This window comes from Paenibacillus sp. LS1, from assembly GCF_026013365.1.
Classification (GTDB): domain Bacteria; phylum Bacillota; class Bacilli; order Paenibacillales; family Paenibacillaceae; genus Paenibacillus.
Window position 1 is genome coordinate 1,384,116 of sequence record NZ_JAPDOE010000001.1, and the last position, 115,343, is coordinate 1,499,458.

A 115,343-nucleotide genomic window follows, 5' to 3' on the forward strand; every position below is an offset into this window, starting at 1 on the left:
AACGGCAAACTGCACGTAATGAACATGAAAATAGGCGTATATTGATTCGTTGGAATATGCAGCGCATTAATCATTTGCACGATCGGTATCAATACCATTTGCGCAGGTACCACGAGTCCGGACAAAAAAAACAAATACATGAACTTACTTAGCTTTGTTTTCAAACGGGCCATCGGGTAGGACGCCATCGCCGCAAACAGGACAACGAAAACGACCGATACCCCGGTTAACACCACGCTGTTCCATAGCGCTTCCGGAAAGTGCATGCGGTCGAAGGCAGCCTTGTAACTTCCAAAGGACATCTCCCGGAACAGGACCAGCGGATTCGTGTTGTTGCTTGGATCTCGAAGTGATGTCGAAAAGGCAATAATCAAAGGAATCAGGTTCAATGCCATCACTAACAACACGACGACCTGAACGGATCCTTTCCCCAATACTTTACGAAGCGTCATGCCGACACCTCCCGTTTGTTCATTTTCAGGACAAAGACAGCGGTAATGACGATAATCACGGCAAAGGAAATGACGCCAAGAGCCGAAGCTTTACCAAAGAGCTGTTCGGTAAAGGCCATCTTGTAGATGGTATAAATCAGCGTGTTGGTAGCCGTGCCGGGACCGCCATTCGTCATGATAAACGGGAAGTCGAACGCTTTGAGTCCATTGATCAAACTTAACGTCACGTTGATTGTAATTGCTGTTGCCAGCAATGGAATCTTCACATGTCGTAGCAATCTCCATGAGCCGCAGCCATCAATCCGTCCGGCTTCCAACAAGTCGCTCGGAACAGTCTGTAGTCCTGCGAGGAAGATAATCATTGTCGTTCCGATCGTCTTCCAGATTTCCACGAAGATAATAGAATACAGCGCGGTCGAGTAATCACCCAGGAAATTCAGTTCATTTGCGATACCCAGTTTATCGAGAAAGGAAGAAATCAGCCCGTAATCCGGCATATAGACGTAACTCCACAAAAATCCGACGACGATGGCACTGAACAATGTGGGAATATACGCCAGGGAACGGTAAATCCCGGTTCCTCTTATTTTCATGTTTAACAGCAATGCCATTGCTAAACCGATGATATTGCCAGCTATAACGGTGACGAACGTATAGATCAGTGTATTTTTCAAAGAAATGCCTAGGATGTCGCTGCGGAACAATTCCTTATAGTTGTCGAAACCGATATAGTTATAGGCTTGGGCGTACCCGTTATAGTCCGTTATACTGTACTGGAACAACCGCAGGATCGGGAAGATCCAGAAGGTCAGGTAGAAGATCAATGCCGGCAAAGCAAACCAGTACATGGACTTTTTCATTACAGTAGAGCTCATCCTGCTCCATCCTTTCCAAGAGGGCCTGCGGCAAGGGAAGAAGGACAATCATTCTCCCCTTTACAGCAGACAGCATCGTTTTGTTCTAGTTTTTCCACAGCTCTCTAAACTTGGTTTCCATGGCGTTTGCCACATCTTCTGGTGTTGTTTTCTGTCCAGCAATAATTTCGGCAAACTTTGCCTGCATGACGTCCGATACTCCGGCTGGCCACATCTGGTTGCTGAAGTAGACGGAATTTCCAGTTTGTTGATAGTTGTCATTCACTTCCTTAAACAATTCATTTTCAAGTTCTACATCCTTATACACGCTGATGGAACTGTTGGCTTCCACAAATGCTTTGAACAGATCGGATTCACCATCGAACAGGTAGTTCAGTACTTCTTTGGCTGCATCCAGGTTTGCCGATTTGGCGTTCAAAGCGTATCCGGCAGATGTTGCAGCAGATACAAACACCGGCTGTTCCGGCTCGTTACCTGGCAATGAAGCGAATCCGCGGGTAAACTCGGCAGCGCCTTTGGACGTCATGGAGGCATAATCCCATGTTCCCGTAAAGGTCATTGCTGCTTTCCCGTCGATAAACAACTGCGCAGATTGGGCACTGCCAATGCCAAGCGAGTTTTTGACGACGTAGTTGTTATCATAGAGCTCTTTGTATTTAGAAATGGTTTGAATCCACTTTGGATCGGTCAGTGATTTTTCACCGTTCTGCAGTTTTACATCAAAATCCAGTTCATTTGGATACACGACATTGGCTGCGATCGGATACATACCGAATTGGATCATCCAAGGATCCTTGTCACCCATCGCAATTGGCGTTACGCCCGCTGCCTGCAACTTTTGGCATAAGTCCAGAAACGAAGGCCAATCCTTCGGAAACTCGGAATATCCAGCCTGTTGTAACAACTCCTTATTGTAGTACACGCCTAGGAAGTCCAGTCCTTCGGCCACACCGTAAGGTTTACCCTCATAGGACATATCTTCTTTCGCTCCTTGGCTGATGTTGTCCCAGAACTTCAAATCTGACAGATCTGCTGCAAAGCCAGCCTTTGCAAAATCAATGACACCGCCAGCCGCATTCTTCGGAAAAATCCAGAAAATGTCTGGTCCCTGTCCAGCCGCAAGCTTGGTTCGAACAGATGTATTGTATTGGTCATCAGGCAACTTTTGTACTTCCAAGTTAATGTTCGGGAACTTCTCTTTGACTAAGCGCGGCAAGGTCTCCAGCTCGAAATCCTCTCCCTCGGATGCCTTGTTTCCCGAAAGCATCATCGTCAACGTAATTGGCTTTTCTGACTCATCTGTACTCCCGTTATTGGTATCCGTACTGCTCCCCTCCTGGCTACTGGAGTTACATGCGCTCAGAAACATCATGAGGAGTACCAAAGTTAGGGACCACAGCCGTTTTCTTTTTTTCATCTTGTCATTCCCCCAATTCATGTTTATTCTTGCTTTGTGCACATTCTCATCATACGGTGGGCAAAAGTGCATTTGCTTTGGCTCGTATGGTGCACTATTTTTAGAATTGACAAATGGCGGGAGGAGCACGTATGATTCTGTTCAACATCAAAACTAAACTTTTTCTGGTCCTCGTCCTCGTATCGATCGTGCCAATTATCGTCGTTTCTGTCAGTTCCTATCGCAGTTACACGAAGCTGGTGAATGAGCAGACCTCTCTCGTGACGTCGACAACTATAGGCAATTCGGTCAAGAGCATGGAGGAAATTTTACAGAACATCGACCGGATCTCCGTCACACTCCTTCAGCAGTCTTCCAATGCAACCGCTTACAGTACTGTGAGTGACGAACTAATCAAGTTGAACGGTACTAACGACCAATATGAAATCTTCATGATTCGCAGCAAATTGAAATTGATCTTTGAAAATATTCTGCTTGGCTACAATTACATCAATGGTTTATACCTTTTCACACCAGATGGCAAATGGATAAGCTACGGCAGTAGCGGGACAGACCTACGTCTCGATTATGTCGCACTTCACGATGAGTGGTATCTGGATACGATCCAGCGTAAAGGCGATTTGTACATTGGTGAGGTTGGCGTCAAACCTTACATCATTAACGCCAAGGAGTCCATTGGCTTCTCCAGAGCCCTCTACGATCCCAACAACAACGAGTTCCTTGGCGTGTTTATGCTGGATTGCAGCATGAACATTTTTGACGGTCTGAAACGTAATCCTGCCCCAAGCTTATCCAATCTATATCTAGCGAACGACGCTGGCGAGATCCTGTACTCCACCGACGGAAGCAGAATTGGCACTCCTCTCTCCGATTCTCTGGCTGCGGCAACGCATCAAGTCGGCAACAGTTCACAGTACAAATCAATCCAAGATAACATGATGACGGTAATCCAAAAGGTTCCTGGCCGCAATTGGAACGTGATTGCCAACATCTCTATGGATCGGCTGTATGAGGAGTACAACATCTCGCAGAAGTTGCTGTTATACGTGGCCGTAAGCTGTGCCGTCATTTTCCTGCTACTTTCCTTTTTCTTGTCCAACCTGATTACCAAACCCATCATCGAATTGACCAAACTGATGCGCAAAACCAAATCTCATCGTTTTGTGACCATCAAGCCTCAAGTAACGAGGCAAGTCGACGAAATCGGAATCCTTTACCATGAGTTCAACAAAATGATGAAAGACATCGATACGCATATCCGAGAAAGTTACCAGAATAAAATCCTCATGCTGGACTCCCAGATGAAGGCATTGGAAGCACAGATCAACTCCCATTTCCTCTACAATACGCTGGAGTCGATTAATAGCATTGCTGAGATCGAAGAAGTCGAGAGTATTGTGGTGATGACCAAGTCACTTGGGGACATGTTCCGCTACAGCATCAAAACGGACAGCGAACTGGTCGCGGTCAGCGAAGAACTCCAGCATGTAGAAAACTACATGGCCATCCAGCAGATTCGGTACGGTGACAAGTTCGCGTTCAACCTGAATGTGGACCCGGAAATTCGGAGTCGTCGCATGCTGAAGCTTCTGTTGCAACCACTCGTGGAAAATGCCATCTATCACGGGTTGGAGAACAAACGTGGGAAGGGTTCAGTCACCATTACCGGTTTGTTTCAAGGGGACAGCATCGTGTTCGAGATCTGGGACGATGGCGTGGGCATGTCCTCAACACAAGCGGAAGAACTTCGACAATTGCTCCAGCAGCCACCTGAATTCGTCGCCGTTGGTCAAAGGCATAAACAAAGCATCGGCATCAAAAACGTGCATTCACGAATTGCTTTGTATTACGGAGAGGGTTACGGCCTTTCGTTTCATACCGATTTGAATACAGGAACTCGAATTACAATCGAAATTCCGGCCAATTGGGAAAAGAGGTGACCAAAGAGATGTATACGTATATCGTTGTGGACGATGAACCCTTGATCCGCAAAGGTTTGTTGAAAAAAATCGAAACTTTTGAACACTCGCTTGAACTTTTAGGCGAAGCAGATAACGGCGCAGACGCCTTGACTTTGATTGAATCGTTCAAGCCGGACATTATCTTTACAGACATGCGCATGCCTGAGGTCGACGGCAAGCTGTTGATCAGGACAGTATGCCAGCAATATCCGCGCATCAAGTTAATTGTCATTAGCGGACATACCGATTTTGATTATATGCAGGAGGCAATCTCTGCGAAAGTTGTAAATTACCTGCTGAAGCCTTTTAGCCGGGACGAGATCCACGGTACGCTTCACCAAGCCATCACTGCCATCGAAGAGGAGCGCTCTCTTCAGCGGGAAGTCGTTCTAAGAGCAGTAGAAACGGAGCAGATGAAAAGGGATGCAGACATGCAAGCCTTCCTGAATTGTGTGCTGGCTCCCCATTCATCCATTAAAACACCTGTGTTCCGCTCTGCGGAATTTTCCGCCATCATGGCATCTGACCAGTTCATTTTATTGACGATTTATGGTCCTCAACCGCTTACAGCACAGCTACTACCTACCTTTTCGAATGGCCTGTACATTCCTCATCCACAAACAGATCAGCTAATGTTTTTCTTGATGCATGATTGGGGTTGCTCAGGCCATCTGGATTTGCAGAAAATGGCGGTACAAACAGCGAGTATGATTTTGTCCAAATCCGAAACTACGGATTGTTGTGTGGGGATCAGTTTGCCGCATTCAGGCATTGGTGGGGTCCGAGAAGCTCACCATCAAACGATCCTTGCGTTGGACGAACGAGCCATTACCGATTTCGGCAAATGTTACGTATTTTCACGGGAGCAAATTCCTTTACATCAACTGAAGTGGGCTCGAACGTATGAACTGTTATTTTTTATAGAGAGCGGCAATGTGCCGAAGGTGGAGGAGCTCATCACCGATTTCTTTGCCTTCTACATACGACAGCCTGATGCCTTACTTGCCCACCTGAAAGAGCAGTGCAGAGATATTATTACGGAAACCAAACGGCTGCTGAATAACTATATCCAGAACGGAGGTAACAGTAGCGCCTCTTCCAGCTTGGAGGCTGTCCTGAACGTCTCATTCGATATGGAGTGCATTAGGCATTATATGGTAAAGGTGCTGACGGGAACAGCTCTTTTGCTTAAGGAAGAAAACCCCTACGCATCAGATCAAGTGATCGACAACGTCAGGACATATATCGATAATCACTATACCAAGGATTTAACGCTGGAATGGGTATCGTCCCTGTTCTACCTGAACCCGAGTTACCTCAGTCATTTATTTAAAGAAAAGACATCCGAAAACTTCACCGATTACGTAAACCGACTACGGATCAGGCAAGCCAAGCAGCTCTTAACGAGCACAGACGATAAAATCTACCGGGTTGCCAAACAGCTGGGTTACGACAATCCAAAATATTTTTTTCGGGTGTTTAAAAAATTGACCGGTTGGACCCCAGAGGAGTACCGAAAGCAACACAAATCCTTCACCGCAAACAACAAGGAACCAGGCCATGCATGATGGCCCAGTTCCTTGTTTTCGTTGTTGTGGTTCTTAGCGATCCAGCCGTTCTATTATCCGGTCATGCACACGGACAATGACAGTTGCAAGTTGTGCCCGTGTCAGGGTGCTCTGTGGTTGTAGCAGTTTATCCGGCGTACCTTGGAATATACCAAGCTGAATGGCTGTTGCCATGACTGCCCGGTTATTTGGTGTCAGCTGGGCCTGATCCTTAAAATCTTCCAGCCATGATTCAACCTCTGCTTCCGGCAATTTCGTATCCACTCCAGACAAGTTCAGCGCACGAACGAGCACCATTGCCATGTCCTCACGTGACATTGGGGCATTCGGCAGGTACTGCCCTTCTTCCATCAGGCCATAATCCTTAGCGGCTCGCAAAATCGGATCAAACCATTTCTCGTTTGCTGCCGCTCCCATCGGTTCAATTCCTAACGCATTCAAGGCAGCCATCAGCGTTTGGGCTGATGTTGTCGTTCCCTGGGGTTGCATGCGGCGTTCCGATACGCCATTGATCAACAGCAAGCTGTTTGCTTTGGCTATATCTTTGGCATACCAGGCCGAAGGCTTAACATCAACAAATTCGCGGAGCGAGTGAATCGCAATGTACGTTCCTCCTTGGTTTAGCAGTACTTTCCATACCTTGTTTCCGTTAGTGTCTTTGGTCAACACGCCAGGCACCGGCGTAAGTTGTCCTCCTTCCCCAACGTATGCGATTGTTGTGGAGTTTGCAGCTACGACATCGCTAACAGGCAGCGCTGAAATGACATACGTGTTCTGCTTATCTTTGATGGATACATTCCATGGATCGCCGATAACCCGGATGCCAGATGAACGGATACTTGCTGCCTTAGCTTGATCATCAACATCCCCCACTTGCACGGTCACGACTACAGAAACATTGCCCTCCGAATAAGTTTCGCCTTCAGTCTCGGACCCGGATGCTGGTGGCTTAACAGGAGTTCCAACACTACCCGATCCAGGCGTGCTTGGCGAATCAGGATTCGTTCCTGGATTTGTGCCTGGACTTTCTGGATTTGTTCCCGGCTCTTTCAACGTAAATGACAAACTGTCAATCCGAAGATCCGGTTCATGAAACACCAGATACAGATCATGTACACCGCTCACGGCAGCAGAAATATCCGCCTCTACGTCAACGTACCCTAATTCCTTGACCGTTACGTTAGCATTACTAATCTTGTAGGAGACAGGTTCTGTCATCGGTACGTTCCATACAGCAATCGGTGCGGTATCGAGCGCATCCGCATGCAACGAGATCGTGCCACCCTGCACATTAGATGCGACAGTTGCCTTAACCTTCTGCGCACCTGTCAGGTCAGCCTTAGGCAACGCGATCCACGATCCATTTTGTTTGGAACGAACTGCATAATAACCTCCAACAATCGCTTTGGCTTTTAATTGGGCTGCCGTGCGTTCCTTGGACACTTCGTGGTAAACGACTTCGTTCGAAGCAAACGCATGATCAAATACATTTATCGGCTGGGTAAGGGATAAGGTCGAGACCGCCTTCCCACCAATGCTTAATGCCTTTGATACTTGCACGTCTGCATCACCAGCTGAGGTTCCGATCATGAATTCATAACTGCCCTGTTCAACGATCCATTCGCTCTGATTCACATCCCATAATGCCAACGTTTGTGGATCGACCTGCAACAGGATTTCTTTTGTTTCACCAGGAGTGAGATGGATCTTCTCAAATGAAACCAGCTTCTTTTTAGGTGCATGTGCGCCGTATGCAGAGTTTCTGTTACGGGTGTACAGCTGCACAACCTCGGAAGTGGCTACGTCTCCGGTATTCGTTACGTGGACTGACACCGTGAATGGTTCATCTCCCGTTACAGAAGACGGTACGGTCAGGGAATCGTACGTAAAATCAGCATATGATAACCCGTAACCAAACGGATAGGTCACCGTGGCATCTGTATACATATAAGTCAACTCAGATTCAATGGGATCTGCATTCGTCATATCAACCGTAAATCGTGGGTCGATGTCTTCAAGGCCAGTAATGTTACCTTCTGGTATAACATATGAACTAATGGAAGGGAATGCATCCATCCCCGTATACCATGTGGACGTCAGGCGACCTGTCGGCGCGTAATCTCCATACAACACCTGGGCCAGAGCATACGAATCGTATTGACCGCCATATGGCTGGTAAACGATCGCCGAGACGTTAGGGTTGTTCTGAATTCGCTCCATGTTTACAGGGAAGCTCGATTTAACCACGACAACGGTTTTCTTACCCTGGGCTGCAAAGGCAGCAGATACTTTGTCGACCAGTTCATAATCAGCCTCGCCCATATCGAGGGTAGACCGGTCGTTACCTTCTCCTGCGCTATGACGTGGAATCGCTCCAACAAAGACGATAGCGTAATCGTCTTCTGTGGCTCTTGCTGCTGCCTCTTCGCCCACGCTCTTCACAACAGTCTTCTCAAACTTCGCCTCGTCCTGGCGATTGGCAGCATTATCCTTGCTTCCGAGTGGAGATGATGCTGTTACGAGCTTGCCAGCGTTATCTACCTTGATGAAGCGCCCGTTGGCGTAGTACCAGTTTGTAAAGTCACCAGAGAATCCTGTACGGTACCCGTTGGTAACAATAGACATTGAGCCATCCTCGTTCGTTTCCATTCGCAGCGTTGGCGGTATGGCACTCGTGTCACCCATCATCTCTGGAAGGCTCCAATCGTTGTTCGTCAGATTAAGACTGGTACGATCCGTATTGCCAACTGCTGCATGATTTGTAGCAGGGGAAGTCACCCAACGCTGGTTATACAGCGACAATAAACTTGAACCCGCCTGACCCCAATCGTATACTCGGAACAAGTGGGAGGATTCATTCTCATCTGGCGTATCCGCAGTTGTGATGAGCTGTGCCCCCTCCGTGCCTGCGTTTGGACTATACACGTCTGCTGTGACCGTTTGTTGATTCGCTTTAGAGGTTAGTGCAATGACTTCATTTCCTGGGGCATAGTTTACGTTACTGCTGCCATTCATTTTAATGATTGAGAGCAGTGGAGATTCACCGGAGTTTTCCAGCGCAGGTGTCGCGCCAACTGAATACGTCGTCTTGAAGCGTGCGTCGGCATACACCCCAGAAACAGCAGCGTCATTTCCTTTTTCCAGCGGAAGTGTGCCGTCATTTTTCAACAAAACAACGCTCTCCTGTGCCGCTTGAAGTGCTATTTCCTGATGGTTCACTTGGTTATAATCGGAAGGCGGAGACGTCCTGACGTCCCTTGCTTCCTGGGCAAAAGGATAGTTTTTCGGTATGCCCTGCTCATCAGTTTCATTAAAAATCCCCAAACGTACCAGCTGGTTTACATGTGGTCTGGCTGCTTCTATAAGCTCTTCCTCGGTAATTCCATATTCACCCTGCTCCACGAGCGCCACCAGATCGGTTACATCCGCAGGTGTCGTCCCTGACGGCCGACCCGCATTCGCTTGGGCGAGCGCCATGAGAACCGTTGCATGACCTCGGTCCACGGCATAGCGGTCGTCATATCCATTTCCGAGTTGGTTCGCGTTGGATACAATCGCATCTCCATTGAAATCGGGCGAGCTGTATACGCCATATTTCGCGTACAAATTGGCCAATAATTGTAGCGGGGAAAGGATGTTTGGAATCCCGTTTGTCCGCCCATAAGATGTCATTGTGCCCGCTAGCGCACCCGATTCAAATCCAGGGAGCGCCGCTCTGGTTTGGTACTCAAACAATGAACGCGCGCTTGCGCTGTTATTCGCTGTCTGCCTGAACCACTGTGCGTTATATACGGAATAATGCTTTGTACCCACCGCGGCCCTCATCCAAAATCCATCTTCGCTGGTGGGCTGACCAATTCCGCTAAGACCCGAAGCCATATTGTCGATCAAGACTCCAGCCATATTTGGATCTTCAGAGAACCCTTCATCGAAACGACCGCTAAGCGGATTGATACGCATATCACTGACAACACTGAACGCCACGCTGAGGGAAGGATCATTGCCCCCATGGATGTTGGATTCGCCCTGCTTGACCTTTAATTTGCTGATTTTCTCGTTCCCCATCACTTCACCAATATCGGATAAAAGCTCTTTGTTCCAGCTCTGTCCCATGCCGATCAGAGCAGGAAAATCGGTCGAGACACCCTGAACATTATCTGCAGCGGATAACGCGCCGGGAATGACCTTGCCCGCATGTTTCCCCTGCTTCAAGGTGTAATGGTTTCGCGAACCCGTCACATAAACGGCTGGACCTTCGAGGCCCGTGTATTCGAAATAGGTGTCTACGTATGCATCCAGATGCTCTGGCACGCCATCGAATAATGGCATCCCGTCAAAGACACCTCCCTGCTGAGTTTGGAACTTTAACGTACTTGTCGTAGATGCTGATAATGGCGTGGCTCCCCAGGACCCCCATGTCAGACTGACCACGGTGATGACGGCAATCACTTTACCGCCAATCTTCTGCTTGAAACCTCTAGTCAAAGTCAATGTTAACCCTCCTCTTTTTTGTAATCGCTTACAACATGATGCTTACTCATTATAGTTGGAGGAAGGGTACATTTTGTTTATGGGTTGAGGTACAGTATTTTTAGATATTACGATTATGTATCATTAAAGGATAAATATGGATTTACATTAAATATAAGCCTCATACTCCACCAATCACTGTACTAAGATGCTCGATTTAACCAACAAAACATACTCATTACAAACTTTTGTTTTTGCGGTAACACAAGCCAGGTCATGGGTCATTTCGATAACTACAACAAATATTCAACCGAGAAGTTGCCACAGACTTGTCCCTGGTTATAACGTCAAAAAGGGCGGTCCATGAGTCATCTTCCTGACTTATGGACCGCCCCACCCGCTAAAATTACTTCATAAACATTCGATGTAATTTGGTTTTGTAAAATATATCAATTTACACAACAACGGAGAGGACAGAAATAACCTAAAGAAGCGAAGCGTGCGCCTTTATCCCCGGATTTTACCCTTGGAAAGGGTCAATCAGAAAATCTGGGGATAACAGCGCTCGGAAGGTTATTCTGTCATCGTAGTGCCCCCGTGTAAACAACGCTCTTTACCCCACCCAACATTACATCGAATCCCTACCTAAACATCCCCCACAGCTTAATCAGATGAAACGTATTGTTTGGATCAATCTTCTGCGCGAGCACAAAAGCAACAAACTGCTCCTCCTGCGCTGTAGAGAAATTCTCATTCATAATGACTGCAGAAGACTTGACCAATCTTCTAACCTTGGCCTTATCTTGCAGATCAGACTTGGTCACGCCATCAATCAACTTTTTGATACGCTCTTTGACAGCGGGATTTTTCATCTTTAGTTTGATCCGCTCCACCAGCTGCGGACTGATTCCATATTGTTGGTAACCCAAAACGTACAGCACCTCCCAAAGAATAAACTCACTTCTTATTCATATGTCGGGAGGGCTTGTACACTTGTCTTTTTTTACAAAGGTAATACGAAAAACCAGTCGCCATAGCCAGACTTAGTCAATCAGATCACCCTTAAATACTTGCTGTTGCTGTAGGAAATCACGCAGAGGTGTATAGTCCACAGACGTCCAGAAATCCGCTTCCGCAATCAAATGGGATACGTCATCTCTGGCCTGTTCCAGCACAGCAAAATCAGCAACCATATCGGCAAGACGGAACTCGGGCAATCCGCTCTGTTTTGTACCAAAGAAATCACCCGGACCCCGGAGGTCCAGATCCCGACGCGATACCTCGAATCCATCCTCGGTTTCCGTCATGACCTTCATGCGCTCCTGTCCAACCTCCGTCTTGGGATCAGCAATGAGTACACAATAGGATGCATGGGCCCCACGACCAACTCGACCACGTAGCTGATGCAGCTGGGACAGACCGAAACGATCCGCATCCATAATGACCATTAACGTGGCATTCGGCACATCGACCCCAACCTCCACAACGGTGGTGGAGACGAGCAGCTGAATATCATTGCTATAGAAGTCACGCATCATCTCTTCTTTCTCCGCAGCCGTCATCCGTCCATGCAACAGACCTACACGATACTTCGGAAAGTTCTGCTGCATCTGCACATGCAGATCAATCGCGTTCTGCACATCCAGCTTCTCCGACTCTTCAATAAGTGGACAGATCAGATAGGCCTGACGGCCCTGATCCACTTCTCTGGAGATAAAACCGAGCACCCGTTCCATCATATCGTGCTTGACCCAATACGTGGAGATTGGAATCCGTCCTTTCGGTCGTTCTGAGATCGTGGATACCTCAATATCCCCAAAAGCCGTAATCGCAAGTGTCCGTGGAATTGGCGTAGCCGTCATCGTTAACACATCCGGATTATATCCTTTGCGTCGTAAAACGCTGCGCTGATTCACACCGAAGCGATGCTGCTCGTCCGTCACCACAAGACCCAGATCACGGAAGAAAACATCTTCCTGAATCAGGGCGTGTGTACCCACCACAATATCAATCATGCCCATTTGCAACGAGGCGATCAGATCTTTGCGTTTACGGCCATTTACACTGCCAGTTAACAGCCCTACGGTTACCCCAAACGGTTCAAACAGCTTTTGCAGTGAGCGCATATGCTGCTCCGCCAGAATCTCTGTAGGCACCATCAGAGCCCCTTGAAAACCGGAGCGAACAGTTGTATATAGCGCAATCGCCGCAATAACCGTTTTACCCGAGCCTACATCCCCCTGCAATAACCGGTTCATTGCATAGGGCGAACGCATATCGTGCAGAATTTCAAGCTCCACCTTTTTCTGAGCATCTGTCAGTTCAAAAGGTAAACTGCGTACAAACTCGCGAATCGTCGTATTATCCGTAGTATGTACCACACCATCCATGCGATTCCTGTTCAACGCACGATACGCCTGCATTTTCAACTGGAACAGAAACAGCTCTTCATACACCATCCGCTGTCTCGCCTGCTGACCTTCACGATTGTCCTGTGGACGATGAATTCCTGCAATCGCCTGTTTGCGTGGCATCAAACTGTATTTCTTCATCAACGATTGGGGCAGAATCTCGGGAATCATATCTCCGAATTGAACTAACCCCTGATTGATCGTTTTGCGCATCCATTGTTGCGTCAACTTGCCAGTTACCGAATATACAGGTTGCAGTGTGCCTGAACGCCCATCCCCTTTATCCGGGAACTCCGAGTCAGTCACCGTCATCTGCATACGCTTTTGTTCCCATTTGCCTGTAATTACAATCTCCCGATTGGGTGTAAGTTGTTCTTTGAGGAAATGGCGATTGAACCATGTTGCCGTAATCATCCACTCTTCCGTCATGATCTTACAGGTGAGGCGGGACTTTTTGCCGTATCGTTGTAATACAGGAATACCCATCACCTGTCCCTGGACCGTGATCTTGTCCCCATCCTTCACTTCACTAAGCGAACGCAGACGATAATCCTCATATCGGAACGGATAATATTCAAGCAGGTCTTTAACAGTAGAGATGCCAAAGGCGTGAAGCTCTCCCTCTTTGAGAGCACTCACGCCGTTAATTTGCTTAACTGATATTTCTTCCAATTTCATGTCTAATCCCTCATTCCGGAACAGGCCACATAAAGATCGCAATTACACCAGGTCCAACATGACTGCCTATTACGGCTCCAATATTGGTATAGATCACTTCATTCAGTGTAAAATGTCCACGCAGCTGCTCTGCACAAGCGATCGCTGATCCCGGGTCAGCGGTATGACCTACCGCCAGGTTCACCCGTTTGCCTGCGAGATCCTTCTGGAACAGCTCAATAATGCGTGCCATTGCTTTTTTATGACCTCTGACTTTCTCAACTGCGTAGATCACGCCTTCTTCATCAATAGACAGGATCGGCTTAATGTTAAGCAACGTTCCCAAGATGGCTGAAGCTTTGCCAATCCGACCGCCCTTTTGCAGATACTCAAGGGTATCCACGAGAAAGAACAATTTACGAGATTGTTGCATCCCTTCAATAGCGGCAGCGATTTCGACTGCCGACTTGCCCTGTTCGGCAAGTTCAGCAGCCTGTACTACCATCAGACCGTATCCATACGATGCTGACTTCGAATCCAACACGGTGATGTCACCCTCACGCTCCAGCAAAGACTTGCCAAGCATGGCCGATTGATAGGTACCACTCATGCCGGATGACAGGTGGATCGATACAATCGGACGTTCCGGGTTCTCATCAAGCAGTGCCTGATATACATTCATGAAATCCGTTGGAGATGGCTGTGAAGTTGTAGGCAACACAGAACCCTTCTTCAACTTTTCATAGAACTGTTCCGAAGTCAGATCAACGCCGTCTGCATACGTTTCTTCCCCGAATAGGACACGCAGCGGAACAATGTGAATCCCGTATTTGCGAATGAGTTCTTCGGGAATATCTGCCGTACTGTCCGTTACAATTGCAAGCTTGTGGCTCATGACTCTCCTCCTCTTCGCTAGAGTGCTATTAGGACTCCACGGAGAACAAGTAATAGTACACAGGCTGTCCTCCAAGATGTACCTCTACCTCAGCATCAGGATACTGTTCTTCAAGCCATGCAGCGAGGGCAGCGGTAACCTCAGGGTCAGCTTCTTCCCCTTCAAGGATCGTCACCACTTCATCTCCACTCTCCATCATCTGCTTGAGCAGACCTTGACATGCTTGAAGCATGGTTTCATCCGTCGCTACAATTTTGGAGTTATGAATACCGATATAGTGCCCCGCCTTAATATCCAGTTCATCATATTGCGTATCGCGAACCGCATGAGTCACTTGACCGGACTGCACCCGGCTGATGGCCTCCAACATCTGGTCACGGTTCGTTTCCGCAGACTCATCCTCCTGGAAAGCAAAAGCCGCAGCCATCCCCTGTGGAATGGTCTTGCTTGGAATAACCGTAATCCGGCGCTCATCTTCAAGCAATTCACGAGCCTGCTCGGCAGCCAGTACAATGTTAGAATTGTTCGGGAGTATGAATACCTGCTCCGCAGCAATGGAACGAACAGCTTTCACAAAATCCTCAGTACTTGGATTCATCGTCTGTCCACCAGACAGAACAACATCGACGCCAAGACTTTGGAAAATCTCTGCAATACCGTCACCGGAGGATACCGCAATAAAACCGTACGGTGCCATCTCATCCGCAGGGAGCACAGCCTCTTCCAGGCTGCGTGCTGCCTCAGGTGGAATCTCTGCAAACAATTCAGGTGAAGGAGCGATGTCCATGCCTGCTGTCAGCAGATCCCGGTGCTGTTCACGCATATTGAGAATATGAATCTGTGTGATTTCACCATATTGAAGTGCCAGGTTTAATACATCGCCTGGTGTCTTGGAATGGACATGAACTTTGATCACTTCATCATCGGCAATGATAATGATCGAATCCCCATTTACTGACAACGCTTTCCGGAATGCTTCGTCATCGAATGCCACTCCTGCGTTCTCTCCAAGCTCACGATTAATGAAGAATTCCATGTCATACAGGAATTCAATATCTTCCGTTTCCAATCTCGCCTGAGCGGACAACGGCATCTCCGGTGCAATCACCTGCTGCTGTGAAGGTTTCTTGACAACCACTTCTGCCGGTGCAGCCGGTTTCAAAGCAGATGCTGCCACGGATGGAGTTACTTCTTTCTTCAGAGAAGTACGATTCACTCCGTCACTTTGAAGCAATACTTCCATAAAACCCTCGTAGATATATACAAGCCCCTGACCACCTGAATCCACAACACCAACCTGTTTCAGTACAGGCAGTAATTCCGGAGTCATTGCCAGTGCTTCTTTTGCTTTTAACAAAACTTCATTCATTAATTCAGTAATATCATTCGTCCGTCTTGCGTAGTAATTGGCATGTTTAGCCGCTTCCTTGGCTACGGTAAGAATGGTCCCTTCAACGGGCTTTACGACAGCTTTGTAAGCTGCATCCACACCGTTCTGCAGGGCTGCTGCAAATTGGAGCGTATTCAGTTCCTCATAGGGAGCAGCTGAACGACTAAATCCACGGAACAATTGCGATAGAATAACTCCCGAATTTCCCCGTGCGCCCATAAGCAAGCCTTTCGATAAAATACCGGCAGCTTCGCCGATGGAGGCAGAACTTTTTCTTTTAATCTCTGCAACTCCTGCACTCATTGTCAAATTCATGTTCGTTCCCGTGTCACCATCTGGCACAGGGAAAACATTCAGGGAATTGACGTGCTCTGCATGCTGTCCAAGTTGTTCCGCTCCGGCAAGTACCATTGCGGTGAAATCTGTTCCATTTAAAGAACGTATACTCAAGTGAGAATTCCCCTTCCTAGCTTGATACACGAACACCTTGCACCAAGATGTGTCTGGTCTGTTCATGCGCTAACGCGGACTGCGTTATTCTTCGTCCATACCTTGTCCGGCACAGGCATACAATACATAATGTCAGCCGGATTAACGGTCTGGGCGGCCGGGCTACCAATATCCTGCACTCTCTGCACCCCTAACTTCGGGGCATACGGATATGCACCGGTATCAAGAGCCGGCATGAATGCCGCATGGAGACTGGTGCCAATGATGGAATGCCGCAGCTCACAGCGTTGCCAAAAAGCAGACCACCGACCTCTAAGTACGGTTTATTCTCCGACTTCCTCGCGGCAACAGCCTGTTCACCACTGTATTATGGACTATTCAACATTGTACTATATTAGACAGGAGAAATAAATAAAGTTTTTGGATCAGTTGACGAAGCTTTTTTGATTATGATATTATATTCAAGTATTGTTTTATGCAGGTTAAGTAATGGAAATGATCCGGTCATGCCGGCTTAAACAACACCATTAGCTACTGAAACCTGATCTTCTTGGTCAGGAAGAACAATTTAGTCCTTATGGAATGACTTCTCGTTTCTGAAGGCAACTGGTTATTTTAGGATAGGAGGTGTAATCTATGTCTCGCAAATGTTATGTGACAGGTAAGAAACCGGGCACCGGTAACCACGTATCCCACGCTAACAACCGTAACCGTCGTACTTGGGGCGTAAACGTTCAGAAGGTCCGCATTCTCGTTGACGGTAAACCAAAACGTGTATACGTAAGCACCCGTGCACTGAAAGCCGGTAAAGTGACTCGCGTATAATCACGCAAAGCTACTATAAATCGGGTAAGCAAAAAGCACCTTGTTCCTTGCAGGTGCTTTTTTGGTATTCAAAAAAGGGATTCTTGAATACGCTCATTAACATGTGAATGGCCGCCGCATGACGCTTCGCAGGTACGAATTCCAGATAAGCCTGAGCCAAAGCGGCGGTATTCCCTGTTACCTTATCAATCTGATCAGTTCTTTTGGAACGTATTAAGAATCGCCTTTACAAACCCTCCCAAAAACTTCGGCAGTTTGAATGTGTAAAATTTCATAATTCACCCTCCCCATCATGCTCATGCGTCCGCCGTATCCTATGCTTCAGGCCTTCTTTACCTCAAACACGACAAAAAAGGCTACATGAGAAACCTGCTCATGTAACCATATTTATGCGGAACCTTCGATCCCTATTCCACAATGACAAGCCCGAAGATCAGGTCATTTACGTTTGGGAAGGAATATATTGATAGGCAGCGATCATGAAAACACTCAGTAAATAATACAGTATGCCGAATATGACAAAAGTAACCCGATGTCCCGTACGATCAAATTTGCGGAAATACATAATAACAACGCCCACCCCGATTAATGACGTAATGGCATTATACGGGGATTGAATAACCGCAAACAAAGCAAGTACAAGTCCCGTCGCGAGACTCGCAGCCATCGTCCACAGCGTCTCCTTGAGGGTCATAGATCAGCCTCCGTAGCTACGACGGATTTCAGTAATCGCAGCAGCACGATCTTCACGGCCAAATACGGCACTTCCGGCAACAAGTACATCTGCTCCAGCTTCCACTACAAGCGGGGCTGTATCGGCAGCAATTCCGCCATCTACTTCGATATGTACATCATGGCGTCCCTTTTCGTTCAACCAGGTACGAATCTGCTTGATTTTGTTCATGGTACCCGAGATGAATGCCTGTCCGCCAAAGCCAGGATTTACAGTCATGACAAGAACCATATCCACATCATCCAGAACTTCGAGAATGGCTGACGCTGGCGTTCCCGGATTAAGGGCAACCCCTGCCTTCACTCCCTGCTCCTTGATCAGATGAATAACCCGGTGCAGATGCACACAAGCCTCAGCATGAACAGTAATTACCGCTGCTCCTGCTTTGGCAAATTCCTCAACATAACGTTCTGGATTCTCAATCATCAAGTGCACATCGAGCGGCAAACTTGTATGTGGAGCGATCGCCTTCACAATCGCAGGTCCAAGCGTAATATTAGGGACGAAATGACCGTCCATAACGTCAACATGAATCCAGTCTCCTCCTGCAGCCTGGGCTTCTGCAACTTCAGCACCAAGTCGGGCAAAATCAGCTGATAATATCGATGGGGCAATTTTAATCATGTTAATACCTCCGCTTCTTATCTTTCATTTCGGTCAGGAACAGCACATAGTGCTGATATCGGCTTTCGGAGATCAGACCTTCCTCCTTCGCCGCAAGCACACGACAGCCTGGTTCATGTGTATGGGTACAACCACGGAATTTGCACTGATCTGCAAACTGGGCAAATTCCCGGAAACAAGTGGAGAGTTCCTCCACACCGATCTCCAGAAAGTCCAGTTGGCTGAATCCTGGCGTATCCGCAACAAAACCACCATTATCCAACGGAATAAGCTCCACGTGCCTGGTGGTGTGTTTCCCTCGTCCTAGACGCATGCTGATCGCATTGGTCTCCAGCGTCAGGCCCGGCATCAATGCATTTAACATCGAAGACTTGCCTACACCGGATTGTCCGGAGAATACGCTGATCTTACCAGCCAGACGGTCTCTGAGCAATTCACTGCCTTCACCGGTACGTGAACTTGTGGAGATCACTTCATAACCAACCTGTTCATACAATGCTTTCACTTCAGCAACAGTGTCTTTGGATGGATCAGCCAAATCCAGTTTGGTCAACACAATGAGTGCATCCAGCCCCGCCTGCTCGATGTGAACAAGGAACTTGTCCAACAGGTTCAGGTTCATATCCGGTTCCTTCACAGAGAACACGAGAACAGCCAAACTTACATTGGCTACAGGAGGACGGATAAGTTCCGTCTCACGCTTCCGAATTTCATCAACCGTTCCTTCTCCGTTCTCAGTCAACATGTAGCTGACGCGATCACCTACAAGCGGTGATGTTCCCCGTTTTCTGAAAATACCTCTGGCTCGACATTGAACGGCGGAACCTTCAACCGAAGGAACCCCGTTGTTTTCCACTGGCATGACATAATAGTAACCGCTTAGCGCTTTAACGATGATACCTTCTGGCATAGCTCCGACGCCCTCCTTTAGATGATGGTACATTTAATGCAGACGCCAGCATAAGCCGCCCTTATGGACGGCTTGATGCGTTAATGACTTCCTTTTTCTTCTCTTTTTCCTTGCCGTGCCCTTTACCATTATTCATGGCTGAAGTGTCTTCATCTCCGCTGTCACCCTCACCGTCTGCCGGTGTGGACTCAGGCTCACCTTCCTGATTGGGATCAACACTGCCCTCATCTACGCTGCCTTCACCTGGATCAGGCTCATTTTCTGGCGGCGTCTGTGTGCTTTGTTCCGGGTCAATGGAAGGTACATTCACTGTTCCGTTTTTGGCTTCACTGTAGGAGACAAGATACGTATCCAGGAACTGTCCATCACGATATACGGACACAGCACCATTTTCATTTGGAGCCAGCACAAGCGGAATGGTCAAGGTCTGGGTTGAGTTCACAGTACGAGTTCCCCATTCCTGATTTTTGCCGCGGGCGTCTTCATACGTGATACGGATTTTACTGTTTTTGCCCTCTTCTTTGGGTGAAACATTGATATTAAAAGGATACTGCAGCGCTTCAGGCGGATATCCTGTACTGATAAAGATTGTAATCTTATCGCCAGGACTCACCTCTGCGCCCGCTTCCACAGGCCATTGCTGCGTCACTTTGCCCTGGTCCACCGTATAACTCGATTCTTCCTGTACCTGCGCAAGCACAAGTCCAACAGATTTCAGTTTTTCTTCGGCTTCACTGCGGGTATGGTTTTTCAGATCAGGCATTTTGACCGTTTCGGTACCTTTACTTACGGTTAACTCAATCTGAACTATCTCAGGATCGAATTCCTCATTGACGCCAGGTGTCTGGGAAATAACAGTACCTGAAGCCACATCATTGGAGAACTCATCTTTCCGCTGAATCTGATCTTCCTTAATGCCAAGCGCAGTTAGTTGTTTGACAGCCTCATCATAAGGATCTTGCTTGACATCAATCATCTTCACCAGTTCTTTTTCAGCACCAACACTGATCTGGACCTCGGAACCTTCTTTGACGACATCGCCTTCTTTTCTGCTCTGGTCAAAGACTATGCCGGGTTCGACATCTTCCTTATACAGACGGATGACCTCATCACTGACGACGAGTCCTTTCTCCTCAAGCATTTCCCGCGCCTTTTCTTCCGTCTGGGTGATCACATTAGGTACGGTAACTTCAGGCACAACCAGCATACCCTTGACATACCATACAACGCCCACCATGGCGATTAGAATAAGAACGGTTAATGAAATGAGTAATGTTGGCTTCTTCCAGCTCTTAGCTTTCGCCTTACCCTTGCCAGTTTCTTCGTCAGATTCCATCACAGGTACTGCACCCGTCGATGTAACTCCGCGCGGTTCAGGCTTGATGGCTGGCATAACGCGAGTCTGGTCTATATCATCCTCATCCGGAAAATCAATCTTCGTTTCATTGCGTCTCTCCGGCATCAGGCAAGTTTCCAGATCGGTCTGCATCTCTTTGGCCGACTGATAACGTTCCTGCGGATTTTTACGCATGGATTTTAAGATGACATTTTCCACACTTTGCGGAATCAATGGATTGAATTTGCGTGGTTCATCGAACTCTTCCTGCAAATGCTTCAATGCCACACTGATTGGACTTTCACCCAAAAACGGAAGTTGCCCAGTCAGCATTTGGTAGAGTACGATCCCAAGAGAATATAAGTCCGATTTTTCACCAGTAACGATGCCTTTGGCATGCTCCGGTGAGAAATAATGTACAGAACCGACTACCGAACCCGTCTGCGTAATCGTTGTAGATGTAACGGCACGAGCGATCCCGAAATCCGTTACCTTCACGCGGCCATTCCGGCCAATTAATATATTATGGGGTTTGATATCCCGATGAATGATTTGATTATGATGTGCATGATCAAGAGCATCTGCAATCTGAGAAGCAATTCGCACCGATTCGTCCACCTGTAGAGGCGCACGCTCTTTAATAATTTCATTCAGGTTTTTGCCTTCCACATACTCCATGACAATATAATGAACGTCATCTTCCTGCCCCACGTCGTATATACTGACTACATTCGGATGAGACAGTGATGCTGCCGATTGTGCTTCCCTGCGGAAACGGCGAATAAACTCCTCGTCATGCACAAACTGTTGTCTAAGGACTTTGATCGCTACATTCCGGTTTAGCAGAAGATCCTGGGCTTTATACACGAGAGCCATGCCGCCACCGCCGACACGCTCAATCACTTCATAGCGTCCGCCTAGCTGATGCCCAATCATGACTCACACCCCGTTTCCGTATCCAGGGAACCTTCCTTCTGCAACTCGAACAAGGCAACCGTGATGTTGTCGTCTCCCCCAGCAAGTAAAGCCAACTGAAGCAGTCGGTCTGCACGATCTTCCAATGCCAGTTCCAGATTGCCGGCAACCTGAATAATCTGCTCATTGCTGACCAGGTTACTGAGACCATCACTGCACAGGAGAAGAACTTCGCCTTCCTCCAGCTTGACGGTATCCAGATCCACCTTCACCTCGGCATCTGTTCCAAGCGCACGAGTTAACACGTTGCGACGTGGATGATGGGACACATCCTCTTTGCTGATCTGGCCATTTTTGAACAATTCATTCACCAGTGTATGGTCCTCGGTCAATTGGATCACAGCTTTGTTCGCAATTTTGTAGGCTCTGCTATCACCGATGTGTCCAATAACACCTTCCGTATCGTTCAATAAAGCCGCAACCACCGTTGTTCCCATGTTGTGATACTTGTCATCTGTGGATGCTGTGCGGAAAATAACTTCGTTGGCATGCAAAATAGCATCGCTGAGAGCTGCAGACAGAGACGCATGTGACAGACCTGGTTCCAGCGTTCCCAGATCGTGCACCAACGTCTCCACTGCCAAGCGGCTTGCCGTATCACCTGCAAGATGTCCACCCATGCCATCGGCAACAATACCCAGAATATATCCTGTATCGAGATTACGAATCCAGGCTGAATCCTCATTCACCGAACGCACTCGTCCGATATGGCTCACATGAACTGTTTTGATCAAAACGTTCTCACCTCAACTCCATATGCTTTGCACGAAGCTGACCGCAAGCGGCAGCAATATCATGTCCCTGTTCACGACGAATGGTTACATTAACACCCTGTTCCGAGAGAATCTTTTGAAAATTAAAAATGTCGCTTCTGGATGTTCTTACATATTTGCGCTCAGGAACATGGTTAACCGGAATCAGATTCACGTGGCACAACATGTTCTTAAGCACGCTTGCCAGTTCTGCTGCATGCTCTGGCTGATCGTTTACCCCACCAATGAGTGCATACTCAAACGTAATTCTCCGACCTGTTTTGGCCAGATAATAACGAAGGGACTCCATCACGTCTTCGAAAGGAAAACGACGGTTAACCGGCATCAATTTCGAACGCAGTGCATCATTTGGTGCATGGATCGAAATGGCGAGGTTAATCTGTGTATCTTCATCTGCAAACTTGTAGATATTTGGAACAATTCCGCTCGTAGATACCGTGATGTGACGCTGACCGATATTCAGTCCTTTTTCATGAATCATAATGCGCAGGAAAGTCATCGTTGCTTCATAGTTTTCGAACGGTTCACCCGAACCCATGATTACGATGCTGCTTACACGCTCGCCGCGTTCATCGAGAATTTTCTGAGCCTGCACAACCTGGGCAACAATCTCCCCTGCCGTAAGGTTACGCTTGAGTCCACCCAATGTGGATGCACAGAACGTACAACCAATGCGACATCCAACCTGTGTGGTTACACAGATGCTGTTTCCGTAGTTGTGTTTCATGATTACTGTCTCAATGGCATGATCATCATGAAGACCAAAGAGGAATTTAACCGTTCCATCCTTGGATTCAAACTTGGTAATCTCCTTCAGCGTTACAAATTCAAATTGCTCTGTCAGTTTTTCACGCAATGGCTTGGACAGATTGGTCATTTCACTGAAATCATTCACGCGTTTTACATAAATCCAGTCAAAGATTTGGCCACCGCGAAACGCCGGCTCCCCATTCTCCACAGCCCATTGCTGCAGTTGTTCCAGAGAATAATCATATATAAAAGGTTTCATTTTGTTGTCAACACCTATTCCTTCTTTTCTTTTCGTTGGCTTCCTTCTTTTCGTTCCATTCGTCCTATTCTATCACAAAGACCACGTTACATCCATGTATACCCCTGATATCTGTACTTCATGCATTATAACATCTCAATGCGACCATCGCACCCTGTCATCACATTCTCTGACAATTATAATCGAAGTCCCATCACAAAGAAATCCGCCGAAGTTCCCCTCGGCGGTCATCCTTCCGTGCTCTATTAAACTGTTATTCCGCTGTTTTTGTCAACCGTGCGATGAAAAATCCGTCGCTGTGAGCGTATTGTGGCAAAATCTGAATACCACCGTTCACAACCTTCAAGTTCGCTGTCTCCGATTCAGACCAGACGGATGCTTCTGCTGGACTATATTCCGGATGTCGATTCAAGAAGTCTGCAACCATATCCTCATTCTCAGCAGGTTCAATGGTACACGTGCTATATACCAAAATACCACCTGGTTTTAACAACGGCGCAACCTGATCAAGCAATTCACGTTGCAAGCCTGCGATATCTTCGATATCTTTTACGGTTTTGGTCCATTTCACATCAGGCTTGCGGCGAATAACACCCAGACCTGAACATGGTGCATCCAGCAAAATGCGGTCAAACGACGCTTCCGGGTACCGTTCATTCAGGTCTAGCGCATCTCCAGTTACAGCATCGATACAAGTCAGACCGAGACGCTCCGCCTGATCTAGGATCAGCTGGCGCTTGTGGGCATGTACATCATTCGCGACAATACGACCGCGATCCTGCATTTTCTCCGCCATGTGAGCTGTTTTACCACCTGGAGCTGCGCAGCAATCCAATACAAGCTGGTCTACTTCTGGCGCAACTGCTTCAGCGACGAGCATGGAACTTTCGTCCTGTACAGAGAACAAGCCATCCCGATACCAGGACGTTAGTGCCATATTCCCACCACTGCGTACAAGAATTCCATCGGAACTCAGCTGAGAAGCTTCAACGACTGCACCTGTGCTGGTCATTTCATGCATCAGTTTCTCCCGTGTGGTCATCGTTGTGTTGACCCGAACACTCACCGCTGGCGGTTCATTATTCGCACGACAGATGGCTTCTGCCGTCTCCTCACCGTACTGGGCAATCCAGCGTTCAACCATCCATAACGGGTGGGAATGCTCCAGTGAAATACGTTCGGCAACGGGCAGATGTTCTGGAATATGAAGTTCATCCCGATTGCGGATCATATTGCGCAGCACACCATTCACCATGCCCGAGATTCCCTGATGGCCCAGTTTCTTCGCCAGATTAACCGCTTCGCTAACTACGGCATGTTCCGGAATACGATCCAGGTATATCATCTGGTATACGCTGATCCGAAGCAGGCTCCGAACCCAAGGCTGTAGTTTGGATACTCCTTTGGCAACGTAACGTTCCAAGTAATAATCAAGTGTATTCAATCTAGCGATTGTTCCGTACACCAATTCGGTAGCTAGTCCGGCATCCGCGGGGCTTAAATCCGCCTCTTTCAGACGACGGTTCAACTCCAGATTACTATATGCTCCATCTTGCTCAACAGCGCTAAGAACCTTCACTGCCAAAGCACGAGCAGAAGTTTTCGGTTTCTGGGAACGAGATGCACCATTTGCGGAAGCATTCCCTGAGCCACCCGATTTCCCGGGATTTGGACGACGATTTCCTTCGCGCCCGGCTGCATTTGCGGAAGCTTTATGACCTTGGCCTGACGAACGTCCTGATGTATTACCGCTCATCGCAACACCGTTCCAGGTTTCAGTGTACCGCCACGGGCAAAGTCAGCAGCATGCATCACCTTTTTACCCGCAGGTTGTACCTCAGTCAACCAGAGAGACCCATTGCCTGTACGCACTTCAATACCTGACTTATTCAATTGCAGCACGGTTCCTGGCTCTGCTTGTCCAGCACCCGAAGAAGTTGCCAGATCCACATGATCGGGGTTAGCCGCTGCCCAGACTTTGAAGACTTGATCATCCCACATCGTAAATGCACCCGAGAACGGCACAAGACCACGGATTTGATTGAACAATTCGCGTGATGTACGACTCCAGTCCATCTTCTCGTCTTCCCGAGTCAGATTGCGCGCATAAGAAGCCTCGGCATCATCCTGAGGGACAGCCGTTGTTTCGCCTACAATCAATCGTGGCATTTCAGCCAGTAGCAATCTCGAACCAGCCTCACTTAGTTTGTCAAACATCGTTCCTGATGTATCTTCATCCGTAATCGGCAGTTGCACATACGAGATCATATCTCCCGTATCGAGGCCTTCAGCCATATACATCAATGTGACTCCTGTCACGGATTCCCCGTTAATAATGGAACGTTGGATCGGGGCTCCTCCCCGATATTTCGGCAAAAGAGAGCCATGCACGTTCACACAACCACGAACAGGCATATCCAGCACGGCTTTGGGAAGAATCTGCCCGAATGCCGCGGTAACGATCAGATCCGGCTTCCACTCAGCCAAGCGGGCTACGGCTTCCGGATCACGCAGTTTAACAGGCTGAAACACCGGCAGACCGTGGCGTTCTGCTGCGGCCTTAACCGGTGTTGGCGTAAGTACTTTTTTGCGTCCCTGTGGTTTATCAGGTTGAGTCACCACACCCACCACATTGTATCCCTCTGCAATCAGCATATCGAGAGAAGGAACTGCAAATTCAGGTGTTCCCATAAAAACAATATTCAAATCGATCACTCCTTAATTACGACGCGGTCCCGTTTGATCTGCTGCAATTTCGTACACTTTCTCGGCGATATCCGTGAAGAGTACGCCATCCAGATGATCAATTTCATGCTGGAATGCACGGGACAGCAGGCCACTACCCGTAATAATCAACTCTTTGCCTTCACGATCCAGACCTTTGACCGTAACGGTCTCAAAACGGCGAACGTCACCATTAATTCCAGGGATACTCAGACAACCTTCCGGTCCGAATTGCTCCCCCTCACTTGCGATGATCTCAGGGTTAATCATCTTGATCAGTCCTTGCTCATCACCGGCGTCAATAACGATCAGACGTTTCAAAATGCCGACCTGTGGCGCAGCAAGACCTACACCTTCCGCATCGTACATGGTATCAGCCATATCATCCAGCAATTTTTGTACATTCGGTGTAATTTTGGGTACTTCTTTGGCTCTCTTGTGGAGCACCTCATCTGGTTCTTGAACGATAATGCGAATCGACATGTTGTAAGCACCTTCCTAATCCTCATCATAATTTCAGGACGATTTCTGTATTTTTTGGGTATTCATTTTAATCTATGTTTATACCGCTTGTTTACATCCGCATTGCTGCAAAATGCTTACATTAACATTTGCGGGTCTACATCCAGACTAATGAGCAGTTTTTGCGCCTGAACATCATCGTCCATGCGCCGGGCTGTTGCCAGAGCAAGTCCGATGGCGTCTACATCCCCCCGCCATTTTATCATACATTGGAATCTGTATCTATTCTTGATCCGTGGAATCGGGGACGCTACTGGCCCAAGCACATCAAAGGCATCATTGCTGAAACGATCCAGACTGCCGAGCCATCCGGCTGCATTAGCCTTCTCCTTCAGTATTCGCGTGTAGTTCTCGGCAAGACGAATCAATACCGGAAGCTGTTCATGCGAAAAGGTTACCAGAATCAGGCGACAGTAAGGTGGATATTGCAAATTGCGACGGTGCAGCAGCTCCTCACGTACAAACGACACATAGTCATGCTGGCTCGCATGCCCAATGGAGTAATGTTCGGGAGTATAGGACTGAACGAACACCTCACCAGGCAATTGGTGCCGACCCGCTCGGCCAGCTACTTGTGTTAGCAACTGAAACGTTTTTTCGGCAGCACGAAAATCAGGTAAATTCAGTGCTGAATCCGCTGTTATCACGCCAACCAAGGTCACATCAGGGAAGTCTAGCCCCTTTGCAACCATCTGTGTGCCTAGCAACACGTCTGCCTTTTTCTCACGAAACTGTTTCAGCAGCTTCTCGTGAGCCCCTTTTTCCGTTGTTGTATCCACATCCATCCGAATGACCCGAATGCCCGGAAAGAGCTTCGCAAGCTCTTCCTCGACCCGTTGTGTACCTGTACCAAAGTATCGAATATGCTCACTTCCACAATCCGGACACACTTCAGGAGCCGCTTCTGCATATCCGCAATAATGACAACGGAGATTATTCGAGCGCTGATGATACGTCAATGAAATATCACATTCGGGACAACCTGCTACATATCCACAACTTCGGCACATGACAAAGGTCGAATATCCACGGCGATTCAGCAAAAGTACCGTCTGTTCACCACGTTCCAAGCGCTCCTCCAGCCCTTTGTGCAAAGCCCTACTGAACATGGAACGGTTGCCATCCTTCAACTCTTCGCGCATGTCAACGATTCGCACTTCCGGGAGCTTGTTACCCAGTGCCCGTGTTGGCATCTCCAGCAAGAGTGGTGCAAAATCATCGTTGCTTTGCGAGCGTGACGCATAGTAACTTTCTAGCGAAGGTGTCGCTGAACCCAGAACAACAACGGCCTGATGCTGCTGTGCTCTTTTTACCGCTACATCACGGGCATGATATTTCGGAGTTTCCTCCTGTTTGTAAGAAGTCTCGTGCTCTTCATCCATAATGATCAGCCCAAGGCGACTGAACGGAGCAAATACGGCTGACCGCGCCCCAATGGCAACCTTCACCTGACCCTCACGAATCTTACGCCATTCATCATAACGTTCACCGCCTGACAGACGACTGTGCATGACCGCAACCTGATCACCAAAGCGCCCTTTGAAGCGCTCTACCATCTGCGGGGTCAGTGCAATCTCGGGCACCAGTACAATGGCCTGCCGATCCTGCTCGATGCATTGTTGAATCGTTTGAAGATAGACTTCTGTCTTGCCGCTGCCTGTGACACCATGCAGCAAAAATACCCCATGACGCTGTTCCTGCAATCGGCCATTGATATTGTCATAGACATGTTTTTGCTCATCGGTCAGAACCAGCGGTTCCGTCGCTTTGAACGTCCTGCCCTGATAAGGGTCACGAAAGACCTCAACGTCCTCGGTTACAATCAGTCCCTTTTCCTCAAGACCCTTGATTGTTGCGGCCGATACCTGCAGTGTAGACAACACTTCTTTCATCGGCATTGGCAAAAGTTCTTTCATTTCCAGCAAAAAAGCCAGAATCTCCTTCTGCCGCTGTGCTTTTGCCGGGAACGATGCAAGTGCTTCCTGAGCAGTAGCGATATCTACAGCCAGATCAACGGACTTCATCGTTTTCTTATTCAACTTGTCCTTGATGGCCTGACTCTCCAGCAGCACACCACCAAGCAATAGTTTCTTAATTAGCGCAGCATGATTGGGATATTTCCGACTGAGCTGTTGCAGGGGTACCTGCCCCCGACTTTTGACAAAACGGATGATATCCTGCTGCACCTTCTCGGTCGTAGACTCTTCTCCCCAAACAAATAACACCTCATCATCCGGTTGTGCACCCTCGATCTGTCCGTCCAGTGCATCTCCCAGCGAGATGTAGCGTTCTGCTTTCCCCTTCAATGCCGTCGGTACCATCACCTGTAATGACAAAATTCGGTTACTGGCATAACGCCCACTCATCCATTCGGCCAACTCAACCAAATCCTTTGACAATGGGGGAACAATGTCCAGCAACTCCTGGATCTGCTTCAGCCTGAATGTTTCCTCCCCGGTACGTGGCACAAGATCAATCACGAATCCCTGCACCGTCCGATGACCAAAAGGTACACCCACCCGGCTGCCAATCTCGATCCATTCTCTCATCGATTCAGGTACCAAGTAATCAAACGGCCGGTCTGTTTCCTTCACAGGAACATCGACAATGACCTTGGCAATCTCCATATCCTAATTCCTCCCGGCAATGCGCTCCGCCGCAATCCGGAGCAAGCGATGAGCCACATCGTCCTTGGCCATCACTTGAAGCTCCTCCACCAAACCCTCCCGGTCATATATATGTACCGCGTTGGTGTCTGTTCCAAATCCTGCACCCGTGCGGGTTACGTCATTGGCTACGATCAGATCACAGTTTTTCCGTTCCAATTTCTCACGTGCATACATCTCAACCGACTGAGTCTCCGCAGCAAAACCAATCAAAAACTGATGGGTCTTCTGTTTACCCAGCGTTTCAAGAATATCTATATTTTTAACAAGTTCGAGCGACAGCGTGTCGCCTTTCTTCTTGATCTTCTCGGTATAAACTTCCTTCAGCCGATAATCGGCAACAGCCGCCGCCTTAACCACGATATCTGCATCATCCCACTCGCGTGTTACCGCTTCATACATGTCCTGTGCAGACTGTACAGGGATCAACTCAACGTTCTCCGGTGGCTTGGCTTGGGTATTGCCCATGACCAGTTTCACATCTGCCCCCAGATCACGCGCAGCTGCGGCTATCGCAAATCCCATTTTGCCAGATGAATCGTTCGTAATGTATCGTACTGGGTCAATGCGCTCAATCGTACCTCCAGCCGTAACGACAACCTTCTTGCCTTGTAACACTGAAGCTTGTCCTTGCCGGGCACGGTCTGCAGACTCGTGCTGTTCGAAGAAACGTTCCACCACATCCACAATGCTCTCCGGTTCTTCCAAACGTCCCTTGCCCACATATCCACACGCAAGCAGACCTTCACCCGGTTCAATCATCATGGCACCCCGTTCCACAAGCAGGCTCATATTATGCTTTACAGCTGGATGATCATACATATGTACATTCATAGCTGGAGCAATCATGACAGGGGCTGTCGTAGCAAGAAGAGTAGTTGAAAGCATATCATCTGCCATGCCATTCGCCATCTTGGCAATTACATTGGCTGTAGCCGGAGCAACCAGAACAAGATCAGCCAGATCGGCCAGATGAATATGAGATACGACTGCCGGTTCACGCTCATCAAATGTATCGGTATATACGGTGTTTCGGGTCAACGTTTGCAGCGTCAATTCGGTAATAAACTGTGTAGCGGAAGCTGTCATGATCACATGAACATCCGCTCCCTTTTGCACCAGTCTGCTGCATAATGTTGCCGCTTTGTAAGCGGCTATGCCGCCTGTCACACCAAGCACGATTTTTTTACCGTTCAACATGTTTATTTCCCCCGATATTTATACGACGTCTAAGTAAGATTCCGTTAAAATATGCTTATTGGAATCAATTTCATAATACCTTAAGTTGCTTCAATCAAGGCTATATATAGATCAAAACGATTCAATTTGTCTATATAGTTACAAAAACGATGATTTAATGAGTTATGAAATTGATTCAATCATAAAAAAATAACAACCTCGCGGTTGTCAATTAATCCGGCTTACGCCGTATGCAGTTGAAGAGCAGCCGCAAGCGGCTTACTCTTCTTCTTCGTCCTGTCCTTTGATGACAACGAGCAGGTCTCCATAGATTTCTTCCAGTGCAACGCCAACTTGTTTATGGGATCTCGCACCTCTTAAATCCGTTTTTTCACCTTCACGTAGCTGTCTAGCCCGGCGGGAAGCAGCAACAACAAGGGAATACTTGCTGTCGACTTTGTTCATCATTTCATCAATAGAAGGATACAGCATATTAACAAACACCTCTTCGCATTAGTATAATCACAAGTTGCCGCCTGACAGAACTGATGTGGCATGTCTTCACATTCTGCAGTCCAATAAGGACTGCTTCAATACATGATATGACAACTGCCCCACTTATATCGTATTCTGCAGCGGCAAAAGGGATTATTTATTGATCTTACAATGTTCGGCGATTATGATGCTTTCTATTCTCTTGCACGCCAAATCAATTTCATCATTAACAACAGCGTAATCATACTGCTCCAGCAGACTGATCTCATCGACCGCCACAGACATCCGGTGATCAATGGTCGCTTGACTTTCAGTACCACGACCCTGAATGCGATCTTTCAGCTCATCCAATGAAGGAGGAAGCAGGAAAACAAAGATGCCTTCCGGGAATTTCTCTTTCACTTTTAACGCGCCTTGAACCTCAATCTCCAGAATGATGTCGCGGCCTTCGTTAATCGTTTTCTCTACAAAATCACGCGGTGTTCCGTAATAATTACCAACATACTCCGCATGTTCCAACAATTGATCTTCAGCAATCATGTTCAGGAACTCTTCATGACTTCTGAAGAAATAGTTCACACCATGTTCTTCACCCAGACGAGGCTGACGGGTTGTCGCCGATACGGAATAGATCAATTCCGGCACCCGTTTGCGCAAAGCGCTGCATACAGTACCCTTCCCGACCCCAGATGGGCCGGACAACACTACCAGTAATCCCTTAGACATATTACACTCCATTTTATTCGTCGTTATCATCATCTTTCGAAGAAAGACGATGGGCGACCGTCTCCGGCTGAACGGCAGACAGAATGACATGATCGCTATCCGTAATAATTACGGCACGAGTACGTCTTCCGTACGTTGCATCAATCAGCATGTGACGATCTCTTGCCTCTTGTATAATTCTCTTGATCGGCGCCGATTCCGGACTCACGATGGATATAATCCGGTTCGCCGATACGATGTTACCGAATCCAATGTTAATGAGTTTGATTGCCATAATCAGGTTCTTCCCCCTATACATGCGACTCTTCTGCCGAAATGTGGCCGTTCATTCGATATTCGCCGCTTGCTCACGAATCTTCTCCAGCTCCGCCTTCATCTCGACAACACGGTTCACCAGAGCCAAGTGGTTGGCTTTTGATCCAATCGTATTGACTTCCCGATTCATCTCTTGAATTAGAAAGTCCAACTTACGACCTACCGGCTCATCACTCTTCAGCAGTTCCCTGCTCTGTCCAAAGTGACTGAGTAGACGCGTAAGCTCCTCTTCTATGTTAGAACGATCGGCAAACATTGCAATTTCCATACCCAATTTATGCTCATCAAAAGGGAAAGAGCCTTCTTCCTGCATTTCCGTAAGCCTCTGTCTTAACTTGTTGCGGTAATCACTTACCACAGTCGGTGCAAGAGCAAGCATCTCGGTATGCAGTGACTCCAGACGGATAATCCGCCGTTCCAGATCACTGGCCAGATGAAGACCCTCGCGTGCGCGCATCTGCTCCAGGCTGGACAGAGCCTCTCTCAATCCTTCCTGCAAAACTCGCTCCCATTCGTCCTTCTGCTCTTCGGGAATGGAACTTGTCCCATCCGAATGAACCATGACGTCCGGCAGCCCAAGCATATCCACAATACTTGGTTTGCCCTGCATTCCAAAGTGAGTCTCCAGTTGCTCTGCAGCCTGCAGATAGGCCCTGACCGTCTGTTCATTCAGAACAGCGGGAAGAGCCTGGTCTTCCTCTTTTTCTTTCATTACATAAACATCAATCCGCCCACGTTTCAAACGGCTCTGTACGATCTTCCTCAAACCGTCTTCATAATACGTCCACTCTCTTGGGAGACGCATCATCACTTCGCAATAACGATGATTAACAGATTTGATCTCTAATTGTACCTTATAGCCGCCAAAATGAAAGGCGGATTGACCGTATCCGGTCATACTGAATGACATCGGCATCACATCCGTTTTACTATTGTAATTGATTATTAGGGTTGAAACAAGTAGGACATTGATGCTCCGACTTCTCCCATACATATTGAGTCAGTTCGGCCGTCATGCCGTAGAACATAAACGGTGTCATGAGATAGATGCCTTTAAAATGTGCTGTGGCTACGTCCAGCAATTCCTTGGCAATTTTTACCCCCATCGCACGACCCTCTTCGCCCTCCAGACCTGCCATCCGGGAACGCACTTCATCCGAAAGCTGAATCCCAGGAACCTCGTTGTGTAGATACTCTGCATTCCGCCCACTTGCCAGTGGCATTACACCTACAAAAATAGGCACATCCAGGTGTTTGGTCGCTTCGTGCATTGCCACAATTAATTGAGGATCATAGACAGGCTGTGTCATGATGTAATCTGCACCAGAGGCAATTTTCTTCTCCAGACGCTGCACGGCTTTATCCAGATGTTTCACATTGGGATTGAACGCCGCTCCGATCACGAATCCAGCTTTCTGCTTCAGCGGTTTACCTGAGAAAGCCACGCCATCGTTCAATTGCTTGATCATGCGTATGATTTCAAAAGAAGTCAGATCGTATACCGAGCTCGAACCAGGCAGATCGCCAAATCTGGCAGGATCACCTGTTACTGCGAGTACATGATTAATGCCCAGAGCATCAAAACCCATCATGTGGGACTGCGTTCCAATGAGATTCCGGTCACGGCAGGCGATATGCACCAGTGGACGGAGGCCCGTGCGATCCTGAACGAGGTGACCCAGCGCCATGTTGCTCATCCGGGTAACCGCTAATGAATTGTCCGCCAGTGTCAGGGCATCCGCTCCTGCTGCTTTCAGAGTCTCGGCACCTTTCATGAACTTGGCAATGTCCAAGTCACGTGGCGGGTCAAGTTCAACAATGACTGTATGACGCTGCTTGACCAGATCAACGATCGTAGGCTGTCCGCCACGTCCGGAACGCTCATCCACATTTTCATGCAAGACAATGCGTGCTTTGATTTCTGATGGATCGGGTTCCAAAATAGGCAAAGGCACGTATTCAGCGAGTGCATCTTTCATTGCAGTTATATGATCAGGTGTCGTACCACAGCAACCGCCGATAATACGAGCGCCCAGATCAGCAAATTGCACTGCCGTCTGACCAAAGTACTCTGGAGTCGCACCATATCGGAACTGACCATCAACATAATCTGCTGCACCCGCATTCGGATAAACAGACATCGGAATACCGATACGTCCGGAGACGGTTTCCATGGCACGCATAATCCCGTTTGGACCGGAGCGACAGTTAAAACCGATCACGTCCGCACCCTGCTCCCGCATGATCCGGAATGCTTCAGGCATCGTATATCCATCCAGCGTGTGTCCTACATCCTCTACCGCAAACTGTCCAATCACAGGCAGATCGCTCAGCTTGCGCGCTTGCAAAAGGGCAATATCCATTTCCTCGATATCATAGAAGGTTTCAAGCAGAATGCCATCCACACCTTCATCAAGCAGAGCAAATATCTGTTGTTGATAGAAGCGTTTCAGTTCACTTGTAGACACGTTCGTCCGCTTGCCACCTCGAATGGAACCAACGGCACCAAGCACATAACCAGTGTCGCCAGCTATCTCTTTGGCAATGCGTACGCCGGCACGGTTCACGTCCTCCACCTTGGACTCCAAACCGAACTTGGACAACTTGTCATAATTGGCAGAGTACGTATTCGTTTCAAATATTTCTGTACCTGCGTCCCGATAACGGCGATGTACATCCGCCACCACCTCAGGTGAAATCAAGTTCAACTCTTCGTATGAAATCCCTACCGGGAAACCCATTTGGTACAGAAATGTTCCCATGGCCCCGTCTCCAACGAGAACCCGTTCCTGCATAGCTTTGCGCAAATCCGCCTTCATCCCATTTCCCCCCGCCTAGCTGTGATCGTTTTCATACTAATGTAACACAAAAAACGCTAAAAAACGAAGAAAAACACAGGTTTTTACTGAGTATCCAGCTCATATGGACTTTCTTGCCATACAGCCCCCAATATGTCTCTGTACAGGAGACACGACCTGTCCTTTTTGACAAAAAAAGAGGCCCGCAGGCCTCTTTGGTTAAATCTCCCACTTTTTATGAAGTGATTCCCTTAAAAACAACTTCAGCAGGTCCGGTCATGTACACATGATTGTCAGCTTCATTCCACTCAATGTGGAGATCACCACCCTTGAGGCTGATGATGGCTGTACGATCTGTATGTCCATTCAAGACAGAGGACACCAGTGTTGCACAAGCTCCGGTTCCACAAGCAAGTGTTGGACCAGCTCCGCGTTCCCATACACGCATGTCCACATATCCACGGTCACGAACTGTGGCGAATTCCACATTGATTTTTTTCGGGAACATCGGATGCACTTCAAGAAGCGGTCCCCAAGTCGTCAGATCAAAATTCACAGCATCATCAACGTAGATGACCGCATGCGGGTTACCCATGGATACCGCAGTGAATTTGAACGCATGTCCATTTGCTTCAATGTGGTGATCAACCACGGGATTCGCATCCACCGTTGTCGGTACTTGAAGGCCGTTCAGGATCGGCTCACCCATATCAACACGAACCGTTTCCACTTTGCCATCACGAATGTTGAGACTCACTGGTTGTACGCCTGCACCAATCGTTTCAATAGTAATTTGCTCCTGGCTGACATGACCATGATCGTATACATATTTGGATACACAGCGAATGGCATTACCACATTGCTCTGCTTCCGAACCATCTGAATTCATGATGCGCATCTGAAAGTCCGCCTTCTCCGAAGGCAGTATATAAACCAGGCCATCCGCACCGATGCCGAAGAAACGGTTGCACCATTTTACAGCCAATTCTGCTGCATCTGCCGGAAGCTCCTTTTCACCAAATACAACGATAAAGTCGTTACCAAGTCCATGCATTTTCGTAAATTCCATAATCTTGCCCACTCCTTTTGGCAGTCTGCTGCCAAAGCTATATTCCTGCTCTTCTACAGGATCACCATAGAAATTCATATTCAACATTTGCACACAAAAAAGCTATCCTGCAAAATGCCAAAGCTGCCGCTTCGAATCATTTTGAGGATAGCATACCGAAATGGATGAGGAAAAGCTATTGATTTTATGCCGAAAACTTTGTACTTTTAGGTACGAAGCGGCCAGAACCCCCCATGCGACGGCGGTTACGACGACCACCCCATACACTGCCTGCGCCCATAAGGAACGTCGGGATACCCGCAGCAACGATACAGATTGCCCATTCACGCAATCCCAGAGGTACGGTTTTGAAGATCGGTTGCAACGGTTCAACGTACATCACAACGAGCATCAGTACAACCGATGAAATCACGGCAAGAACCAGATACTTATTCTGTAGTGGGTTCCGGTGAAAGATCGACCGTGAACTACGGCAGTCAAAGACATGAATAAGCTGCGCCAAAACGAGTGTAGCAAAAGCCACCGACTGTGCCTTGATCAGTTGCCCCGGATTATCCGGTGCAGCCTGAAGGGTAAGCCAAAATGCTCCGAGTGTACATAATCCAATCAAAACACCACGACTGACGATTTTCCAGCCCAGTCTGCGGGCAAAAATATTTTCCTTGGCACCGCGGGGTTTGTGTTCCATCAGATCTTTCTCAGGCTGATCTACCCCAAGCGCCATTGCAGGCAAGCCATCCGTCACCAGGTTAACCCACAGAATCTGAATAGGTACGAGCGGGAGTGGCAAGCCCATCATCATTGCAAAGAACATTGTTAAAATCTCGCCCACATTCGATGCCAGCAAATACCGGATAAACTTACGGATGTTCTCATAAATATTACGGCCTTCTTCAATGGCAGCCACAATGGTTGAGAAGTTATCATCACTCAGAATGAGCGCCGAAGCTTCCTTCGTGACATCTGTGCCTGTAATACCCATCGCAATCCCGATGTCAGCCGCTTTAATCGCCGGAGCGTCGTTCACTCCATCCCCCGTCATTGCGACGACATGCCCCTTGCGCTGGAACGATTTCACGATGCGAAGTTTATGTTCAGGAGATACCCTTGAGAACACGTAGATGCCCTCTACCTGCTTATCCAGTTGCTCGTCTGTCATGCCTGCCAGCTGCTGACCACTTAGTGAGGTACCTCCACGTGGAAGAATCCCCAACTGATGCGCAATGGCTTCTGCCGTTGTTCCATGATCACCTGTGATCATGACGGTACGAATGCCCGCTTTGCGGCATGTGGCAATCGCATCTCTTACTTCACGACGCGGTGGATCAATCATACCTGCAAGCCCAACGAATACAAGCTGACTTTCGGCGGCGTGTTCGTCAGCCACTTTTTCTTCCGGCCGCACTTCACGATAGGCCATTCCGAGGACACGCAGTGCCGCTCCAGCCATGCTCTCATTTGCTGCCATCACTTTCTGCCGCAGTGTTCCGGTGAAAGGTACGACCTTGCCTTCCCATAAAATATAACTGCAGTGTCCGATCAACACATCCGGTGCACCTTTGGTGTAGATCATTCGCCCTCCCTGGTGATGAACCAGGACAGACATGCGTTTCCGCTCCGAATCAAACGGGAACTCCTGCTGGCGGGCATACAACTCTTTGAGGCCAGTAGGCGTAAGCCCCATTTTGGAGGCCAGTGTGACCAGTGCACCTTCCGTCGGATCACCTTTCAGCTCCCAGAATACATTCTCTCGCTGGGCCGCTTCTTCTTTGTAATCATCTTTTTTAGCGTTTTTCTTGCCATCCTTTTTGGTATCCTTGCCCTTTTTCTTGTTCCCTAATTCGTTTGCGACACTCTCAACAATACTGGCATTGTTGCAAAGCGCGCTAATCTGGAGCATTCTGCGCAGGGACTGGTCACTCTTTAATTCCACTGTTCGACCGTTCTCCAGCATCTGCCCCTCAGGTGCATAACCATCCCCAGTAACCTTGATGCTGCGTCCCTCCAGCCACACATCCGTTACCGTCATCTTGTTCTGGGTGAGCGTGCCTGTCTTATCCGAACAGATCACAGATGCACAGCCAAGGGTTTCGACAGAAGGCAGTTTGCGCACAATGGCTTTACGTTTGATCATTCGCTGCACACCAAGTGCGAGTGCAATGGTTACAATGGCCGGCAGGCCCTCTGGTATGGCTGCCACCGCGAGGCTGACCCCTGCCAGAAACATGCCAACGGCTGGTTGTCCGTGCAATATGCCTGCGACGACGACCATGACGGTTAATCCCAATGCGACAAAAATCAGAATTTTGCCCAGTTGTTCCAGTCTGTGCTGTAGCGGTGTTTCCTGCTCCTCCGTATTCTGGATCAGATCGGCAATTTTGCCCATTTCCGTCTCCATCCCTGTACGGATCACCACACCTTTAGCCGTACCACGCGTGACCATAGTACCCATGAAACCAATATTCTTCTGATCACCCAACGGAACGTCCTCGTCGGCAATCGGAAGGCAATGTTTGCTCACGGGAACCGATTCCCCGGTAAGTGCCGACTCCTCGACATCCAGACTGTTCGTTTGCAGCCAGCGCACATCAGCGGGTATGCGGTCGCCGCTCTCCACCATGACTATATCCCCGGGTACGAGTTGTTTGGCGGCAAGATGTACTTCTTGGCCCGATCGAAGCACTTTGGCGAGAGGTGCAGACAACTGTTTCAATGCACGAAGAGATCGTTCTGCCCGGAATTCCTGTACAAACCCCAGAATCGCATTCAGTACGATAATAGCCACAATCGTTACTGCATCCAGATACTCACCTAACAATCCGGATACCAACGTTGCTCCCATCAATACCAGCACCATAAAATCCTTGAACTGATTCAAGAGCAATGTAATGGGAGAAATGCGTTTCCCCTCGCTCAGCTCATTCGAACCGACCACTTTCCTCTTCTCTGCTACAGCTTCATCCGTCAATCCTTCCTGCGGGCTGACGCCAAGAGTGTTACGAAGCTCTTCATCACTAAGTTGATGCCACTTGGTATGTTCCATGCTTCAAGTTTCCCTCCCAGTCTGTATTTCATCTGCTAAATAAGCTCACATGCTTCACCGGCGCGCTGGTCGACAGGCTGTACACTATGCCGGACAAACTACCTGCTCTATATGTATTCGGACAGGTCTGTGATTAGCACCCAAGAGGTGAATCCTTTCCCTGATGAACAGAATAAGCTAAAATAAAAGTCTGCGATGTTCTGCGCAGTACCGATTCCAGCGTTCAACAGGCAAGCAACGAAGAATCTGCAGCCAGTCCTGTTTTTTTTACATAACCTGGTTGCTCATTTCAGTTATATAGATGAAGCATTTGGCATGATGATAAAATGCAGATGCTCGATAGAGAGAGGAAGTGGAAAAAATGGCATTGGACGGCATCGTAACACGAGCCATTGTTCATGAATTGCAAGGCTGCATTGGTGGACGTATCAGCAAGATCCATCAGCCGAATGGCCATGACGTAGTTCTCACACTACGTGCTCAGCGCGGAAATAGTAAATTGCTTGTTTCGGCAAGCCCGACATATCCTCGTGTGCATTATACGGAAAAGACATTTCTTAACCCTACTGAAGCACCCATGTTCTGCATGCTGCTCCGTAAGCACTGTGAAGGTGCAATCATTGAGGAGATCCGTCAGATTGGCATGGAACGTATTATCCACATCAATGTGCGCCAGCGCGACGAACTGGGGGATGTTTCGGTTAAACGGATCATCATTGAATTGATGGGGCGTCACAGTAATATTATTTTGCTTGATCCCGTCACTGGAACAATTCTGGATGGCATTCATCATGTGACTCCGTCGATCAGTAGCTACCGGGTGATCATGCCCGGATTCTCATATACCGCGCCGCCTGAACAACATAAAAGTAATCCGCTCGAAGTGAGCCATGCAGCATTCGAGGAAAGTTATCACGCCGCTGAAGAAGAGGCATCACGCTGGCTTGTGAATGCCTTTAGCGGTCTTAGCCCGTTAATTGCGGGAGAGATTGCCGCCCGTGGGATTGCTGCTGAAGGTACAGCGAGTGCTCCGACTGTGGTTGAGGGTGAGAGCCGGATCGAGGCTGGTGCCCTTTGGAACGCTTTTGAAGGCGTGATGGGACCTGTCAGAGATCATATCTACACACCTGTAACCGGAATGAACGCCAAAGGCAAAATGATTTTCTCAGCCGTTCATCTTCAGAGCATTCAGGATTTGGAGAAAACCTATGACACGATGAGCAAGTGCATGGAAGATTATTACGGAGATAAGGCTGAACGAGACACGGTTAAACAGAGAGTAAGTGATCTGCTCCGTTTTCTGCAGAATGAGCGAAGCAAAAACATCAAAAAGCTGGACAACCTGAACAAGGACTTGCTGGAAGCGGACGATGCGGACAAGTTCAGACTATGGGGTGAGTTGCTGTTTGCCTCCCTGCATCAGGTCCACAAAGGGGACAAGAGCGTCGAGCTTGTGAACTTCTACGATGAAGACCAAGCCAACATTACCATTCAGCTTGATCCACTGCTCACACCGTCTGACAACGCACAACGTTATTTCAAGCGTTATAACAAATATAAGAACAGTCTGGCTGTTATTCATGAGCAGCTTGGCAAAACCAAAGACGAGATCGACTATCTCGATAACCTGTTACAGCAGCTATCCATTGCATCGATGAACGATATTGAGGAAATACGGGACGAGCTTGTACAGCAAGGATACCTTCGTGACCGTAATAAAAAGGGTAAAAAGAAGAAGAAAAGTGACCGTCCAACCGTACACCAGTTCACCTCCTCGGAGGGAATTGATATTCTTGTGGGCAAAAACAACCTGCAGAATGAGTATGTGACCAACCGTCTTGCTTCTTCCAACGACACTTGGCTACATACCAAAGACATTCCAGGTTCACATGTCGTTATTCGCAGTACGGACTTTGGTGAAGCTACATTGGAAGAAGCAGCACAGCTTGCTGCCTATTTCAGCCAGGCCAAGGAGTCCAGCAGTGTGCCTGTGGATTACACGTTTATCCGTCATGTGCGCAAACCAAGTGGTGCGAAGCCTGGTTTTGTGATCTATGATCATCAGAAGACGTTGTTTGTCACGCCAAATGATGAATTGATCAAAAGTCTGCCATCCACCATTAAAAATGGATAGTAAGTTGAACTAAAGATTATTTACACTGACACTACGATGACAGAACAACCTTCCAATCGCTGTTATCCCCAGATTTTTCTGATCCCCTTTTTCAAGGGTAAATCCGGGGATAAAGGCGAAGCCTATGCTTTCGAAGTAGTTTTCCTACAGAAAGCTTTTAGCTCCGCTTTTTCAGGTTTTTTCTGTCCTCTCCGTTATCGTATAAATGATTAGTTCAACTTATATAGATGTGGCAGTAACAATAGAAAAATCCCCTGACCATTAACGGTTCAGGGGATTTTTGTTATTGCATTACTTGTTTGAATGATATGTGAAGCTCAACTTATTTTTCGCTTTTATTGAATATTAATTCATTTATATGTATAATAATTCAATTCTAAGAAATAAAAATTACTTTTAAGGAAGTGTACCATGACCATACATATTCGAGAAACGCAACCTGATGATCTGAAACCCCTGATGGCATTAATGCATGACTATGTGGTGGGATTCTACAACAACCCTTGGCCTGGTGATCAATCCATCCAGCTTTTAATCAACAACTTGCTTAATCAGCAGATCGGTGCTCAATTTGTGGCAGTAGAGGACGGGAAGCTTATCGGATTTTCCACCTTGTTCTTTACATACAGCACGATGAAAGCAGAACGTGTCGCCATCATGAATGACCTATTTGTTACGGAAACATTCAGAGAAGGCGAAGCAGAAGCCAAATTATTTGCACACTGTCAGCAATATACGCGTGACCATGGATGTGCATATATGTCTTGGATCACAGCAGTGACCAATGAGCGGGCACAGCAATTATTCGAACGTCTCGGGGCTACACGTGGCGCTTGGGTAAACTATTCCATTACATAGACTATTTTCAGAACAAAAAAGGGACATGCAAACATGAAGGTTCAGCCCTATCATGCTTGCATGTCTCTTACTCCTTCGACCTTAAAATGTATCCAGTAATACAGAATTTATTATAGTCAGATAGAGCGTTGTAACGTCTCGCTTACTCTCCCCTTTGCTGTGAGGCAGCTGCCTTCAGCCTTTCCAACACATCAACCGTTACGGTCTTGCTACCAAGATCTCCGTGGAAAACAACACCTTGCCGTTCACCATGATAATCCGATCCACCAGTCTCAATGAGGCCATATTCCCGGGCCATCTCAGCATACCTGCGTTCCTCTTCGGGTCCATGGTCCGAATGAAATACTTCAATGCCATCCGGACGGGAATCTTCGATGATGCGGCGTACCAGTTCATCATCGTTATAGAGACCCGGATGGGCAATCACAGCGGCTCCACCTGCGGCTCTGATCCACTCGCACGCATCCTCGGGTGCAACCCGGGGTACAGATACGAAGCCAGGCTTGCCTTCAGCAAGATATCGATCGAATGCATCCCGCATGTCGACAGCATATCCTTTCTTCACCAACACATCAGCCATATGAGGCCTGCCAATACTCTCATCCGGCTCTAAGGGCCGTCCCAGCTCATCCAGTACCTCCTGCCAGTTTATATCAAGCCCGAGTTCTTGGAGCTTGCCAATAATCAGATGATTGCGCTCATCTCGCGCTTCTCGTAATCCCCGCAACCGTTGGAGGAACTGCTCATCCTCCGTATTCACATAATATCCGAGTACATGAATATCTTTCCCGCCAGCCCGGGTACTGATCTCCACTCCGGCAACAACTTCAATATCGTGCTCTCTACCGGCTTTCTGTGCTTCCGCTACACCAGCTACTGTATCATGGTCCGTTAAGGCAACCGCAGATAGTCCTTTTTGCTTGGCAAGCTTCACATTATCAGCTGGTGGCTGCATTCCATCGGAGGCCTGACTATGGGTATGAAGATCACAGCGTCCTTGGCGTCGATCCATGAACAACAGCTCCTTTGTGTAAACTGATTTTGATTAATTTTATCTATCATTGATTTTGCCAGCTATTATGCCTTCCCCGTCTTGTGTTCAGGCTCTGGTTGCTCTTGTTGACGCAGATAGTTCAGGAAAGCGACAGCTGACAGAGGCAACAAGGACGATTTTAGATGGATGGCATAGAACTGCCGTTTGAATTCGAGTCCGCGGATATCCACAATATGAACGAGTCCAAGAGCCAGCTCATGCTGCACGGAAGAAGGAGATAACATCGTAATGCCTACCCCTGCCTCTACAGCCGATTTTACGGCTCCTGTACTTCCAAGTTCCATCACCACATTCATATCCTGCGGATCAATATTTTTCTTTTGCAGTTGGTCTTCCATCACCTGACGGGTACCCGAACCCTTCTCACGCAGCACAAAGGGATAATTCATTACATCTTCAAGATTCACTTTGCTACGCTTAGCCAGATCATGCCCGGCAGGTACAATCAGTTTCAGCTCGTCCTGCATAACAGGCTCTACAATCATATCCGGGTGGTGCACTGGAGCTTCAATCAGACCAAAATTAAGCTGGTGCTTCAATATATCATCCATAATTTGCGTTGTGTTCATCACTTTCATGACGATGGAAATATCGGGATACTGAAGCGCAAACGGTCCGAGCATGCGAGGGAGCACATATTCCCCGATCGTTAAACTGGCTCCAAGCTGGAGTCGCCCCTGTAACATCTGGGTAAACGCCGACATCGCCTCATCCGTCTGTCTGACCAGCTCCACGCTCCGTTTCGCATGAGGCAATAAAGTCCGGCCAGCCTCGGATAATTCTATTTTTTTGGTGGAACGATGCAATAACTTGGTTCCAAAATAGTCCTCCAGTGATTGAATCTGCATCGTTACTGCCGGTTGAGTCATATGTAATGCTTGTGCAGCAGCCGAGAAGCTGCCTTTCTCTGCTACCGTATAAAAAATATGCAATTGGTGAAAATTCATATCTTCGCCCCTCTTCGATTACACTCTCTACATTGTAGCCGATTTCCCGCTTGGCAACAAAAAAAGCATGCAGCTTGTCTGCATGCGATGATCCTTGAATCTATGATTTCAACGTATTGAATCTACTCAGGCTTACTTGTGCTTGCGGCTATTTTTGACCAGCGTCATTCTTCTTGAATGTCTTAACCATGAATAATATGACTTCAGGTCCCTCAACTCAATGGTCTCCGACATACGTCCCAGAAACGTAACTACAATCATTTTGTGCAGCGGGTTGCCCGCAATATCATATTCTCCTTCAAGTTCGGAAAATTCGGCGACCACAACCAGATCCTCATCAATCAGGTAGACGTCCTGTTCATTACGGTAGTATGGTGTTATACGGTCCTGCTTCAGACACTCCCATAACCACGCTGCAATATGGTCATCATCACTACGTGCAGGCTCAATACGGTCTGCATACCGCATCTTGGCATGATGGGTAATGACGATGTCGGCCACTTTTTTGTCTCCAAGAGCTACGAAAAACGGCTCGTAGGTGCTCCAACGTTGCATCACCTTATCACGCATGGGAATCACTCTCCACCAGATAGGACTTTCTATCTATTTATTACCAAATATATTACAACATAAGTCCCGCAACCTCAAGGCGTAAGTTTAACTTTTTTTCACAAAAGTCCGTTTGTGCATAATTCAAGAAAGGAGCGACCCCAAAGGGCCCCTCCAGTTTCTCGTCTATATTCCGTAAAAGCTTGTTTTGTCCATCGTTTTGCTGGCATACTCAGTTTTGATCTCATTTCGATACGAACGTTCGATCTTGCGCACATAGGAAAGTCGCTTCACGTTTTTCATCGTATCTTCTGCCCGTTCTGCATTAACATACATGACCACATAATGCATACGGCGGGAGATATAATGCACGGTGCCATATTTTTCGAGATTACGGGCAGCCTTCAAATCACTGACCCAAATAATGAATCCAGTCCTTTCCGCAAACATCATCGTTCCCCGCCCTTCTATAAAGATTACTTAACTGCAACCACACTTGCCGCCACTACCGCAGCCGCCCTTCGGATTCGGGTCATTGCTCGGCACCTTAATGGTCGTTGACACGGCGAATGCAATGGTCTCTGACATCTGGAATAACATATCATCCAGGGACTTCTCTGCCTGTTTGAAGCGGGCTACCGCCTCGAAATTTTCCAACTCCTGTTCCAGAGCCTTCACCTGATCTTTCGCTGCATGGTAATCCGGGTGAAAATGACCAAAACGCTGTGTTTCTTCAAACAATTCCTTCTTGGCATTCAGCTTCCGAATCCCCATCTGAATCTCAGGGGTAGTCTCGACTTGCTGCTTCCAATATAAATAATCCGATACTTCGGCAGATTGGTTAATCATGTCGCCCAGTTCATATGCGCCCGTTAACACTTGGGCCATATCGACCGTGTTCATTTCCGCTACGCTCATGAAATATTCATCCTATCTATATATAAAGTTCTACTTAACGTAGACTACCTCATCATAGCATATCCATGAATAGTTAAGAAGAGTTTTTCCTGCAATTAGAAATAAGGGAACCTCGAAAATTCGCCTTTCAACCTGATATTCACTTGAAATAGTCAGGTTATGACATCATCCGGCAGGATAAGACGCATTGTATCCCACTCCGACGGGGAGAATGTACGCCATTCTGTCTCTGCTGCATGCCCACTTGAATCCAACATGCACCAACCGCTTAAAGTCCATTGTTCATGACCCTCCAACTGATGTGGAATGAGGTATTGCGTACAATTTTCCTGTTGTATCCCCAGCTTGGTCTGCCACTCAATGGCTTTGGCAGCAATCTGTCGTGCTGTTGAACTGTGATATCGACGCCACTCCCTGTACCAGGTCTCGGGGATCTCCTCAACCCCCAACAGAGAGAACTTCTTCTCAATGACAGAATGATCACGCTCCAACCCATGCAGAGATGCAGGCACATTAACCAGACCTTGATTATCAGGTGTGTAAAAAGAAGAAGATACACCGCTCAAGACATCTTTTTCTAATAACTTCTGATCCTCTGCGGAGCCTGTACTCGCATCCATTACCTCCATGTTCCGATCTACAGTCAACGGTGCAACATCCGTCTCCTTTGCCCAATCTGCTAACGCAATCCGTACATTCTCCGGTATGCCTGTCAGGGCATAATGATCAATAAAATCCATCACTTCATGCAACCCATACCCTCTGGCTATGGCCGAAATAATCCGTTCTCTCGTCATCCGGTAAATGGACATCCGATCACGCGTTACCCGTTCTGCGCATTGCTCCAGCATCCAGATTACATCAGGCCCGGCTTCTGGTGGCACCAACATTTCAAAATCTGGCTGCATGTAAAATCCACACGGTTCCGCCTCTCCTACCGCCTCTTGGCGTAGATTCAACAGGCTCTGTGGTTCGATCAGCCAACGGAATGCCAATGCTCCCGACTGATCTTCTCCAACGTCGCCATAACCCCAACCAGCCAGTGCATAAAGCCATCCCCTGATCTGAGGTTCACATGTGGAATTCACTATACGACACCATACGTTCTTCCCTAGAGAAAGAACGGCCAATTGATGACGGAAATGCTGTAGAGCAGGCTCGGTATTCCCGTATCTGTCCACACAAGCTTGATATACCTCCTGATGCATCTGTCCCCATGAAAGCTTCAACCATTGCTGTAATTGATGATCTACGATCCGAATTCTCCCCTCTGCCTTCTGAACCAGATTCAGACTGAGCAGTAGATCGAGAAGGATTGCAACGTGAATCGGATACAGGTCCGAATGTTCATATCGGATGCCCAAACCATCAAAGTCTGTCGAAGATAACACGGTGATCGCACTTAATTTCTGAATCGTTTTCTTATGTATAGTTCCCTTACCTGTCAAGGGAAGTCCTTCTCTTCCGATCCAAGCGATCAGATGAAGAAGCTCTGCAGCAATATCCGGCTTTCCCTCCTGTAGTACGTCAGCATGCATTGTCATCTGTTCAACGGTTAAGCCCACTCTTTGCGCGTAAGCAATCGTCAATGTTTCCATCTGCGAAGCTGGAATATAGAATAATTGCTCTCCCCAACTCTTATGAACAGATTCAATCCATCTTTGCCGCCTAAGATTGGCGAATGAATATTTGGCTTCTGCGCCACTTAGTCCTTCGCTGGCCCACTGCTCTCGCGACAGGAGAGAGGAAAAAGGCTGTACGGCATGTTTGTGAAAAATTGCACCAAGTACTCTTTGCTCCACCAAAGTAAGCTTTGACCATGAAGCAAGGTCCATTGCCTCAGACTCATTTACTGATTCAAATGAAGACATTCCTTAATTCCTCCTCTTTTCGCGAGTATAAATGGACTATTCCTTCTCGTGCACAATGGCATATTCATATCCCTGCTCCACCAAGAACATCTGACGGTTTAATGCAAACTCCTGTTCCTTACTATCCTCTGATACCAACGCATAAAAATATGCTTTGTTTTCTCCAGCTTTTGGTCTCAGAATTCTCCCCAAACGCTGTGCCTCTTCCTGCCTGGAACCGAAACTACCGGATATCTCAAGTGCTACAGCGGCATCAGGCAGATCCACAGCAAAATTGGCAACTTTGGATACAACAATCGTTTTAATCTCCCCACGTCGAAAAGCAGCAAACCATTTGATTCGCTCTTGCTGCGACATTGTTCCTGAAATCAAAGGTGCTTCAATTTCCCGGGCAATCAACTCAAGTTGATCCAGATATTGTCCAATTACAAGTGCAGGCAGATCCCGATGACGCTCCAGCAAACGTTTGACCACATGTACCTTGGCCGGATTCTCGGCAGCCAATCGAAATTGATGTTTAACCTCGGCTTGCAGATAATTCGATCTTAATTCTGGGGAGAACGGGATACGTATCTCCTGACATTGTACATCGGCAATCCATCCTTGCTGCTCCAGCTTTTTCCATGGCATATCATAGAGCTTCGGGCCAATCAACGAGAATACATCCTGTTCACAGCCATCCTCTCGAACCAATGTAGCCGTCAATCCCAGTCTTCGAGTAGCTTGAATATCCGCAGTTGCACGAAATACTGGCGCTGGTAACAAATGGACTTCGTCATATATGATCAGACCCCATTGCCGCTCACTGAGCAGTTTGATATGGGTAAAATCAGCATCTTTAGATTTCCGGTGTGTAAGAATCTGATATGTAGCTACAGTCACAGGTTTCACCTGTTTTTTCTGACCGGAATACTCACCAATCTGTTCGCTGGTAATCGTGGTTTTGTCTTGAATTTCCTGAATCCACTGTCGCACAGACGTTGTATTGGAAGTCAAAATAAGGCATTCACATTGAAGCCGCTCCAGCACGGCTATGCCAATGACCGTTTTGCCTGCCCCGCAAGGAAGTACGAGTAAACCACTTCCTCCCATGCCCTCACTGCCTTCGAATGCATCCACAGCTTCTCTCTGGTATGAACGCAACGCAAATCGCTCTGAGTGGTCCTCTGGATCATTGGACCGCCATTCAAATGAAAGTTTGGTTCCCTCCCGATACCCCACATAATCAAGTACCGGGTAACCCAGCCGTGTTAATTCTCTTTTCAATAGACCTCGCTGTTCTCCTGAGAGCAGAAGCTCATGAGCGTCTGTTCGTTCCATACGAAAGGCAGCTATTGTTTTCAATCCGCTTAACTCATCCAGCAACCGCTCATCCTCACTGTAAAGACGCATTCTGGCATGATTTGCTTCGGAATGCAGCTTTAATTTCCCGTACTGATCCATAATCCTTTGAACATCCTGTATGAGTGCAGCAGGCACGTTCCAGCGGGACACCAATTCCAGACTTGCGATGACCTGATCTGCATTCCATCCCAGTGCAGCAGCATTCCAGAGCGACAATGGAGTAATTCGATAGGTATGAAACGCCGCCGGTGTCTTAACCAGTTCTGAATACTTCCCTAGCTGCTCTCTTGCTCTTTGGAACCCAGGGTGTCCGACTTCCAGTAAAACCGTAAAATCCCGCTGAACAATACAAGCATCCGTTCTTTCTCTATGTTCTGTTCCTTCCATTCGAAACTTCCTCCTATCAAAAAAAAGTCCAGTTCCGGCAACTTCCGAAAATGAACCTGTATAATTGCGAGTTCAAAAAGTCTAGTTTTCATATTCGATGCTGATCATGCCGCCAGGCATGATTCGTAATCAAAAGTGGACTTTTTGAACAACATCTATAAAAATCCACAAAAAAACATCCTGCCCATACCTCGGTATGAACAGGATGCCCAACTGCATCTAAAGTCATTCGGCTGTATAACCCTTAGCCATGGCAATAAATAATTTTACGGCCGTCTGCATCGCATCTTCATCAAAATCAAACATCGGATGATGATGCGGATAGATCGCATTTTTATCCGGATTACCTGCTCCAACAAACATAAAGCACCCTGGAACCTTCTGCAGATAATACGCGAAATCTTCCGCTGGCATCAGCATCGGCGACGTTTGCACTCGTTCTGCCCCAAATACTTCTGTAGCTTCCCTGAAGAAACGTGCTGTCTCCAGTTCATCATTCACCACAGGTGGATATCCCATAATATATTTCACTTGAGTCTCTGCCCCGTAAGCGGCCCCTGTCTGGGCCACCATAGTAAGCACTCGCTCTTTCATCCCGTTACGCGTCTCTTCGTCGAATGTTCTTACTGTACCGCTCATTTTGCATTGCTCTGCAATTACATTCTGAGCAGAGCCAGCCTGCATTGTACCAATGGTGAGCACTGCTGGTTGCAATGGATCAACAGAACGACTAACAACCGTCTGAAGCTGCATCACAAGCGCAGAACCCGCGATAAGACTGTCTATCGTGGATTGCGGCATGCCTCCATGTCCACCTTTACCTTTGATCTCAATGTAAAAGTCGTCCGCCGCCGCCATCATCGGTCCTGCTTTACTGGCAACAACACCTACAGGCAGCGGGGTCCACAGATGAATACCGTATATGACATCCACGCCTTCAAGCGCACCATCCGCAATAACTTGGACTGCTCCGCCCGGAAGCAGTTCTTCTGCTGGCTGGAACAAAAAGCGAATCTCGCCTCGGATCTCCTGCTTGTGACGGCTGAAATACAATGCCGTACCGAGCAAGATCGAGATATGACCATCGTGGCCGCATGCATGCATCGCTCCTGCTTGTTGTGATGCGTATTCGATATTCTTCTCATCCTGAATCGGCAATGCGTCCATATCGGCCCGAAGCATGACGACAGGCCCTGGCTTGTCCCCACGTATCGTACCGATGACCCCGTGACCGCCTACATGACGCTTCACTTCAACGCCAAAGCTCTCCAACATATCCGCTACAAAAGAGGATGTCTTCTCCTCATGAAAGGAAACCTCAGGATTGCGATGAAGGTGACGCCGCCATTCCACCATGTGGATCTGCAGATCTTCCCACCATATATTATTAGTCATGTCTCTCCACCCTTTCAATCTTGAACGGGACTTGGATCAAGCCCGAACCTTCCTCTTCAAACCTATTGCTGTATATTGTAGCAGAATTGGAAGAAAACCGATACGAAACACCCCCGGAAAGCTTGCACGGGAAGGGGAAACATACTATCATGAACTAGAGAAATGCACGAGAAATTACACTCGGAAGCTTATGAGGAGGATCAGACGCTTATGATTTTTGAGAATACAGGCTTGGATGGCTTGAAGAGCGACTTGGCATACCTGGATGAGAGCGCCGAGAAAGTCGGATTTGTCCGGTGGCAATGGGAATATTACCGTGCTACATATGACTACAAAATTGAAGATGAACAAACCAAATCAGAATACTTTGTACGCATTAATACCCGCGCAGTGGAAGGCAAATTGGAAAAACCGGATACCGTTCTTGCTGTTGAAGCCGTTTATCTTGGCAAAGCCACCTTCCCTCACGGTCTGGATTATGACTCTTCCGTTCCACAGCCAGTCGTGAAGCTGGCAGCCGAAAAATTACAGCAGCTTAAAGAACTGCTGGAAGCATAGGCTGGGCCAAACGATGAAACAACAAACGGCCCAAACGAAAACGAAGAGAGGCACGCCGGATTTTCAACTGCTAATCCTCACTTTATTGTTGGTGGGCTTCGGACTGGTGATGGTATTCAGCTCCAGTTCCAGCATTGCAATCGCAAGCGAAAGATTTAACAATGATGCCCTTTACTTCACGAAAAAACAACTTATGTGGGCGATTATCGGTCTATTTGGCATGTTCTTTGCCATGAATATCCGCTTCAACAAGTATAAAAAACTCTATGCACCCTTTTTCCTGATCACTACGGTCATGCTGGTGATTGTTTTGATCTCAGGTGCAGTATTGAACGGTGCACGAAGCTGGATTCACATTTTCGGTTTCAGTCTTCAGCCTGCAGAGTTCGCAAAAATTGCTATCATTCTATATCTCTCTGCTCTGATCACCAAAAAAGGTGAGAAATTCAGGGTTTTCAAAACAGGGTATTTTCCCGTCTTGTTCATCGTTGGATTCATTGCAGGACTGATCATGCTGCAACCAGACTTTGGTACCACCTTCATCCTGGTGTCCACCTGTGGTCTCTTGATCTATGCCGGCGGCGCCAGTATGAAACATATCATGGGTTCAATTCTCTTGGTTGTACTCGGTGGAGCACTGGCGTTCGGAGCCAATTCCCTGTTCTCTTCCATGTCTCCTTCAGACACGACGACTGCTGCAACAGCGGTCACTGCCGAACAGAACTACAAGATCGGACGTATTCAGGCATTTCTGAATCCATTATCTGATATTAATGGCGGAAGTCTTAACCTCTACCGCTCCCTTGTGGCCATTGGTGATGGCGGCATGACGGGTTCCGGGATTGGACAAGGTACGATGAAGCTGCACTATTTGCCAAATGCGTATAATGACTTTATTTTCTCCGTAATCGGGGAAGAACTTGGATTCATCGGAAGTACCTTATTCCTTCTGGTTTATCTGTACTTCATCTGGCGAGGTATTATTGTATCTCTTCGCTGTCCTGATCCATTCGGAACACTGGTCGGCATAGGCATCATGGGACTTATTGCGATACAGGCATTTATCAACATCGGCGGTGTAACTCAGACCATTCCGGTGACGGGGGTCACGCTTCCGTTTATCAGTTATGGGGGTACCTCACTCTTTGTGATGATGGTCGCCATGGGCATTTTGCTGAGTATCTCGCGTACCAACAACCTTGACGTGATCAAGGAAGAGAAAACCAAGTCCGTGACTGTACAGACACAGACTCGCACTTCTCCTGCTCTTCGTTCACGGGAGTCCATCCGTCGGATTCGGTGAACGGGATTGGTCGTAAAGGTACGGAACACGTCTCAATACAAAAAAAGCTAACACAAAAAAGGCTGTGCACCCAATTGGATGCGCAGCCTTTTTGTGTGTACCTAGTACACTCTGTCTATCAAGATGGAGACAAGTCAAGATGTCTTTGTCCTCCATCGCGGATTGCGAAATTTTACAGATCGTCGCCTTTGAAAGATACGCCTTCTACCTTTACATTGACTTCAACCACGCGTAATCCGGTCATGGTCTCTACCGCTTCTCTTACATTCTGCTGAAGCATACGGGAAACTTCATGAATCGGGGTTTCGTACAGGACGATGATGCGCAGGTCAATGGCTGCTTCTAGCTGGCCGACCTCAACGCTCACGCCTTTTTGTACGTTTTTACCGCTGAGTCGCTTCGCCCAGCCCTCTGACAATCCTCCAGACATTGCGGCAATTCCGGGCGTTTCCATTGCAGCCATTCCGGCAATTTTTGCAACCACGTCATCGGCAATCCGGATGTTTCCGCTCTCCAGTTGAAGTTGTTCTGCCATGCCACATCCTCCTTCACTTCGTTACTCGTATTTTAAATCCTTTCCACCCCAAAAAGCAAATTAAACTCAAAAAGATGCGTTTACAACCTACCACCATTTGGTTATATTGAAATATGAAAATAATCTCATAAGCGATTTACAATGCAATTCAAAACAAAATAATTTATAACCGAGGTGTTTGTTGTGAGAAACCGGATTTCATCCATTTTGCTGATTGCGTTCTTTGCACTCAGTGCCATCGCCCACCACTTGAAATGGGATTCGATTCTACAGTTCGTGATATCAGCCATTTCGGTTATTTTTGTGGCCGGTTTTTTAGGCAAAGCCACCGAAAATGTTGCCCACTACGCCGGACAGCGGCTGGGTGGATTCTTGAATGCGACCTTCGGCAATGCCGCCGAATTGATTATCGCCATTTTCCTCGTCAAAGAGGGACTGTTCGACATGGTCAAAGCAAGTCTGACAGGCTCCATCATCGGAAATCTGCTGTTAGTGCTCGGGTTAAGTATTTTTGCCGGAGGACTCAAGTTCAAAATCCAGAATTATAATGTTTCACTCGCAGGTTTGAATGGTTCCCTGATGATTGTTGCCATCATTGCCCTGTTTATCCCGGCAGTCTTTCTCAATACACATTCCATTACACAGAAAGACACGAATACACTTAGTCTCATCGTGGCCGGGCTGCTCATTCTCGCGTATATCGCCTGGTTACTATTCTCCATGGTGACGCACAAGAACTACCTTGCAGACGTCACTGAGGATCGTGATGAAGAGCTACCGCATGAACATGCTCCGGCATGGTCCAAGAAAAAATCAATTCTCTATCTGGTGCTCGCAACGGTCATGGTTGCCTTCGTCAGTGAGTGGTTGGTCGGCACGCTCGAAGTATTCACTTCGGAATTTGGACTTAGCGAACTATTTGTCGGTGCATTCCTTGTCGCCATCATCGGTAATGCAGCCGAACACAGTGCAGCCATCATGCTTGCCATGAAAAATAAAATCGGAGCAGCCGTCGAGATTGCTGTCGGCAGCAGCTTGCAGATTGCACTCTTCGTTGCTCCTGTACTGATTTTTGTCAGCTACTTCACAGGTAGAACCATGGATATCGTCTTCACAACGATAGAACTGGTCGCCATCGGCGTATCCGTATTTATTGCGAAGTCGATCACCCAAGATGGTTCTACGAACTGGTATGAGGGTCTACTTCTGCTCGTCGTATATATCATTCTGGGAGTATCTTTCTTCTTGGTATAGCCCGACCCTCACCAAGCTATATAAGTTGAACTAAAGAATATTTACACCGGACACTCCGATGACAGAACAACCTTCCGATCGCTGTTATCCCCAGATTTTTTTGATTCCTTTTATAAAGGGGTAAATCCGGGGATAAAGGCGAACGCTCCGCTTCTTCAGGTTATTTCTGTCCTCTCCGTTTTGTGTAAATGTTTAGTTTAATTTATATAACATTAAAAATAAACAAGCCACAAGAGGCAGCCCAATATACCTTTGGAGCTGTCTCTTCGCTTATACAGGTCTTCGGAGTGACTTACATCACAATCGATTCAGACGTACAAAAAAAGCATGCATAAACGCCTGCATGCCTTCTATTCTGACCCGCGCGATTGCAGGCTATTGCTCATTCTTTTTGTTCAAGGCTTCATATAAAATGGCCAAATTCCGCTCAAGCGCGCTAACCAGCTGCTTACCTGCACCTTCTGGAAGGAGCCCTGCACGAACAGCAAAGTCAACTTCCTTGGAGAACCCATACATCTGTGTATCCAATACTTCCTCATAGAGAGGGCAGTAGCGGGTAGCCAGATTCTCCATCTGTACTTCAATAAGCTTCTGTATTTTATCTGCATCTTCTTGAAGAAGACTGATCGCTTTCAAATTCAGCTGGTCCTGCAGATCAGATGAAGTCATGCATTTTTCCCCCCTATGTCCCAAAAATCGCGTAAAGACGTTCTACCTCTAATATTAGACGAAATGAAGAGCTAATACAAGAACCTGACCAAAATAAGCCCACAAAGTGAAGCCTTCTATTGCAGCTTATTCTCCCTGTTCCAAGGATGTCCAGATGAGTATTCATGTCATGCAATGCCAAAAAACACCCCTGCCAAAAAAGGCAGAGGTGCTTCTTGAGAGCTATTACTCAGATGCGATGCTTACATTCAGTCCATGCTTGGCAAATACTTCTGACATGGCTGCTTTCGCTTCAACTGCATCTGGTCCATGAACATGCAGTTCATAGCTATGCGTGCTGATCAACGTTGTAAACAACCCGAGAATGCTTTTCACATCGATATACTTGTTCTCTGAATGAAGCACGATTGAAGAAGTAAACTTGCCTGCTGTTTGAGCAATTTCCACTACAGCCGCGTTATTACTCGACATAGGAATCCCTCCGTCTTTTTACTTTGGTATCATCTATTAATTACCACTACATGATACCGTGAATCCGCTTTCCTAGCAACAGAAAAATCCTGTTCCTATTTCAAACGGTCCGGATTGAGGCATTCCAGCTCAGGAATAACAAAGATACCATCTTTACGAATCAGCACATCATCAAAATAAATCTCTCCGCCGCCATAATCCGGACGCTGGATCAATACCAGATCCCAGTGAATGGAAGAACGGTTTCCGTTATCTGTTTCTTCATACGCCTGACCTGGCGTAAAGTGCAAGCTGCCTGCGATTTTCTCATCAAACAGAATGTCCTTCATTGGGTGCAGGATATGCGGGTTAAATCCAATCGCAAATTCACCAATATGACGAGCACCCTCATCCGAATTCAGGATTTCATTCAAGCGCTCTGTATCGTTACTTGTCGCTTCGACAATTTTGCCATCCTTGAACGTGAACTTGATATTTTCAAAAGTCACTCCATTGTAAAGGGTTGGTGAGTTATAACTAATCGTTCCGTTCACGGAATCACGTACAGGGGCACTGTACACTTCACCATCCGGAATATTTTTCTGGCCAGAACATTTCTCTGCACCGATATCTTTAATGGAGAAGCTCAACTCTGTTCCAGGTCCCGTGATGCGAACTTTGTCCGTCCGTTTCATCAGGTTAGCCAGTGAGTCTTGTGCTTTGTCCATTTTGGCATAATCCAGGTTACATACGTCGAAGTAGAAATCTTCGAACGCTTCTGTACTCGTATTCGCGAGTTGCGCCATACTTGCGTTAGGGTAACGAAGTACAACCCATTTCGTATGTTTGACACGTTGTTCACTATGTACCGGGTGGGAGTACAAAGAATTATACATTTTCATTTTTTCTTCCGGCACATCGGACAGATCATTCACATTTTCTCCCGCGCGAATACCGATATAACAATCCATCTGTTTCATGCGATTCAGATCAATCTCTGCCCACGTTTTCATCATTTCTTCTGTCGCAGTTTTCAGCATAGCACGCTGTACGGTCTTATCGGTCAACTGTACAAAGACGTTACCACCTTTTTTGCCTACCTCTTCAATAATGGCGTTAATCAGATCACGTTCCGATCCAATCATCTCAACCAATACATTTTCACCAGGCTGTACATCTACAGAATAGCCCACCAGGCTTGCTGCAAGCTTTTGAATTCTTGGGTCCTTCATCTTGGTAAAATCCTCCTGTCATCTGCCTTGCTTGAATTGAACAACGGTAAATTACGATACTATTGTAGCACGCAATCAGTCATCCCGTCAGCAGGCAGTCCTACACTTCATTTATTGATATGACTTGAAGTTTACATCGGTGACAAGAGCTTCTTTGTTGCTCTTACGGTTGTTGTCCGTATAACTCACCTGACTTTCAGAGGATAAGCGAAGAGGCAAACTACTCTTCCGATCTACGGTGAGATGATATACCGTCTGCACGCTCGCTTGTTTCATCATCTGTTGCATCGTTGTTTCACCCTGTTTCCATACTTTCTCCAGATCCTGCTCAAGCTTCTCCTTAGGCGCTCCTTTCACCGCAGCTGCCTTGTGCATATATTCTGCACGAATGGCGTTCATCTCGTCGTTTAGCTGGGCTGCAGCCCATGTTTTGGCATCTTCCGGTGCAAGTTCAATCCGTAACGTTCTGGTTCGACGACCGGAACCATACTCCGATTGAATGGTTTTGTGCATCCCATCGATCTTCTCCATTTGGGCTATTGGATTAAAGCGGGAAAGAGAACCACGCAGCGGCTCATGCCGCGCTGATAATGCCATCCATTGTCCTTGTTTCCGCTCAAAAGAGGCGCTAAATCCACTGGGCTGTCCGTTATTGTTTACGGCAGTCGTATGAATCCCCGTGCCCGCAGCGGTTACCTCTCCAGGTAGTCGTGTCTGAAGGGTCAGACGATCATGATTCTCCAGCTTGCCTTCAAATTTGAACTGATTCTCGAACAGTCCGCTGTTCTCCCGTCGAAGTCCCGCTTCTCCCTCAAAACTTAAGGTTTCTTTACCCGCTATACCCGATAAAGCCAGGGAAAAAACTTCTTCAGGCGTTTGATCACGCTGGATCAATCCACAACCTGGAACACAAATAAACATAATGCTCACGAGTAACCATAATGTACATACCGATCGGCGGTTAAGCATGTCCATGTCCATCTTCACCCTTCCGTCAACTTTCTCCATAGATTGCCCTGCCTGTATTCGCTTATACTTCCATCTATAAACAACATGATCCTCATTACATAAAAAAAGAGAGAACGACTCCGCAATTGGAATGGTTCTCTCCTAACGTGTTACTTCCTGTTCTTCTACAACGATTCTGTTACGACCGCCATTCTTAGCGCTGTACAAAGCCATGTCAGCCCGATAAAACAAGGACTCCACACTAACCTTCTCATCCATACAATTCCACTCGGCGATGCCACTGGACACCGTAACAAAAGGTCTGGTCTCCTCCGCGACTCTCCTGCGGATTACTTCCGCGTATTCTAACGCCTGATGCACACTTACCTGCGGCATATAGATAGCCAGTTCTTCTCCACCCCATCTGGCGCAGATATCCTCCGGGCGAACAGATCTGGTGACAATTTCACTCACTTGCTTCAGCACTTGATCACCCGTCTGATGTCCAAAGGTATCATTCACCTGTTTGAACTGATCAATATCCACGACAATGAGAGAACCACAGAATTCATGAGCCTGACGCTCGTGAATTACGCTATCCAGATAATGCCTTACGTACAATCCTGTCAACATATCCAGATTAGCCAAACGCCGAACCTCGGCATGTAGCGTGGCATTCGACAGGGCAAGCCCGATATGAATGGACAACATCTGCAAAAGCCGATAATTATCATATGAAAAATACTGCTCTCTGCTGTGTCCCAGCAAAATGGCACCCTTCACTTCACCATTGACTCTGATCGGTGATGCAATCAATGACATGGATCCGGTATCTTCCATGAAAAAGGAGGACACTTTATCATATTGCGCATAATTGGATATAATAAGCGGTTCCTCTGTTCGATACACTAAGCCTGCGATACCATAGTCTACAGAGAATGATTGGTGAAAGACATCTTTCACGTTAGAAGACATGACTTCAAAGTCATTCGTACTGTCATTGAGTTGAAGAATGCAACACGTTTCAGCCTGAAATATTTCCTTTAACTCTTGCTCGGATAATTGATAGATCTCCGAAAGATGCAGGCTCTTGTTCAAGCGCTGTGTAAGATCATTGATTAGACGAAGTTCCTGTATCAACATATTGGATTGTTCGTGCAACTTGGCGTTCTCAAAGGCCGTGCCTGCGGTATCTACCATCATCGTAATCAATTGCAGATCCGATTCTTCCATGATCTCTTCGTTCATTTCGATATGGAACACACCGTATATGCCTTGTTTTCCTTTCAAAGGAAGACCTACCTCTACGATGCGATTCTCTCCATCATCTGAACGAGCAACGATCAGCTTGCCTTCCATAAACGAACGCACACATATATCTTCTCCTCGTTCCTGGACAAGCAATGGTTTAATCCGTGGATTAAAGTTGCTCTGATCCTGAGACATATACAGTGTGATATACGTGGCCGGGTACAAATAGTCCATACTGTCAAATACCTCATCCAATATGGCGTCGACATCCATTTTGTCATGCATTCGCTGAACAATCTGAAAGAGGATGGACCTCCGGTGTTCTTCACGCGCTGTTTGTTCATGAGCATGTAACAGGTCCGTCATAAATATGTATTCAAATCTTCGGTAAAAGCAGGTGCGGTAATGCAATGCCTCAGATCGAACAACAGCTTCAGACGTTTCATATCGATTGGATTCATAGATCACAGCAGTAAATACGGCAAACATATCCTTGTTCGTTCTGGAGAATAAGGGATGTGTTATCAGGAGATATTCTCCACGTTCGCTAGCCCCTCTGAAGGACAGAGCCTGTCTCTTATCCAAACATTCCAATACAAGCCTGCGTGCATCCAAGCCCGGATCGGCATCACGATCACGATCGTACCCTATACAATCGCCTTCCGTGTTCCATACGCTGTAAAAGGTTGATCTGCTGTCCAGGCCCGAATCTACTTTGGAGTTCCAGTCACTGTATGCCTGCTCTAGCAAGCTGCCCAAATATGAAAAATCAAAAGGTGTGATATCCATTTTTTGCATCCACAACACATGCTCTTCATGAGAATGAGGAGCGGCAAAAGATGCGGAATCGCCCGAACTTCGTGAATTCAAGCTGGCAGGTAAACTTCTTAGATGTTCTAACATGTCAGGCGCTCCTTTGCACCGTTTTTGCATCCACCAGGATGCATTAATCTGCAGACGTTATCGCAAACCTGCAAATTCGTTGCGATAACCTTGTTACATAAAGATGATTTAAAGTTAAGATACAATCTATTTTACTCTGTTTAAAGCTTTTTTGCATCCATATTTCAGAAAATTGTCCCATTATTTTAGGCCCAATGACCTATCGACAAATTTAGACGTTTTTTTGCTTTTGTTCTACGCTTGACTTTGGTTCTCTTAAACTGTAATATAAATTGTTGATGAAGACTACTAATGGGTCTTTAAATTTGGGCATTACCGGTTGTGTCACCCTCATTCTTTTTGTTGCTTTCAGGACAGCGGCTGAACTTTCCTGATCGTTCTATGCGAGGCCAAGCCCGCATCAACAAATTGGAGCGCAAACAGAGCCCTAATATGAACTTTAACTAAAAAGGAGCTACTTTAAACATGGCACGTTACACTGGTCCTAAATTTAAATTGAGCCGTCGCCTCGGCATTTCCCTTAGCGGAACAGGCAAAGAATTGAAACGCCCTTTCCCTCCAGGTCAGCACGGAGCTAACCAACGCAGAAAAATGAGCAACTACGGTATGCAATTGCAAGAAAAACAAAAATTGCGCCACATGTACGGTTTGGGCGAGAAGCAATTCCGCACACTGTTCTCTAAAGCTCAAAAAATGCAAGGTATTGCCGGCGAAAACTTCATGTTCTTGCTTGAGTGCCGCCTTGACAACCTCGTTTACCGCCTTGGGTTTGCTAACTCCCGCGCTGGAGCGCGTCAGTTGGTAGCACACGGTCACGTAACTGTAAACGGCAAAAAAGTCGATATCGCTTCTTACCAAGTAAGCACTGGCGATGTAATCGGCTTGCGTGAGAAGAGCCGCGCTCTTTCTTCCGTTAAGGAAGCTTTGGAAGGCCGTTCGCATCTTCCAGCATACGTTGAATACAACGAAGCAGCTGTAGAAGGTAAATTCATCCGCTTGCCTGAGCGTGCTGAATTGTCCCAAGACATCGATGAAAAACAAATCGTCGAGTTCTACAACCGTTAATCGTTGCAATCACATTAAAGTTTCAATCCAAACAGCTGTCGAGATTTTCTCGACAGCTGTTTTTCTATGCTTTTTTCTATTTATCTTCATTATATGACCTCAAATATCGATATAAAGTATAGACTCCCTTTAGGAGAAGCACACATCCATACTAACATCACAAGAGTGACATCGAGGGGGATTAACCATGCATTTTTTTCGCAATCGCAAGCTGGCTTTTAAGCTTGGACTTTTACTTGGGATCGTATTACTCTGCTGTATCGGAGCCCTGATTGCGTTTAACACCAAATCCATTTATGACAAAAGCCTGCAGTACGGCGAAACCGTTGCTGGACAGGCAGCAAACCGGGCTACAAACGAGTTCATGACTGACATTAATCAGGTCAAAAACACATTAGACACCATGAGTACCACGTTATTGGATGCCGCTCAGAACGGGTCTCTCAACCGTGAGGAAGTCGTTAGACTTCTTGAACAGTATCTGAAAAAGGACGAGAAAGTTTTCGGCTTTTATACGGGCTGGGAACCTAATGCCTTTGATGGAAACGATGCGGATCACGTGAATAAAAATGAATATGATGATGCTACGGGTCGATTCGTTCCATACGTTATACGCGATGGCAACTCCCTGCATTTTGAGCCTATGCCGACTTATGAGGGAAGCGGTGAAACCAGTACGTACTATCAACAGCCCAAGAAAACCAAATTCATCTATTGGTCTGAGCCTGTTACCTATACGGTTGGCGGAAAAGAAACACTACTTGTTTCGATTGTGCTCCCCATATTAGATGAAAACAAAACGTTTCTGGGCATTGTTGGTGCAGACTTTACCATTGATCGTTTTCAGCAAAATATAGCATCGCTCAATCCGGATCAAGGTTATGCCATGCTGATAACTGGTGAAGGACAGATTGCTGCACACGGCTCCAAACCGGAACTGGCCAATGAAGGTGCCGTAATTCCAGCTGAAATGAAGACAGTCATTCAGCGTATACAGTCTGGCGAATCCCAGTTTTACGCTACTGACCCTGAAGTAGGTGAAGAATTATTTATTGCCGAGCCCGCCAGGTTGCAAGGAACCGATTCGAACTGGTACCTTGTCTCAGCGCTGCCAAAGAGCCATATCCTCCAACCTTTCTATGACAGCTTGAACTGGTCCATATTGATTGCTGCACTGGCTGTACTTCTGCTTGCAGGTGTAGTCACCTATACCATCATCTCCATTGTAAGACAGTTGAACCAGGTCAATATCGTGGCTGGACAACTGGCTGGCGGAGATCTGACACAAAAGTTACCTGTTCGATCCAAAGATGAATTCGGTATTATGGCAGGTCATATGAATCAGATGATGGATACACTGCGTCATACGATATCGGTTATTTCGGAACATGCTTTATCCGTAGGCTCCACCTCTCAACAGTTGACCGCAGGGGCCGAAGAAACAGGTAAAGCCGCCGAACTGATTGCATTAACAGGGCTGGAAGTGGCAGATAAAGCAGGTAAACAGGTGCAGGAGCTACAAGAGTCCTCCCGCTCCATGAATGAAATATCTGCAGGGATCGGAAGAATTGCAAAGGCCGCCTCCGATGTATCCGATTCATCACGAGCTGTGGCTGAACGAACAACCGTTGGAACCGATAAGATTCAGTCCGCCATGCGTATGGTGGATAGTGCCACCTCTTCTGTGCAAACGTCCATGACCGCACTGGAGAATTTCCGTCAACGCTCTGAAGAGATTGGACATATTACGGGCATGATCACGGAAGTTAGTCGGCAAACCAACCTTCTAGCACTTAATGCTTCCATTGAAGCATCACGAGCGGGTGAACACGGCCGCGGGTTTGGTGTTGTTGCTTCCGAGATTCGTAATCTGGCTGAACAATCCAGAATATCAGCAGCGCAGATTGCAGAGTTGATTCATAGTGTTCAGCAAGAGGTCCTTTCTCTCGTTGAAAATATGGAACACGGGAACTCCGAAGTTAGTCATATTGCGGAAGTGATTAATGAGAGTGGTGAACTATTCCTCTCCATTTCATCACAGATTTCGGATGTTAATGAGCAGATTGAGCATGTCTCAGCCATTGCGCAGCAGATGTCAGCAGGATCACAGCAGGTTGATGCCACGTTAGTGCAACTCAAAACCATTGGTCATGAGACAGCCGATCACGCGACTCGTGTTGCCTCTGCTTCTGAAGAACAACTTGCATCCATGGAAGAGATCACAGCGGCGTCTGCCTCGTTGGCTAATCTTACCCAGGAACTCTTGGAACTGATTCAACGCTTCAAAACCTGATGTAGAAGACCTCCAATACGACACATCATTCAGGCCACCCTATGCACCCTCAGCATGGAGGTGGCCTGCTTATTTTGACTTACAACTCATGAAATGTGCTTCAATATCGCATGATATATAGCATAATCCATGGCAGAATGGCAAATTTCGACCATTACTTGTATTTCTCAGGCATGCAAACCCGCCTTTTTATGCTATAATAAGTGCTGTTAAAAGGAGGAAGACACTGAATGGTTGATGTTAATAAGAAAAAGCCCGATGAACAGCCTGTACGCAAGCGTAGCTTTGCCCGCAGACTGGGAAGTTTCGTCAGTTGGATGGTGGTCCTTGGCTTTATGGGGGCACTATTTGTAGGCGGTGCTTTGATGGGATACGTCAGTTCCATTGTGAAAGACGAGCCTGTCCGTTCAAGGGCCCTGATTGAACAAAAAGTCAGCGAAAACTCCATCACAGGCTTTGCTTACTTTGCCGACGGCAGTCCGATCGGTCAATTACGTACGGAAGAAGACAGGCGTCCGGTCACTACGGACCAGATCCCACAAAAGGTTATTGATGCTGTCGTTTCAATTGAAGACAATCATTTTTACGAACATAAAGGTGTAGACATGAGCGGAACGCTCCGAGCCGTGAAACAGAAAGTGCTGAAAGAATCAGTACAAACCGGCGGTAGTACACTGACTCAGCAATTGGCGCGTCGTGTGTTTCTGAATTTGGATCGCACGGAAGATCGGAAAGTGAAAGAAATCTTGCTCTCACTGCGACTCGAACGTTTCCTGACCAAAGACGAGATCATGACAGCCTATCTGAACAAGGTTCCTTTCGGTAACGGTTCCAGCGGATACAACGTTTACGGAATCAAGGCCGCTGCTAAAGGTCTGTTCAATATTAATGATCTTGAAAAAATCAACATCGCTCAGGCTGCTTATCTTGCTGGATTGCCGCAGCTCCCCTCCTCTTACTCTGCCTTTAACGGTAAAGGCGATTTTGTAGAGGAAAATTTTGACCGCGCAATCAACCGTCAGCATCTGGTATTACGCCGTATGCTTGAACTGGGCAAAATTAATCAGTCCGAGCATGATGAAGCTCTTGCTTTTGATATTAAAAGTTCACTCGCTCCGAAGACCATCAAGGCTTACAATACTTATCCATATCTTATGATGGAAACGGAACGACAAGCTGCACAGATTTTGATGAAACAATTGAATTCCGATACAGCTGAATCCACAGACAAAGGTACGGATGCAGACACACCTCAGAAGGAAAGTAGTGCGTTATTAGAGGAAGCTCAGACGCAACTGCGTACAGGTGGATACCGCATTTACACGACCATCAACAAAAGTATCTACAAAACGATGCGTACCATTGCGGAAGATGACAGCAATTTCTCAGCAGATGATCCTGTCAAAGGGAAAGAACAAACTGCTGCCATGCTGATTAATCACAAAACAGGTGCTATTCTAGGCATGATTGAGGGACGGGATTTCCAGGATGAACAGATGAACTACGCAACACAGATGGTGCGTCAGCCAGGTTCAACAATGAAACCTATTGCCGCTTATCTTCCTGCGCTAGATGAAGGTCTTGTTCAGCCGGCTTCAATTATTGATGACTCACCGATCATCCTGAAAAATGGTCCGAGCGGGTATCACATTGCAAAGAATGCCAATAACCGTTATCAGGGATTGGTCACTGCGCGCAGAGCACTAAATTATTCTCTTAATATACCGGCTCTGAAGTTGTTTAATGAAGAAGTAGGGATCGAGAAGGCTTGGACCTTCGCCAAGAAACTAGGAATTACTACCATTCAGAAGGAAGACTATCAGGCTCAGACAGGTGTTCTGGGAGGTCTCCAATACGGAGTAACCGTTGAAGAACTAACTAGTGCCTACGGTGCTATCGCCAATAATGGTGTGTATAACGATTCCTACATGATTAGTAAAATTGTAGATTCCAAAGGCAACATCGTGTATAAACATGATACTGAACCTGTCCAAGCCTTCTCGGAGCAGACAGCATACCTGATGACCGATATGCTGCGGACCGTTATTACGGAAGGTACGGCAGATAAGGTACGGGAAAATTACAAATATTCCAAGAGTGTGCCGATCGTAGGTAAAACGGGCTCCACTCAAAACTATGCAGATGTCTGGTTTGAAGGCTATACGCCAGATGTCACACTTGGTGTGTGGGTTGGATACAAACAGCCAGTGAATACGCTGGAAAGCAAATCACAGAGAAAACGTGCGCAGCAACTGTGGTCAAAAATCTTGAATGAAGTAATTGATACGCAAAAAGATCTGTTCGTGACGGATTCGTTCAAAAAACCATCTGGCATCGAAACACGGACGGTATCGGCTTATAGCGGCAAATTGCCAACCTCCATGACTGACAAATTTGTTACGGATATTTTCAACAGCAAATTCGTTCCGAAGGATAGCGATGACGGCGTCGCCAAAGCCAAGTACATTACTTACAATGGTGTGAATTACATTCCGCGTGATGGAACGCCTGCGGACATGTTGAAGGAAAAAACAGTAATCAAGCGTAAAAAGCCGATCTCTGATCTCATCAAGGAATTGCAAAATGCATTCTCACGTATGAGTCGACATGAGTCACTTGCTTATTACCTTCCTGAAGATGCTGATGCAGACATGCCAACACAGGTTGATCCAAGAACAGATAACGGCAAAGCTCCTGATGCACCAGGTAACGTACGAATCTCTACCTCGGGTGACAGAGCAGTCATTACATTTAATGCCACACCTGAAAATGATGTCGTTGGTTATCGTCTGTATCGTTCTGTAAACGGTGGAGGATTCCAGAATCAGGGTCAAGTTGTCCTGACCGGTGAATCCAGATCATTCTCTGCATATGCAGCGCCAGGCGGCAACTTCGCCTTCTATGTAACCGCAGTGGATGTTGCTGGCAGAGAGTCTGCTCCTAGCGCTACCGTAAATAGTGCTGGAAGTGTAGCCCCTCCTGTGGAAGAAGAGATTAATGAGCCAATTGAAGTTCCAGGTACAGTCATTACTCCGGGAGAAACGCAGAACGATAATACGACAACGACAGCCCCAGCCACACCTGGTCAAGTCAGCGTCTCTGCGCTCTCTCAAGGACTGCGTATTCAATGGGCGTCCACTCCGAACGCAGATAGTTACGCTGTATATTACAGTGAAACAGGTTCGGCTCCTTACACCAAAATTGGAACAACGTCGGGAACGACAATGGATTATGGCGTACCTGCGACTACTGCTGGATGGTTCAAGGTATCTGCCAGCAATAGTGCGGGTGAATCCGAAGCTTCTGCAGCCGTACATTTTCAACCCTGATTCAACAGAGTGATCCACAAAAAAACCGCACGCTCAGACTATATCTGAGCATGCGGCTTTTTCATTTGCATTTGCATTTGCAGCTAAAAGCCTGCTTCATGCCATAGACATAAAGCAGGCTTCTGCAACCGATTTGGATAGAAAGTGTCGCCGTGTTGGACTTCGTTTAGTTATGACTTCTCCCCTTGCTCATCAGTCTTCAATGGTGGATAGATCTCCTGCTGGCAGATCAAGCTCCCAGGCTTTCAGTACACGGCGCATGATCTTTCCGGAACGTGTCTTGGGCAGTTTATCCTTAAACTCAATCTCACGCGGAGCAGCATGAGCAGACAGGCCTTCTTTTACAAATCGATAAATCTCTTCTTTTAGCTCTGGGGTCGGCTCATATCCTTCACGAAGCGCTACAAAGGCCTTGATGATCTCCCCACGTGTCACATCCGGCTTACCGATTACACCCGCCTCTGCTACCGCAGGATGCTCCACGAGCTTGCTCTCCACCTCAAAAGGTCCAATACGCTCCCCTGACGAATTAATTACATCATCAATCCGTCCCTGGAACCAGAAATATCCTTCTTCATCCATATAAGCAGAGTCGCCAGACACATACCAGCCCGTAAGTCTGAAATACTCCTCGTATTTCGCAGGATTATTCCAGATCTTCGCCATCATGGATGGCCAGGGTGCCCGTATGGCCAGATTACCCATACTGTACGGTGGCAATTCCTGTCCGCGATCATCAATTATGGCTGCCTCAATTCCAGGCAATGGACGTCCCATGGAGCCAGGCTTGATCGGCATTCCGGGATAGTTACAGATCAGCTGTGCACCTGTTTCGGTCATCCACCATGTATCATGAATTCGCTGACCATAGGCTTTCCACCCCCAACGAACAACTTCCGGATTGAGTGGTTCACCGACAGACATCACGTGACGAAGGCTGCTCAGATCATGCTGGGCAATCGTCTCTTCTCCTGCTCCCATTAACATACGGAAGGCCGTTGGCGCACTATACCAGATGGTGACTTTGTTTTTCTGGATGGTGCTGTACCAATCATGAGGACTGAAACGACCGCCACGTATTACATTCGTCACTCCATTAAGCCATGGAGCAAAGATTCCATAAGAGGTACCTGTCACCCAACCAGGGTCAGCTGTACACCAATACACGTCATCCTCACGTAGATCCAGAACAACCTTGCCTGTATAATAGTGTTGAATCATGGCATTCTGAACATGGTACACCCCTTTGGGTTTACCCGTTGAGCCTGAGGTATAGTGAATTAACAAACCATCCTCACGATTCAACCACTCCACTTCCATCTCATCCGAAGCCGCAGACATCTCTGCATCAAAATCAATGAGTCCTTCTTCAGTCTGAGCACCGCCACCCACAATAAATATATGTTTCAGTTCAGGCAGTTCGGAACGTTTGATCCGTCCCAGCAATGCCGGAGTCGTTACGAGTGCTACAGCCCCACTATCCTCCAGCCGATCCTTCACAGCCGTTTCCATAAAAGCTTCAAACAATGGGCCTGCGATAGCTCCTGCTTTCAATATACCCAGAAGACTAAAATACAGCTCAGGACTTCGCGGCATGAAAATAAACACACGCTCCCCTTTGGCTATGCCATATTTGCGGAGAACATTCCCAAACCGACTCGACTGTTCACTCAGGTCAGCAAAGGTATAGGCCTCTTCGCGTGAAGCATCGCTATACAATAAAGCGGTTCTTCCGCCCCTTCCTTCCAGTACATGACGGTCAATCGCTTCATGCGCCATGTTCACTTTTCCGCTGGCGTACCACGTAAAGTTCCGTTCCACCGATTCCCAATCGAACCCGCTTCTCGCCTCCGTGTAATCGCCCAGGTTAGATTCGGACACAACCGTTTGCAGCATCTCACCATGTGCTTGACTCATGCTTGCAGCCTCCTTCAACTCGACATTTCGATTCCCGTTATGGGTTAATTTTCATTGCCTTTGTGTTGACTGAACTTCCAGTTAGCGCTTACATTAGTAGAGAGAACTTCTCATCATGTACTTGCTCGGCCAAACAGATGTTATTCATACTGCGATCAATTGTGAACATTTTTTGTCTACGCAATTATAGCAAATCTTTTCAATTGTCGTCTATGGCTTTTCAATTTTTTGGATTTTTGCTATAGCGGCCTTTTTGAACAACCTCTATAAGTAGGGGGAGAGGAGCATGAACCATGGAACATATCAAGGAATATCATATGCGTTCCATCTTCAAGTCCGGCCACCGAATTACGATTGAAGGCCCCGTGCAGGCCGAGGAGATAACCCGTCTTGCCTTCCATTCGGATCTGGATGCCTTTCGGCGCCCAACCGAGCAACAGGAAGCGTTGGCTGAGATTGCAGCCTTGCCAGAAGGTCGAATTATCATCGCACATGAAAATGAAACGATTATCGGCTATGTAACCTTTCACTATGCGGATGAGTGTGAACGCTGGTCCGAGGGCAACATGACTGATCTGATTGAGCTTGGGGCAATTGAGGTTGCGGACGACTATCGCTCGCTTGGCATTGGACGTGAAATGTTGCTTACGGCTCTGGATGATAAACACATGGAGAACTACATTATTTTCACGACAGAATATTATTGGCATTGGGATCTGAAAGGCAGCGGACTAAACGTATGGGATTATCGCAAAATGATGGAGAAGCTAATGGAAACGATCGACATGACCTGGTATGCAACAGACGACCCCGAAATCTGTTCACATCCTGCGAACTGTTTGATGGTGCGAATCGGAAGTCAGGTACCCATAACATCGGAAGAACAGTTTGATCGTGTGCGCTTCCGGCATCGGTTCATGTATTAATGCAATGATCTGTTCAAAAACGATATACATAACAAAAATCGCCTCTCGCAGCGCTACTCCATACTTCATGGAACAGCTCATCGAAAGGCGGTTTTTCATTGATTTTGGATTGGTATTGCAACTGAAGCTATGCATTACATATTTTCTAACATATGCTCCACAATGCGATGTGAACGCTGCGAAGATTGCACGGTAAATTCAGCAAAGTTAACATGCGCCGAACCATCCGCTTTATCCGACATCCCACGCAGGACAACAAATGGTACACGATTCATGTAACAGACCTGAGCGACTGCAGCTCCTTCCATTTCGGCACATGCACCGTCCATTTCAGTATGTAACATGTTAACCGTATCTTTATTCGCGATAAATTGGTCTCCAGATAACACTTTACCAATCAAGTAATTGGCTCCCTGAGCTTTGCACGCTTCTTCAGCCAGTGCAATAAGCGAAGCCTCGGCGGGGAATGCAGATGTCTCCTGGTAAGGGATTACTCCGCGTTCGAACCCCAGTGGGGTTACATCCATATCGTGCTGTACACACACGGACGAGATAACCATATCTCCAATGTTTAGATCTGGGTTAACTGCACCCGCAACACCTGTGAAGATAATGCGGTTAACCTGAAAATGATCAATCAAGATCTGTGTCGTAACCGCTGCATTTACTTTACCTACACCGGATTTACAGACAACGATTTGCTTGCCAAGCCACTCGCCTGCAACGTATGTAATCCCGGTTTGTTTGACCGTCTCAAGTTGCTTCATACCTGCCAGCAAAAGCTCTACTTCCTCATCCATCGCTCCGATAATACCAATCGTTTCACTCATCTTCTGATACCCCCTGTTTCCATTATTAAACTCATTCAGCACAAAAGCTCCGTCTCCGGAGCTTTCGCATATCCACTATGTAGAGAGAATGACCTCTCCCTTTTCTATATATAATCCCGATTAAACTACATCTGCGTGACTTACAGACAGACGAAGAATCGTTTCATGCGGTAAAATAACCCTTGGGTTCTCCACATTTTCCTTCTTCATCAACTTGGTCAGCAAACGCATCGCTACTGCACCCAGGTCATACATCGGCTGAGCTACAGTTGTCAACTGAGGACGAACCATGGAAGCCATACGAATGTTATCCACACTAATGATGGAGAAATCATCTGGTACTTTCAGACCGTCATCCTGAATGCTGTGAATGGCACCGATGGCCATTTCATCCGTTGCCGCAAAGATGGCCGATGGTTTTTTCTTGAGTCCAAGGAAATATTTCATCGCTTCCACACCGGATTCATAACGATAGTTACCGATTCGAACGAGATCCTCTTGGTATTCAATACCCGCTGCCTCCAGTGCTTTCTTGTAACCTTGGAAACGGGCATATCCATTCGCAGGATCTTGCAGTGTACCACTGATCATTGCAATTTCCTTGTGTCCATGACGAATCAGGGTATTAACAGCGTCAAACGCAGCCGCCTCATGGTCAATATCCACCGAAGGGAATGTTCCCTTCTCATCACTCGTTGCGCAAAGTACGATAGGCACAGCCGCAGACTGGAACGCCTGAATGTGTTCGTCCGTTACTGTTCCGCCCATGAAGAGCAGTCCGTCTACTTGTTTTTCAAGTAAGGTGTTAATAACACGAATTTCTTTTTCTTTCTTCTTATCTGCATTACACAAAATGATATTGTAGTGATACATATTCGCAATATCTTCAATTCCGCGAGCAATCTCCGCGAAGGTTGAGTTCGAAATATCCGGAATAACGACCCCGACCGTGGTTGTCTTCTTGCTTGCCAGACCTCTGGCTACCGCATTCGGACGATATCCCAACCGTTCGATGGCTTCATATACTTTTTTTCGCGTTTGCGGTTTGACATTAGGGTTATTATTAACTACCCGTGATACCGTTGCCATAGACACTCCAGCTTCACGTGCCACATCATAAATGGTTACCGTCACAGTACTTCTCTCCATTACCAGTAAATTTTCATACCATTTTCATTAAGATTTATATTACGACAAATTTTTGCATTAATCAATTAAAATAGGCTTTAGGACTCACTCAAAACATTCGTAAGTGTGGCGCTAGTAATATCTGAATGGGAAGTATGCCATACAGGAATTCCCTTTTTGATCAGGATCGCCTGTGGAGATTCGTGCTTAACACCCAGCTTATCTGCTGCTTCATTGGATACTGGGCGATCTTCCACAACATAAATGATGCCATATTTCACTTGTTCATTGGGATTGTTATGCAAATAATCGTTCATCTCCTGATAAGCATTCGAGCTGATCGGGCAGCGTGTGCTGTGCTTAAACAGAAGCAAGGGTTGATCCTTGGTAGCCTCCACTGCGGAGTTTAGCTGTTCAATACTTGTCATTTTAGTCATGTCAGCCATTAGATATACATCCCCCTTTACCAGGAATACCGCTATGTTGAGCGTTTTCACTCTTCGATATCTTAACAAAAAGTGCGCGAAAAAGCCAATTTTCATGAAAACAAGCATTTTACACGTCAAAATTAGACAGCATTCGAGAAGTACTCCTGCCACACAAATCCGGATAATTGACTTAATCTGCGCTCTGTGGTCTCAATCCATGCTACATCTCCAGACTTCGTTGCATAACCCATAATGTCCAATAGCAGATTAATACGTTCCTCCACCGCTTGCTGCATGCGATATTCCATCTCCCGATCCGTCGCATCTGGCCAGGCCAGCAATTGCTCATGAAACAGATCTGCCAGTTCATTTCGTTCACCAAAAGATACGTCCTGCTTCACCGGTTGTTCACCCAGTGTGCTTATGCATTCTGTTAAGTCAGGCTTGACTGGCGGAAGCACTTCGTATGACACACAGTCTGTACATGCAAATACAGGTACGTTTCGAATCTCCACCTTTTTGGCGTATACCACTGTTCTTAATTCCAACTCCATTACATGTCCACATCTGCACGACTTGCGCACAACCATCACCTCATTCGTTCTATACTCTTATATAAGTACCATTCGACCTATTTCGGCTCAAATCCTGCTGCAAATGAGAGGTTGCACAAATTACCACTCCCACCAGATGAAGGTTGTCGAATGCAGGCAGCCCTTGACTTGTAATCGCTTCCTCAAAAGTGAATATGCACTTCCATGAACTCCCACGGAGAATCTGTTACAATTAAAGACGCAACATCCCTAATCAACGCACAAAGGAGAGATGGATATGAGATTAACCGGTAAAAAAGTCATCGCTCTGGTCGATGAAGAATTCGAAGATCTGGAATTGTGGTACCCTGTGCATCGTGTTCGTGAAGAAGGCGCAGAGGTGCATCTGGCTGGAGAGAAAAAAGGAAAAACCTATATTGGCAAATATGGTGTACCTGCTGAAGCTGAATACAGTTTCGATGAACTCGACAGTTCACATTATGATGGTATTCTCGTGCCAGGGGGCTGGGCGCCAGACAAGCTCCGTCGTTACCCCAAGGTACTTGAGCTTGTTAAGGAAATGAATGCAGATAAGAAACCGATCGGACAAATCTGTCATGCAGGTTGGGTCCTGATCTCCGCCAAAATTCTGGACGGAGTAACGGTAACCTCTACACCAGGCATTCGGGATGACATGGAAAATGCAGGTGCAATCTGGAAAGATGAAGCGGTTGTTGTTGATGGACATATCATCTCTGCGCGTCGTCCACCCGACCTTCCACCTTACGGTAAGGCATTCTGTGATGCACTCGCTGACAAATAAAAATAACCCCGCTGTGCTTGAGATCAGCACAACGGGGTTATTTTATTATCACAAATTTCTCAACAACAATTTATCACAAATGTAAATATATTAACTTAAAGGTATTTATATCCAATTATCCGTTTCATGATGCATTCGAACCACTTTGTTCATCCGGACTACCTGTGGAATCATTAAAGACTTGTAAACGCTCCTCAATATCTCCACTGGTCCGCAGGGCGAAGCACTTACGTGCTTCTTCTTTGGCTGCCGATGCCGTTGTATTCAGCACTCTGTGTTTCACACGCAGCAGGGATTGTGGAGACATACTCAAGTGGCGGATGCCAAGCTCCAGCCAAAGCGGAATGGCACGTTCGTCCCCTGCCATCTCACCGCACACACTAACATCAATTCCGGCGGTGTGAGCCGCATCCGCTGTGGCACGAAGCATCCGTAGAACAGCCGGATGATATGGATGATACATATGAGCTATCTGCTCGTTCATTCGATCTACTGCCAATACATATTGAACCAGATCATTCGTACCAATACTGAAGAAATCCGCTTCCTCAGCCAAAAGGTCAGCAATCATCACCGCTGCAGGCACTTCAATCATAATCCCCACCTGAATGTGAGGGTCATATGATAATCCCCGCTCGTCCAGATCGGACATCGCCTCACGAAGAATCTCATTGGCCTGCTGAAGCTCTTCCACTGAAGAGATCATGGGGTACATGATTTTGACATTACCGGCAGCGCTGGCACGCAGAATGGCTGTAAGCTGTGTTTTGAACAGATCCTTGCGGTCCAGACTAATTCGAATGGCACGGTACCCCAGAAACGGGTTGTCTTCCTCTGGAAGTTCAAAATAATCGAGTTGCTTGTCACCACCGATATCCAGTGTACGAATAACAACGGACTGTCCTGCTGTTTTCTCTGCCACAAGCCGATACACCTCATACTGTTCTTGCTCACCCGGGAACGTAGCTCGGTCCATATACAAGAACTCTGTCCGGAACAAACCTACGCCTTTGGCTCCTTGTTTCAAAGCAAGGTCCAATTCCTTCACCGAACTGATATTAGAAGCAAGATGTAATACGGCCCCGTCTTTGGTTACGGCATCCACCGTAGCTAGGACTTGAAGTTGTTCCTTTTTCTTCAGTTGTTTACTGCGAAGCATCGTATATCGTTCAATCGTCTTGCGATCCGGATCGGTAAATACCAAGCCATTATCACCATCTACAACAAGCATATCCCCCGTCTCTACCGGCATGCCAAGACTCGCTTCCAGACCGGAAACGAGAGGAATGCCAAGTGCACGAGCCATAATCGCAGAATGTGATGTTTTCCCGCCAATTAAGGTTACAATGCCTAGCACATGGGTGGGATTCAGATGTGCCAGTTGAGATGGCGACAGCTCTTTCGCAACGAGTACATAAGGCTGGGTATCCGAAGGAAGTGTAATCTCTGGTGCGCCAAGCAAATGCTTGAGCAGACGGTTACCCACATCCTTGATGTCGATAGCCCGCTCCTTCATGTACTCATCTTCCAGCAGATCAAACATCGTGACAAAATGGTCAATGGCTTCTTTGACCGCCACTTCTGCCGCCTTGTACTGACGCTCGATAATTCCGCGAATTTCGTTCATGAATACCGGATCTTCGAGGATCGCCAGATGTGCATCAAAGATACTGGACTCCTCTGGACCAACGACTTCCTTGAATTCATTTTTGATATATTCGATCTCATCCTTTGATGTCCGTATGCCCTCATACAGCCGTTCGAACTCCTGGGCGAGATCCACCGAGTCCATCTTCTGATCCGGCAGATCCCATTCCCAACTGGGCAGGACAAATGCTTTGCCGATGGCTATGCCTGCAGCTCCGTTGATGCCTTGTATCTTCATTCTACCCCTCCAACGTTCCTGTCATAGAGCACCACGGACATAACGGATGCCTGACCTTTCTTAACTTGCTTAAATGGAGCAAAACTCCATGATTTTACACGATCCGGATTCGTAATTACCATTGGTGTTGTCAGTGACGCCGCTTGCTCGCGAAGTACTGCCAGATCGAACTTGATCAACAACTGCCCTGGCTCCACCGTATCGCCCTCCTGAACAAAAGCTTCAAAATGGCCTTTCAACTGAGAGGTATCAATGCCGATATGCAGCAACACCTCAAGCCCCTCTCGGGTGGAAATACCCAGGGCGTGCATGGTCGGATACAAGTGCATAATCGTTCCGTACACGGGTGAGACCAGCTCTCCCTTTTCCGGAACAAAGGCTACACCATCACCAACAAGCTTGGCTGCAAAGATCTGATCGGGCACCTCTTCAATCGGGAGCATTTTACCCTGAACGGGAGCACAGAACAGCACCTGTTGCAGATCTCTTTCTAGCAGTTTCGCGATTTCTTCCCGAATCAATTCCGAGTAGGTTCCAAATACCACCTGTACGTTGCCGCCACCCAGCTTGATCAGTCCAGCGGACCCCATACTCTTCATGGCACCCGTGTCGATCAGGCGGTCATCATGCACAGTCAGACGAAGACGCGTAATACAGGCTTCAACCTGCACAATGTTACCTTTTCCACCCAATGCTTCGAGAATCAAAGGTGCCTGATAAGGAATGTTACCTACCCAATCTTCCAACATTGACCCCTCTTCACGGCCTGGTGTTGGTATTTTGAACGTACGAATCGCCCACCGGAACAGGAAGTAATAGACCAGCCCATATAGTATGCCAACCGGAATGAGCTTCCAAGCATTCTCCGATAGATGAAAATTGAGTATGTAATCAATGATACCTGCGGAGTAAGAAAACCCGTGCCTAATATCAAGCCAGTAGCTAATCCACATGGCAACACCGGACATGACTGCATGCACGATGAACAGATAAGGTGCGGCGAACAAAAAAGCAAACTCAATCTGCTCCGATACCCCGGTCAGAAAACAAACGAGTGCCGATGTCAGAAAGGTTTTCTTGATTTTCGGTTTCAGATCTTCCCTGGCTTCCTGAATAATAGCGAAGGCTATTGCCGGAATGGCGAACATCATGATGGGAAACAAACCCGCCATAAAGAATCCTGCGGTGGGATCACCTGCAAAAAATCGGGGTAAATCCCCTTGCACAATGTTACCATCAGGCGTTTCAAACGTCCCTAACTGGAACCAAAACACATTGTTAAGCAGGTGATGAAGCCCGAAAGCGACCAGCACCCTGTATAACACCCCGTAGATGAACAGTCCAAAACCCCCGAGACTGTATTCCCAAGTGGCGATGGCGTTCAATCCATGCTGAAGGATCGGAGCAAGCCATAACATAAAACAGGAGAACAGTGCCGAACAGAGTCCAACGATGAGCAAAACAAACCTTGAACCCCCGAAAAATTGTAAAATTTCAGGCAGTTTAATGCTTTTGAAGCGATTATGCATTCCCCCGGCAAGCGCGCCGAGTATGATTCCGATTAAGGAAGCGGGCTGAACAGTGCCGTCGCCGAAGTTGCGAGTCACCTGATCATATATCACGATACCAGCCAGTGCAGCGAGTCCCGCTTGTCCGGCCTGGTTGGAGAGTCCCAGTGCTACACCGACAGCGAACAAATACGGTAAGAAATAAAAAATACCGTGTCCGGCCACGGTAGACACTTCACCGACAACATTCAATCCCCAGGCGTCCCAAGGCAGACTGCCAACACTGAGCAAAATTGCGGCGGCGGGCAGGACCATTGTAGGTAGCATTACCGCTCGTCCGAGCTGCTGCAAGGATCCGAGCCAATTCATGGCGACCTCTCCTTTCTATCCTAGATGGTAAGCTTTACGCAACGTTTTGTCAAAGCAAAACAGTAACCAATTGGTAATTAATACGGCAAAAATAGAACAGAAAAAATCCCGTCAACTTCAAGTTAACGGGATTCATCCTATATTCATTCAATTGGGTCAGATCAGGAGATCATCCGATCACAGGTGAACGAGCCTCTCAGCCGCGTCCAGCGCCGCGCAGAACGATGGAATCCTCTACCTTGATACAACGATTCGTTACCGCTGTCATGCCGTTCTCCGCAGCAATCTGGACCGCTTCATCACTATGGATGCCAAGCTGCAGCCACAGCACATTCGCTTTGATGGCGGCAGCGTCACGAGCTACATCCGCGCAAAACTCATCGCGACGAAACACATTGACGATGTCTACCGGCTCTGGAATATCCGCGAGTGTGGCATACACCGTCTCTCCAAGGATTTCACCTTGCACCTGTGGATTAACCGGGATGATGCGATAGCCTCTGCTCTGCATGGCTTCGGCTACCATATAGGAAGTGCGATCTGATTTGTCTGATAAGCCGACGACTGCGATGTTGCCTGCCTTGCGCAAAAGTTGTCCAATTTCTTCACGAGTAGGGTTGTTAAATTCCATGTTCAAGCACCATCCTTTTCTGATTAAAGTGCGTGTTCAAAAGACAGTTTTCAGTTATTTACTCTTTTACCCATTGAACCGAGGCGCCAAGCGCCTGCAAATGATCGAAATATTGCGGATAAGACTTGGCTACATGGTGTGCATCCCGAATACGAAGTGGCTCCTTGGAACGCAGGCCAACGACTGTAAGCGCCATAATTACGCGATGATCGTAATGAGCGTTAATCTCAACGCCACCTTCAACGCCTTCCGGACGCCCGTGTACGATAATCTCAGCCTGACGCTCTTCGACGTTCGCTCCTGCCTTCCGCAGCTCATTCAAATAATCAGTGATTCGGTCACATTCCTTGTAACGCAGGTTCTCTACATTATAGAACCGTGAGGTGCCTTCCGCAAACACAGCTGCGGCTACCATAGCCAAAACGGCGTCCGTCGCGGCATCCCCGTCGAATTCGATCGCTTTCAGTCTGCCATTGCCTTGAACGTGTACAACATCGTTCTCATGTGTCAATGGCACTTCCATCATGCGCAGCACGTCAACGATGGCACGTTCACCCTGTTTGCTCTGCTCCATCAGGCGCAGAATTTTCACATCAGACTGTGTAACCGCTGCTGCGGCAAGAACCGCTGCTGAGCCCGGGTAGTCCCCTTGAACCGTGTAGGTTGTTGGTTGGTAAGCCTGTCCACCTGGTACACGGAAGGACATGTAATCATCACTTGCATGGATAACGATGCCTGCCTGCTCCAGCACTTCCAGCGTCTGTCCGATAACGACCTTGGACTTCAGGTCATTCAGAACTTCAATGGTGCTGTCTTCTGCAAGCAAAGGCGTAACAAACAACAATGCGCTCAGATATTGGGAGCTGACGGAGCCGGATACACGAATGTGTCCACCCTTGGCATTGCCACCTTTGATCGTAATCGGCAGGCGTCCTTGTTCATGTTGTACTTCTACACCCAGTTGACCAAGCGCATCGATCAGATCATCATGCGGGCGTTTGCCGAGCGAATCCGGGTACGTATTCACAAAAGTAACTTCAGGACAAAGCGCTGTAACGCCCATCAGGAAACGAAGTACTGCACCCGCATTGCCTACATTCAATTCACGCACATCACGGGGATGACTGCCAAAGCCCTGGATCACAATCTTGCTGTCGTCTTCTTCAAGCACTGCCCCCAGATCGCGAATACATCTGCGCATGGCGTCACTGTCTTCACTGTGTGCCGGGAAATGAATGGTACTTGTACCTTCTGCCAAGGCAGCAGCCAGCAAATAACGAGTCGTGTAGTTTTTGGAGGACAGAGCTCCGATTTCCCCGTTCAGGGTAGGGGTTGGTTTAACAATAACTTCCATGGATGAAATTCTCCTTCATTGATTATATTGTGGCCAAATTGACATTCCGTGCATCGCTTGGGTATCATTATAAGCGTTAAGTCCATACAGAAAAGAGGACCTGAATATGACACAAATAGCTGAAATTGAAACATCTGAGCTGCGCCGTCGTTTACAGGCAGGAGAGAAGCTGCAGATGATAGACGTCCGCGAGGACGATGAAGTGGCACAAGGCATGATCGAAGGCGCCAAGCATATTCCGCTTGGACAGATTCCGGATCGACTGTCTGAGATTGATAAGTCAGGCGAAATCGTAATCATCTGTCGCAGCGGTTACCGCAGTGAACGTGCATGTGAATATCTGCAGCAACTCGGATATGAAGGCTGTACGAACATGGTCGGTGGCATGCTTCAATGGCAACAGGAAGACTAGAAAAACTCGGAGCGGAGTTAAGTCATTGTAACCTTGTGTGACCTCTACTCCACTCCTAGAAGCGGGCCATATGGCCCGTTTTGTGTTATCTGCCACCATCTATCCACCAAGAAACTTCGATGATCACAAGCTTAGACGCGGTAATGCGCTAAAATTAAACGAGTCACTTCAGCAGCGGATAACTCGGTTGTATCCACCGTATAATGCGCGAACCGATATGCGTCTTTCCGTTCTTCCATAATCGTCTTGATGCGTTCCTCTGCATTGCCTGCAAGAAGCGGACGATTGTCACAGCCGCTAACACGTTCTACAATCACTGCTGGATCAGCAGTCAGGGCTACAACCCAACCATTCTTCGACATCACGTCACAATTATCCGAACGCAGAACCACGCCACCTCCGGTCGCTATGACCTGTGACTTTTTCTCCAGTACCGAGCATAACGTACGGCTCTCGGCATCACGGAAATACGTCTCTCCCTTGTCAGTGAACAGTTCTGGAATCGTACAACCTTCCTCTTTTTCCACCGCGGCGTCCACATCAATCAATCGGTAGCCAAGCTCGCGTGCAAGCATGTCAGCGACGGTTGATTTGCCAGTTCCCATCATGCCAATGAGAATAATATTGTTAGACTTGCTCAAGGTGTACACTCCTTTAATTCAAGCAATTCGTGAGCACTTTTGTCCTATCATAACACAGCCCTGCGGACTGGGAAAGACCATCTCCTTACCGACTCCCGTTGGACCATCCAGCAACATAACGAACTCCAATGAGCTTATTTATAAAAAAGAAGCCTGGCGTTAACCGGCAATAACCGGAACACCAAACCTCTTTATGAGCCTTTCAACAGGCCAAAGCTACCACTTAAAGGGGCACTAGCCAAATCTAATAGACTTGTATATGTGGTACTACTCCATCCAGTTGTGGTGGAAGCTGCCTTCTTTGTCCACACGTTTGAATGTGTGAGCACCGAAGTAGTCACGTTGAGCTTGCAGCAAGTTTGCTGGCAAACGCTCTGTACGGTAGCTATCGTAGTAAGAAAGAGCGCTGGAGAAGCCTGGTACCGGAACACCTTGTTGTACAGCTGCCGCTACAACTTCACGCCATGCGCCTTGATAAGACTCAACGATATTTTGGAAGTAAGGATCCAAGAGCAAGTTTTTCAGAGCTGCGTCTTTATCATAAGCTTCCTTGATGTTTTGCAGGAACTGCGAACGGATGATGCAACCACCACGGAAGATCATGGCAATGTTGCCGTATTTCAGATCCCAGCCATACTCATCGGAAGCTGCACGCATTTGTGCGAATCCTTGTGCATAGGATACGATTTTACTTGCGAAGAGGGCTTTACGCACGCTCTCAATGAATGCTTTTTTGTCCCCGGAGAACGCTTCAGTCGCTGGTCCACTCAGGATTTTGCTAGCTGCTACACGCTCGTCCTTCATGGCAGAAAGGAAACGGGAGAATACGGATTCCGTAATCATGGACAATGGTACGCCGAGATCCAACGCGCTTTGGCTTGTCCATTTACCTGTTCCTTTTTGTCCTGCAGCGTCCAGAATGACATCAACCATTGGTTTGCCAGTTTCCGGATCGTATTTGGAGAAGATATCTGCCGTAATTTCGATCAGGTAGCTATCCAGCTCTCCTTGATTCCATTCCGTAAAGATCGCGTGCAGCTCTTCAACGGAAACGTTCAATACGGATTTGAGCAAGTGGTAAGCTTCACCAATCAACTGCATGTCTCCGTACTCGATACCGTTATGCACCATTTTCACATAATGTCCGGCACCGTCAGGTCCAATATATGTACAACATGGATCGTCACCGACTTTGGCCGAGATTGCCGTCAGAATCGGTTCAACCAGTTTATAAGCACTTTCCTGTCCACCTGGCATAATGGAAGGGCCTTTCAATGCGCCTTCTTCACCACCGGATACACCTGTACCGATGAAGCGAATGCCTTTTTCTTCCAACTCTTTGCTGCGACGTTGCGTGTCAGGGAAGTATGCGTTCCCTCCATCGATGATGATGTCGCCCTCATCCAAGTGAGGAAGCAATTGTTCAATGGTAGCGTCGGTCGCTTTGCCGGCTTGTACCATGATCAAAATTTTGCGCGGGGATTCCAGGGATGCTACGAACTCTTCAATGGAGAATGAGCCTGTCAGGTTTTTACCTTCAGCTTCTTTCAGAAGATCATTGGTTTTCTCCGGGGAACGGTTATATACCGATACCGAGAAACCTCTGCTTTCAATGTTAAGGGCCAAATTTTTGCCCATGACAGCCAGGCCAATTACGCCGATTTGTTGTTTTGTCATCTGGTCCTCCATCCTTTGCTCCAATTAATTTTATTGAAATAAATTCTCAACAATACTCCTATTTTAACGGTTTTATGTATAGAAGTGAACCCCGTGGCACCGTTACGCAACGAGAAAACATCCCAATCTGCTGAGGTGTTCATTGTATTTTCATAAATAGAACCGTGAAGACAATACATCATGCCAAAGTAATCCAATGAATCCAATATTGTATTGTACAATGTTATAATCATATCCAATGAAGTTCGAACAAAAAGGAGGAGTGTACATAATGGCGTTAGAGCAGCTCTCAAAAGAGGAACGGTTTTCCCTGGATATTCGAAGAACATTTCTTCTTGGGGCGTACATGAATGAATGGGGGATGCCAAAGCACAGGATCGTTCTTTCGAAGCCAGAAAGAAACATTCATGTAGAAATCTATTATTTTCCTGCCACAATTCATTCAGGCATCGCAAGATTCGTGACGGTAGGGTTGTCTCAGGCAACGCGGTCCTCAGGAGAGCTTGTAGCCGCTGAATGGATGCTTGCGCTGCAACCGGACCTTGGCGGTGAAGAGGTGGAGCGTGTCAATACATACCTGGTCGATCTGATCTCCCATCACATCGAAAATGTGCCGGATTCAACGGTTCCCCGTGTGATGGAATCAAGCGAATTAGCACCAACCCGATGGAATGCGACTGCCTTTCTCATTGATGAATTGCGGGGAGAAAAAGAATCCCTTGAACAGATTCATGTGGGTCATGAGACGGTAGCATTACTGTGGGCAGTACCCATCACTTCTTTTGAAGCCAACCTGTTGCTCACCAAAGGATTGGATGAATTTGATGCCTGGATTGAAAGCTCGCAATATTCTATCGTCGACCCCTGTCGTCCGTGATGCCCGTTAGGCACAAAAATAGAGCCCTGGCTTGCGCCGGGGCTTTGGTATAGATGACTTTTAAAAGTGATATTCATCAACCTTCCAGCATTAACAGATGTCCGGACAACTGTTTCAATGCTTCGCGGCAGGCGTTTGCCTTTTCCGTATTATTCAGCTGAACTGCCGTATGCAGCCGCTCCAGTTCATCGTCCACTTCCATGCGTAACAACATGAGTCGCTCTTCGCCTTCGCGCGAGAGGAACATTTCTTCCATCTCTTCCGCCGTCGGCGCAGGTTCCTTTTGAAAAATAACACGCTGTTTGAATCCGGAAACTTCCACGAGCCGAATGACTTCACCGAATAAAATGTTCTCCACGGTCATCTGCTGATCCTTGAACCGCTTCACAACCGCATGACCGCGTGTATCTCCAATCAGCTTCTCCAGCCACTCTGCCAGCTTCGCGTCCTTGATAATGTAATCACCTGTCATCTTATAGTTCCCACTGCGTGTCTGTTGAAAACGGAGCTTTACCAGCTTGCGGCCAGTACGGACAGACAGGATAAAAAAGGATTCGTCCTCGCTCCAATATAGTGAATACCCCTCACGAATAAGGTCTTTGATCAAATTTTGGATATGCCGACGGTTGAACCGCAGCTCCAGATTGCAATATTCAACTTCATAACTCTTATTCACGGCACTCCCTCCATCTGTACCGGAATTGCTCCGGCCCTCGTCTTCAATCGCTTCTACTCAATCGGCTTACCCTATTTTATACTTCATTTTATGTAAGGGTACTTGGTTATTTGACTATTTTTCACCGAAAGAGCCGCAGGATTGCAGCTTTCCGCAGGAGCACAGGGGCAAGCCCCGATTTTCATGACATTATGGACGTGAAAAAGGGAGCTCCATAACCACGAAGGTTGACGGAACTCCCTTTTCTGTTGCTTATTTGGCCGGAGCAGTACGGAACGGATTCCGGGATAATACAAAATGTACAACTGCAAGTCCTGCCATGACGATGGCACTGCCGATGAATGGAGCCGGATGGCTAACGTGGTCCCATAACAGTCCGGAAACAATGGGGCCTACAACCATGCCTGATCCCTGCAATGTAAGGAAGAAGCCCCAGATGGCTCCCCGCTCCCCTTTGGGAATCAGTGTGGCCACAAAAGCATTCCAGGCTGGCAAAATCATGGCATAACTGATTCCTACCAGCATGACAACTCCGAACACCACCGGAATGGATGTGATGGAGGAAAACGCGAACAAACTTGCCGCCGCCATCAAAAAGCCAACGTTCAGGAACGGCTTGGTGCCGAACCGGTCTACCATTTTACCTACAGGCAATAAGGCAATGACCGTTATTCCACCACCTGCAATCAGCAACAAACTATATAGATTAGGTGAGATGTGCAGGTCTGTGCGTGTATATAGCGTAATTACCGGACTGAGCAGCCCGATTACAAACGACTGCATAAACAAGGCAGGATACACGAGCGGATTGACATTAAGTGTGCTGCGTACCCGTTGGAGTGTTCCCTTCACACTCTTTTGCAGCCGGATAAATGGCGTGAGCAGATTCGGTTTGGCAGGATATTTCACATCTCCATTCTTCGCTGCTTGCTCGGCATGCTCTCCTTCGACGATGACACGTCCGGGAAGAATCATGGCTACCAGGATAACCAGAATGGCACATCCCATCAGCACGAGAAATATGGTTCGATAATCATGATGCGTGCGCTCCAGCAACCAGTTCATGCCCACGGGTCCAAGCCCTGTGCCGCCCAAAGCGGCCATCTCCAGCGCTCCCATTGCTGTACCATTTTTGTTCTGTGGGCCTGACATCGCAGTCACCCCTGTCATGGCGCAAGGCCAGAGCGGTGACGTACCAACACCAAGGATCAGACAGGCCATGGCCAGTCCAAAGGCGCTTTTAAGAAAAAGGATCATAATAACAGCGATCAAGGTACAGATTAGTGCTGTAACCATCGTTGCACGAAAGCCGATCCGTTCTGCGGCCCAGCCGGAAGGTGCCCGGAACAGATTATCTCCCAGATATTGAAGCGCAAAGGCTACACCGATAACACCTGCGGACAGACCCAAAATATTGTCCATATACACGGGCAAAACAGCTACCAACAGGGCTCCTTTGATAATTTCAACTAGAAAAAGTGTCAACCACATCGCGATAAAAAATGGTGATCGCAAAATTTTGGCTGGTTTTGTGTCGGTTTGCATTCTTTTTCCCCTTTCGGCGTTCATTAACCTATTCCCTATCCTTAGTGTAACCGTGGGGAATGTGCCCAAATCTCGGCAATTTAAAAAATTGTCGATTATACTGTTGCATTCGGTTCTTAATTTGCTATACTCATCTTTGTTTACCAATTTTATTAGGAAGGGTTGTGACAGCACTGATGAATCACCACCGTACGCCGCTGTTTACCGCTTTAAAAAATCATGCGGCACTCAATCCGGTACAGTTTCATATTCCGGGCCATAAAAAAGGATTGGGAGCGGATACCGAATTCCGTGAATTTATTGGCGATAATGCCTTCTCCATAGATTTGATTAACATCGCACCGCTGGATGACCTGCATCAGCCAACCGGTGTCATTCAGGAAGCACAGATCCTGGCAGCAGATGCCTTCGGAGCCGATTATACCTATTTTAGTGTACAAGGCACAAGCAGTGCCATCATGACCATGATTCTGTCTGTATGTACACCGGGTGACAAAATTATTGTGCCCCGTAATGTGCATAAATCGGTTTTGTCCGCCATTATTTTCTCAGGCGCCAAACCTGTATTTGTTTCTCCTTCACAAGACGTCAATCTGGGTATTGATCACGGAGTGACTACACAGTCTATCCGTCGCGCACTTGAGCGTCATCCAGATGCCAAGGCATTGCTCGTGATTAACCCGACCTACTACGGTGTAGTTACCGATCTAAAAGAGATTGTTGAGCTTGCACATAGCTATCAAGTCCCTGTACTTGTTGATGAGGCACATGGCGTACTTATTCATTTCCATGAGGATCTGCCGTTGTCAGCGATGGCAGCAGGTGCCGATATGGCTGCAACAAGTGTCCACAAGCTTGGTGGCTCCATGACACAGAGCTCCGTACTCAACCTGAACACGAAGAACGGGTTCGTGAATCCACAGCGTGTACAGACGATTCTGAGTCTGCTCACCTCAACATCAACTTCATACATTTTGCTTGCTTCACTCGACACATCAAGACGTAACCTGGCTCTCCACGGTCGTGAGATTGCACAGAAGGCGATTGAACTAGCCGAGTTTGCCAGACGTTCGATTAACGATATGGATGGACTGTATTGCTTCGGCAAAGAACTGCTAGGTACAGAAGCGACCTTCAACTATGATCCAACCAAAGTTACGATCCATGTCCGCCACTTGGGTATTACAGGATATGAGACAGAGAACTGGCTGCGCGAACATTACAACATCGAGGTCGAACTTAGCGATATGTACAATATTCTTTGTCTCATCACGCCAGGAGATACGGATGACAGCGTAGATATCTTGCTAAACGCTTTGCAGGATCTCTCCCGTACGTATTATCAAGTGAACCCGGCCCATGAACTGGTGGTTAAAGTTCCGGATATCCCACAGTTGATGCTGACTCCACGGGACGCATTCTACGGTGACACCGAAGTCATTCCGTTCAAGGAATCCGCAGGACGTATTATTTCGGAATTCATCTATGTGTATCCGCCAGGTATTCCAATCCTGTTACCGGGTGAGGTTATTACCCAAGAGAACATCGACTACATCATTGATCATGTCGAAGTTGGCTTGCCTGTCAAAGGCCCCGAAGATCGCAGTGTAACCAACGTTAAAGTGATCGTCGAAGCCGATGCCATTTTCTAAAACAACCCCATTTGCACTATAAATGGGATGAACGTAAAGGACCAAGCCCAAAGCTTGGTCCTTTTTTATTTTATGGACAAGCGAGTTTGCATTTTCCCGTCTATTTCGTCGTTCAAACCGGTCATGAAAATGCTCGTCTACCTCTTGAAAACAAACAAAAGGCCCCCTGAAATCAAGGAGCCTTCATGTTATGTTCCAAAAGAATGACTATTCTTGTGATGCAACGAGTTCGTTGTAAGCCGCTTCAACGCGGTTCCACTCTTCTTCGTCTTCAATATTGTAGAGCACCATTTCCTCGTCTTCTTCTTCCATACGCAGGATGATGCCGTCAGCTTCAGGATTGTTACGTTCCAGCAGGAGCGCATAAACATGCTTCTCCACGTCAAACGTCTCCACCAAAACCATCTCCACGTCTTGGCCGTTCTCGTCTGTTAATGTGAGAAGGACTTCTTCATGCTCGTGGTCGTGGTCGTGGTCTTGCCCGCATCCGCAGCCATCGCCGTGTTCATGTGTGTGATCGCTCATTGAAATACCTCGCTTTATAAATAGAAATTGTGTAACCTTGCATATCGTAACATGTTCAATGACCTAGGTCAATTTAAAAGGGCAGCGTTACTTTCGCTTCAATCGTTCAGCGCTGTAATGATTTTCTCCGCTACCAGGACGTAGCTGCTGTTTGCATTTTCTTTAATATGAAAGCCTACCTGGTACTTGCCAGCACGACTGAAATCGTACGTAAAATCATATGTGCGGAACCAGAAGTTATCCTTCTGGGTCGTAAGCTCCTGGGACTGGATATCTTTCACCTGACCGCTCGGGTTGGTGATTGTAACTTTCACGGCAGCTACATCAGCTGTTAAACTGTCCACTTGTGAAAATACATTGAATTTCAGCTTACCTACATTAACGTTGCCAAATACAGTGTCTCCCTTGAAGAGAAAAATATGTACATTCGGTTTGATCACCGTTACTCTCTTGTTGCTGCTATCCCATTTAACGACGCCTCCGGCTTCTCTTACAGGTACATAGGTCGTTCCATCAATGAGATAACCTCCATCAGCTGCTTCCTTGCCGTTAATGAGAACTCGAATCTTCTCGTTCACCGAATCTGCAAACAATAAAGACCCGCCGAGCAAGGAGAATACCGTGACACAAAGCAATATTCGTTTCCATTTCATCCCGTCAATATTCCCTCCCCTGCTTCTAGCTGTTGTACATTTATACTGCAGATTCATCCACAAAGTTGCGCTGTTTTTCATCATTTTTCATTTTTTATCCAGAATTTTTTCCACCCCTTGGAATGCTCAAAAAGAGGCGATCCCCATTAAAGGATGCCTCTGTCCTATTGTTGTTATATATACGTTATTATACGAATATTTACGAAGAAGTATGGCGAGTCAAAATACAGGGAACACCCTTGCCTAATGCTCCTTCAATTCGCATCCGTGCTGCGTAATCCATTCCTCGCGTACATGGTGTCTTGCATCTCTCGCATACATCCGAAGTGACCAACTTCATGGATACACGAATTTTGTCACTCTTTAACGCGGGAGCTTTCTTTCCTTTTGCCTTTGCCATCCCGGATTCCCCATTTCCCCAAGTGCTTACTGATGTACTGCATCATATGGGGATTCGCCCGGTTGTGTGTCAAACGGAATGATCAAACTTCCTGATTTTAGTTACGTTAAATAAAGCCACCATTCACCCGGATCGTCTGGCCCGTAACCCATTGAGACTCTGGACCTACCAGAAATGAAATGACACTCGCGATATCTTCCGGCTCACCCAGACGACCGAATGCATTCATTTTACGGATTCCTTCCAGCTGTTGCTCCGTCTTGCCAACCGAGAACAACTCCGTGTTGACCGGACCTGGTGCAATTGCATTAATCGTAATTTGTTTGGAACCAAACTCCTTGGCGAGTTGACGCGTTATCTGCTCTACCGTACCTTAGTCCCTGCATACACACTGTATCCAGGAAACATCTGTCCTGTTACCGAGGTAGAGAAGTTCACGATACGTCCTGCACCTTCCATATGTTTAAGCGCTTGTTGACAAGCAAAGAACGTGCCTTTGACATTAATGGCAAACTGCTGATCAAATTCTTCCTCCGTCACTTCCGCCAGAGGGGTTGTCTTCATGATTCCTGCATTATTGATTAGAATATCCATTTTGCCAAGCTTGTTGATCGTTTCGGAAAACAAACGTTCCACATCTTCCTTCCGTGCCAAATCAGCTTGCACGGTAATGGCACGAACTCCTTTTTGCCGAACCATCTCTGCTACCTCTTCTGCTTTGTCCGGACGACTTGCATAATTAATCACCACATCGGCTCCGAGCTCCGAGAGTTGCTCCGCAATGGCACGCCCAATTCCTCGCGACGATCCTGTGACCACAGCAACCTTACCTGTTAATTTATTCATTGGATCTCCCGCCTTCTTCGCTCATATTAGATAAACCGTGTTCGACTAATAACCATACTTGTGCAAATTCATCATCTATCGTATCGCTGCGCCATTCATAGGCATGTGCCGGATGATGGAAACGAGCCGTTGCATGAAGAATAGCCGTTGCTAATACCTTGGAATCTTTGAACTTAAACTGGTGATTCTGGCGTATAATTTCGCTCAAATGGTGTATAAGATGCTCCACATGTTTGCGGATCAGATCGGCTGATTCCTGCGTAACCCGTGCATACATCTCAAATAATTCGGGATCTGACTCGGCATAATGACGTTTAAGATGTATTAATGTTTCTATATATACTTTCAGATGATGTGTACCTTCCCTCGCATTGTTCTCATCTTGTTGAGTTACCGAAGTTAAAGGTGTGATTATTTCATCTTCAAGCCATTGTTCAGTGACACCTTCAAGCAATTCCTTCTTGCTGGCATAATGTCTGTATATCGTTCCATGACTGACTCCGAGCAATTTGGCGACATCGGTGACGGATGTTTTGGCAGCACCGAAGCGTCTTATCGTTTCCTGCGTAGCTGATATAATCTGCCCTTTGGTGAGAAATTCAGAAGTTTTGTCTTTTACCATATGAACGAGATGGTTAACACCATCCACTTGCCACCTCCAATGAGATTAGATTAACACATTCGATAACAAATGACAATTATCGATTTTTGTCATTTGTTATTATTTATCTATTATTATTTTTAACTTTCAATAACGTCATAACAAAAAAAGAGCCTATTAAAACTTGGCTCTTTTGCTTCCTTATCATACATATCAACAAGCTTTACAATTTACAGTATTTTGGCATAGTCACGCTTGGTGCACTTAGAAAACGTATTTAAATAATATGAATATGACAAAAAGGATACCTCCGAGAATGAGCCAGTTGCTGATTTCATACCAAATGTCCTTCCCTCCGGACAGATATTTCTGTTCATTTTCTTGATGATGCTGACGGTGTGTATCAGTCTCAGTGCCATGGGGTGGTTTGCTAAAATCCATCATAAGTACATGCCCCTTTCAGCAGCTTTGTTTAATCCTAATACCATTATAACCCAGAATGATGTAAGTATTTGATTTTTCTGCATAAAAAGGGTTACTTCATACAAATGGTTCTATTGGATAGCAGACAATTCTTCTTCCGTTACCCATTTGTGATTCTTTATCAAATCTCCCCCTGTTGTCGGGGTATAATCAACCATATATACGGTAGCCTGTTCAGCTGAATCAATTGTGGCTTTCGCGCCATTCATTCCCTGCATGTGATTAGCGTTCAGCAGCACCTCAGAACCTGCTGCATATGGTTGATCCGCAGGGTCCTGTATTTCCTCATGAATGACCCATTTATGATTTTGCACGGGATCACCGCCTGTAGTTGGCGTATACGTAACTGCATATACCGTAGTCTCATATGCTCCAACAATCTTCGCTTTCACACCCTTCATGCCTGACATGTGGTCGGCACTCATCAGCGCCTGGCTTCCTACTGGGAAGGTAGAGTTGTTTTTTTCCCGCAGTCCTTCCGGTAGCTCTCCCGATTCAGAATGGTGCATCTCACCTGCGGCACCTGTATGACTGTCATCGTTACTTTCAATAGTTTGCCGAGTCTCCTTGCCACATCCACTCAAAATCAAACTGCTTGTAATCAATATAGTCGATAGGGTCAGTAAATATTTTTTCATGTTTTGCACTCCTTTAATTCCAGTTATACCCTTCATTATACCCCCTATGGGTATATAACAATCATTATGATTGCTTTTTACGGGCAAAGCACTTCTTACAGCAGAGCAAAACAATACAAAAAACCTCCGATTTCTCGGAGGCTTCTTATAACAACAAATAGTTTCAATGATTACGCCAGTTCAACGTTAACATTCACGTTCCCTTTGATTCCTTTGGAATATGGGCAGTAGTCATGGGCAAGTTTCACAAATTTCTGTGCTGTTTCCTCATCCAGACCGAGAATCTTAACTTCCAAATCGACTTGAAGTTTCACGCCATTGTCCTCAGAGTCCGTCACCAACATTACAGTAGCAGCTACGGTACTTCTTTCAATTTCAACTTTGTGTTTCTTCAATTGAAACTCCAGTGCGGAGTTAAAACAAGCACTATATCCCGCTGCAAACAATTGCTCCGGATTCGTAGCTGTTGTTACTTTACCTCCAAGCTCAGGGGGTGCAGCAACATCCAGCATAAACACGTTATCTGGGGATTGTACGATACCTTGACGTCCACCTGTATTGATTACTGTAGTTTCATATAATGTTTTCATGTGTAAGACTCCTCTTCAGCATTGATTTGTATTGGTTAAATATGATTACTTGTTTTTTGTTTTGTTAACAATTTGATTGTACACAATTAAATTGCGTTTGTAAACAATGATTTAAAAAAATAAAAAGAAGTCGCTTACATAGCGACTTCTAAGCATACTTTTTATCATCCATACAGGTCATTCACGCTTATCCTCCCGAACAATTTATATGAAAGACGTAGCTCGTGACGATTTATTCTCTTCAGCATTCCAATCAGTTACTCCAGATATCCACTTTCATCTGTGCACATTTGAAATACTTGGCCTCTGCCTTGCTTGTGGTCAGTTTCAACAGACATTGCAGTTCTCCATGTTGGAACAACCCACCGCTTAGGTCAGCAGCAACACCGCCATACTGATCATCCGCACCAAGCCACACGGAAGGTCTTTCGAAACCCGCTGAGAACTGCAATCCGGTACAGAGAAGCACAGTGAGATTCTTACGGTTCTGCGCCTCATCTCCCGCGACACCCTGCGTGGTGAAGAAAACCATGTTTTGCTTGAAATCCGTGTACGTTCCGTCTGCCTTATAGACACGGACCATACCATATTTCTGATTTACATTCTGAAAAAACGTAATTCCAGCCTTGCTATCCTTCGATTTAATGCCAAGTTGAACTGAAATTCCAATGTTTCCGTTCAATTGTAGCGCTTCCAAGGTAACTGCGATTGCCGTTACTTTCGAGCTGTCAATCAGGTGTTTCATTTTTAACTCGGCCGAGCCTCCTGCCGTTGCCGGTGTTGTAACTGTAATGGTTCCTCTGTCGGGCAAAGGCTCAAACGTAGGTGTCCCCACTACCTCAAGCCAATCCGGTAACGATCCGTGAAGAAAATCGGCCACAAGCTGTTTGTGAACCTTTCCAAAGGGCACGATCTGACCTGCTGCATCACGTATAACCATCTCTACACCTCCACCGAATAGGCTACACCGATATTATGATCGGTATTGTAATACACGTACACTACACCGTCCATAACGGACACCATCATGGATTGCATGTTCGTCGTTTCCCAAGTCAAGGCAGGAAAATAGATATCTGAAGGTTTGTCCAGCAGTTGACGAAAGTCTGTGCTGATCTTGGCAATAGCAGGCCGGGCTACGGTCGTAACCCCACCGGAAGCATAAGCCGATAACATGCCGATCCACCACATACTCCCTTTGTACATAAACACACCAGCATTGGGTCTCGAAATGTTTTCCCCCGCTGTTAAAGTCGCATCATTACCACCCATTAATGGTCTCGGATCAGCTAGCCAGCTGCGCCCATCATGAGAATGCCAAATACATTTACGGCCAAAGTCACCGCCGCCCATCACTGAGAAACCGATCCATTTGCCACCATTTCTGAAGCACGAGAAGTATCCGGTATGACCATCACCCGGGAAACCTGAGGGTTTGTCCAGAATCAAACCCACTCTTGTCCAGTTGATCATGTCTACAGAGGTCGCGAGTGCTGTCGATTGATTGATCCCAAGTCCATTTTGTTGATAGTACATGAAGAACAATTGTTCTTCATCGTTCCAGATCACGAATGGCGTTTCCGTTGAATTCCCAACCACGGTATCGAGATATACCTGTCCATGTTTGGTCCATGGTCCTGTAGGGCTGTTGGAATACGCAAGTCCAATCCCGCCGATCCGATTATGGTTGGTAGAATATGTGGCATAATAATCTGCTTTTGCATCAGGGATAAGTCCCTTTACCTTGATCGCCCGAAACCAATAGATTGATTGCAGACCCGCCATTGCAGCGGTATACATAGGATTGTCCATTTTTTTATCAAATTGAGGCGTGTACATCCGTCTGGATTCTGCATCGCAATAATCATAAGGCGCAATGGCCCTATTCGCCTTCATCGCTGCATCGAGTGCTGCCTGAGCAATATTTTCAGCCATGGTCATGAGAACTCAACTCCTTCGTGATCAGGGGAGAACCATTTACCGGTGACGAATATAAACTATCCGAAGTGTCTTTTAATAGGATTGGACAATCAACAACATTACCCACATTCGCAGCTGGCTCCTGAGTAATACGAATGATAGGGCGAATGTCATCTTTATATGAATACGCTTTCATTTTGTTGATTCTTTTATTTCCTATACAGTTGTAATCAGCAGTCGTCCCTTTCATTCGTACGCCCGTATAATGTTGATCCTTCATATTAATCCCTCCTATTGTTTTCTCCCGATAAGTATATTCATGAAGTTGCCTTTCTGTTAAAGCATCATGCCCATCTTGCAGCCTAATATTCCAAAATGAGCTATGAATCTTTTAGAACAATCGCCGAACAAAAAAAAAAGAAATCTGGAAAACTTATTCTATTCTCTATTACTAAAACAACACGCTAATCTTGATTCAAAAGCTTTAAAGATCGGTGCAGGAATTTACGCAGCGTCCGTGGATTGGTTAAATCATGGGTCTCCTCCGGCAGAACAATATATAGAAAAAGCCTTACCGTTTTTAGTGACCAAATTAAATATACTAAATCATTTATCTGAGTGATATTACGTTGGTTTTTTATGGGTAGCTAGGGGAATGAGGAATTTTTCATTTCGTCCCTCATCTGTCCCCAAAACTTATTTTATGCCTTCTTCACAGTTCATAAAAAAAGAAAAGAAGCCTTACATCGTAAGGCTTCTCATGTATGATCTGTAGTGGGCTCGAACCACTGACCCCTACCCTGTCAAGATAGTGCTCTCCCAGCTGAGCTAACAGATCATGATATATAATTGTTTCCCAATCAAGTAACAGTATCATATCAAGTAACCGTGTTCATTGTCAATAATTTATTTGGTTATAATTCACCCGAAATGGTGCACAATAAAGGCAAGATTACCATTTCCACAACGAGGTGAATTTCCTATGAGAAACTCAACAAAACGGTCAAAGTCCAATAAACATACATTTACCAAATGCTTCTTTCTCTTTGCTGGGCTTGTGATTCTCATTACAACCGTTACTGGTTGCGGCTTGGAGCGGGATGAACATACGGTTCAATTCCAACAGTTAAAACAACCCAATGAAAATGTTGAATCTCTACCCGTCTGGTTAGACGTGTACTCCAAATCTGTAATTCAAGATGTGTATTCTCCACGAGGAAGCAGTGAAGTTTTGCCGTGAAAGTTAACAGGTGAATTACTCATCTTCATCCCACTTCCGTGAGTATGCTTTCTTGGTCACGTAATACAACAGAGCAATCATTCCCGCCGACATTAGCAATGTAATTACCATGATGCCTGCCATGCCCATCACTAGCACCTCCTCTCCCAATATGTTCCAGACTTAACTATACAGGAAAAGCATTTTTTTGTATAATTCAGTCTGATATGTCGCGCAAGAGCAGAAAGAAGGAATGGAATTGGCAGCTGAGATTAGTTATGTAACGACAGAAGAACAACTGGAGCAAGCCCTGGAGATTCGCCATCATGTTTTTGTGATCGAACAACAGGTTCCTGCCGAGATTGAAATTGATCAATACGATGTCATCAGTCCTGATGTGCATCATGTATTATTAAGTACGGATGGCCTGGCTGTGGCCACTGGAAGACTGATCTATTACAGCAAGGATACTGCCAAAATGCAGCGGATCGCTGTGCTTGAGTCTCATCGTTCATTTGGTTATGGACGTGTGCTTCTGCTAGCGATGGAGGAGCGGGCACGTGAACTTGGCTTATCCTATTCTGTACTGGATGCTCAGTGTCAGGCACAGAAATTCTATGAAAAACTGGACTATGAAGTGATCTCGGAAGAACCTTTTTATGATGCAGATATTCTTCATGTTCGTATGAGAAAGAGTCTGTAGTACCTCGGCGTTGGCAGGTCTTTATCAGCATATGGTGCATACTTCCGAGGAATTCGGATAGGCTAATCAGGTAAACAGATTCCTATCTCGTCATATAAGGAGAGTGTGACATCATGGATCAAACGACACGCGAGAGTTTCACAGCAGTACAGAAAAATGGCGACGGTGACCTGACAGCCTTTCAGACTTCAGCAGGACGTGTACTGGATTACCAACAAGCACTTGCAGAAGTAAAAGCTGGGGCTATTGCCGGCGTGAATGTATTTAAAGGCAAGGATGGAGAAATGTACATTCGCGGCGATGCCGACGGCGACCCAACCAACAACCTGGACCAACTTCCCCATTTCTAAAATAGATGCACACGTCGTACGTGTGACACAGTAAGCGCCGATCCGATTATCCGGGTTGGCGTTTTCTTATTATGACTAATAGTCCGTAAAATATTTTACGGAATCCCCGGCAGGCTGGCTTTTGCGAATCGGCTGTTGTACCTGTTCCCATGCCTGCAAAATCTGTATACTTTCGAGCGTAGACCGGTTATCCCACGCGATATGCCCAGTGCGTTCAAGCTCCAGCAATGACTCATGAATGAATGCTTTGCTTCGTCCCGTCTTGTTCTCCAGTTCATCCATACGCGGCAGCCGACGCCGTTGTCCTGCATAGTTCACCATAATTCGCAAAATCTTGCGTTCAAAGTCGTTCAGCATACTTTACCTCCCCGTTCAGATCCGTAACAGGACGCCATGCCAGAATACCTTGCTCCAGAAATGTTCGGGGTGAGCCTTCTTTTCCTGCTGATGCCCTAATCATCCCGCCACGTACACTGTTAATTCGAATCTGTCGCTGCGTAATCTGACCTGCACGATCCATGTAGACAAGCTCCACCATCTGGCCAATATATTTCCCTAGCATAATCATCCCTCCGATAAGAACGTTTGTTTGTATTTCTTATTATATGCGAACGTAAGTTCTTTATTCAATAGTAAAAAAAGGGTTTTATAAAATAAAAAAACCAGACTCTCACCTTAAAGATTAAGGTAGTCTGGTTTCTCCAATGATGTAGCTGATATGCAAACATGGGTTGTAATTACCAATTTCAGTAACGGATCAGTGTCGATCCGATTCGGAAAATTGTACTTTTCTCAACTGCTGTGTAGACGGATTAAAATCAACATTTACATAGACTGCGAATTGCTTGCCGTCTTTAGCACGAACCCATAACTTGAACTGTTCCCGTGATTGATCCGCTGTTAGAGAGGTACGACCAATATGCTTATAGTCCAAAATATCCACATTGTATTTGGTTTGTGTTTCTTTCACCGCGATAATTCCCCACTTCGCATAATCAGGGATAGCGGCGCCTGTTCCTGATGTGATTCCAGCTAAACTCAGGACTACCGTCATAACGGTAACGATGAGCATTCTCATTTCACTCACTCCTTGGGACAAAATGTTTCTGTTATATTGCCCGTCCGGGTTTTATTTTACACGAATAAACGAAAGATCCAGGCCAGTGGCCGTAAAGAAAAGGGAACCACAAGGAGAAGCCTGTCTAACGAATCAGGATCAGTACGAAAGCTAATTCCCCAGTCACCCGAGAAAATGGGTTGTTGTGTCTGTGGATCCTGAGGACGGTCCAACTCGTATTTCTTTTCAAGTAACTGCCTCGTTTCTTCATCCACCTGAACCTCATTTGTAACGACATATGCTGTGACAGGCTCGCTGCTTATGTACATCAGAATCATTAGAAACATCAACATCCACACCATTTTTATGCAACGTTTGTTCATTTCTTACTCCTTTAAAAAATCATGGTTCTCATGTAACTGGAAGACTCGTTTGAGTGTTTGATTATACATAAAATTCACCGTATTGGAAATAACAAAAGAGAGATGATATGAGGTGACTTCACGATTCTGAAACCCTACACGATCTGCAATACCACTTTGAGGAGGTTACACCCGAATGTTCAAACGCTTGGATGAAATCCTGATTGAGATTCCTAATGTCGAGAAGCCAGATCCGAATGCCGCGGCAGCCATACAAGAATTGCTCGGTGGCAAATTCGGAGAAATGTCAACATTGAACAACTACCTCTATCAATCGTTTAATTTTCGCTCCAAAGAAAAGTTAAAGCCCTTCTATGACCTCGTCATGAGTATCACGGCCGAAGAATTGGGTCATGTTGAGCTGGTGTCTCATGGCATTAACAAGTGCCTCAGAGGCTCAACCGAATACAAAGAACCCGATGATACACCTCTGGGCTCCGTGAAAGATGCTCGCCTGTCGTATCATTTTCTGGCAGGTGCACAGGGAGCGATGCCTTTCGACTCCATGGGTAATCCGTGGACTGGAACCCATGTCTTCAACAGTGGTAACCTGGTCGAGGATCTGCTGCACAACTTTTTCCTTGAATGCGGAGCGCGTACCCATAAAATGAAAGTATACGAAATGACCGATCACCCCGCAGCCCGGGAAGTTGTCGGTTACCTGCTGGTGCGTGGCGGTGTGCATGTCGTGGCATATGCCAAAGCACTTGAGATTGCAACTGGTGTAAATGTAACCAAGCTGGTGCCTATTCCTTCATTGAACAACAAAGCCTTTAACGAGGCTCGTAAATATGAAGATAAAGGGGTACACACCAAGCTATATACCTATAGCGATAAAGACTTTAACACGATCGGCCAGATCTGGAAAGGGACTCATCCCGAAGATGGACAACCTTTGGAAGTTATTCAAGGGATACCGGAAGGATTCCCGATTCCGGAATCGCCTGCAGTGGAGGAAGAATTCGCACCAGGCATCTCTCAAGAAGAATTCAAGGAAATTGCTCGCCGTCTGAAGATGGCGGGGAATATTGTGGATTAAAGAACAATTTGTTTAACAGGTTCTTTCCCTATATAAATTGTTAACTCTATATTTAAGTGAAGCCCTCGAACCACGCTGCTGAATGCAGAGAGGATTTGAGGGCTTTGTTATAATCAATTTATGATACATTTTTATGGTGCAAAATAAGTATGTTGTATGCACGTCATTTTCTGAAAATTTAGCTGTAAAAGTAAACCTGATCTATTCTCACATTGTTAAACTTAGTTAAACTCCAACACCGATTCCCCACGCTGACTCATGACTTCAATTAACATGTTAGCCCCTAGACGAAAACCTTGTGCAAACGCTGCTTCCGTATGCATGCCCTCACATCTGCCACACAAGTCAAATAACTGTTCAAGCTCAAGAAATTCGTCCTCGCTCAATTGATTCTTCCATCGCTCTGTAAGAGCTGCAATCTGCCGCCCTAACGCTTGGTATTCAGGATGTGTCGGTATCATCATCTCATCCGGTCGAAGTCGTCCATTATATAGTGCTTCTAATATCGAATTCATGTGCATCCTCCTGTATATTAACTCACACCTCACTTGAATGAGCGTTCTGCACATGGTAGGATATTTATGCAGTCGCTCATTCGTAGTGATTGCGGAATAGGAAGCAGCGTTGTTCTTCGTGGGACGAGCGCTGCTTTTTTTTATTTTTGGAGCTCGTCGTATATCTTCTCAATCCCTTTTCGAACGATGTCTGATCGATTCGTATTCAGCTTCTCAGCCGAAATATCGAGCTTATTCATAATTTCCTCATCGACACGTATCTCAATCGTTCTGCTTTTGGGTTTGTCAGATTTAGGCCGCCCCATCTTTTTGGCGGACATTGCTTCACCTCTTTTTTTGTCCTGACAATAATATATTATTGTCAGGACAAAAAGTCAATTTAATTATAAAACATACGTTCGTTTCTGGCACAACAGATTCATATATAAATCTATAGTCTGTAATCTGATTCAATGATAAAAAGACAACCTTGAACGGTTAGGCGCTCAAGGTTGTTAAAATACTATTATTGAGTAACAATTAAGATTCAGGAGACACGTAAACAAGTAGGAGGAAGAATTTAGCTTTTTATCACTCCATCTTCAATATTTCAGTCTTTCTTAGAACGCTAATCACCAGTTTCTATGTACCCAAACTTACATCTCCAGTGGTCTCTAGTTAATGTACCTTCATCTTTTCCAAAAGCTCCAAGATAACCTCATCCAACTCCTCTAGTATCTCATCATGTGTAGGAGATTCCAGTATCCTTACCAAATCCGTCTGTAGCATACTTAGATGAGATATAGGTAATCGATCAATTAATCCGACTAAAATAAAATATTCCCATGTAGAATCTTGGGTTTGCAATACATCCTTAATATGAGGAATTACGTCTTCGCCCAGTCTCAATAGTAGATCCTCTACCGGCTTAGAGATAGGCCAATTCCCGTCTTGCAACCACTCCATCAGCTCTGGGATGATAACTTTTAATTCCACATTACTAAATTCATTTAACTTGCCCACCGCTTCGAAATCAGACTTATCGCGGGGAAGAAACTTCCTAATATCCATTTAAAAATCCCTCTCTTCAAATCATATGAATACTTTTACTCCCCACCATTACTCGGTTAGCTCTACATCCTCTACTCTAATATCATTCTTATCTTGATTCTTCGTCGTTGACATCGCATCTCTCATGCGAATCGTCCATATTCCAGCATCCTGATCAAATTGTACATCTTCAATCACAGGAACACGTAATTTTTCTCCATCTGGTGAGTATAGTCCACCCCGAATGGCGTCTGCCTCACTTAGATGGGCACCTTCTGGAGTATTTGGACAAGATACCGCTATCTTTTCTGCTCTGGCCTGCCCGGGATAGGGTTGATTTTCTGGTCTTCCATCCGTCCAGACTTCAACATAGGCGCCGATCTGCGGATCAGGCGCATTAGAGAACCATTTTGCCGGATAATACCGACTTTCTTCCCCATTGGAACTGTAATCTTGAAATGCAGGATCAACAACAAGAATCGAATCGTCTTTACGTTCAACCACATAACCAGTGAAGCCCTTTTCTGTCGGTGAATTTGCAATCGTCTGAGCTGACTTGCATTCATTTGAGGCAGTACATCCCGTAAGCCCTAGTATCCAGATCGAGAGCATTGTACAAACGATACGAAGATTAGACAACTGTTGGTTCCCCCTCTAACAACATTCACTTTCTACTTCTTATTGCTGACGTCCCAGATCAGGTTATTGTTGCATAACAATAGAGCCAACTTTGAGTGCTTGATTTATAAATGCACCCAAAAGTCCTCTTGTTTTCTTTTGATACAAAACGTATCATTTATATTAGGTAATATAATTAATGAGGGGGGAACCATATATGATCCAAAGTCCAAAATGGGTAATTCAATCATTCATGCTATGTATTTTTACTATCTTACTTTACATTACATATGCTGAAACATCTCATGCTGCTGGTTCAGCGGCATCACCTTCCACTTACGAGAACGATATCACCTTACCGGCTGTTATTTATGGAAAAGTTACGGATAGAGGAGGAAATGTGGTACCTCACGCCAATGTTGAATATGAACTCAATCATCTAGGAGAAATAACGAAATATAGTACAGTAGCAGATGAGAACGGAAATTACCATATTGAGGCTGTTGTACGAGATTCCACAGATATGTATTTGTACGTCAGTGCTGATGGTTTCATCACCTACATTTCATATAATAAATACGATACCTTTACGCTAAGACCTGGTGATGAGGTGGAGCATGACATCCAGTTGTATGAGCCTTCCACAATCATGGGTACGGTAAAAGACCAGACTGGCCAGCCCATCGCTGTCGCTAAAATTGAAGTTACAAGTATCCCATACCTGGTCGAGACAGATGAGAATGGCAGATATACCGTAACAGGTATTGATTACGATTATAGTGCAAACATTGCGATGTGGGTTAATAGCGACAACTATGTTCCCTACGTGGAAGATCGTATAGGCATCCGAGCAGGTGAAACGATCCAAATCGACGTAGTGTTAGAAGAGGCTGCACATGTAAGCGGACAGGTAATCTTAGAATAATCATAAACTAACCCAAAAGACTCATGATGAATTCTCTAAACGAATTCGGTCATGAGCCTTTCCTTATGTCCTTATGTCCAAACATGCAGATGTGACCCTCGTAAACAGGTTATTAAACCATTCACAGCTTTGTACGCTGCTTATACACATACCTACCCCATACCACCAACGCTGCACACAACAAGATCACACAATAGGCCCATACAAAAAACATGGCAAGCCCCAACCCGATGTTGGCGTCCAGGCGCTTATCAAAGATCTCTGTGTATAGCGAAAAACCGAGTGGCACGGCGCCAACAACGAAAAGTCCAATGGACCATCCACCCCAGCGTCGGAAACCGGACCCCGCACGAGTACTGGAAAGTTTGCGAATCCCTTGAGTCAGTAGCCACCAAATCAGAATAAATAATAGACAGGTTATAAGAATTTTTAGCATATCGTTCAACTGCATATCGTGTACCTCCTATATCTTGCAAGATGAAGAACATATCTTACACGTTAAGTGTTTTCTTTACTATCATTACCCGTTTCCATACCCATGATCACAGGCAGACAACAGTCCAGCACCCCCTACCCACACAATAATCATGAAAAAGAAAAAAATGCCATCGTCCTGACTCCTTCCAAGTCAAGAACGATGGCGTTACTTCTCATATTTACATATTTACATATTTACATTGTTACATCCACATCGAATAGATTACGCGCCAAACTGCGCATAGTGAAGGCGGCTGTACACCCCACCTGCTGCGAGTAATTCTTCATGACGTCCCTGCTCCGTTATGCCTTGTTCAGCAACGACAATAATGCGGTCTGCATTTTTGATCGTAGCCAATCGGTGAGCAATAACCAGTGTCGTCCGGCCCTCAGACAGCTCAGCAAGGGATTGCTGAATGGCTGCTTCCGTTTCTGTATCCAGCGCGGATGTGGCTTCGTCCAGGATCAGAATTGGTGGGTTTTTCAGGAACATACGGGCAATGGACAAACGCTGTTTCTGTCCACCGGACAGCTTCACGCCGCGTTCACCAATTAACGTATCCAATCCTTCCGGCATTGATTGGATCAAAGGTTCCATCTGGGCACGTCTGGCGGCCATCCAGATTTCTTCTTCGGACGCATCCAACTTGCCGTAGGCAATATTCTCCCGAATGGTTCCATCGAAGAGGAAGACGTCCTGTTGTACAATTCCGATCTGGCTGCGCAAGGAATCCAGTGTCATGTCCTGTATCTCCTGCCCATCGATCGTAATGCGACCTTCCAGCACATCATAGAACCGCGGCAGCAGACTGCACAGCGTTGTTTTTCCTGCACCCGATGGACCGACAAGGGCTACCGTTTCACCTGCATGAACGTTTAGATCAATCCCTTTGAGCACAGGCTCCTGATCCGAATAACCAAAAGTGACTTGCTCGTAACGAATATCTCCACGTAAATGGGATACCGTAACGGCTCCTGGACGATCTTCCACATCCGGTTCCATATCGAGCAACTCCGTATAACGTTTGAAGCCTGCAATCCCTTTTGGATACGTCTCAATAACCGAGTTGATCTTCTGGATCGGTGTCAGGAACACATTGGACAACATAATAAATGCAATGAACTGACCGTAGGTCATACTGCCTTGAATGACAAACCACGTTCCGCATACCAAGACAAAAAGGGATACCAGCTTCATCAGCATATAACTGACAGAGGAGTTCCAGGCCATGATTTTGTATGCGATTAGTTTCGTCTGACGGAAACGACCGTTGTTCACAGCGAATTGTGCTTTTTCATGCTCTTCATTAGCAAAAGCCTGAACAACACGAATACCTGTAATATTGTTCTCTACGCGAGCGTTGAAGTCCGCAATATCACCGAACATTCGGCTGAATGCCTTGGACATTTTGCTACCAAAGTAGAGCGAAAGATAAATAATCAGCGGTACGATGATAAAGGTTAACACCGCCAGATTACCGTTAATGCTCATCATGATGCTGAATGCACCAATCAGTGTCATCACCGCGATAAATACATCCTCTGGACCATGATGGGCAATCTCGCCGATATCCATCAGATCGTTAGTCATGCGGGATACGAGGTGCCCTGTTTTCGTATTGTCGAAGAAACGGAATGATAACTTCTGCACATGATTGAACAGACTTTTACGCATATCCGTTTCAATGTTAATACCGAGCTTGTGTCCCCAATAGGTAACCACGAAGTTCAGGAATGAATTCAATAAGTAGATGCCCAGCAATGCCAGACACGCCCATAGAATCCAGTCCCAGCGGCCGCCTGGCAGCAGATCATCGACTACCCGGTTAACCGCAAGTGGAAAAGCCAGCTCCAGCAGAGCGACTAGAATCGCACAACTGAAGTCAAGAATAAAGAGCTTTTTGTAAGGCCTGTAATAGGCAAAGAAACGGCGAAGCATGGACTAAAGTCCTCCTTATGCAACCACACAATGATGATTACGTTCTATTTCGTCTTGCTTAAGAGGTACAGGAAGTATGGCGCACCAATAATGGCAACCAGAATACCCGCAGGTATCTCTGAAGGCTGTAGGATGACACGGCCCAGCGTATCTGCAACCAGCACGAGCAATGAACCAATCAGTGCAGATGCGGGTAACAGGAACTGATGTTTTGGACCCACCAGACGACGTGCCAGATGCGGTCCGATCAGACCGACAAAACCGATCCCACCACTCACAGATACACATGAGCCGGCAAGCCCCACCGCAGCTGCAAGCAGAATCAGTCGCTCACGCTCAACCGGAGCCCCGAGTCCACTCGCAGTCTGGTCACCCAGATTAAGTACGTTCAATACACGTGCCTTATACAGAACAATCGGTACAAGCACGATTAGAAACGGCAGCAATGCCGTTACAAATTTCCAGTTCGAGCCCCAGATGCTGCCTGCCATCCAGGTAGCTACAAATTGATACTTTTCCGGGCTAAGCCGCAACGTAAGCACGATCATGGCAGAACTGATTCCCGCCGCTACCCCGATCCCCGTAAGCAACATGCGAGTAGGCAGAATGCCTTCTCCTTTTTTGTAAGAGAGTACGTAGATCAGAAATGCAGCAAAACCGGAACCGATCAGGGCCAGAATTGGCAAAAGAAATACCGGTGCTGCTGTCGTTGTCGGGAAAAAGGAAACGAATAACATGACGACCAGTCCAGCACCTGCATTAATCCCGAGGATACCCGGATCTGCCAGCGCATTGCGGGATACCCCTTGCAAAATACAACCAGATAACGCAAGTCCGGCCCCGACCAGCACCGAAATCACGATACGTGGCAGACGGAATTCAAACAGGATCAATTCCTGCTTCGCCGTGCCTCCGCCAAACAAGGTACGCATCACCTCAAGCGGCGAAAGCTTGGTAAAACCTGTGTTCATGCTCACCACAAAAGCCGTAATAATTAATAGGCCAAGCACAATGAGGACAATCGTGCTCTCGGCTCTCTTTTTGCGCTCTGCTCCAACTATTGTTGAGGATTCCATCGTTACAGAGTCCTCCTTTCTTTACGCGCCAGATACAGGAAGAACGGTACCCCGATGAGGGCAACCAATGCGCCAATTGGCGTCTCGTACGGCGGGTTGATCATACGTGCAGCCAGATCCGCAAATACAAGTAACAGACTGCCCATTACAGCGGAGCATGGAATAATCCAACGATAATCCACCCCAACTATTTTTCGCGTAAGATGGGGAATAATGAGTCCAACAAAACCAACCGCACCTACGACGGACACAGCTGTACCCGCGAGGATCAGTACAACAATCAGGCCCACGAGCTTGATCAGCCCGGTACGTTGGCCCAAGCCAACGGCAATATCTTCTCCGAGGCTAAGCAGCGTAATGGAACGGGAGATGAGAAGACCTGCAATCAGTGCAGCGAGTACCCATGGGAACATGACCTCCAGTTGAGACCACTTCGTTCCGGCTACACCACCGGCTGTCCAGAAAGCCAAATCTTGTCCAATTCTGAAGTACAATGCAATCCCTTCACTGAGTGCTGACAGCATCGCTGATACAGCTGCACCTGCAAGCACAAGGCGTAGAGGTGTAAGGCCCGATTTGGAAGCTGCACCAAAACCATACACCAGCAGAACACCAAGCCCTGCTCCAATGAAGGAATACATAATGATGTACATAAACGGCAAGCCCGGGAAAAAGGCAAAACAGATCGCAAGCGCAAATCCAGCGCCCGCATTCAGGCCAAGCAGACCGGAATCGGCCAGCGGGTTACGGGTCATGCCTTGCATGATCGCACCAGCTACAGCGAAGCATGCACCGACCATCGCCCCACCAAGAATACGTGGCAAGCGAATCTCCCATATGATCTGATGCGGAGTCAGCTCAGGATTGAAGTCGAAGATGGCCTTCCAGACGACACCAAGCTTAATATCAGCAGCGCCAAAAGAAATGGACAATGCCATACCCAGAGCGAGTAATAAAATTCCCCCTGTAAGAATAAGTGTGGCTGCCCATGGACGAGTGTGTATCTTCGCTGTGGGTGATTCCGGATTATGATTTGCTGGTGAAGCTTTTGAACTCATACGCGCCCACCCTCGTTATGAGTAGAGCTGTTTGAACCTATGTACATAACAATCACCTCTCTATAAATACCGAACTTTAATGATATTGATTCTCATTCCCATAGACCATTGTAAGTGAATCCACGGTCTCTGGCAATGGACAAATGGGACATGTTTATTGCATATATGAAGATTTGCACACAATTTTGCACGTAAAAAGGCTATGCAGGAGCCAAAAAGCTCGAACACAGCCTTGTCATTGTATATGTAGAACACCTTTAAAACACAGAATCAATTAACGGGTATGTACCGTAATTAAGGATGCCAGGACATCAGGAACATCGGTAATGATTCCTTGTACACCCATGTCAATCATAGCCTGCATCTCGGCAGGATCATTCACCGTAAATGGATAGGTAACAACACCCTGCGCCAGTGCTGCGGCAACGTCTTCGTGTGTAACTGCCAGCTTGTAGGGATGGAGGCCGGAAGCTTCAAGTTTGACGGCATAGTCATAGGGACGATACAACTTTTCCATATATAGAAGCGCTGTACGAATCTCCGGGGCAAGACGCTTGCACCTTACCAGCGAAGCATGATTGAAACTGGACAGAACGACCTGTTGCTCCAACTTCCAGTCTCGGATCGTCTGTACAATCTTCTCTTCCATTCCCTTGTAACTCACAATACCATTTTTCAACTCCAGATTAAGCAAGGTTCCTTTTCCCTGTACGAGCCTGAATAACTCCTCCAGAGAAGGAATAGGTTCCCCGGCAAAATCGTTGTGAAACCAGGACCCAGCATCATATGTGCGCAATTGATCATAAGTTATATCCTTAACCCATCCCTCTGCACCCGCAGTCCGGCTTAATGTCTCATCATGGATCAGCACCAATCGGCCATCACTCGTCATCTGCACATCGGTTTCAATGCCTGTCGCTCCAAGCTCCAGGCTACGTTCAAAAGCAATCATCGTATTCTCCGGGCATACGGCAGATGCACCGCGATGGGCAATAATTTCAACGTTCCTCATTCCAGCGCCTCCTGCGTTCAACGTTAACTCTATGATCTACACTATAAACACCGTTTGTTAGACCTGTATTAACAGAGCGTTTAATTGGTTGTTTACTTAGCCAATACATGCGGTATGGTTGAACATCCAACGGGCTGGGGATTCACTCATTTTTGCGAACTCAATCTGAAAATCGACATAATATAGTATGAACGAACGATGGAAGCACTGCACTCCGTTATAAGGAGGTTGACTATTGAATCCCTCAAAGAAAAAATCGACACCTACGCGTCCTCGCACATCCCAGTTACAGTCGGCTTCCAGGCTTTCCAGATCATCTGTCCATATCAAAAGCAAATCCGGCAAGACGGCTAATCAGCGTTCCTTTAACTCCAGTTCACCCAACACACTGGATCAGCTGGCTATTGTTGCAGCTATACTTTCCTTAATTGCAGCCGCCATCGGGCTATATATCGCCTGGAAATCGTTAAGTAATCCGGATCAAACTGCTGTTGTGGTGTAAGCTGCTTGATACGCAGCTATTGGCTCAGGAGGCTCTCTCCTGCTTCTGACCTTTTTCAGGGGCAGGTTTTTGCTTTTTCAATCGCTACTTGTGTGTTCTGAAAACGTCAAAAAACCGTTCCCCTGAAACGCCGGCATGTACCGGCGTCTCTTTGGAAAGGTCATTTTGTATTCGGGCGGCTGCCTCTGCAGCACTACCCCTCATCTCGGAATATGGACCGAATTACAGAATGAATGTGCGAGAAATGATAACCAACAGAATGAACAACACCAGAATTGCGCCTGTCGATGTCCATGCTCCACCACTGAAGCCTCCGCCGTATCCGTAACCTGTGCCTTTGAGTTCGCTCATGAGTGACACTCCCCTCTTCACTAAAGTACACTATAGACTATGTCCGATAGCGCAACTTGCTTGGGCAGATCGAAAATTCTCCTCAGAAGCGATTGGTTACAAGCCTCTATTCTTATACACTCATTGCCCGTTCAGCTGTGACCACTTCTGGGTCAACTCTGCTGGAATATAGGATGACATCTGGCCTAGCAGTTCAGCCGGATCGGATTCCAGACTCCACAGACTAAGATGTGACGTGTTGGAGAACCCTTCCTGTACACTATGCTCTACCATCTTCATCAGCGGGCCATAATATCCGTTGACATTCAATAAGCCGACAGGCTTGCGATGAATTCCGATCTGTGCCCAGCACAGTACCTCAAATAGTTCTTCAAATGTACCCATGCCGCCGGGAAGTGCAATGAATCCATCGGATAATTCTGCCATCGTAGCCTTCCGTTCATGCATGGTTCCCACTTCAATCAGCTGTGTAAGCCCTCCATGGACAACCTCACCCCGGAACAATCCGGTAGGCATGACACCGATCACTTCTCCACCTTGCTTCAGAGCCGCATCGGCAACTGCGCCCATTAAGCCCATGCAAGAACCACCATAAACGAGTGCATATCCTCTATCGGCAATCTGTTTGCCCAGTTGAACAGCCTTCTCTGTATAATCGGGGTGATTTCCCGGATTGGAGCCTGCAAAAACAGCTATACGTTTCATAGGGTTTCACTCCTTCTCATGATCTATTTAGATTGAACTAAAGAATATTTACACTTGCCACTTCGATGACAGAACAACCTTCCGATCGCTGTTATCCCCAGATTTTTTGATTCAATTTTACAAAGGTGAAAATCTGTTGATAAAGGCGAACGCTTCGCTTCTTCAGGTTATTTCTGCCCTCTACGTTCTCGTGTAAATGTTTAGTTCAATTTTCTATTTTAATAGTATACAACAGGAATGTAATGGGTATGTACAACAGGTTAACAAACAAATGGACAAAAAAATGCCCGGCCGTTTGCAGCCGGCCGGGCTCCCATTTCAATACACATCAATTTAGAAGGGGTTGTTATTACCTAATATACAGACCGAACATTAAATCCGTATGATCTTTGCATGAAATGAATATTAAATCTTCGTGTACTAACGTATCCCACGGCGTGAGCGTACGACAAACATATGCTTGTCTTTACGCAGAACCCGGCCATCTGCAAGTTCGACCTGATCTTCATCATGACGCAGAATCGTCGTGGATAAAGCTACAATTTTGGCCCGGCGCCAGATCATAACCTGTGACTTGAAATAGATGGCATTTTCGAACTGAATCGCCTTTTTCATCACATATCCAACCTTGTGTACTTCAGAACGTGCTTTCTTTAAGGGAAGACTCTCTTCGGGAAGAGGTCTGATCATTGCGATATTGTCAAACGACACCTTAATTCGTTTGGGTCCGATTCGTACACATTCCGCTTCTTCATCCCACTCGACCAGCGTTCCCTTCAGTGGCTCCCGTATGCCTGTTGCACGATATACCGCTACTTTTCGTCCTATCCAATGTCGCAATGTTCTCACCTCCATCTGTCTAGTTTTCAGGTATCTTCCAATCGATCGGTTCAATACCTTTGGAGGTCAAGAAGTCATGGGCTTTGGAAAAGGGACGACTGCCGAGGAATCCACGATGCGCAGCCAGCGGACTAGGATGTGTAGACTCCAGTACCAGGTGCTTGTCCCTATTGATAAATGCACCTTTCTTCTGGGCATGACTGCCCCACAGCATATATACCATCGGCTCTGAACGTTCATTCAGTGCGCGAATTACTGCATCCGTAAACGTCTGCCAGCCTAGTGCCTGATGCGAGTTAGGTTGACCTTCGCGGACCGTCAGAACAGCATTTAATAGCAGGACTCCCTGCTGTGCCCAATGGACCAAAGATCCATGATTCGGAATCGGCAGGTCCAGATCGGCGTGAAGCTCCTTATATATATTTTTCAGAGAAGGAGGTACACGTACCCCCGGTCTAACCGAAAAGCTCAATCCGTGAGCCTGACCCGCTCCGTGATAAGGGTCCTGACCAATAATAACAGCCTTAACCTGATGATACGGAGTCAGCTTCAGTGCGGAGAACAGGTCTTCTTTGGGCGGAAAGACCGTCTGCGTTTTGTACTCGGCGGCGAGGGTGTAACGAATCTTGTTGAAATATTCGGCTTCCGTCTCTTCCTGAAGCACCTTGTCCCAATCGTTTCCAAACATATGTATAGGCTCCTTTCCCCTGATGAATGCAGTTTCGTGCAGCCCAACTACTGGGCTCTTCCTTCTGAGAGCCACATGTCATGCAACTCATAGACTATCCACCATTTTAACATAACCGGGGACAGCAGACCAGAATGGCGCATCAGGGTATAAGTTCACCTCAAAATTAACATTGTTCTTACCGCAATCCGTATACTCATCCGAAAAAGTCACCACGCTGTTGCGTGATGACTTGATGACTTTATACTTGAACAGGTACTTCTTCGACTTCTTTCACAAGCACACTGCTGATTCTTCGTAATCCTTCTTGAAGCACAGAACGGGGACAAGCCAGATTCAACCGAATACAACCCGCACCATTAGCTACAAACATATGACCATCTTCCAGCAACACACCCGCTTGCTCCGCGAAGAATAAAGGTAGACTTACATGCTCGGGAGCATATGCCGAGATATCAATCCACGCAAGATACGTGGCATCCGGAATGTGAAAGATGGCCAGCGGCAGATACTGCTTCACATACTGTTCGACGTAGGCGAAATTGGCGTCGAGATACCCTTTTAATTGTTTCAGCCATTCATCACCCGTTTCGTAAGCCGCTTGAGTGGCAGCGATGCTCAGCGGATTTTTGAAACCATAATGGCGTGCCTGCCAGATGTCTCGAAGTTCCTTATTCGGAATGATGACATTGGAGAACATCAGACCAGCCATGTTGAACGTTTTGCTCGGAGACATGCATGTAATAATTCGATCCGTATCCGGGAACAGCTTCGCGAGTGGCGTATGTCTCTTACCAGTCCGCAGCAGATCACAGTGAATTTCGTCTGAAATGACCCATACATTGTTCCGCAGGCAGATCTCACCCACACGTTGTAACTCGTCGGTTGTCCAGACACGTCCAGACGGATTATGGGGGTTACAGAAAATACATACCCTTACCTTCTCATCCTTGGCCTTGGCTTCAAAATCCTCAAAATCAATCGAGTAACGCCCCTGCTCGTTGATCATATCCGAACACACCAGTTCAAGATTGTTATGCTCCGCTGCTGACTTGAAGAAACCATAAGACGGGGTCACGATCAGTACTTTCTCATCCGATTGACAGATATATTCCACCAATTCATACAAAGCGGGGATGATCCCGTTCGAGGTCTCCAAATGCTCCTTGGGGAAGGACCAATCATAGTATCTCTTCATCCAATTCGAAACAGCTTCATAGTATGCCGGATCAAACACCTGGGAGTAACCCATAATTCTACGGTCCAGGCGCTCCTTAACTGCATCCAGAATCTCGGGAGGTGTGGCGAACTCCATATCTGCAATCCACATGCGAATAAATTCTTCATCTTTGAATGGAAAAGTCATATCTTCCGTGGCGTTAAAAATATATTGACGGAAACCATCCGTATTCATGGCATTCGTTCCTGTTCGATCAATAATCTCATCAAAGTCATATTTCATAGCTTCTGCTCCTCTATCTGCTTTACTTTTCATTGTCGTTTCATGTCGTATTACACCTATTATTTCATGACGCAGGAATTGCATCAAATGCAATACAATCTATTCTGACGAAACAAATGAAGTTTATTGTTTCTCCAGAATAGGTATTTCGGTGAAAAAGTGATATATTTCTCATATAACATCATTTTTATGAATGACTTTCATCATTTTCACGTACTCTCAAGAAACATTACATAAGGAGAACCGGCTATGAACAATATCAATCAGGAAGTTGGCAAGAAGATACGAAACTTTCGGAAGTGGCGGGGACTGACCATTCAACAGCTTGCGGATCAGATCTTCAAGAGCAAGGGTACGTTATCCAAATATGAGAGCGGAGATATTACACTTGATCTGGTCACGTTACATCATATTGCGAACGCGCTCAACATTCAGGTGGAGCAACTCTTATACCAGGAGCCCAGACACGCTTCTCCCCTGATGAATGCGGTGCCGTCCAGCTTTTTCAAGAACTCCACCCGCTTCTATTCCTACTTCTATGATGGGCGTAACAACAGTCTCATTCGTTGTGTCATTGACATGATGGCTCAGTCGGATGCCAACCGTTATCGCACCGTGATGTATATGAATGTGAAGGATTTTGAGAACTATCAGGAGTGCGAGAATATGTATTGGGGCCACACCGAGCATTATGATACACTCACGACTCTAATATTGAAAAATCAGGCCACGCCGCTGGAGAATCTATATATTAATATTTTGGCGTCTTTTCAAGAATCGGAGAAAAAGTGGGGACTCATGGCGGGTGTCTCGTTCCGACCTTTCATGCCTATCGCGCTCAAAATGCTATTCTCCAGAACCCCGCTGCCTGAGAATCAGGAGTTATATAATGAATTGAAAATCTCAAAGGAAGATCTGCGGACCCTGAAAATATACAATATGCTTGCAGTCACCTAAACAACGATGCATGTCACACACTTTCATATGGGATGGAGGCAGGTCCTACCAATTAGAAAAGGCACTTTTATAAGCTGTTGAAACCAGCTCATAAAAGTGCCTTTCGCTTTGATGCCTATTGGATCGGGGAATAAACGAGACTAACGCTTAGTTTTTAATTAAATCCAGCGTCTCGTCAAACATTTGCTTCTGTTCCTCAATCTTGTTTTCATTACCGATCACGCAGCGCTGCTGCTGTTCAAGTATGGCCGATAAGAGCTCAGCAAAACCGATAATGTCGCTTTCCTTCGTGCTTAACACTTCGTCACGTTCCTGTTGCAGATCCGCTTCAGTCACATTCGACAGATAACACTCCAGGGAGAATGCCCCTTCGCCATAAGGCGTTCTCGGCGTATCGAGATCCTGAATCGCACCAATGATATAACGCGTCATTTCCCGCTCGTCTGCCCGGAATTCGGTCAAATATTGCGGTATCTCTTCATATACTTTGTACGTTTTATCGAGATTTGGATCACGGTACGATGCAACGTAGCTGTCTCCGTTCCGTCTGAAGCCTGACATGCAGCCATAAGCTCCGCCTTTGGCCCGGATATTGGTCCACAAGTAATCCAGAGACAGGATTCCCTGCAAGACCCGCAATGAGCCCGTGTATTGATATCCTTTGTCGATATAATTACCCGTTTGCACCACATACTGCACCTCTGACGGGGATCGGAATCCTTCCTTATGAGTAGCCGGTGTGAACGTAAACTCTTCTTTGGCAACCTCATGTGTGAACAGCTTTGCTTTCAGATCAGACACCTGTTGCTCCAATCCTTCATATCCCTGTTCATCGGCAGTGTAACTGACAAGCAAGTTCTCCGGTCTGAAAATATACCCCGTCAACTCTTGCAGACTGGAAGATAACTCTTCTTTTCTCGCCTCAAAGTTCGCCTGAAGATCCTCAAGCCACTGGTAAAAGGCGATACCACTCACAGCTTCTCTGAAATCCGCAACCGCTGAATGTTTGGACGAAGACCGGCCAATTCCCGCAGAGTGTCCGCTATTGATCAGATTACGTTGCAGGTTGCCTTTCATCTGAGAGATGATCTCATATAACCGCTTCGAATTATCGAATCGGGACGTGAACACGATTTCTTTGATCATATCAAAGGCAAATCCAAGCTTGTCATACAATACTTTTGCGTTGAACTCATAGGTAGCTTTGAATTCATTGTGCTTATGCGCGTTAGCATAAGATCCAATCCCGCTATGAATACCACCCGAATGGATGTGGATTTCATTGGACAGTTCATTGAACGAGTAGTTTTGAGTATCCACGTAACCCAGTACATTCTTCAGCAATCCTGCATACGGCAGGAGATGACGCGGCACTTCTTTGATATCGAACAACAGTCTCAGATAACCAATTCCGTTCGTGTAGAGGTTATGATGCAGAATGGTTGTGCCATCGACCTGGTTCACCGTTTGATGCAACGTAGAGGCCTTCGGTTCAATATCTTCAATGGATAACGTCGGGATGACCTGCTGCTGCTCTTTGGTTGAAGGTGTATTCTGATACTCGGCGAGTGCTTCCGTTTTTTGAATCAACGTCTGAACTTCTTCCTCACTAAGACCAGCCTGAATGGTTTTTAGACGTGCTTTCAGCGCTTCCTCCTTGCGTGAGTTCAGCCCTTTATCCGGGGTAAGCGCCACAAAAGAAGTATGTGTGTTTTGCAATATATACTTCTCAATGAGTTGCTCGAAGTAACCTTCGTTCATTTTTGTCCGCAGTTCAGCAAATACGTCATTGGCTTCCAAATGAGTGAAAGGTGCTTCTTCATCGTACAACCAGCTTTGCAGGGAGGAGAATCCGTAGATCAGGCCCTTCGGCATTCTGCCGTAGTCCGCTTCCCTGTGATTGAACTCATACGAGTTAATTCCTGCAAGCAGCGCTTTCGGATCAAAGCCTTCTTTCACTACACGCTCAAGCACTTCTTTGACCGTTCCCAAGAAATCCTCTTTGCTCGCCAGATTGCTCTTCTTCAGTCCAACGGTGAATACAGGCTGATATAGACTGTCATCATACGAACCGTAGACGTCCTTCGCAATGCCTTTATCCAGCAACGCCTGCTTCAATACCGCTCCCGGAGCGTTCAGAAGGGCGTATAACAAAATTTGAAAAGAAATATTCAGTTCCTTATCCAGACTTGTGCCGATTACCGCGTTGTAGGTCAAAAAGCTGTTATCCACTTCCGATTCCGTACTTCCCGCAGAGTAAGTCTTAACCGTGTCTACCCGTTCTGCAAAAGCAGGTTGAAGTTGAATGGCAGAATCAATCTCGATTCGATCATATGCGCTCAGATAGTTTTCATCCAGCCATTGCAGCTTCTCTTCCATATCCATATCCCCGTAGAGATAGATGTAACTGTTGGAAGGATGATAGTATCTCGTGTGGAAATCCAGCAACCCCTGGTAGGTCAGGTCCAGAATAGCTTCCGGGAATCCGCCAGATTCGGAGGAGTATGTGGTATCCGGGAAAAGGGAATTCAGCACTTCTCTGCGCACCATTCGTTCCGGTGAAGAAAAGGCACCCTTCATCTCGTTATATACAACTCCGTTGTAGGTTAACTCATCATCTGCAGAGGTCAGGTTGTAGTTCCAACCTTCCTGCAGAAATATTTTTTCATTCTCATAAATATTCGTATTCAATACTGCATCCAGATATATATCCATTAGGTTATGGAAATCGTGGTCATTACGACTCGCGATCGGGTAGATCGTCTTATCCGGATACGTCATGGCGTTAAGGAATGTATTCAACGAACCTTTCAGCAACTCAACAAAAGAATCCTTGGCCGGAAATTTCTTGGACCCACAGAGCACGGAGTGTTCGAGAATATGGGCTACCCCTGTATCATCTTCCGGAGGTGTGCGGAAACCGATACTGAATACTTTGTTGTCGTCCTGATTGGACAAAAGTACAATTTTGGCTCCGGATTTCTGGTGTTCCAGCAGATACGCATCCGATTTCAGTTCTTCGATTCTGCGCTCCTGTAACACCTTGTATGGCTTAAGCTGTTTCAACATAAACTTGAGTCCTCCGTCCATAAGATTGTTTTATTGGTTTTGTGACTTATCGTTCAGCAAGGTAAAGGTAATATATGCCTATGGATAGTATACACCATTGTTCCGTCTCTTCATAAAAGTCAGATAAATGTACCTTCTGATATGTATTATGCAGGGTTTATGTTTATGAGCTGCATGGTGATGTGGTCTGCAATGAAGTGACATTGATATTAAAAAACATAAAAAAAGATCGCATGCAGCTTGGTTAACAAGCGTCATGCGATCTTTCTTTTTAAGATGCCGAGGACCGGGATCGAACCGGTACGGTAGTCACCTACCGCAGGATTTTAAGTCCTGTGCGTCTGCCA

105 protein-coding genes, 2 tRNA genes and 1 pseudogene (2 of these 108 cut by a window edge) are annotated in these 115,343 nt (G+C 46.7%); 23 read left to right on the plus strand and 85 right to left on the minus strand.

The features are described 5' to 3' along the window. From OM416_RS05950 to OM416_RS05960, 3 genes are all read right to left on the minus strand, one after another. Positions 1 to 452 carry the 5' portion of a carbohydrate ABC transporter permease gene (locus OM416_RS05950; RefSeq protein WP_264927875.1) on the minus strand. It extends 385 nt beyond the left edge of the window, so only the first 452 of its 837 coding nucleotides appear in the window; it begins with the start codon at positions 450 to 452; its stop codon lies off the left edge, out of view. Then, positions 449 to 1,327 carry a carbohydrate ABC transporter permease gene (locus OM416_RS05955; protein ID WP_036614579.1) on the minus strand — a complete coding sequence of 293 codons (879 nt, stop codon included), beginning with the start codon at positions 1,325 to 1,327 and terminating at the stop codon, positions 449 to 451. The genes OM416_RS05950 and OM416_RS05955 overlap by 4 nt, the downstream gene beginning before the upstream one ends. Positions 1,328 to 1,412: 85 nt before the next feature. Next, positions 1,413 to 2,744, minus strand: a complete 1,332-nt coding sequence (locus OM416_RS05960) for an ABC transporter substrate-binding protein (protein WP_264927879.1) — start codon at positions 2,742 to 2,744, stop codon at positions 1,413 to 1,415. 131 nt (positions 2,745 to 2,875) lie between these two features. Here OM416_RS05960 and OM416_RS05965 point away from each other — a divergent pair, with 131 nt between their 5' ends. Beyond that, a complete protein-coding gene (locus OM416_RS05965) occupies positions 2,876 to 4,684 on the plus strand; it encodes a sensor histidine kinase (RefSeq protein WP_264927881.1) in 1,809 nt (602 codons plus the stop codon). Positions 4,685 to 4,692: 8 nt separating this feature from the next. Beyond that, positions 4,693 to 6,273: a response regulator transcription factor gene (locus OM416_RS05970; RefSeq protein ID WP_264927883.1), complete on the plus strand. Its 1,581-nt coding sequence runs from the start codon at positions 4,693 to 4,695 to the stop codon at positions 6,271 to 6,273. Between the two features lie 33 nt (positions 6,274 to 6,306). On the opposite strand, the gene OM416_RS05975 is transcribed toward OM416_RS05970, so the two are convergent. The 5 genes from OM416_RS05975 to OM416_RS05995 all read right to left on the minus strand — a co-directional run bounded on the left by OM416_RS05975 (position 6,307) and on the right by OM416_RS05995 (position 16,546). Beyond that, on the minus strand, positions 6,307 to 10,764 hold the full coding sequence (locus OM416_RS05975; protein ID WP_264927885.1) for a glycoside hydrolase family 3 C-terminal domain-containing protein: 4,458 nt from the start codon (positions 10,762 to 10,764) through the stop codon (positions 6,307 to 6,309). A gap of 620 nt (positions 10,765 to 11,384) precedes the next feature. Beyond that, complete coding sequence (locus tag OM416_RS05980) at positions 11,385 to 11,672, minus strand: stage VI sporulation protein F (protein ID WP_062835347.1); 288 nt, start codon at positions 11,670 to 11,672, stop codon at positions 11,385 to 11,387. Between the two features lie 114 nt (positions 11,673 to 11,786). Then, positions 11,787 to 13,832 (minus strand): ATP-dependent DNA helicase RecG, encoded by a 2,046-nt coding sequence (recG, locus tag OM416_RS05985; RefSeq protein WP_264927887.1) that lies wholly within the window; start codon positions 13,830 to 13,832, stop codon positions 11,787 to 11,789. A gap of 10 nt (positions 13,833 to 13,842) precedes the next feature. Further along, positions 13,843 to 14,706 carry a DegV family protein gene (locus OM416_RS05990; protein WP_264927889.1) on the minus strand — a complete coding sequence of 288 codons (864 nt, stop codon included), beginning with the start codon at positions 14,704 to 14,706 and terminating at the stop codon, positions 13,843 to 13,845. A gap of 28 nt (positions 14,707 to 14,734) precedes the next feature. Next, on the minus strand, positions 14,735 to 16,546 hold the full coding sequence (locus OM416_RS05995; RefSeq protein ID WP_264927891.1) for a DAK2 domain-containing protein: 1,812 nt from the start codon (positions 16,544 to 16,546) through the stop codon (positions 14,735 to 14,737). 636 nt (positions 16,547 to 17,182) lie between these two features. Between OM416_RS05995 and rpmB the strand changes: the two genes are divergently transcribed. Next, complete coding sequence (gene rpmB / locus OM416_RS06000; protein WP_017687459.1) at positions 17,183 to 17,371, plus strand: 50S ribosomal protein L28; 189 nt, start codon at positions 17,183 to 17,185, stop codon at positions 17,369 to 17,371. Positions 17,372 to 17,565: 194 nt separating this feature from the next. Here rpmB and spoVM read toward each other — a convergent pair whose 3' ends face one another. The 19 genes from spoVM to OM416_RS06095 all read right to left on the minus strand — a co-directional run bounded on the left by spoVM (position 17,566) and on the right by OM416_RS06095 (position 39,268). Then, positions 17,566 to 17,646: a stage V sporulation protein SpoVM gene (spoVM, locus tag OM416_RS06005; protein ID WP_019424875.1), complete on the minus strand. Its 81-nt coding sequence runs from the start codon at positions 17,644 to 17,646 to the stop codon at positions 17,566 to 17,568. Between the two features lie 167 nt (positions 17,647 to 17,813). Then, positions 17,814 to 18,065, minus strand: coding sequence for a hypothetical protein (locus OM416_RS06010; RefSeq protein ID WP_264927896.1), 252 nt, complete (start codon positions 18,063 to 18,065; stop codon positions 17,814 to 17,816). A gap of 3 nt (positions 18,066 to 18,068) precedes the next feature. Next, entirely contained in the window at positions 18,069 to 18,728 is a 660-nt protein-coding gene (gene rpe, locus OM416_RS06015) for a ribulose-phosphate 3-epimerase (RefSeq protein WP_017687456.1), read from the minus strand. 1 nt (position 18,729) lies between these two features. Further along, complete coding sequence (gene rsgA, locus OM416_RS06020) at positions 18,730 to 19,638, minus strand: ribosome small subunit-dependent GTPase A (RefSeq protein ID WP_264927899.1); 909 nt, start codon at positions 19,636 to 19,638, stop codon at positions 18,730 to 18,732. 61 nt (positions 19,639 to 19,699) lie between these two features. After that, on the minus strand, positions 19,700 to 21,910 hold the full coding sequence (gene pknB, locus OM416_RS06025) for a Stk1 family PASTA domain-containing Ser/Thr kinase (RefSeq protein ID WP_264927901.1): 2,211 nt from the start codon (positions 21,908 to 21,910) through the stop codon (positions 19,700 to 19,702). After that, a complete protein-coding gene (locus OM416_RS06030; protein WP_264927903.1) occupies positions 21,907 to 22,683 on the minus strand; it encodes a Stp1/IreP family PP2C-type Ser/Thr phosphatase in 777 nt (258 codons plus the stop codon). The genes pknB and OM416_RS06030 overlap by 4 nt, the downstream gene beginning before the upstream one ends. A 7-nt stretch (positions 22,684 to 22,690) precedes the next feature. Continuing rightward, positions 22,691 to 23,731, minus strand: a complete 1,041-nt coding sequence (gene rlmN, locus OM416_RS06035) for a 23S rRNA (adenine(2503)-C(2))-methyltransferase RlmN (RefSeq protein WP_036614609.1) — start codon at positions 23,729 to 23,731, stop codon at positions 22,691 to 22,693. A 253-nt stretch (positions 23,732 to 23,984) separates the two neighbouring features. Further along, the gene (gene rsmB / locus OM416_RS06040) at positions 23,985 to 25,487 is read right to left on the minus strand and encodes a 16S rRNA (cytosine(967)-C(5))-methyltransferase RsmB (RefSeq protein WP_264927907.1); all 1,503 of its coding nucleotides are present in this window, start codon (positions 25,485 to 25,487) and stop codon (positions 23,985 to 23,987) included. After that, on the minus strand, positions 25,484 to 26,437 hold the full coding sequence (gene fmt / locus OM416_RS06045; RefSeq protein ID WP_264927910.1) for a methionyl-tRNA formyltransferase: 954 nt from the start codon (positions 26,435 to 26,437) through the stop codon (positions 25,484 to 25,486). The genes rsmB and fmt overlap by 4 nt, the downstream gene beginning before the upstream one ends. Positions 26,438 to 26,449: 12 nt before the next feature. Beyond that, positions 26,450 to 26,938: a peptide deformylase gene (gene def, locus OM416_RS06050; protein WP_169481523.1), complete on the minus strand. Its 489-nt coding sequence runs from the start codon at positions 26,936 to 26,938 to the stop codon at positions 26,450 to 26,452. Positions 26,939 to 27,054: 116 nt separating this feature from the next. After that, positions 27,055 to 29,604, minus strand: a complete 2,550-nt coding sequence (gene priA / locus OM416_RS06055) for a primosomal protein N' (RefSeq protein ID WP_264927915.1) — start codon at positions 29,602 to 29,604, stop codon at positions 27,055 to 27,057. A gap of 3 nt (positions 29,605 to 29,607) precedes the next feature. Further along, positions 29,608 to 30,843, minus strand: coding sequence for a bifunctional phosphopantothenoylcysteine decarboxylase/phosphopantothenate--cysteine ligase CoaBC (coaBC, locus tag OM416_RS06060; RefSeq protein WP_264927918.1), 1,236 nt, complete (start codon positions 30,841 to 30,843; stop codon positions 29,608 to 29,610). Between the two features lie 258 nt (positions 30,844 to 31,101). Next, on the minus strand, positions 31,102 to 31,314 hold the full coding sequence (gene rpoZ / locus OM416_RS06065) for a DNA-directed RNA polymerase subunit omega (protein WP_036614619.1): 213 nt from the start codon (positions 31,312 to 31,314) through the stop codon (positions 31,102 to 31,104). A 156-nt stretch (positions 31,315 to 31,470) separates the two neighbouring features. After that, on the minus strand, positions 31,471 to 32,043 hold the full coding sequence (gene gmk / locus OM416_RS06070; RefSeq protein WP_024631121.1) for a guanylate kinase: 573 nt from the start codon (positions 32,041 to 32,043) through the stop codon (positions 31,471 to 31,473). A gap of 13 nt (positions 32,044 to 32,056) precedes the next feature. Continuing rightward, positions 32,057 to 32,317 (minus strand): extracellular matrix/biofilm regulator RemA, encoded by a 261-nt coding sequence (gene remA, locus OM416_RS06075; RefSeq protein WP_006209218.1) that lies wholly within the window; start codon positions 32,315 to 32,317, stop codon positions 32,057 to 32,059. Between the two features lie 51 nt (positions 32,318 to 32,368). Then, complete coding sequence (locus OM416_RS06080; RefSeq protein WP_076333317.1) at positions 32,369 to 33,268, minus strand: YicC/YloC family endoribonuclease; 900 nt, start codon at positions 33,266 to 33,268, stop codon at positions 32,369 to 32,371. Positions 33,269 to 33,287: 19 nt separating this feature from the next. Continuing rightward, complete coding sequence (locus tag OM416_RS06085) at positions 33,288 to 35,177, minus strand: bifunctional homocysteine S-methyltransferase/methylenetetrahydrofolate reductase (RefSeq protein WP_264927963.1); 1,890 nt, start codon at positions 35,175 to 35,177, stop codon at positions 33,288 to 33,290. A 214-nt stretch (positions 35,178 to 35,391) separates the two neighbouring features. Beyond that, positions 35,392 to 36,225 carry a diaminopimelate epimerase gene (dapF, locus tag OM416_RS06090; RefSeq protein WP_062836116.1) on the minus strand — a complete coding sequence of 278 codons (834 nt, stop codon included), beginning with the start codon at positions 36,223 to 36,225 and terminating at the stop codon, positions 35,392 to 35,394. Between the two features lie 184 nt (positions 36,226 to 36,409). After that, entirely contained in the window at positions 36,410 to 39,268 is a 2,859-nt protein-coding gene (locus OM416_RS06095; RefSeq protein WP_264927964.1) for a calcium-translocating P-type ATPase, SERCA-type, read from the minus strand. A 361-nt stretch (positions 39,269 to 39,629) separates the two neighbouring features. On the opposite strand from OM416_RS06095, the gene OM416_RS06100 reads away from it, so the two are divergent. Together OM416_RS06100 and OM416_RS06105 are read left to right on the plus strand one after the other, a co-directional pair. Then, entirely contained in the window at positions 39,630 to 41,402 is a 1,773-nt protein-coding gene (locus OM416_RS06100; protein WP_264927965.1) for an NFACT family protein, read from the plus strand. Between the two features lie 411 nt (positions 41,403 to 41,813). Then, positions 41,814 to 42,260, plus strand: coding sequence for a GNAT family N-acetyltransferase (locus OM416_RS06105; RefSeq protein ID WP_264927966.1), 447 nt, complete (start codon positions 41,814 to 41,816; stop codon positions 42,258 to 42,260). Between the two features lie 142 nt (positions 42,261 to 42,402). On the opposite strand, the gene OM416_RS06110 is transcribed toward OM416_RS06105, so the two are convergent. The 8 genes from OM416_RS06110 to OM416_RS06145 all read right to left on the minus strand — a co-directional run bounded on the left by OM416_RS06110 (position 42,403) and on the right by OM416_RS06145 (position 50,725). Further along, positions 42,403 to 43,272: a PHP domain-containing protein gene (locus OM416_RS06110; protein ID WP_264927967.1), complete on the minus strand. Its 870-nt coding sequence runs from the start codon at positions 43,270 to 43,272 to the stop codon at positions 42,403 to 42,405. A gap of 65 nt (positions 43,273 to 43,337) precedes the next feature. Further along, entirely contained in the window at positions 43,338 to 44,261 is a 924-nt protein-coding gene (locus OM416_RS06115) for a selenium metabolism-associated LysR family transcriptional regulator (RefSeq protein ID WP_264927969.1), read from the minus strand. 132 nt (positions 44,262 to 44,393) lie between these two features. Continuing rightward, entirely contained in the window at positions 44,394 to 44,831 is a 438-nt protein-coding gene (locus OM416_RS06120; RefSeq protein WP_017687436.1) for a hypothetical protein, read from the minus strand. 165 nt (positions 44,832 to 44,996) lie between these two features. Further along, the gene (locus OM416_RS06125) at positions 44,997 to 45,260 is read right to left on the minus strand and encodes a YlbG family protein (RefSeq protein ID WP_095290540.1); all 264 of its coding nucleotides are present in this window, start codon (positions 45,258 to 45,260) and stop codon (positions 44,997 to 44,999) included. A gap of 30 nt (positions 45,261 to 45,290) precedes the next feature. Continuing rightward, complete coding sequence (locus OM416_RS06130; protein ID WP_145322858.1) at positions 45,291 to 45,728, minus strand: YlbF family regulator; 438 nt, start codon at positions 45,726 to 45,728, stop codon at positions 45,291 to 45,293. Between the two features lie 152 nt (positions 45,729 to 45,880). Then, positions 45,881 to 47,599 (minus strand): helicase-associated domain-containing protein, encoded by a 1,719-nt coding sequence (locus OM416_RS06135; RefSeq protein ID WP_264927972.1) that lies wholly within the window; start codon positions 47,597 to 47,599, stop codon positions 45,881 to 45,883. Between the two features lie 36 nt (positions 47,600 to 47,635). Continuing rightward, positions 47,636 to 49,330 (minus strand): DNA repair helicase XPB, encoded by a 1,695-nt coding sequence (locus tag OM416_RS06140; protein WP_264927973.1) that lies wholly within the window; start codon positions 49,328 to 49,330, stop codon positions 47,636 to 47,638. A 225-nt stretch (positions 49,331 to 49,555) separates the two neighbouring features. After that, the gene (locus OM416_RS06145) at positions 49,556 to 50,725 is read right to left on the minus strand and encodes a M20 family metallopeptidase (protein ID WP_264927975.1); all 1,170 of its coding nucleotides are present in this window, start codon (positions 50,723 to 50,725) and stop codon (positions 49,556 to 49,558) included. Positions 50,726 to 50,935: 210 nt separating this feature from the next. Between OM416_RS06145 and OM416_RS06150 the strand changes: the two genes are divergently transcribed. Further along, entirely contained in the window at positions 50,936 to 51,283 is a 348-nt protein-coding gene (locus OM416_RS06150) for a YugN family protein (RefSeq protein ID WP_062835371.1), read from the plus strand. Positions 51,284 to 51,296: 13 nt separating this feature from the next. Next, entirely contained in the window at positions 51,297 to 52,586 is a 1,290-nt protein-coding gene (gene ftsW, locus OM416_RS06155) for a putative lipid II flippase FtsW (RefSeq protein WP_264927976.1), read from the plus strand. 172 nt (positions 52,587 to 52,758) lie between these two features. Here ftsW and OM416_RS06160 read toward each other — a convergent pair whose 3' ends face one another. Further along, a complete protein-coding gene (locus OM416_RS06160) occupies positions 52,759 to 53,121 on the minus strand; it encodes an Asp23/Gls24 family envelope stress response protein (protein WP_017687428.1) in 363 nt (120 codons plus the stop codon). Positions 53,122 to 53,304: 183 nt separating this feature from the next. Here OM416_RS06160 and cax point away from each other — a divergent pair, with 183 nt between their 5' ends. Beyond that, on the plus strand, positions 53,305 to 54,375 hold the full coding sequence (gene cax, locus OM416_RS06165) for a calcium/proton exchanger (RefSeq protein ID WP_264927977.1): 1,071 nt from the start codon (positions 53,305 to 53,307) through the stop codon (positions 54,373 to 54,375). Between the two features lie 375 nt (positions 54,376 to 54,750). Here cax and OM416_RS06170 read toward each other — a convergent pair whose 3' ends face one another. The 5 genes from OM416_RS06170 to OM416_RS06190 form a co-directional block, all read right to left on the minus strand. Beyond that, entirely contained in the window at positions 54,751 to 55,044 is a 294-nt protein-coding gene (locus OM416_RS06170; RefSeq protein WP_017687426.1) for a YlaN family protein, read from the minus strand. A 225-nt stretch (positions 55,045 to 55,269) separates the two neighbouring features. After that, complete coding sequence (locus tag OM416_RS06175; protein ID WP_036614658.1) at positions 55,270 to 55,515, minus strand: HPr family phosphocarrier protein; 246 nt, start codon at positions 55,513 to 55,515, stop codon at positions 55,270 to 55,272. Positions 55,516 to 55,610: 95 nt separating this feature from the next. Beyond that, positions 55,611 to 56,726, minus strand: coding sequence for an aminopeptidase (locus tag OM416_RS06180; protein WP_264927978.1), 1,116 nt, complete (start codon positions 56,724 to 56,726; stop codon positions 55,611 to 55,613). A gap of 111 nt (positions 56,727 to 56,837) precedes the next feature. Further along, complete coding sequence (locus tag OM416_RS06185; protein WP_264927979.1) at positions 56,838 to 57,734, minus strand: hypothetical protein; 897 nt, start codon at positions 57,732 to 57,734, stop codon at positions 56,838 to 56,840. A 102-nt stretch (positions 57,735 to 57,836) separates the two neighbouring features. Then, on the minus strand, positions 57,837 to 59,828 hold the full coding sequence (locus tag OM416_RS06190) for a GGDEF domain-containing protein (RefSeq protein ID WP_264927980.1): 1,992 nt from the start codon (positions 59,826 to 59,828) through the stop codon (positions 57,837 to 57,839). Between the two features lie 465 nt (positions 59,829 to 60,293). Between OM416_RS06190 and rpsD the strand changes: the two genes are divergently transcribed. The 3 genes from rpsD to OM416_RS06205 all read left to right on the plus strand — a co-directional run bounded on the left by rpsD (position 60,294) and on the right by OM416_RS06205 (position 66,515). Continuing rightward, the gene (gene rpsD, locus OM416_RS06195; protein ID WP_062835377.1) at positions 60,294 to 60,893 is read left to right on the plus strand and encodes a 30S ribosomal protein S4; all 600 of its coding nucleotides are present in this window, start codon (positions 60,294 to 60,296) and stop codon (positions 60,891 to 60,893) included. 187 nt (positions 60,894 to 61,080) lie between these two features. After that, positions 61,081 to 63,186 carry a methyl-accepting chemotaxis protein gene (locus OM416_RS06200; protein ID WP_264927981.1) on the plus strand — a complete coding sequence of 702 codons (2,106 nt, stop codon included), beginning with the start codon at positions 61,081 to 61,083 and terminating at the stop codon, positions 63,184 to 63,186. A 230-nt stretch (positions 63,187 to 63,416) separates the two neighbouring features. Beyond that, the gene (locus OM416_RS06205; RefSeq protein ID WP_264927982.1) at positions 63,417 to 66,515 is read left to right on the plus strand and encodes a transglycosylase domain-containing protein; all 3,099 of its coding nucleotides are present in this window, start codon (positions 63,417 to 63,419) and stop codon (positions 66,513 to 66,515) included. 192 nt (positions 66,516 to 66,707) lie between these two features. On the opposite strand, the gene acsA is transcribed toward OM416_RS06205, so the two are convergent. After that, positions 66,708 to 68,432 (minus strand): acetate--CoA ligase, encoded by a 1,725-nt coding sequence (gene acsA / locus OM416_RS06210; protein WP_264927983.1) that lies wholly within the window; start codon positions 68,430 to 68,432, stop codon positions 66,708 to 66,710. Between the two features lie 293 nt (positions 68,433 to 68,725). Between acsA and OM416_RS06215 the strand changes: the two genes are divergently transcribed. Continuing rightward, positions 68,726 to 69,358: a GNAT family N-acetyltransferase gene (locus OM416_RS06215; protein ID WP_264927984.1), complete on the plus strand. Its 633-nt coding sequence runs from the start codon at positions 68,726 to 68,728 to the stop codon at positions 69,356 to 69,358. 134 nt (positions 69,359 to 69,492) lie between these two features. Here the strand turns inward: OM416_RS06215 and OM416_RS06220 are convergent, their stop codons facing one another. The 4 genes from OM416_RS06220 to OM416_RS06235 form a co-directional block, all read right to left on the minus strand. Beyond that, a complete protein-coding gene (locus tag OM416_RS06220) occupies positions 69,493 to 70,188 on the minus strand; it encodes a 5'-methylthioadenosine/adenosylhomocysteine nucleosidase (RefSeq protein ID WP_264927985.1) in 696 nt (231 codons plus the stop codon). 120 nt (positions 70,189 to 70,308) lie between these two features. Beyond that, positions 70,309 to 71,322 (minus strand): catabolite control protein A, encoded by a 1,014-nt coding sequence (gene ccpA, locus OM416_RS06225; RefSeq protein ID WP_036614690.1) that lies wholly within the window; start codon positions 71,320 to 71,322, stop codon positions 70,309 to 70,311. 92 nt (positions 71,323 to 71,414) lie between these two features. Then, complete coding sequence (gene ytxJ, locus OM416_RS06230; protein ID WP_264927987.1) at positions 71,415 to 71,762, minus strand: bacillithiol system redox-active protein YtxJ; 348 nt, start codon at positions 71,760 to 71,762, stop codon at positions 71,415 to 71,417. Positions 71,763 to 71,884: 122 nt separating this feature from the next. Continuing rightward, positions 71,885 to 72,298: a hypothetical protein gene (locus OM416_RS06235; protein ID WP_264927988.1), complete on the minus strand. Its 414-nt coding sequence runs from the start codon at positions 72,296 to 72,298 to the stop codon at positions 71,885 to 71,887. 277 nt (positions 72,299 to 72,575) lie between these two features. Between OM416_RS06235 and OM416_RS06240 the strand changes: the two genes are divergently transcribed. After that, the gene (locus OM416_RS06240; protein WP_062835386.1) at positions 72,576 to 73,100 is read left to right on the plus strand and encodes a type 1 glutamine amidotransferase domain-containing protein; all 525 of its coding nucleotides are present in this window, start codon (positions 72,576 to 72,578) and stop codon (positions 73,098 to 73,100) included. Between the two features lie 124 nt (positions 73,101 to 73,224). On the opposite strand, the gene ptsP is transcribed toward OM416_RS06240, so the two are convergent. The 4 genes from ptsP to aroA form a co-directional block, all read right to left on the minus strand. Next, the gene (gene ptsP / locus OM416_RS06245; protein ID WP_036614699.1) at positions 73,225 to 74,985 is read right to left on the minus strand and encodes a phosphoenolpyruvate--protein phosphotransferase; all 1,761 of its coding nucleotides are present in this window, start codon (positions 74,983 to 74,985) and stop codon (positions 73,225 to 73,227) included. Next, on the minus strand, positions 74,982 to 76,862 hold the full coding sequence (locus OM416_RS06250; protein ID WP_264927989.1) for a glucose PTS transporter subunit IIA: 1,881 nt from the start codon (positions 76,860 to 76,862) through the stop codon (positions 74,982 to 74,984). Before OM416_RS06250 ends, ptsP begins: the two co-directional genes overlap by 4 nt. Before the next feature lie 196 nt (positions 76,863 to 77,058). Then, positions 77,059 to 77,493, minus strand: coding sequence for a CoA-binding protein (locus OM416_RS06255; protein WP_091014241.1), 435 nt, complete (start codon positions 77,491 to 77,493; stop codon positions 77,059 to 77,061). 58 nt (positions 77,494 to 77,551) lie between these two features. After that, a complete protein-coding gene (aroA, locus tag OM416_RS06260) occupies positions 77,552 to 78,847 on the minus strand; it encodes a 3-phosphoshikimate 1-carboxyvinyltransferase (protein WP_264927991.1) in 1,296 nt (431 codons plus the stop codon). Positions 78,848 to 78,953: 106 nt separating this feature from the next. Here aroA and OM416_RS06265 point away from each other — a divergent pair, with 106 nt between their 5' ends. Then, positions 78,954 to 79,259: a rhodanese-like domain-containing protein gene (locus OM416_RS06265; protein ID WP_062835390.1), complete on the plus strand. Its 306-nt coding sequence runs from the start codon at positions 78,954 to 78,956 to the stop codon at positions 79,257 to 79,259. Between the two features lie 131 nt (positions 79,260 to 79,390). On the opposite strand, the gene OM416_RS06270 is transcribed toward OM416_RS06265, so the two are convergent. Further along, positions 79,391 to 79,900, minus strand: coding sequence for a shikimate kinase (locus OM416_RS06270; RefSeq protein ID WP_235599445.1), 510 nt, complete (start codon positions 79,898 to 79,900; stop codon positions 79,391 to 79,393). A 267-nt stretch (positions 79,901 to 80,167) separates the two neighbouring features. Continuing rightward, on the minus strand, positions 80,168 to 81,577 hold the full coding sequence (gndA, locus tag OM416_RS06275) for an NADP-dependent phosphogluconate dehydrogenase (protein WP_264927993.1): 1,410 nt from the start codon (positions 81,575 to 81,577) through the stop codon (positions 80,168 to 80,170). Positions 81,578 to 81,848: 271 nt separating this feature from the next. Here gndA and OM416_RS06280 point away from each other — a divergent pair, with 271 nt between their 5' ends. After that, positions 81,849 to 82,454: a suppressor of fused domain protein gene (locus OM416_RS06280; protein ID WP_264927994.1), complete on the plus strand. Its 606-nt coding sequence runs from the start codon at positions 81,849 to 81,851 to the stop codon at positions 82,452 to 82,454. A gap of 76 nt (positions 82,455 to 82,530) precedes the next feature. Here the strand turns inward: OM416_RS06280 and OM416_RS06285 are convergent, their stop codons facing one another. Continuing rightward, complete coding sequence (locus tag OM416_RS06285; RefSeq protein ID WP_264927996.1) at positions 82,531 to 83,130, minus strand: hypothetical protein; 600 nt, start codon at positions 83,128 to 83,130, stop codon at positions 82,531 to 82,533. Positions 83,131 to 83,382: 252 nt separating this feature from the next. Then, positions 83,383 to 84,675: an MFS transporter gene (locus tag OM416_RS06290; protein WP_062835394.1), complete on the minus strand. Its 1,293-nt coding sequence runs from the start codon at positions 84,673 to 84,675 to the stop codon at positions 83,383 to 83,385. Between the two features lie 176 nt (positions 84,676 to 84,851). Between OM416_RS06290 and OM416_RS06295 the strand changes: the two genes are divergently transcribed. Continuing rightward, positions 84,852 to 86,327, plus strand: coding sequence for an aminotransferase class I/II-fold pyridoxal phosphate-dependent enzyme (locus OM416_RS06295; RefSeq protein WP_062836119.1), 1,476 nt, complete (start codon positions 84,852 to 84,854; stop codon positions 86,325 to 86,327). A gap of 207 nt (positions 86,328 to 86,534) precedes the next feature. On the opposite strand, the gene OM416_RS06300 is transcribed toward OM416_RS06295, so the two are convergent. From OM416_RS06300 to OM416_RS06350, 11 genes and pseudogenes are all read right to left on the minus strand, one after another. After that, positions 86,535 to 86,852, minus strand: a complete 318-nt coding sequence (locus OM416_RS06300; RefSeq protein ID WP_036614722.1) for a DUF1292 domain-containing protein — start codon at positions 86,850 to 86,852, stop codon at positions 86,535 to 86,537. A gap of 98 nt (positions 86,853 to 86,950) precedes the next feature. Further along, a complete protein-coding gene (locus OM416_RS06305; RefSeq protein WP_036614723.1) occupies positions 86,951 to 87,505 on the minus strand; it encodes a copper amine oxidase in 555 nt (184 codons plus the stop codon). A 199-nt stretch (positions 87,506 to 87,704) separates the two neighbouring features. Continuing rightward, on the minus strand, positions 87,705 to 87,905 hold the full coding sequence (locus OM416_RS06310; RefSeq protein ID WP_074095792.1) for a hypothetical protein: 201 nt from the start codon (positions 87,903 to 87,905) through the stop codon (positions 87,705 to 87,707). Between the two features lie 106 nt (positions 87,906 to 88,011). Next, a pseudogene (locus OM416_RS06315) lies at positions 88,012 to 88,751 on the minus strand (SDR family oxidoreductase). Continuing rightward, a complete protein-coding gene (locus OM416_RS06320) occupies positions 88,744 to 89,373 on the minus strand; it encodes a TetR/AcrR family transcriptional regulator (RefSeq protein WP_264928840.1) in 630 nt (209 codons plus the stop codon). The pseudogene OM416_RS06315 and the gene OM416_RS06320 overlap by 8 nt, the downstream one beginning before the upstream one ends. 533 nt (positions 89,374 to 89,906) lie before the next feature. Then, positions 89,907 to 90,473: a YdhK family protein gene (locus OM416_RS06325; protein ID WP_264927997.1), complete on the minus strand. Its 567-nt coding sequence runs from the start codon at positions 90,471 to 90,473 to the stop codon at positions 89,907 to 89,909. A 170-nt stretch (positions 90,474 to 90,643) separates the two neighbouring features. Then, the gene (locus OM416_RS06330) at positions 90,644 to 91,063 is read right to left on the minus strand and encodes an organic hydroperoxide resistance protein (RefSeq protein WP_215079538.1); all 420 of its coding nucleotides are present in this window, start codon (positions 91,061 to 91,063) and stop codon (positions 90,644 to 90,646) included. Between the two features lie 253 nt (positions 91,064 to 91,316). After that, positions 91,317 to 92,003 (minus strand): hypothetical protein, encoded by a 687-nt coding sequence (locus tag OM416_RS06335; RefSeq protein WP_264927999.1) that lies wholly within the window; start codon positions 92,001 to 92,003, stop codon positions 91,317 to 91,319. A gap of 2 nt (positions 92,004 to 92,005) precedes the next feature. Continuing rightward, positions 92,006 to 93,004 (minus strand): hypothetical protein, encoded by a 999-nt coding sequence (locus tag OM416_RS06340; protein WP_264928001.1) that lies wholly within the window; start codon positions 93,002 to 93,004, stop codon positions 92,006 to 92,008. Further along, on the minus strand, positions 92,991 to 93,263 hold the full coding sequence (locus tag OM416_RS06345) for a hypothetical protein (protein WP_264928002.1): 273 nt from the start codon (positions 93,261 to 93,263) through the stop codon (positions 92,991 to 92,993). Before OM416_RS06345 ends, OM416_RS06340 begins: the two co-directional genes overlap by 14 nt. Positions 93,264 to 93,748: 485 nt before the next feature. Further along, positions 93,749 to 93,821, minus strand: a tRNA-Val gene (locus OM416_RS06350). A 144-nt stretch (positions 93,822 to 93,965) separates the two neighbouring features. Here OM416_RS06350 and OM416_RS06355 point away from each other — a divergent pair. The 3 genes from OM416_RS06355 (at position 93,966) to OM416_RS06365 (ending at position 95,255) form a co-directional block, all read left to right on the plus strand. After that, positions 93,966 to 94,223 (plus strand): hypothetical protein, encoded by a 258-nt coding sequence (locus OM416_RS06355; RefSeq protein ID WP_264928004.1) that lies wholly within the window; start codon positions 93,966 to 93,968, stop codon positions 94,221 to 94,223. A 238-nt stretch (positions 94,224 to 94,461) separates the two neighbouring features. After that, positions 94,462 to 94,905 carry a GNAT family N-acetyltransferase gene (locus OM416_RS06360; RefSeq protein WP_264928842.1) on the plus strand — a complete coding sequence of 148 codons (444 nt, stop codon included), beginning with the start codon at positions 94,462 to 94,464 and terminating at the stop codon, positions 94,903 to 94,905. 113 nt (positions 94,906 to 95,018) lie between these two features. Then, positions 95,019 to 95,255 (plus strand): DUF3892 domain-containing protein, encoded by a 237-nt coding sequence (locus tag OM416_RS06365; RefSeq protein WP_017687389.1) that lies wholly within the window; start codon positions 95,019 to 95,021, stop codon positions 95,253 to 95,255. 75 nt (positions 95,256 to 95,330) lie between these two features. Here the strand turns inward: OM416_RS06365 and OM416_RS06370 are convergent, their stop codons facing one another. From OM416_RS06370 to OM416_RS06385, 4 genes are all read right to left on the minus strand, one after another. Further along, positions 95,331 to 95,612: a hypothetical protein gene (locus tag OM416_RS06370; protein ID WP_264928005.1), complete on the minus strand. Its 282-nt coding sequence runs from the start codon at positions 95,610 to 95,612 to the stop codon at positions 95,331 to 95,333. Further along, a complete protein-coding gene (locus tag OM416_RS06375; RefSeq protein ID WP_017687387.1) occupies positions 95,596 to 95,817 on the minus strand; it encodes a hypothetical protein in 222 nt (73 codons plus the stop codon). Before OM416_RS06375 ends, OM416_RS06370 begins: the two co-directional genes overlap by 17 nt. Before the next feature lie 195 nt (positions 95,818 to 96,012). Continuing rightward, complete coding sequence (locus OM416_RS06380) at positions 96,013 to 96,333, minus strand: YqzG/YhdC family protein (protein ID WP_264928006.1); 321 nt, start codon at positions 96,331 to 96,333, stop codon at positions 96,013 to 96,015. A gap of 56 nt (positions 96,334 to 96,389) precedes the next feature. Continuing rightward, entirely contained in the window at positions 96,390 to 96,695 is a 306-nt protein-coding gene (locus tag OM416_RS06385) for a hypothetical protein (protein WP_264928007.1), read from the minus strand. A gap of 175 nt (positions 96,696 to 96,870) precedes the next feature. Between OM416_RS06385 and OM416_RS06390 the strand changes: the two genes are divergently transcribed. After that, positions 96,871 to 97,773 carry a manganese catalase family protein gene (locus tag OM416_RS06390; protein ID WP_264928009.1) on the plus strand — a complete coding sequence of 301 codons (903 nt, stop codon included), beginning with the start codon at positions 96,871 to 96,873 and terminating at the stop codon, positions 97,771 to 97,773. Between the two features lie 221 nt (positions 97,774 to 97,994). On the opposite strand, the gene OM416_RS06395 is transcribed toward OM416_RS06390, so the two are convergent. The 4 genes from OM416_RS06395 to OM416_RS06410 form a co-directional block, all read right to left on the minus strand. Then, complete coding sequence (locus tag OM416_RS06395; protein WP_264928010.1) at positions 97,995 to 98,288, minus strand: DUF6809 family protein; 294 nt, start codon at positions 98,286 to 98,288, stop codon at positions 97,995 to 97,997. Between the two features lie 140 nt (positions 98,289 to 98,428). Further along, positions 98,429 to 98,608, minus strand: coding sequence for a ribbon-helix-helix domain-containing protein (locus OM416_RS06400; protein ID WP_017687382.1), 180 nt, complete (start codon positions 98,606 to 98,608; stop codon positions 98,429 to 98,431). A 337-nt stretch (positions 98,609 to 98,945) separates the two neighbouring features. After that, the gene (locus OM416_RS06405) at positions 98,946 to 99,338 is read right to left on the minus strand and encodes a DUF5071 domain-containing protein (protein ID WP_264928012.1); all 393 of its coding nucleotides are present in this window, start codon (positions 99,336 to 99,338) and stop codon (positions 98,946 to 98,948) included. A gap of 48 nt (positions 99,339 to 99,386) precedes the next feature. Next, on the minus strand, positions 99,387 to 99,956 hold the full coding sequence (locus tag OM416_RS06410) for a YobA family protein (RefSeq protein WP_264928013.1): 570 nt from the start codon (positions 99,954 to 99,956) through the stop codon (positions 99,387 to 99,389). 196 nt (positions 99,957 to 100,152) lie between these two features. Here OM416_RS06410 and OM416_RS06415 point away from each other — a divergent pair, with 196 nt between their 5' ends. Next, positions 100,153 to 100,860, plus strand: coding sequence for a carboxypeptidase-like regulatory domain-containing protein (locus OM416_RS06415; RefSeq protein WP_264928015.1), 708 nt, complete (start codon positions 100,153 to 100,155; stop codon positions 100,858 to 100,860). Positions 100,861 to 100,981: 121 nt separating this feature from the next. Here the strand turns inward: OM416_RS06415 and OM416_RS06420 are convergent, their stop codons facing one another. The 5 genes from OM416_RS06420 to OM416_RS06440 form a co-directional block, all read right to left on the minus strand. Further along, a complete protein-coding gene (locus OM416_RS06420; protein WP_264928016.1) occupies positions 100,982 to 101,311 on the minus strand; it encodes a hypothetical protein in 330 nt (109 codons plus the stop codon). Between the two features lie 249 nt (positions 101,312 to 101,560). After that, complete coding sequence (locus OM416_RS06425) at positions 101,561 to 103,276, minus strand: ABC transporter ATP-binding protein (protein WP_076328068.1); 1,716 nt, start codon at positions 103,274 to 103,276, stop codon at positions 101,561 to 101,563. Positions 103,277 to 103,320: 44 nt separating this feature from the next. Next, positions 103,321 to 104,352, minus strand: a complete 1,032-nt coding sequence (locus tag OM416_RS06430; protein WP_264928017.1) for a FecCD family ABC transporter permease — start codon at positions 104,350 to 104,352, stop codon at positions 103,321 to 103,323. 2 nt (positions 104,353 to 104,354) lie between these two features. Continuing rightward, entirely contained in the window at positions 104,355 to 105,410 is a 1,056-nt protein-coding gene (locus OM416_RS06435) for a FecCD family ABC transporter permease (protein ID WP_062835410.1), read from the minus strand. A 274-nt stretch (positions 105,411 to 105,684) separates the two neighbouring features. Then, positions 105,685 to 106,422: a glycerophosphodiester phosphodiesterase gene (locus OM416_RS06440; RefSeq protein ID WP_264928018.1), complete on the minus strand. Its 738-nt coding sequence runs from the start codon at positions 106,420 to 106,422 to the stop codon at positions 105,685 to 105,687. Positions 106,423 to 106,657: 235 nt separating this feature from the next. Between OM416_RS06440 and OM416_RS06445 the strand changes: the two genes are divergently transcribed. After that, positions 106,658 to 106,924 carry a hypothetical protein gene (locus OM416_RS06445; protein WP_264928020.1) on the plus strand — a complete coding sequence of 89 codons (267 nt, stop codon included), beginning with the start codon at positions 106,658 to 106,660 and terminating at the stop codon, positions 106,922 to 106,924. A 222-nt stretch (positions 106,925 to 107,146) separates the two neighbouring features. Here the strand turns inward: OM416_RS06445 and OM416_RS06450 are convergent, their stop codons facing one another. The 5 genes from OM416_RS06450 to OM416_RS06470 all read right to left on the minus strand — a co-directional run bounded on the left by OM416_RS06450 (position 107,147) and on the right by OM416_RS06470 (position 110,970). Beyond that, positions 107,147 to 107,275, minus strand: a complete 129-nt coding sequence (locus tag OM416_RS06450) for a hypothetical protein (RefSeq protein WP_017687371.1) — start codon at positions 107,273 to 107,275, stop codon at positions 107,147 to 107,149. Between the two features lie 120 nt (positions 107,276 to 107,395). Continuing rightward, positions 107,396 to 107,980 (minus strand): TIGR00730 family Rossman fold protein, encoded by a 585-nt coding sequence (locus OM416_RS06455; protein WP_264928021.1) that lies wholly within the window; start codon positions 107,978 to 107,980, stop codon positions 107,396 to 107,398. A gap of 420 nt (positions 107,981 to 108,400) precedes the next feature. Continuing rightward, on the minus strand, positions 108,401 to 108,820 hold the full coding sequence (locus OM416_RS06460) for a hypothetical protein (protein WP_017687369.1): 420 nt from the start codon (positions 108,818 to 108,820) through the stop codon (positions 108,401 to 108,403). 19 nt (positions 108,821 to 108,839) lie between these two features. After that, a complete protein-coding gene (ung, locus tag OM416_RS06465) occupies positions 108,840 to 109,508 on the minus strand; it encodes a uracil-DNA glycosylase (RefSeq protein WP_264928022.1) in 669 nt (222 codons plus the stop codon). Between the two features lie 241 nt (positions 109,509 to 109,749). Next, a complete protein-coding gene (locus tag OM416_RS06470; protein ID WP_264928023.1) occupies positions 109,750 to 110,970 on the minus strand; it encodes a MalY/PatB family protein in 1,221 nt (406 codons plus the stop codon). A 249-nt stretch (positions 110,971 to 111,219) separates the two neighbouring features. Between OM416_RS06470 and OM416_RS06475 the strand changes: the two genes are divergently transcribed. Continuing rightward, positions 111,220 to 111,927 (plus strand): helix-turn-helix domain-containing protein, encoded by a 708-nt coding sequence (locus OM416_RS06475; RefSeq protein WP_017687366.1) that lies wholly within the window; start codon positions 111,220 to 111,222, stop codon positions 111,925 to 111,927. 147 nt (positions 111,928 to 112,074) lie between these two features. Here OM416_RS06475 and OM416_RS06480 read toward each other — a convergent pair whose 3' ends face one another. Further along, positions 112,075 to 114,996 carry an insulinase family protein gene (locus OM416_RS06480; RefSeq protein ID WP_264928025.1) on the minus strand — a complete coding sequence of 974 codons (2,922 nt, stop codon included), beginning with the start codon at positions 114,994 to 114,996 and terminating at the stop codon, positions 112,075 to 112,077. 277 nt (positions 114,997 to 115,273) lie between these two features. Then, positions 115,274 to 115,343: transfer RNA gene (locus OM416_RS06485), tRNA-Leu, on the minus strand (it continues 16 nt past the right edge of the window).

Bases quoted from the DNA above. Each gene is read 5' to 3' on its own strand.
- OM416_RS06010 (WP_264927896.1), bottom strand. From the start codon at position 18,065: ATGACCCTCAAGGAGACGCTGTGGACGATGGCTGCGAGTCTCGCGACG.
- OM416_RS06145 (WP_264927975.1), bottom strand. From the start codon at position 50,725: ATGACTAATAATATATGGTGGGAAGATCTGCAGATCCACATGGTGGAA.
- ftsW (WP_264927976.1), top strand. From the start codon at position 51,297: ATGAAACAACAAACGGCCCAAACGAAAACGAAGAGAGGCACGCCGGAT.
- OM416_RS06340 (WP_264928001.1), bottom strand. From the start codon at position 93,004: ATGACCATGGCTGAAAATATTGCTCAGGCAGCACTCGATGCAGCGATG.
- OM416_RS06140 (WP_264927973.1), bottom strand. From the start codon at position 49,330: ATGGAAGGAACAGAACATAGAGAAAGAACGGATGCTTGTATTGTTCAG.
- OM416_RS06295 (WP_062836119.1), top strand. From the start codon at position 84,852: ATGAATCACCACCGTACGCCGCTGTTTACCGCTTTAAAAAATCATGCG.
- OM416_RS06110 (WP_264927967.1), bottom strand. From the start codon at position 43,272: ATGGATCGACGCCAAGGACGCTGTGATCTTCATACCCATAGTCAGGCC.
- OM416_RS06300 (WP_036614722.1), bottom strand. From the start codon at position 86,852: ATGAGCGATCACACACATGAACACGGCGATGGCTGCGGATGCGGGCAA.
- OM416_RS06200 (WP_264927981.1), top strand. From the start codon at position 61,081: ATGCATTTTTTTCGCAATCGCAAGCTGGCTTTTAAGCTTGGACTTTTA.
- OM416_RS06220 (WP_264927985.1), bottom strand. From the start codon at position 70,188: ATGAGTGAAACGATTGGTATTATCGGAGCGATGGATGAGGAAGTAGAG.
- OM416_RS06115 (WP_264927969.1), bottom strand. From the start codon at position 44,261: ATGAATTTTCACCAATTGCATATTTTTTATACGGTAGCAGAGAAAGGC.
- OM416_RS06430 (WP_264928017.1), bottom strand. From the start codon at position 104,352: ATGGAATCCTCAACAATAGTTGGAGCAGAGCGCAAAAAGAGAGCCGAG.
- rpmB (WP_017687459.1), top strand. From the start codon at position 17,183: ATGTCTCGCAAATGTTATGTGACAGGTAAGAAACCGGGCACCGGTAAC.
- OM416_RS06320 (WP_264928840.1), bottom strand. From the start codon at position 89,373: ATGGTAAAAGACAAAACTTCTGAATTTCTCACCAAAGGGCAGATTATA.
- OM416_RS06095 (WP_264927964.1), bottom strand. From the start codon at position 39,268: ATGGAACATACCAAGTGGCATCAACTTAGTGATGAAGAGCTTCGTAAC.
- OM416_RS06325 (WP_264927997.1), bottom strand. From the start codon at position 90,473: ATGAAAAAATATTTACTGACCCTATCGACTATATTGATTACAAGCAGT.
- OM416_RS06135 (WP_264927972.1), bottom strand. From the start codon at position 47,599: ATGTCTTCATTTGAATCAGTAAATGAGTCTGAGGCAATGGACCTTGCT.
- OM416_RS06450 (WP_017687371.1), bottom strand. From the start codon at position 107,275: ATGAGCGAACTCAAAGGCACAGGTTACGGATACGGCGGAGGCTTCAGT.
- OM416_RS06385 (WP_264928007.1), bottom strand. From the start codon at position 96,695: ATGAACAAACGTTGCATAAAAATGGTGTGGATGTTGATGTTTCTAATG.
- OM416_RS06180 (WP_264927978.1), bottom strand. From the start codon at position 56,726: ATGAAGGACCCAAGAATTCAAAAGCTTGCAGCAAGCCTGGTGGGCTAT.
- ung (WP_264928022.1), bottom strand. From the start codon at position 109,508: ATGTTTGGAAACGATTGGGACAAGGTGCTTCAGGAAGAGACGGAAGCC.
- OM416_RS05970 (WP_264927883.1), top strand. From the start codon at position 4,693: ATGTATACGTATATCGTTGTGGACGATGAACCCTTGATCCGCAAAGGT.
- OM416_RS06390 (WP_264928009.1), top strand. From the start codon at position 96,871: ATGTTCAAACGCTTGGATGAAATCCTGATTGAGATTCCTAATGTCGAG.
- rpsD (WP_062835377.1), top strand. From the start codon at position 60,294: ATGGCACGTTACACTGGTCCTAAATTTAAATTGAGCCGTCGCCTCGGC.
- recG (WP_264927887.1), bottom strand. From the start codon at position 13,832: ATGAAATTGGAAGAAATATCAGTTAAGCAAATTAACGGCGTGAGTGCT.
- OM416_RS06305 (WP_036614723.1), bottom strand. From the start codon at position 87,505: ATGAAATGGAAACGAATATTGCTTTGTGTCACGGTATTCTCCTTGCTC.
- gndA (WP_264927993.1), bottom strand. From the start codon at position 81,577: ATGACAAAACAACAAATCGGCGTAATTGGCCTGGCTGTCATGGGCAAA.
- priA (WP_264927915.1), bottom strand. From the start codon at position 29,604: ATGGAGATTGCCAAGGTCATTGTCGATGTTCCTGTGAAGGAAACAGAC.
- remA (WP_006209218.1), bottom strand. From the start codon at position 32,317: ATGGCAATCAAACTCATTAACATTGGATTCGGTAACATCGTATCGGCG.
- rsgA (WP_264927899.1), bottom strand. From the start codon at position 19,638: ATGCCAGAAGGTATCATCGTTAAAGCGCTAAGCGGTTACTATTATGTC.
- rsmB (WP_264927907.1), bottom strand. From the start codon at position 25,487: ATGAGCGGTAATACATCAGGACGTTCGTCAGGCCAAGGTCATAAAGCT.
- OM416_RS06310 (WP_074095792.1), bottom strand. From the start codon at position 87,905: ATGGCAAAGGCAAAAGGAAAGAAAGCTCCCGCGTTAAAGAGTGACAAA.
- OM416_RS06405 (WP_264928012.1), bottom strand. From the start codon at position 99,338: ATGGATATTAGGAAGTTTCTTCCCCGCGATAAGTCTGATTTCGAAGCG.
- pknB (WP_264927901.1), bottom strand. From the start codon at position 21,910: ATGATTGGGCATCAGCTAGGCGGACGCTATGAAGTGATTGAGCGTGTC.
- OM416_RS06255 (WP_091014241.1), bottom strand. From the start codon at position 77,493: ATGGAATTTAACAACCCTACTCGTGAAGAAATTGGACAACTTTTGCGC.
- OM416_RS06380 (WP_264928006.1), bottom strand. From the start codon at position 96,333: ATGAGAATGCTCATCGTTACCGTTATGACGGTAGTCCTGAGTTTAGCT.
- OM416_RS06250 (WP_264927989.1), bottom strand. From the start codon at position 76,862: ATGAATTGGCTCGGATCCTTGCAGCAGCTCGGACGAGCGGTAATGCTA.
- OM416_RS06120 (WP_017687436.1), bottom strand. From the start codon at position 44,831: ATGCGTGATAAGGTGATGCAACGTTGGAGCACCTACGAGCCGTTTTTC.
- OM416_RS06470 (WP_264928023.1), bottom strand. From the start codon at position 110,970: ATGAAATATGACTTTGATGAGATTATTGATCGAACAGGAACGAATGCC.
- OM416_RS06330 (WP_215079538.1), bottom strand. From the start codon at position 91,063: ATGAAAACATTATATGAAACTACAGTAATCAATACAGGTGGACGTCAA.
- OM416_RS06105 (WP_264927966.1), top strand. From the start codon at position 41,814: ATGACCATACATATTCGAGAAACGCAACCTGATGATCTGAAACCCCTG.
- OM416_RS06185 (WP_264927979.1), bottom strand. From the start codon at position 57,734: ATGGAGAAAGTTGACGGAAGGGTGAAGATGGACATGGACATGCTTAAC.
- rpoZ (WP_036614619.1), bottom strand. From the start codon at position 31,314: ATGCTGTATCCTTCTATTGATGAAATGATGAACAAAGTCGACAGCAAG.
- aroA (WP_264927991.1), bottom strand. From the start codon at position 78,847: ATGGAAGTTATTGTTAAACCAACCCCTACCCTGAACGGGGAAATCGGA.
- OM416_RS06080 (WP_076333317.1), bottom strand. From the start codon at position 33,268: ATGTCATTCAGTATGACCGGATACGGTCAATCCGCCTTTCATTTTGGC.
- acsA (WP_264927983.1), bottom strand. From the start codon at position 68,432: ATGAGTCAAGCACATGGTGAGATGCTGCAAACGGTTGTGTCCGAATCT.
- OM416_RS06170 (WP_017687426.1), bottom strand. From the start codon at position 55,044: ATGACTTCATCTGATCTGCAGGACCAGCTGAATTTGAAAGCGATCAGT.
- OM416_RS06395 (WP_264928010.1), bottom strand. From the start codon at position 98,288: ATGAATTCGATATTAGAAGCACTATATAATGGACGACTTCGACCGGAT.
- OM416_RS06130 (WP_145322858.1), bottom strand. From the start codon at position 45,728: ATGAGCGTAGCGGAAATGAACACGGTCGATATGGCCCAAGTGTTAACG.
- OM416_RS06175 (WP_036614658.1), bottom strand. From the start codon at position 55,515: ATGTCGAGTAATAACGCGGCTGTAGTGGAAATTGCTCAAACAGCAGGC.
- OM416_RS06435 (WP_062835410.1), bottom strand. From the start codon at position 105,410: ATGAGTTCAAAAGCTTCACCAGCAAATCATAATCCGGAATCACCCACA.
- ptsP (WP_036614699.1), bottom strand. From the start codon at position 74,985: ATGAAGATACAAGGCATCAACGGAGCTGCAGGCATAGCCATCGGCAAA.
- spoVM (WP_019424875.1), bottom strand. From the start codon at position 17,646: ATGAAATTTTACACATTCAAACTGCCGAAGTTTTTGGGAGGGTTTGTA.
- OM416_RS06375 (WP_017687387.1), bottom strand. From the start codon at position 95,817: ATGCTAGGGAAATATATTGGCCAGATGGTGGAGCTTGTCTACATGGAT.
- OM416_RS06215 (WP_264927984.1), top strand. From the start codon at position 68,726: ATGGAACATATCAAGGAATATCATATGCGTTCCATCTTCAAGTCCGGC.
- OM416_RS06400 (WP_017687382.1), bottom strand. From the start codon at position 98,608: ATGTCCGCCAAAAAGATGGGGCGGCCTAAATCTGACAAACCCAAAAGC.
- OM416_RS06370 (WP_264928005.1), bottom strand. From the start codon at position 95,612: ATGCTGAACGACTTTGAACGCAAGATTTTGCGAATTATGGTGAACTAT.
- OM416_RS06240 (WP_062835386.1), top strand. From the start codon at position 72,576: ATGAGATTAACCGGTAAAAAAGTCATCGCTCTGGTCGATGAAGAATTC.
- OM416_RS06345 (WP_264928002.1), bottom strand. From the start codon at position 93,263: ATGAAGGATCAACATTATACGGGCGTACGAATGAAAGGGACGACTGCT.
- OM416_RS06365 (WP_017687389.1), top strand. From the start codon at position 95,019: ATGGATCAAACGACACGCGAGAGTTTCACAGCAGTACAGAAAAATGGC.
- OM416_RS06440 (WP_264928018.1), bottom strand. From the start codon at position 106,422: ATGAGGAACGTTGAAATTATTGCCCATCGCGGTGCATCTGCCGTATGC.
- ytxJ (WP_264927987.1), bottom strand. From the start codon at position 71,762: ATGGCTGACATGACTAAAATGACAAGTATTGAACAGCTAAACTCCGCA.
- OM416_RS06150 (WP_062835371.1), top strand. From the start codon at position 50,936: ATGATTTTTGAGAATACAGGCTTGGATGGCTTGAAGAGCGACTTGGCA.
- rlmN (WP_036614609.1), bottom strand. From the start codon at position 23,731: ATGAAACCTTTTATATATGATTATTCTCTGGAACAACTGCAGCAATGG.
- OM416_RS06290 (WP_062835394.1), bottom strand. From the start codon at position 84,675: ATGCAAACCGACACAAAACCAGCCAAAATTTTGCGATCACCATTTTTT.
- OM416_RS06335 (WP_264927999.1), bottom strand. From the start codon at position 92,003: ATGGTTATACGTGATGCAGCAGGTCAGATCGTGCCCTTTGGAAAGGTT.
- OM416_RS06455 (WP_264928021.1), bottom strand. From the start codon at position 107,980: ATGAAACGTATAGCTGTTTTTGCAGGCTCCAATCCGGGAAATCACCCC.
- OM416_RS06355 (WP_264928004.1), top strand. From the start codon at position 93,966: ATGAGAAACTCAACAAAACGGTCAAAGTCCAATAAACATACATTTACC.
- OM416_RS06100 (WP_264927965.1), top strand. From the start codon at position 39,630: ATGGCATTGGACGGCATCGTAACACGAGCCATTGTTCATGAATTGCAA.
- coaBC (WP_264927918.1), bottom strand. From the start codon at position 30,843: ATGTTGAACGGTAAAAAAATCGTGCTTGGTGTGACAGGCGGCATAGCC.
- OM416_RS05955 (WP_036614579.1), bottom strand. From the start codon at position 1,327: ATGAGCTCTACTGTAATGAAAAAGTCCATGTACTGGTTTGCTTTGCCG.
- OM416_RS06480 (WP_264928025.1), bottom strand. From the start codon at position 114,996: ATGTTGAAACAGCTTAAGCCATACAAGGTGTTACAGGAGCGCAGAATC.
- OM416_RS06415 (WP_264928015.1), top strand. From the start codon at position 100,153: ATGATCCAAAGTCCAAAATGGGTAATTCAATCATTCATGCTATGTATT.
- rpe (WP_017687456.1), bottom strand. From the start codon at position 18,728: ATGATTAAAATTGCCCCATCGATATTATCAGCTGATTTTGCCCGACTT.
- OM416_RS06125 (WP_095290540.1), bottom strand. From the start codon at position 45,260: ATGTTTGCGGAAAGGACTGGATTCATTATTTGGGTCAGTGATTTGAAG.
- OM416_RS06475 (WP_017687366.1), top strand. From the start codon at position 111,220: ATGAACAATATCAATCAGGAAGTTGGCAAGAAGATACGAAACTTTCGG.
- OM416_RS06265 (WP_062835390.1), top strand. From the start codon at position 78,954: ATGACACAAATAGCTGAAATTGAAACATCTGAGCTGCGCCGTCGTTTA.
- OM416_RS06235 (WP_264927988.1), bottom strand. From the start codon at position 72,298: ATGGAGTTGGAATTAAGAACAGTGGTATACGCCAAAAAGGTGGAGATT.
- dapF (WP_062836116.1), bottom strand. From the start codon at position 36,225: ATGGAATTTACGAAAATGCATGGACTTGGTAACGACTTTATCGTTGTA.
- OM416_RS06205 (WP_264927982.1), top strand. From the start codon at position 63,417: ATGGTTGATGTTAATAAGAAAAAGCCCGATGAACAGCCTGTACGCAAG.
- OM416_RS06280 (WP_264927994.1), top strand. From the start codon at position 81,849: ATGGCGTTAGAGCAGCTCTCAAAAGAGGAACGGTTTTCCCTGGATATT.
- OM416_RS05990 (WP_264927889.1), bottom strand. From the start codon at position 14,706: ATGAGCCACAAGCTTGCAATTGTAACGGACAGTACGGCAGATATTCCC.
- OM416_RS06420 (WP_264928016.1), bottom strand. From the start codon at position 101,311: ATGCAGTTGAACGATATGCTAAAAATTCTTATAACCTGTCTATTATTT.
- def (WP_169481523.1), bottom strand. From the start codon at position 26,938: ATGTCGATTCGCATTATCGTTCAAGAACCAGATGAGGTGCTCCACAAG.
- OM416_RS06425 (WP_076328068.1), bottom strand. From the start codon at position 103,276: ATGCTTCGCCGTTTCTTTGCCTATTACAGGCCTTACAAAAAGCTCTTT.
- OM416_RS06085 (WP_264927963.1), bottom strand. From the start codon at position 35,177: ATGAAGGCGGATTTGCGCAAAGCTATGCAGGAACGGGTTCTCGTTGGA.
- gmk (WP_024631121.1), bottom strand. From the start codon at position 32,043: ATGTCTAAGGGATTACTGGTAGTGTTGTCCGGCCCATCTGGGGTCGGG.
- OM416_RS05965 (WP_264927881.1), top strand. From the start codon at position 2,876: ATGATTCTGTTCAACATCAAAACTAAACTTTTTCTGGTCCTCGTCCTC.
- OM416_RS06190 (WP_264927980.1), bottom strand. From the start codon at position 59,828: ATGTTAGAACATCTAAGAAGTTTACCTGCCAGCTTGAATTCACGAAGT.
- OM416_RS05960 (WP_264927879.1), bottom strand. From the start codon at position 2,744: ATGAAAAAAAGAAAACGGCTGTGGTCCCTAACTTTGGTACTCCTCATG.
- OM416_RS06160 (WP_017687428.1), bottom strand. From the start codon at position 53,121: ATGGCAGAACAACTTCAACTGGAGAGCGGAAACATCCGGATTGCCGAT.